Origin of the sequence: Streptomyces sp. NBC_00461, from assembly GCF_036013935.1 — a bacterium.
In the GTDB taxonomy this organism is placed as follows: Bacteria; Actinomycetota; Actinomycetes; order Streptomycetales; family Streptomycetaceae; genus Streptomyces.
Map to the genome: position 1 here is coordinate 1,874,873 of NZ_CP107902.1, position 114,231 is coordinate 1,989,103.

Below are 114,231 nucleotides of genomic sequence, written 5' to 3' on the forward strand. Positions count from 1 at the left end.
GCGCGTCCTCGACGTGGCCGAGCATGCGGTTGAAGGCGCCGGCGACCCGGCCCACCTCGCTGCGCGGGTCGGTTTCGGGGGCACGCGGCGGCAGAGCCACCTCGCCGCTGGCGAGCGACAGTTCACTGACCCGGGTGGCGGTCGCGGCAACCCGGCTCAGAGGCCTGAGCGACCAGCGCACCCACAGGGCGCCCGCGACGCCGGTGAGGGTGAGGGCGGCGCCGAAGACGATCCCGGCGACCAGTTCGAGGCGGTGGACGGTGGCCTCCACCGGCTCCAGCGGCAGGCCGGTGATCAGCACGTCGCCGTCCTTGCCCCGGCCGGCCACGACCCGGTAGGCGTCCAGCGTGGAGAGATCGATGCCGTGCCCCTTGCCGTCGGCCGGGACCGCGAGCAGCTGCTCCCTGTCCCTCGCGCTCAGGGGTACGTCCGTGACACTGCCGGGGCCGACGACGTCCGCGTTGGTGACCGTGGCGCCGACCAGCCTGGCCCCGAACGTGCCCGTCGTCTGCCGGCGTGTGTCGCCGTGCTCGTCACCGTCGTGGTCGTCGGGCGGCCGCCCCTTGTGCTCCAGGCTCTCCGGGAAACGGTCGCCCGCCTGGGTGAGCTGCTGGTCGAGGCGGCTGATGAGGAAGCCGTTCAGCTCGATCACCGCGGCGACGCCGACCGCGGCGCAGCTGACCGCGAGCAGCACGACCAGGCCGACGGTCAGCCGGGCGCGGAGGGTGCGCGGCCGTGGCAGGTGGCGTACGAGCCTCATGGGGCCACCGGCTTGAGCACGTACCCGGCTCCCCGCACCGTGTGGATCATCGGCTCGCGGCCCGCGTCGACCTTCTTGCGCAGGTACGAGATGTACAGCTCGACGACATGGGCGCGGCCGCCGAAGTCGTAGGACCAGACCCGGTCGAGGATCTGCGCCTTGCTGAGCACGCGGCGCGGGTTGCGCATCAGGAAGCGGAGCAGCTCGAACTCGGTCGGGGACAGCTCCACGAGCTCGCCGGCCCGGGTCACCTCGCGGGCCTCCTCGTCCATGACCAGGTCGCCCACGCTCAGCCGCGGGCCCTCGTCGAGCTGCCGGGCCATGCCCGCGCGGCGCAGCAGGCCACGGAGCCGGGCGACGACCTCCTCCAGGCTGAAGGGCTTGGTGACGTAGTCGTCGCCGCCCGCCGTGATGCCCGCGATACGGTCCTCCACCGCGTCCCGCGCGGTGAGGAAGAGCACGCACACGTCGGGCTTCACGGCATGCAGGGAGCGCAGCACCGCGAAACCGTCGGTGTCCGGGAGCATCACGTCCAGGACGACGGCGTCCGGCATCAGCTCCCGGGCCTCGGTGAGCGCGGCCGCTCCGTCCCCGGCCGCGCGGACCTGCCAGCCCTCGTAGCGCAGGGCACCGGAGAGCACCTCGGCGAGGTCGGGGTCGTCGTCGACGACGAGGACGCGCAGGGGGGTGCCGTCGGGGCGGGTGAGGGCGGGGCGGCCGGACCTGGTGATGTTCATCGCCCTACCAGGATCACCCCTGGCGGAGGTGGCCGGCGGCCCTCGTCGCTCTGAGTTTCCTCTGAGTGGGCTCAGAGGATGCCCGTTGAGAGCGCCCTGAGAGGTTACGGCGGCACAGTTGCGTCCAGCACAGGCGAAAGGACGCACCCATGACCACCGTGTACGAGCGGCGGGCGGCAGCGCCCGTGGCGCCGGCCGCGCGGCGCTCCCCCGCGGGCGCCGTGCTCGCACTGCTGTGGGCCGGAGCGGCGGCCGTGGTCGCCCTGTGGTGGGCGGACACCGCTTCCGTGGTCGGCGCGGCGGGCTGGCTGACCGGGGCCGGGCGGATCACCGGGCTGCTGTGCGGGTACGCCTGCGCGGTGCTCGTCGGGCTGATGGCTCGGGTGCCGCTGCTGGAGCGGCGGGTCGGCTCGGACCGGGTGGCCCGCTGGCACGCCATGGCCGGCCGCTACACGGTCTGTCTGCTGCTCGCGCACATCGTCCTGATCCTGTTCGGCTACGCCGCCCAGGACCGCGCCTCGCTGTGGCACGAGACGGTCACCGTGGTCCTGGACTATCCGGACATGCTGAAGGCCACCCTCGGCGCGCTGCTCCTCTTCGCGGCCGGCATCACCTCGGCCCGTGCCGCACGACGACGGCTGAGCCACGAGTTCTGGTACCACGTCCACCTGCTCACCTACGGGGCCGTCTTCCTCGCCTTCTTCCACCAGCTGTCCCTGGGCAACGACTTCAACGGCAACTCCGCGGCCACGGCCGCCTGGTACGCGCTGTACCTGGGCGTCGCCTGTCTGGTCCTGTGGTTCCGGATCCTGGCGCCGGTGCGGCTGAACCTGCGGCACCGGCTGCGGGTGGAGTCGGTGCACAAGGAGGCGCCGGGCGTGTACTCGGTCGTCGTGCGCGGCCGGCGGCTGGACGAACTGGGCGCGCGGGCGGGGCAGTTCTTCCGCTGGCGGTTCCTCGGCGAGGGCATGGGCTGGACGTCGACGCCGTACTCGCTGTCGGCGCCGCCGCGCCAGGACCTGATGCGGATCACCGTCAAGGCACTCGGCGACCACAGCGCGGCGGTCTCCCTGCTGCGGCCGGGGACACGGGTGTGGGCGGAGGGCCCGTACGGGTCGCTCACCCAGGACCGGCAGACCGCACAGAGGTCGCTGCTGATCGCGGGCGGCGTCGGCATCACACCGCTACGGGCCCTGTTCGAGACCCTGCCCGGCGAGGTCACCCTCCTCTACCGGGCTCGTACGGCGGAAGACCTCGCCCTGGGCGGGGAGTTGGAGGCGATCGCACGCTGGCGGGGCGCGCGGGTGCTGTACGCGCTCAACGGGGCGGACGGACGGCGTCCGAGCCTCACCGCCCAGTCGCTGTGCGCGACGTTCCCCGACCTCGCCGCGCACGACGTATACCTATGCGGCCCGCACGGCTTCGCCCGCGATCTGTACGAGGCGCTGCGCACCGCCGGTGTGCCGGACCGCCGTATCCACCACGAGTCGTTCGAGCTGTGAGGCCCTTGACGTGCATGCCCTGAAGAAGAACCGTCCGCTGCGCCGCATCGTGCTGGCGAGCGCCGCCACGGTCTGTGGGACGGTGCTGCTGCTGTCGCTGAAGCCGCACTCCACGCCGGCCGTCGCGGTGGCGGTGCCCGCGCCGTCCGGCAGTGCGAGCGCCGGTGCCTCCACCGGCACGAGGACCGTCACCGGCGACACGGTCCAGACCCGCTGGGGCCCCGTCCAGGTCCGGATCACTCTCAAGAACGGCAAGCTCACCGAGGTCACCGCCGTCGCCTACCCGACGGACAACCCGCGGGACCAGGAGATCAACAGCTTCGCCCTCCCCCGGCTGCGCGGCGAGGCCCTCCAGGCCCAGAGCGCGACCATCGACACCGTCTCGGGAGCCACGTACACAAGTGACGGTTACCGCCAGTCACTCCAGTCCGCACTGGACTCGGCGAGCAGCTGAACGCACGGGCGGCGTGGCACGTATCTCAGGGCCAAGGGACCACGCCGACCCCCTTGCCCCCGCCCCGGAGGAACAGTGACCACCACGCTCGCAGGCGGCCGCGCCGCCCGCCGCCAGACGATGCGCCGCATCCGCCCGCGCCGCTCCCCGGCGACCGTCCTGCTGCTCGCCGTGTGGGCGGGCGCGGTCGGCGTGCTGTGGCTGTGGTGGCACAACACGCCGTCCATCGCCGACCAGAACGGCAAGATCCTCAACGCGGGCCGCATCACCGGCCTGCTGGCGGGCTATCTGATGGCACTGGTCGTGCTGCAGATGGCCCGGGTGCCCGCGCTGGAGCGGCGTGTCGGCTCCGACCGGGTGGCGCGCTGGCACGCGATGAGCGGCCGCTACACCCTCTGCCTGGTCTTCGCGCACGTCTTCCTCATCATGTGGGGCTACGCGCTGCAGGCCGGCAAGTCGCTCGGCGACATCGTCCAGCAGACGATCGACTCCGTGAACCAGCTGCCGGACATGGGCAAGGCTGCCATCGGCACCGGTCTGTTCGTGCTCATCGGACTGACGTCGATCGGCCCGGTGCGCCGCAGGATCCCGTACGACACCTGGTACCACGTCCATCTGCTGACCTACGCGGCCGTGTTCCTGACGTTCTGGCACCAGATCACCACCGGCAACGACTTCGCCGTCGAGCCGACCGCGAAGACCTTCTGGTACGCGCTGTACGGGTCGGTCACCGCACTGGTGGTCTGGTACCGCGTCCTCGTGCCGATCCGGCTGAACATGCGGCACCGTATGCGCGTCGAGGCGGTCATCGAGGAGACGCCGGGCATCGTGTCGGTGCTCATCGGGGGCCGGAAGCTGCACCGGATGGGCGCGGAGGCGGGGCAGTTCTTCCGCTGGCGGTTCCTGGCGCCGGGCATGCGGTTCAGCTCCCACCCGTACTCGCTGTCGGCGGCGCCCCGCCCCGACATGCTGCGGATCACCGTGAAGGCGATCGGCGACCACAGCGCCCGGCTGCGCGAGTTGACGCCGGGTACCAAGGTGTGGGCCGAGGGCCCGTACGGCGCGATGACCGCGCAGCGGCGCAGCCGGGGCAAGGTACTGCTGGTCGCGGGCGGCGTCGGCATCACGCCGATGCGGGCGCTGTTCGAGACGCTGCCCGGCGCGGCCGGCGACATCACCCTCCTCTACCGGGCCAACACCACCCAGGACCTGGCCCTGTGGGACGAGCTCGCGGCCATCGCCGACGACCGCGGCGCCCGGCTGATGTACGCCGTCAACAGTCCGGACGGCGAGCGCCCCGACATCTCGGCGGAGCGACTGCAGCAGAAGCTGCCGGACATCGAGAAGCACGACGTGTTCATGTGCGGGCCGGCCGGCTTCGCGCAGACCGTGTACGAAGCACTGCGCGGTGCGGGAGTGCCCGCCCGCCGCATCCATCACGAGTCGTTCGAGATGTGAGCGACGGGACTTCAGGAGCCTAGGAAAGCGATGAGGAAGAGTCACCCCATCCGGCGTGTCGTGCTGGCCACCGCCGCCACCGTGTCGGGCGTCGTACTGCTGCTGTCGCTGAAACCGGCGTCCGACCCGAACGCCGAGGCCGCCGCGGGCGCCGCCCCCCAGCAGACCGCGGCCGCACAGGAGTCGCCCCAGGGCGGCGCCGCGGCGACCGGAAACGGCACGGTCGACGGCAACGTCGTCCAGACCCAGTACGGCAACGTCCAGGTACGACTGACCGTCAGCAACGGCAAGATCACCAAGGCCGACGCGGTGCAGGCGCCCAAGGGCGGCACCAGCGACCAGAAGACCGCCCTGTCCATCCCCAAGCTGACCCAGGAGACGGTCGCCGCACAGAGCGCGCAGATCGACTCGGTGTCCGGGGCGACGTACACCAGCACCGGCTACAAGCAGTCGCTCCAGTCGGCGATCGACAAGATGAAGGCGAGCGCGGGCTCTTCACAGGGCTCCGGCTCCTCGCAGGGTTCCGGTGGTGGTGGTGCCCAGGCCAAGACCGTGACCGGCAAGGTCGTCCAGACCCAGTACGGGGCCGTCCAGGTCCGGATCACCGTCAGCAACGGCAAGATCACCAAGGCCGACGCGGTGCAGGCGCCCAAGGGCGGCACCAGCGACCAGAAGACCGCCCTGTCCGTCCCCAGGCTCAACCAGGAGGCGGTGGCGGCCGGCAACGCGAACATCGACTCGGTGTCGGGTGCGACGTACACGAGCACCGGCTACAAGCAGTCGCTCCAGTCGGCGCTGGACCAGGCCGGTGGCTGAGTCGGTGGCCGAACGGGCAGAAGCTCCCGCCGCGGTGCGTCATGCGGAGGAGGTCATGGGGACCGTCTTCTCCTTCGACGTCCGCGGCGGGGACCCCGGTGCGGTGCGGGCGTCGCTGGAGAAGGCGATCGCCGGGCTGCACCGGGTGAACGAGGTGTTCAGCACCTACCGCGACGACAGCCAGGTCTCCCGGCTTGCGCGGGGCGACCTGACCGTCGAGGAGTGCGATCCCGAGGTCGCCGAGGTGCTCGAACTGGGCGCCGAGGCGGAGCGGGTGAGCGACGGCTGGTTCAGCCTGCACTACGAAGGGCGGCTGGACCCGACCGGGATCGTCAAGGGCTGGGCCGCCGAGCGGGCGGCACGGCAGCTCGCGGCGACCCCCGGGGTGAGCGGCGTGAGCATGAACGGCGGCGGGGACGTCCAGCTGCTCGGGACACCCGAGCCGCACCGACCCTGGCGGGTCGGAGTGGCCGACCCGCTGCGCCCGGGGGGCCTCGCGGCGGTCGTCTCCGCGGCGGGCGCGGACGAGCTGGCGGTGGCCACGTCCGGCACCGCCGAGCGCGGCACCCATATCGTCGACCCGCGCACCGGCCGGTCCGCGGTGACCGACCTGGTGGCGGTGACGGTGGTGGCACCCGAGCTGACCTGGGCGGACTGCTGGGCCACGGCGGCCTTCGCGATGGGGTCGGCGCAGGGGCTGCGCTGGCTGGAGTCCCTGCCGGACGTGGAGGCGCTGCTGATCACGGCGGGCGACGAGGTGAGGTGTACGGGGGGCCTGGCCGCTCGACTCGGCTGACCGAACCGCCCAAATGCCCGCGCCGAACCGCGCGACAAGCCCCCACCGGCCCGCACCCGGCGCACGACCTGACCACACCCCTCTGCGACCGTCACAGCGGCCGTCTCAGCGGCCGTACTGCGCCGGCCTCAGCATGTGCTCCGCCAGCGACCGTCCGCCCGCCCCGCCCGCCGGATCACGGCTGATCCGCATCTACGGGGGGCCTGGCCGCTCGACTCGGCTGACCGAACCGCCCAAATGCCCGCGCCGAACCGCGCGACAAGCCCCCACCGGCCCGCACCCGGCGGACGACCTGACCACACCCCTCTGCGACCGTCACAGCGGCCGTCTCAGTGGCCGTTCTGCGCCAGCCTCAGCATGTGCTCCGCGAGGGCCTGTCCGCCCGTCGGGTCCCGGCTGATCAGCATCAGGGTGTCGTCGCCCGCGATCGTGCCGAGGATGTCGTGCAGCTCGGCCTGGTCGATGGCCGACGCCAGGAACTGGGCGGCCCCGGGAGGCGTCCGCAGGACCACCAGGTTCGCCGACGCCTCCGCGGAGATCAGCAGCTCCTGGGACAGCCGCCGCATCCGCTCCTCCTTGGCCGACTCGCCCAGCGGCACGCGCGGGGTGCGGAAGCCGCCCTCGCTCGGTACCGCGTAGATGAGGTCGCCGTCGTTGTTGCGGATCTTCACCGCGTTCAGCTCGTCCAGGTCCCGGGAGAGCGTCGCCTGTGTGACGCTCAGCCCGTCGTCGGCGAGGAGCTTCGCCAACTGGCTCTGGGAGCGCACCGGTTGCCGGTTGAGGATGTCCACGATCCGGCGGTGGCGTGCGGTGCGGGTCTGCGGCACGGCAGGCCCGGCGTGCTGTGCGTCGTCCTGCGCGTGACTCATCGTCGTCTCATTCTCCGGATCCGTCCCCGTGTGCAAGGTCCAGGACGCCGGGAAGTGCCCGGAGGAACGCGTCCACCTCGTCGTCGCCGAGATTCAGCGGCGGCATCAGCCGTACGACGTCGGGCGCGGGCGCGTTCACCAGGAATCCGGCCTCCTGAGCCGTCTGGCGCGCCTTGGGCGCGAGCGGCTCGGTGAGCACGATACCCAGGAGGAGGCCCGCGCCCCGGACATGAGCGATCGACGGATGGCCGAGTGACTCGATTCCGTCCCGCAACCTCTCGCTCTGCCGCTTGACGTTCTCCAGCAACCCCTCGTTCTCGATGGTGTCGAGGACGGCGAGGCCGGCGGCGCAGGCCACCGGGTTGCCGCCGAAGGTGGTGCCGTGGTGCCCGGGCTGCAGCAGTTCGGCGGCCCGGCCGAAGGCGACCGTGGCGCCGAGCGGCAGTCCGCCGCCGAGGCCCTTGGCGAGGGTGACGACGTCGGGCAGCACGCCCTCGTGGGCCTGGTACTCGAACCAGTTCCCGGTACGGCCGATTCCGGTCTGCACCTCGTCCAGGACCAGCAGCGCACCGGTGGCGGCCGTGATCGCGCGGGCGGCCTTGAGGTAGCCGGGCGGCGGGGTGACGACGCCGAGCTCGCCCTGGATCGGCTCCAGGATGACGAGCGCGGTCCGGTCGGTGACCGCGGCCGCGAGGGCCTGCGCGTCGCCGAACGGCACGTGCGTGACCTCGCCGGGCAGCGGCAGGAACGGCTCCCGCTTGCCCTGCTGGCCGGTCATCGCGAGGGCGCCCATGGTGCGCCCGTGGAAGGCGCCCTCGGTGGCGACGACGTGGGTCCGCCCGGTCAGCCGGCCGATCTTGAAGGCGGCCTCGTTGGCCTCGGCGCCCGAGTTGCAGAAGAAGACCCTGCCGTCCCGGCCGAAGAGCTGGAGCAGCCGCTCGGCGAGCGTCACGGTCGGGTCGGCCATGAAGAAGTTGGAGATGTGGCCCAGGGAGCCGATCTGCCGGCTGACGGCCTCGACGATCGCCGGGTGGGCGTGGCCGAGCGCGTTGACCGCGATACCGCCGACGAAGTCGAGGTACTCCTTGCCGTCGGCGTCCCACACCTTGGTGCCCGCGCCGCGCACGAGGGGAAGCAGCGGGGTGCCGTAGTTGTTCATCAGCGCGCCCTGCCACCGCTGGGCGTACTCCTGATGGGCGGTCATACGGCATCCCCCTGTTGCTCGTCGGGCACGACCATCGTGCCGATGCCCTCGTCGGTGAAGATCTCCAGCAGGATCGAGTGCTGGACCCGGCCGTCGATGACCCGGGCGGTGGTGACGCCGTTGCGAACGGCGTGCAGGCAGCCCTCCATCTTCGGCACCATGCCGGAACTCAGGTCCGGCAGCAGCTTCTCCAGTTGGGAAGCCGTGAGGCGGCTGATCACCTCGTCGCTGTGCGGCCAGTCCTCATAGAGACCCTCGACGTCCGTGAGGACCATGAGGGTTTCGGCGCCCAGCGCAGCAGCGAGTGCCGCAGCCGCCGTATCAGCATTGACGTTGTAGACATGTCCGTCGTCCTGGCTACGGGCGATCGACGAGACGACCGGGATACGGCCGTCGGCGAGCAGTGCCTCGATCACGCCCGTGTCGATCTCGGTGATCTCGCCCACCCGCCCGATGTCGACCAACTCGCCGTCGATCTCGGGCTGGTGCTTGGTGGCGGTGATGGTGTGCGCGTCCTCGCCCGTCAACCCGACGGCGAGCGGGCCGTGTTGGTTGAGCAGCCCGACCAGCTCGCGCTGGACCCGGCCCGCCAGCACCATCCGTACGACGTCCATGGCGTCCTCGGTGGTGACGCGCAGGCCGGCCTTGAACTCGCTGACGATGCCGTGCTGGTCGAGGGCCGCGCTGATCTGCGGGCCGCCGCCGTGCACGACGACCGGCTTGAGGCCGGCGTGGTGCAGGAAGACGACGTCCTGGGCGAAGGCGGCCTTCAGGTCCTCGTCGATCATGGCGTTGCCGCCGAACTTGATGACGACCGTCTTGCCGTTGTGCCTGACCAGCCAGGGCAGCGCCTCGATGAGGATCTGGGCCTTGGGCAGCGCGGTGTGCTTGCGGGTCACGTTGCTCATGAGGAGTAGGCGCTGTTCTCGTGGACGTAGTCGGCGGTGAGGTCGTTGGTCCAGATGGTGGCGGTCTCGGACCCGGCGGCGAGGTCGGCGACGATGTGCACCTCGCGGTAGCGCATGTCGACCTTGTCGCGGTCCTCGCCGACGCCGCCGTTCTTGCAGACCCACACTCCGTTGATGGCGACGTTCAACTGGTCCGGCTCGAAGGCGGCCTGTGTCGTGCCGATCGCCGAGAGGACACGTCCCCAGTTGGGGTCCTCGCCGTGGAGGGCGCACTTGAGGAGGTTGTTGCGGGCGATGGAGCGGCCCACCTCGACGGCGTCGTCCTCGGTCGCGGCGCCCACCACCTCGATCTTGATGTCCTTGCTGGCGCCCTCGGCGTCGCGGATCAGCTGCTGGCCGAGGTCGTCGCAGACGGCACGCACGGCCTCGGCGAACTCCTCGTGTTCCGGGGTGACTTCGGCGGCTCCGGAGGCGAGCAGCAGCACGGTGTCGTTGGTCGACATGCACCCGTCGGAGTCGACACGGTCGAAAGTGGTGCGCGTCGCCGCCCGGAGCGCCTTGTCCAGTACGTCGTCGTCGAGGACGGCGTCGGTGGTGAGGACGACGAGCATGGTGGCGAGGCCGGGCGCGAGCATGCCGGCGCCCTTCGCCATGCCGCCGACCGTCCAGCCGTCCTTGGTCACGACGGACGTCTTGTGGACGGTGTCGGTGGTCTTGATGGCGATGGCCGCCTTCTCACCACCGTGCTCGGACAGCTGCCCGGCGACCGTCTCGACTCCCGGGAGCAGCTTGTCCATCGGGAGCAGGACGCCGATGAGGCCGGTCGAGCAGACGGCGACCTCGATGGCGCCGCGGCCGAGGACCTCGGCGACCTTCTCCGCCGTGGCGTGCGTGTCCTGGAAGCCCTTCGGACCCGTACAGGCGTTGGCGCCACCGGAGTTGAGGACGACGGCGGACACCTGTCCGCCGTTGAGGACCTGCTCGGACCACAGCACGGGTGCGGCCTTCACACGGTTGGAGGTGAAGACGCCCGCGGCGGTGCGGCGCGGACCGTCGTTGACCACGAGGGCCAGGTCCGGGTTGCCGTTCTCCTTGATTCCGGCGGCGATGCCCGCAGCCCGGAATCCCTTGGCTGCCGTGACGCTCACGGTGTCTCCTTGTTCGCTTCTCCGCCCGTGCAGCGCAGCGGTGCGGCCATCGTCGTCGTCTGCAGCCCGGTGGCTGCACGTGCGTCGCTCACGGTGCGACTCCGATCGTGGAAAGCCCCGTGGACTCGTCGAGTCCGAGGGCGAGGTTCATGCTCTGGACGGCACCGCCCGCGGTGCCCTTGGTCAGGTTGTCGATGGCGCTGATCGCGATGATGCGGCCCGCGGCCTCGTCGAACGCGACCTGTATGTGAACGGCGTTGGAACCGTGGACGGACGCCGTGGCGGGCCACTGGCCCTCGGGCAGCAGGTGTACGAAGGGCTCGTCGGCGAGGGCCTTCTCGTAGGCGGCGCGGACGGACTCGGCCGTGACACCGGGCCTGGCCTTCGCGCTGCAGGTGGCGAGGATGCCGCGGGGCATCGGCGCGAGGGTCGGCGTGAAGGAGACGCTCACGGTCTCACCGGCCGCCGCGCTGAGGTTCTGGATCATCTCGGGCGTGTGCCGGTGGCCACCGCCCACGCCGTACGGCGTCATGGAACCCATGACCTCGCTGCCGAGCAGGTGGGCCTTGGGCGTCTTGCCGGCGCCGGAGGTGCCGGAGGCGGCGACGATCACGGCCTCGTTCTCGGCCAGTCCCGCCGCGTAGGCCGGGAAGAGGGCCAGAGAGACGGCCGTCGGGTAGCAACCGGGTACCGCGACGCGCTTGGACCCCGCAAGCCGGGCGCGGGCACCCGGGAGTTCGGGGAGGCCGTACGGCCAGGTCCCGGCGTGCGGGGAGCTGTAGAACCTCTCCCAGTCGCCGGCCTCCTTGAGCCGGAAGTCGGCGCCCATGTCGACCACGAGGACGTCGGGGCCGAGCTGCTCGGCGACGGCCGCGGACTGACCGTGGGGCAGGGCGAGGAAGACGACGTCGTGGCCCGCGAGGACCTCGGCGGTGGTTTCCGCCAGCACCCGGTCGGCCAGGGGCAGCAGGTGCGGCTGGAGCGCGCCGAGCCGCTGGCCCGCGTTGGAGTTGCCGGTCAGGGCCCCGATCTCGATCTCGGGGTGCGCCAGGAGCAGACGCAGGAGCTCTCCGCCCGCGTACCCGCTCGCTCCGGCCACTGCCGCACGTACCGCCATGTCATCCTCCTCCTGGATGGCATGACTATACGTATCGCTGCACGTTTATGCAATCCCAGCGGTCTCCGCCTTGGGAAGCATGATCCAGCGGGACACCACGAACGTCACCGGGATCGCTCCCAGGGACGCGAGCAGGGGGGCGTACCGGCTGCTGAGGTGCAGGAGGTCGACCAGCACATAGGCACCCGCGGTCGTGACCACGAAATTCGCCGCGTTCGTCAGGGGAAACAGCAGGAATTTACGCAGGGTCGGGCGCGTCCGATACGTGAATCGAGCATTGAGGAAAAACGATCCGGTCATGCTGATCACGGTCGCGAGAATATGGGCGACAAGGTACGGGAAACGAGGGAGGAGCAGCAGGTAAGCAGCGTAATACGTGCCGGTGTTGACGACGCCGATGACGGCGAAGGTCAGCATCTGCCTCGATATCAGGGGATGAGATCCTTCGTCGTGTCGCACGCGGTCCGGCCCTCCGTCCGTTTCACGTTGGTCGCCTTCACCAGGAAGTGCGGGCGCCGCTTCACCTCGTAGTAGATACGGCCGGTGTACTCGCCGATGACCCCGAGCATGATCATCTGCACTCCGGCGACGCCGGTGACGGCCGTGATGATCGTGACATAGCCGGGTGTCTGTACGCCGTTGACCAGCGCGGCGCCCACGATCCACGCCGTGTACAGCCCGGCGCACAGCAGCAGGCCCATGCCGAGGTGGAGGGCGGCGCGCAGCGGCCTGTTGTTGAAGGAGAGCAGCCCGTCGAGCCCGTAGTTGAGCAGGCCGCGGAAGGTCCAGGAGCTGCGGCCGGCCTCGCGCACGGCGTTCTCGTACTCGAAGGTGGTGCTCGGGAAGCCCACCCACGCGAACAGGCCCTTGGAGAAGCGGTTGTACTCGGAGAGGTCCAGGATCGCGTCCACCACGCGGCGCGACATCAGCCTGAAGTCCCCCACGCCGTCGACGAGTTCCACGTCGACGAGGCGGTTGACGAGCCGGTAGTAGAGGCGGGCGGTGACGGTGCGGGTCACGCTGTCGCCGGCCCTGGTGCGCTTGGCGATGACCTGGTCGTAGCCGTCCGCGCGCAGGTCCACCATGCGCTTGATCAGCTCCGGCGGGTGCTGCAGGTCCGCGTCCATGACGACCACGGAGTCTCCCGTGGCATGGCGCAGACCGGCCAGCAGTGCCGCCTCCTTGCCGAAGTTGCGGCTGAAGGAGACGTACCGCACGCGCGCGTCGCGCTCGGCCAGTCGCTCCAGGGCGGGGAGCGTACGGTCGCGGCTGCCGTCGTCGACGTACACGAACTCCATGTCGTGGCCCAGCGGCAGCAGTTCCTCCGCGACCTTCTGGACCTGGTCGTGGAAGCGTTCTATGACGTCTTCCTCGTCGTAGCAGGGTGCGACGATCGATATGAGCATGGTTTCCCCCTGGGGACGCGGTCAGAGAGCCCTGGTCACGGGCTCGCGCGGGCTGGTGGTCGTGGTCGGTGGAGCCGACGGCGGTGCGGCACGCCGTCGGCGTACGGCGGTGAAGGCGCCGAGCAGGATCAGCGCCAGCAGTGATGCGGCCCCGACCGCGGCGCCCAGGCGCAGGCCGGGCGGGTGGAAGGTGCACGAGACGCTGGTCGCGGAGGAGTCGACGGGCACGGCGATCAGACCGTGGAACTCCCCCGCCGGTACGGCGTCTGCGTCGCCCGCGGCGCAGCGCCAGCCCGCGATGCGCGGCGCCGCCACGACCGCGGTTCCCCTGCTGCCCGCCGGGAGTTCGGCCCGGATCGTGCTGCCGGAGACGGTGACGCGGGTGGCGCCGGTGGACCTGAGCCGCTCGACGGCGTCGTGCAGCCGGGTGGTGTCCAGGCAGCCGACCGCGCCGCCGGGGACGCGGCTCGTGCGGTTGGGGTCGAGTTCGATGCGGACGCGTCCGGAGGCCGGGACCGTGCCCAGCCGCTGCATGGGCGCGATCTTGGTGCCGATGTCGGACCTGAACCGCCCGGTCGGACCGCTCGTCATGCGGGCCGTGCCCGAGAAATGCGGCGCCCACAGGTAGACCTCGTCGCCGGCCGGGCACTGGGCGGAGATCGTGGGCTTTTGCGTGCTGTCAGGCGTGGGCACGCCGATGACCAGCCCGAGCTCGGCGGGGTCGCCGGTCTGCGGCGGCCTGCCGTGTGAGGTCAGCACTGTCGTGCGGGGCACGGTGTACACGCGCGTGCCGAGCAGGAGTTCCTGGTTGCGGAACGGCGAGGGACCGAAGGCGGCCGAGGAGACGCCGGACGGTCGCACGGTGACCAGCGGCGGTACGTCCTCGCGGGACACGGTCGGCCCCGTGCCGTCCTGCGGGAACCAGTTCTGGTGCGGGTCCGGCGGCGAGTGCACGCGGGCGCCGACGGAGAGGACCGCGTCCGTGACGTCGTTGTCGAGGCTCTGCACGCTGCGGCCCCGTGAGGTGTAGCCGCCGCCGACTGCGGTGAGCGTACGGCTGAGGACGTCGGCGGTGAGGCTGCTGTAGTACTGGGCCCCCTGGCCGCCGACCAGCATCGGGTCGTTGCCCACGGTCTGCTCTCGGCCCGGGTCGGTGCGGTACCGGGGCCAGCCGTCGGCCTGCGCGATCTCCTCAGCCTGTGCCTGCTGCCGGGCCCCCCAGGGCGCGTAGTCGTCCATCTGGCCGAGGCGGAGCCGGGTGGCGACGGCGGAGGTGGCGGCCGTCTCGCCGAACTGCCCGCCGAACAGCAGTGCCAGGGCGAGCCCGGCCAGGACGGTACGGCGCCGGCCGGTCGACGCGGGACCCGCCGACCCGTCCGCGTCCGTGTGCCGCAGCAGCGCCAGTCCGCCGACCGAGCCGATGACGGCGAGCAGCAGCACTCCCCAGCCGACGGGGCGCACGAGCGTGCTCCGGCTCGCGACGGCGCTGATCAGCACGAGCAACGCGCCGGCCACGCCGAGGGCACGCCGGTCGGGCGGACCGTACGAGAGCGCCTGCCATGCGGCGATCACCAGAAGTGCGCACAGCACGAAGGCCTGACGGTAGGCACTGCCTTGTGGTGTGGCGAAGGCGTGCCAGACCAGGTGCGTCGGCCCCCACTGCAGTGACAGGGCGACCGCGGCGACCAGCAGCGTCCATCCGGCGCGCACCTGCCGCGGAACGGCCCGGTGGAAGGGCAGGGAGAGAGCGAGCAGCAGCGCGGCGGTGCCGACGTAGACGGCCGGACTGTTGAAGCTGTACGACGTCGGCAGCAGCCGCGCCAGCAGGTCCTGCGTCGACACCGCCTTGAACTGGACGACCCTGCCGGGATGGGCGTGCTTGGTGCCGAAGTACACGACGATCACCAGCGGGGCGGCCAGGCCCACGCCCAGCGCGACGGTGACTGCGGCACGGCCCACCGTCTCCAGCCGCCGCCGGCCCGCAACACCGGAGAGCCACAGCCGGAGCAGCAGCACGAGCCCGGCAGCGAGGGTGGCCATGTACGCGGTGTAGAAGTTGGCGATCCAGGCAAGGGCCACGATCAGCACGCCGAGCAGCGGGCGCCGGCGCTGCATCGCCCACTCGCCGACCAGGCACAGCAGCGGCAGGGCGACCAGGCCGTCGAGCCACATCGGGTTGTACGAGGCGACCGCGACGCTCCAGCCGCACATCGCGTACGACGCTCCCAGCAGCCCGGCCCCCCACCAGCGGCCGGGGCGCAGGCTCAGCAGCAGCCAGGCCATGGCCGCGCCGGCGGACGCCGTCTTCAGCACGGTGATCACATACACCGCGAGGTCGATCTCGTCCCGCGGGAACACCACGACGAGCAGGGCGAACGGGCTGCTGAGATAGGTGCCGAGGTCGGGCAGGAAGCTGGAGCCGAAGCCGGACTGCCAGTTGACGAACAGGCCGCCGTCGGCCCTGCCGTGCAGCAGATCCCACAGGTGGGCGTGGAAGGGCACGTACTGATTGCCGAGGTCGTTGACGCTGCGGGTGCGGGGACCGAAGGGGTAGCTGCGGGCGATGGTGTCCGCGGCACAGAACACGGCGACCGTGAGCGTCGCGGCGAGCAGGGCCGCCGCCTTCTTCGGCGAGAAATGGCCGCCCGAAACGGCTTTGGACAGGGTCGAGCGATCCATTCCTTGTTACTCCCCGCAGGTAATTGATTCGCCGACTAAGACGGCCCGAGTTTCCGATCGGTTGTGCCGCACGGGGAAAGTGACACAGCTTGTTCCGAATGAATCCACGGGCCCACGAGAATTAAATGGTGAACATCTGGGAAACAGAAATTTCCGGATAGGTAATTTAACGGTGAACTCATCACGCCGTGCAGACGGTGGAGACCCCGGCCGGGGACAGCTTGACCTGGAGTGCGCTCCAGGTTCTACGGTTTACGTCATGACCAGCGGACACCCCCTCCCGCAGGACCGGGAGCCGACCCTGACCATCGCCGAGGTGGTAGAGCGCACCGGCCTCTCGCACGACACGCTGCGCTACTACGAGAAGGCCGGCCTGATCGAGCGGGTCGGCCGGACCACCGGCAACCAGCGCCGCTACGACCCGGCCGACCTGGCCTGGCTGGAGTTCGTGCTGCGGCTGCGCGAGACCGGCATGTCGATCGCCGACATGCAGCGGTATGCGCAGCTGCGGGCGAAGGGGGATGTCTCGGTCGCCGACCGGCTGGCGATGCTCCATGAGCACCGCGCCGAACTGGCGGACCGCATCAGGGCGTTGCGCCGCAACGCCCGTGCGCTGGACGACAAGATCGACCACTACGAACGGCTTCTCGGCACGATGGACGAGCAGCCGGAAACGGAAGACTGACATGAGCGAGAGCACCACCCGCGCGGAGCGTTTCGCCCACGGCCTGGAGGTCCTGAAGAGGATCGACGGCGAGGCCGGGGAGCGGGTCATCGAGTCGCTCGCCGACATCAACCCCGAGATCGGCCACCAGGTCGTCGCGTGGGCCTTCGGCGAGATCTACGACCGCCCCGCACTCGCCCCGCGCGACCGGCAACTGGTGACGCTGGGCATGCTCACGGCGCTCGGCGGCTGCGAGGCCCAGCTCGACGTGCACGTCAACGCGGCCCTGAACGTGGGCCTCACTCCCGAGCAGATCGTCGAGGCGCTGACGCACTCCGCGGTGTACTGCGGCATGCCCAAGGCCCTGAACGCGACCTTCGCCGCGAAGAAGGTGTTCGCCGAGCGCGGGCTGCTGCCGCTCGGACAGCAGCCCGCGGACACGGCGTCGGCGACTACCTCTGCCTGAGCCGCAGGAAGGTGATCGAGTTCGCCCGGAAGGTGTAGGTGAACCTGTCGGCGACCCCCGAGAAGGTGGACGCCGTCGGCGCGACGGCCCTGCTCGTCTCGCTGTTCACCGCGTCGGGCGCGGCGGCCAGCGTGGTCACCCTGGCCGTCGACGCGACCTTCGCACCGCCGAGGTCGATCGTCGTGCGGGCCGCCGAGGACTGGGCGTTGACGACCTTGACGATCAGGTCACCGGTCTTGTGGTCCTCGGTGACGACCTGGCGGAACGGCTCGGCCGGCTTGTCGTCCGTGAAGCTGCCCCACTCCTGACCGTCGAGGTACAGGGTCACCTGACGGCCGCGCACCTTGACGTGGACGTCGTAGGCACGGCCGGTCTCGACCGACCCCGCCTTGGAGAGGAGCGTCGACTTGCCGCCGTCCACGGCCTGCTCGACGGCGGACTGGGTGTTGCCCCAGCCACCCAGGTTCCACCAGTAGTAGTTGCCGGTGTCCTTGACGCCGAAGGCGACGAGGAAGCCCTCCCTGCCGGACTTCTTGGTGGCCTTCACCCGCAGGTCGTAGTCGTGCCAGGACGGATCGCCGGCCGACACCATGGTGTTCTCGGCGTTCTCGGAGGTCTGGACGTACTGCCCGTCCTGGACGCTCCAGCTGCCGGCCCCGGTGTGCGTCCACTTCGAGGCGTCACCGGAGAAGTCGTCGGTGAGCAGCGTGTTCCCGTCGGCATCCGTCACCTTCACGTCGTCGTACGCCGCGGTGGTGTCCCAGGTCGACAGGCCGACGGCGCCGGAGATCGGGGTGAGCAGTGCGGGCGTGCCGGTGGCCGTGGAGGGGACGACCCGGTCGCCGACGTTGTTCATGAACAGCTTCTGGACCTCGTAGTTCGCCGAGCCCCAGGAGGCGTGGTTGTTGAACCACACCATGTCCGGGCTCCACTGCACATAGTCCTCGTTGGCGAACAGCGGTGCGTACGAAGCGAGTTGGACGACGTCCGCGTTGCGCTCCAGGCCGGTCATGTACGCCGCCTCGGCGAGGCCGTTCTTGAAGGCGTTGCCCCCGGAGGCGTACTCGCCCAGGAAGACCTTGGGCCCGCTCCTGTCGTAGGAGTCGTAGCGGTCGTTGTTCTGCAGGAACCACCGTGGGCTGTTGTAGTAGTGCTCGTCGACCATGTCGACCTTGGCGTCCTTGTTCAGCTTCCAGGCCGTGTCGAAGGTCGAACCGGAATCGTCCGGGCCGGAGTTGGAGATGACCCGCATGTGCGGGTACTTCGCCTGGATCGCGGCGCGGAACTGCCGGAAGCGGGCGAAGAACTCGTTCGGGAGGTTCTCCTCGTTGCCGACCTCGATGTGGGTGAGGTGGAAGGGCTTGGGGTGGCCCATCCGGGCGCGCTCGCCGCCCCACTCGCTCGTCACCGGCCCGTTGGCGAACTCGATGAGGTCCAGGGTGTCCTGGACGTGCCGCTTGAGCAGCGCGTCGTCGGCGACGGCCTTGTTCTGGCCGCAACCGGTGACCAGGGCAGGCACGACGGGCAGCGGCATGGCGCCGATGTCCTCGGCGAAGCGGAAGTATTCGTAGTAGCCGAGGCCGTAACTCTGGTTGTAGCCCCAGAAGTTGGAGTTCGTGGCGCGCGTCTCGACCGGGCCGACGGTGTCCTTCCACTGGTACGAGCGCTTGCGCTGGTATCCGGAGGCGGCGCTGTAGTCCTCCATGGAGCCGGTGTTGACCAGACAGCCGCCCGGGAAGCGCACGAAGCCGGGGTGCAGCGCGGCGACCTTCTCCGCGAGGTCCTTTCGCAGGCCGTTGGCCTCGTGCCGGTAGGTGTCGCGCGGGAACAGGGAGACCATGTCGAGCGCGGCCGCGGCGGAGGAGGCCACGGTGAGGCGGCCGTCGGAACTGGTGCGGGCGGCGGTGAAGCTCACCTTGTACCGCGCCCAGCCTCCCTTGCGCACGGCAATCCGCCGGGCGGTGGCCGGCGAGCCGTCGGTGTCGCCGAGGGAGACCGTGAGCGCCGTACCGCTTTGGGCGCGGGCCCACACCGAGAAGTCGTACCTCTTTCCGCCCTCGACGCGAATGCCGGTGTTGTAACCGGAGTTCGTGACGGACGAACCGGCGCCCAGGGAGAGGTAGTTGCGGTTACGGGCGTTCAGCCGGCCGTCGTCGTTCACGACCTGCCCACTGCCTGACACTGACCACGCCGTCAGCGGCGTGTACGAGGTGTTGTCGTCGGTGGAGTACTCGAAGGACCGGTTCTGCACGAGTTCGGCGTAGAGGCCGCCGTCGGCGGCGCGGTTGATGTCCTCGAAGAAGACGCCGTACATCGTGTCGTCGATCTTCGCGCCCTTGGTGGCGGGGTCGACGGTGATCGCGTAGTCGGTGACGTCCTCGGCGTGGGCCGGGGACGGGACGAGACCGGCAGCGAGCAGGAAAGCGCTTGCTCCGAGGCCGAGTCTCAGCCGCTTGCGGGTGGTGCGTGACATGGATACTCCGCGGCTCTTGGGGGTCGTTCTCGACGGCTCGATCGTTCGAAATATCAGGCAGCGGTCAGCACTTCGGACGGCAAGGTAAGGGAGGGGCGTGAGCACGTCAATGGGGCCCGCGAGGGACGACGTAGGGTCGCGCGGGGGACGACGTAGGGTCGACGGCATGGACGCACCGCTGCCGGACCTCACCGAGAAGGGCCGATGACGGGCGAGCCGTGGCCCGTGCCCGACGTGCTGGCCCATCTGGCCGGGCGCTGGCGCGTGCGGCGCACGGTGCGCGATCTGGCGAGCGGGGACGAGGGGCACTTCGAGGGCACCACGGTCTTCAGCCCGCTGCCGGAGGGCGGCCTGCTGCACGAGGAGACCGGCACCTTCACCTGGCTGGGCGTCGCGCGGCCCGCCGAGCGAACCCTGCGCTTCCTGCGGGGGAGTTCACCGGGCAGGGCGGACGTACGTTTCGCCGACGGCCGCCCCTTCCACGGCCTGGACCTGACCACCGGGCACCATGTCGCCGACCACCCCTGCGCGGCGGACCTCTACCGCGGCGAGTTCACCGTCCGGGACGCGGACCGCTGGCGGTCGGTGTGGCGGGTGGGCGGACCCGCCAAGGACCTCGTGCTCACGACCGACTACGCGCGTGAGGGCTGAACCGGGACCCCGTCGAAGCGGAGGTTCCAGCGGCCGGCGTGGCCCGTGACGGTGGTCGTCGACAGGGGGCGCACATCGATGTTCCAGTACGTCGACGGCGGCGCCTTCAGAGCGTAGACGAGGGCCGCGCGGATGACGGACGGCTCGGCGACGGCGACGATTCGGCCGCCGTCCTCGGCCGGCCTGGTGTCGAGCCAGCCCCCGACCCGGGAGACGAAGGCGAGCAGCGACTCACCGCCGTGCGGGGTGGCCCGCGGATCGCCCAGCCAGGTGTCCACGGCGGCCGGCTCGCGGGCCATCGCCTCGCCGAGCGTCAGCCCGCGCCAGCGGCCCATGTCGCAGTCCCGCAGGGCGAGTTGGACGAGTGGCGCGTAGCCGAGGGCGTCACCGGTGGCGCGACTGCGGGGCGTGGGCGAGCAGTAGCGCAGCTCGGCCGCCGCGAGCGGGATGAGGTCGTGCGCGACACGCTGCACCTCGTCCCAGCCGGCCTGGTCGAGCGGACGGTCGTCCTCGAAGCGCTCGGCGAGCAGCGGGGAGCTGCGCGCGGCGGCGACGAAAGTGACCCGTAGTTGCATGCGGCGATCGTCAGTCGGGAAAGTGCGCAGGTCAAGGGGCGTTACCAAGGAGTCACCCAGGGTGCCCGAAACCTTACTTCCAGGTCAGGACCTGGCGGACAACTCACCTGAAACACCTCACCCACGCGTCACTCGGAGACGAGCGCCATCCACTGGTCGGGCCTCGCCAGCTCCCGGAAACCGAGCTTCTCGTACACCCCGTGGGCGTCGTGGGTGGCGAGCAGGATGCGGCGCAGCCCGTACGGGCGCAGGTGGTCGCGGACCGCCGCGACCATCGCCGTACCGACACCCTTGCCGCGCACGGAAGGGTCGACGTACACGTCGCAGAGCCAGGCGAAGGTGGCCCGGTCGGTGATGATCCGTGCATACGCCACCTGATCCCCGGAAACCAAGTCGTACACCCCGAAGTTCAGCGAACCCGCCATCGCCGATGCATGCTTCTCCCGGGTCCGCCCGATCGCCCAGTACGCGTCGGTGGACAGCCAGCGGTGCACGCGCTCGGTGTCGATGCGATCGGGGTCGGCGGAGATCTCGTAGCCGTCGGGGAGGCCGGGGGTGTCGGTCATGGCGGGAGACTCGCAGGTCGTCAGGCGGGGAGTCGACTGGTTTTCCTGGTTCTCCCCGAGCCGGCCCGGCTCCGCCGCCCCGCGGCTAGAGCACCTCGTCGCAGGCCGTGCGCAGCCGCCGTACCCCCTCCGTGATCTCCTGTGTCCCTGCCACCGCCGCGAAGCTCAACCGCACGTGCGGTGCCGGGGATTCCGCGCTGAAGTACGGGCGGCCGGGCGTGAGGGCGACCCCCGCGCGCAGGGCCGCCGCCGTCAGAGCGGTTTCGTCCGTGCCGTCGGGCAGGCGCAGCCACAGGTGGTAGCCGCCGGACGGGATGTGCGGGAGGGAGAGTTCGGGGAGGCCGAGGCGCAGGGCTGCCGTCATCGTGTCGCGGCGGGTCTTCAACTCCGTGGAGATGGCCCGGAGATGGCGCGGCCAGGCGGGCGAGCCGACGAGTTCGAGGGCCGCTTCCTGAAGCGGCCGGGGGACGAAGAAGGTGTCGACGACCTGGATGGCGCGCAGCCGTTCCAGAACCGGGCCGTGGGCGGCCAGCGCGCTCACCCGGAAGCTGGGCGAGGTCGCCTTGGTGAGCGAGCAGACGTGGACGACGACTCCGTCGGGATCGTCCGCCGCGAGGGGGCTCGGCAGCGGTCCCGCGTCCTCGTGCACGAGCCGTCGTACGAAGTCGTCCTCGACGACGAAGGCGCCGGCCTCGCGCGCGATACGGAGCACCTCGCCGCGGCGTTCGGGGGCGAGCACGGCGCCGGTCGGGTTCTGGAACAGGGGCTGGCAGACGAAGACGCGCGCGCCGGTCGCCCGGAACGCGTCGGCGAGCAGGGCCGGTTTCACGCCGTCCGCGTCCACCGGGACCGGGACGGGCCGCAGACCCGCCGCCCGTGCGATCGCCAGCATACCCGGATACGTGGGCGATTCGACGAGCACCGGCGCTCCGGGCGGAGCGAGCGCGCGCAGCGCGGTCGTGAGTGCGGACTGGCCACCCGCGCTGATGAGCACCCCGGCGGCGGTCACCCCTCCCCCGATGCTGCGCGCGAACCACTCCCGCAGCTCCGGCAGCCCCTCCATCGGCGGCCGCCCCCAGGCGCCGGGGCGCCGTCCGGCCCGGGAAAGGGCCGCCGCCATCGCCCGCTCGGGCTGCAACGACGGGTGCAGATAGCCGCCGTTGAACTCGACGACTCCTGGCGGCGGTGCGGCGAGCGACACCGTGACTCCGGACGCGTCGACGGAACGCGGTACGAGGTCGGCGGCGCCGTCCGCGCTGAGAGCGACCTCCTGCCACGAGGTGTCGCCGACCGGAGCGGCCGTGCCGCGCGGCTGCGCACGGAAGGCGCCGGCTCCCGGCCTGGTCACCACCAGGCCCTCGGCGGACAGCTGGGCCAGGGCCCGCGAGACGGTCACCGGGCTGACCCGGAACCGTTCGACGAGGGACCGGCTCGACGGGAGCTTTCCACCAGGAGAGTAGCGGTTGATTTCCCGTCGCAGCTGGTTCGCCAGTTCACCCACACTGCTACGCTCTTGCATGACAGCACAGGATAGCGCTACTGCCTCACAGCGGATAGCGGTCGCCACCCCGCCCGGGACGACAGCCGGCACCGGCACGCTCCAGGCCGCCCTCGGCGTCACCGCCTTCTCCCTCACCTTCCCCGCCACCGCCTGGGGCCTGGAGGGCTTCGGACCCTGGTCCCTGGTGGCCGTGCGCAGTGTTCTGGCGGCCCTGATCGCGGGCACGTGTCTGCTGGCCCTGCGCGTTTCGCCGCCGGACCGACGGCACGTGGCGGGACTCGCGGTCGTCGGCGCGGGTGTCGTCGTCGGCTTCCCGCTGCTCACCACCCTCGCCCTGCAGACCTCGACCACCGCGCACGCGGCCGTCGTGGTGGGCCTGCTCCCGCTCACGACCGCGCTGTTCTCCGCCCTGCGCATGGGCACCCGCCCCTCCCGCACCTTCTGGACGGCGGCCCTCGCGGGTGCGGCGGCCGTCGTCGCCTTCACGGTGCAGCAGAGCGGCGGTGCGCTGACGACCGCCGACCTCTATCTGTTCGCCGCGCTGCTGGTATGCGCGGCCGGCTACACCGAGGGCGGCCGGCTCGCCCGGGTCATGCCGGGCTGGCAGGTCATCGGCTGGGCGCTGGTGCTGTGCCTGCCGCTGAGCGTGCCGGCCGCCGCGCTGGCGCTGTCGTACGAACCCGTGCGGTTGACCGCGCACAGCGTGGCCGGGCTGCTGTGGGTCGCGGCGGGCTCGCAGTTCCTCGGCCTGGTCGTCTGGTACCGGGGCATGGCGGCCATCGGCATCCCGAAGGCCAGCCAGTTGCAGTTGGCCCAGCCCCTGCTCACACTGGTGTGGTCGGTGCTGCTGCTGGGCGAGCACCTGACGGTGGCCGCGCCGCTGACGGCCGCGGCGGTACTCGTGTGCATCGCCGTCACCCAGCGGGCGCGAGGCTGAGCGGCGTGCACGCGCCGGTCCCAACCAAGGCCCCGCGCCGTAGACTCAAGGCCACGGACCGCTGCTCCCGCACTTGGTGAGGAGGCCCTACACATGCACGCAATCGTGGGCGACCAGCTTGTCCAGCACGGCAGGGTGGTCGGACAACAGGACAAGGTCGGCGAGATCGTCGAAGTACTGGGCCAGGAGGGCAACCCTCCCTTCCGCGTCCGCTTCGAGGACGGGCATGTGGGCGTCTGCTCACCCGGCCCCGACACCGAGATCCGGCACAAGGAAACACAGAAGTAGATCAGCGCGGGGGCCTCGCCGGCTGCCGGTAGTGGTCGGCGACGACCCGTGCCATCGCCCCGATGCGGTCCGCCGCCACGTCCTTGGCGGCGAAGAAGACATGACCGCGCACCTGCGGGTGCTCCTCGGCCAGGGTGAGGTGCCGGGAGAGTTCGGCCGGATCCTGCCAGGCCGCGGGCTGTGCCGGGTCGCCGGCCTTGTAGAGCGCCTCCCCCACGTACAACCGCGTCCCGGTGCCCCGTGCGACCTCCGCCCACCAGGGCAGCAGCTTGGCGTAGTCGGCGGCGGCGAAGCCGAGGTTCCAGTAGATCTGCGGCGCGACGTAGTCGATCCAGTTCTTGCGCACCCACTTGCGGGTGTCCGCGTGCAGGTCGTCGTACGTCTGCACGCCCGCCCGGGTGTCGGAGCCGAGCGGGTCGGTGGCGGCGTTGCGCCACACTCCGAACGGGCTGATGCCGAAGCGCGTGCCCGGCCGGGTCCGCCGGATGCAGGCGGCCGTCTCGCGCACCAGCTTGTCGATGTTGTCCCGGCGCCAGGCGGCCCGGTCCGGGAAACCCGCGCCGTGGCGGGCGTAGGCCTCGTCGTCGTCGAAGGTCTGGCCGGCCACGGGATACGGGTAGAAGTAGTCGTCGAAGTGCACGGCGTCCACGGGGTACTTCTTCACCGCGTCGAGGATCGCCCGCTGGACGAAGGCGCGGACCTCGGGCAGCCCCGGGTTGTAGTAGAGCTTCCCGCCGTACGCCACCACCCAGTCCGGATGCCTGCGCGCGGGGTGCGAGGCGACCAGCTTCGTCAGGTCCGTGTGGACGGCGATCCGGTACGGGTTGAACCAGGCGTGCAGTTCCAGGCCGCGGGCGTGGGCCTCCTCGACCGCCGTCTCCAGTGGGTTCCAGCCGGGGTCCTTGCCCTGGGTCCCGGTGAGGTACTCCGACCAGGGCTCGTACGGCGAGGGCCACAGCGCGTCGGCCGTGGGACGCACCTGGAAGATCACGGTGTTGAGGCGGTTCCTGACGGCCACATCGAGGTGGCTGATGAGTTCCCTGCGCTGCTCGGCCGCGGTCATGCCCGGCCGGGAGGGCCAGTCCCGGTTGGCCACGGTCGCCAGCCACACGCCCCGCATCCCGGTGATCGCGCGCCGGCGACCCGGCACCGCGCCCGCGTCCGGCGCGGTCGCCAGAGTCGCCAGCGCGGCCAGCGCGAACGCCCTGCGTGACAGTCGCCCCATGGTGACAACACCCCCATACTGTGCGGATCCGCACGGTCACGGATCGTCTCCGCCGCCCAGGATGCCCGTACCCGCACGATCGATCATCGATACTTGGGGGTAACGTGCACGATCGGAGCAGGCGCCGAACCAGAGGGGTCCTGCCGCACACCCGTAGACCAGCGAAGGGGACGATGTGACAGACATCGCGGCGGGAGACATCGCGCGCGTCGGAGTCGTGGGCTGCGGCCAGATGGGAGCCGGCATCGCCGAGGTGTGCGCCCGTTCCGGGCTGGACGTGAAGGTCGCCGAGACCACCGGCGAGGCCCTGGAGATCGGCCGCACCCGGCTGTTCAACTCCCTGTCCAAGGCGGCCGAGCGCGGCAAGATCAGCGCGGCGGAGCTCGACGCGACGCAGGCGCGGCTCAGCTTCACCACCGACCTCGGCGAGCTCGCCGACCGCGACCTGGTCATCGAGGCCGTCGTGGAGAACGAGCAGGTCAAGACCGAGATCTTCCAGGTGCTCGACCAGGTCGTGACCCGGCCGGACGCGATCCTCGCGTCCAACACCTCCTCCATTCCGCTGGTGAGGCTGGCGGTCGCCACCTCGCGGCCGGACCAGGTCGTAGGCATCCACTTCTTCAACCCGGCCCCGGTGCAGCAGCTCGTCGAGCTGATCCCGGCGCTCACCACCTCCGAGGGCACGCTGGCCCGCGCCCAGCAGTTCGCGGAGAAGACGGTCGGCAAGCACGCCATCCGTGCCCAGGACCGCTCCGGCTTCGTGGTCAACGCGCTGCTGATCCCGTATCTCCTCTCCGCCATCCGGATGTTCGAGTCCGGCATAGCCAGCCGCGAGGACATCGACAACGGCATGGAGCTGGGCTGCGCCCACCCGATGGGCCCGCTGAAGCTGTCCGACCTGATCGGCCTGGACACGGTCGCCTCGGTGGCCTTCTCGATGTACGAGGAGTACAAGGAGCCGCTGTACGCCGCTCCCCCGCTGCTGCAGCGGATGGTGGACGCGGGCCGGCTCGGCCGGAAGACCGGCTCGGGCTTCTACAGCTACAGCTGACACCGACGCCTCGGCTGACACCAACGGCCGGTTGCACAGTGCCCGTTCCAGGGTGCTGACTACACAGTGCGACGAACGCGGGCCCGGCACCTTTGATGGTGCCGGGCCCGCGTCATTCACACACCGTGTGCGCGCCGGGCACGCATATGCCCCTCGCACACTCTCCCCACGTGTCCACCAGGCGAGTTGACTCACCATGCGCATGCAAGGGATGTGACGACTACGGAAAGGAGCGGACTTGTGACCGCCGACCCGGAGCATCCCGTGGTCCATGGAGAACTCGCAGAGTTACGCCGCCGCCTCGATGTCGCGTACGCGCGCGTCGAGGGAGGGCTGGCTCTGCTCAACCATCGCACTGAGGAGACGGACAAGGGACTCGACGACCTGAGCGCACGGATCGTGGCACTGGAGCACGCCCGCTGGCCACTGCCCGCGATCGCGGCCCTGGCAGCCGTGGGCGCGCTCGTCGTGACGGTGTGGCAGACCCTGGGCCGCTGACGGACAAGGGCGCGGGGCGCTGCCGGTACGCGGCTCCGCCGCATGGGCGCGACCGGCCACGACGGGGCCGCACAGGATCGGCGGCCCGTCGTGGCCCGCCCGGCACAGCGCCTACGCGTCCTGCCCGAGCCTGAGGTGGTGCAGCAGAAGTAACGCGGCCGCCATGTTGGCGGCCGGGACCTCGCCGCGGGCGACCATGTCGGGGACGAGCTTGAGGGGGACCCACTCCCGGCGGTCCGACTCGAAGTCGTCCACGGGATGCCCGATGTACTCGCCCTCGTCGGTCCAGTAGATGTGGTGCCGTGCGTCGGTGAGGCCGTTGGACGGCTCCACGCTCATGAGGTGCTGCAGAGGTCCCGGTCGCCAGCCGGTCTCCTCCTCGAGTTCCCTGGCGGCCGCGACGGCGATGTCCTCACCGTCCTCGACCACACCCGCGGCGAGTTCCCACCCCCAGCTGTCGGTGATGAAGCGGTGGCGCCACAACAGGAGGACCTCGTTGGCCTCGTTGACCACCGTCGCCACGGCCACCGGCCGCAGCCGTATCAGAAAGTGGTCGAGATGCCGGCCGTCCGGCAGCTCGACATCCGCGAGGTTGACGCTGAACCAGCGGTTTGAGTACACAGTTTGTTCGTTCTGTTTCGTCCACTGCACGGTTCTGCCACCTTCCATCGAGTAAGTGGCAATATCGCAGCAGGGACTGTGGAGCGGCGGCGCTCAGGAACCCGTCTACAGCGGTACGCGCAGTGCTCCGTCGATCAGTTCGGCGGCTTCGGCGGTGCCCGCGCAGCCGCTGCGCACCAGATGGTCGCGTACCGCCCTGAGTCTGTCGCGCAGCCGCTGGGACTCCATTCCACGGGCCTGTTCGGCCATCTGCACGGCCGTGGCCACGGCTTTGTCGGCATTGCCCTGGCGCAGTTCGATCGTGCTGAGCATGGCGAGCCGGTGCACCCGGCCGCGGTCGTGCGCCGGATTGTCGACGGCGGCGGCCGCGTGCTCCGCCGCCGCCACGAGTTCGCCGAGACTGAGCAGGGCCTCCGCCACCTGGACGTTGACCAACCCTGGCTGGACATAGCCGGTTTCGTCGGGTTCGTACCCGCGCCGGATGCGTTCGGCGGCCTGCTCCGCCCGCCGGATGCAGGACAGCGCGGTCGTACCGTCGCCCAGGTGTGCGTACGCCTTCGCCTGCATCGCGTAGAGGTCGCAGGCGAGCGCCGGCGTGATGTGTCTGCCGGCGGCCCGCAGTGCGGCCTCCGCGAAGGCGACGGCCTGCCGGTACTCCCGCATGAACAGGGCCTGGTTGACCAGCAGGGCGATCACGTACGCGCCCAGGCCCCGGTCCCCGCTGGCCTTCGCCAGCCTGAGGGCCTGGTGGAAGTAGCGCTGGGCGAGACCGTGCGCGTCGGAGTCGTAGGCGCAGATGCCGGCGATCGCCACCAACCCGCCCGTCGCCCGGTGCAGTTGACGGCCGGTGGCGTCGGTGTAGCTGCCGCGCAGCAGCGGGGCGGCCTCGGCGTTGAGGAAGCCGACGATCCGGGCGCGGGTCGCTATGCCGCCGGCCTTGCGGTACATCTGCTCGTAGTGGGTGCGGGCGGCGCGCAGCATCTCGATGTCGCTCGCGGTGACCCGGTGCCGGCCGCCGCGCGAGACGTCCACGTCCTCGGGCGGGTTCTCCCACTCCCACACGGGCATGACGGCGGGCGTGCCGGTGACCGCGGGCGCGCCCAGGATGTGCGGGCGCTGCTGCTCGTCGGAGCGCCACAGGGCGGTGGCACGCTCGACGAAGCCGGAGAGGGTGGTGCCGTGCGGAGTGGACGGCTCGCCGGGCACGCCGAGGCCGATGTCGTCCAGCGTGACCGGCCGGTGCAGCCGGCCCGCGAGCACCTCACAGATCAGGTCCGGCACCTGACCGCGCGGCCGCTGCCCCTTCAACCACCGTGCTACGGCGGTGTGTTCGTACCGGAGCGCGAGGCCGCGCGCCCGCCCCGCCTGATTGACGTGTGCTGCCAGCCCCGCATGCGAGATCCCCGCCTCGTCCAGGATCGCGTCGAGCAGAGTGTTGGGCTGCATGGGTGCCCCCCGGGTGGCTCGGTGCCGTCAGAGTAGTGCGAACGCCTTCACACGGGGTGTGAACGGAGTGCTCGAATCCGCAGCGTGCGCGCACTGTCGCGGAGAGTTTCCAGCCGGTTGACTGAAATGCCTCGCAAGAGGCCGGCCGGGCCGCCGGCTCCCCCTCGTACAGTGCGGCGGCCCGCTTCCGCGCCGTCCGCCCAGCTGCCTGCCCGACACTCCGTGGCGGGGCGGACGGCGTGCCGCGCAGGCACGACGCACCATCGATGAGGCCCCGCCCAGACCACGCGGGAGCGCCGGGCGCACCGTGGGGGAGCGTGGCGATTCGCGGCCTCGACGTCACGTGAGGCGGTGCGCCCGGTGTCCGACCGGCTCATCGGGTGTGCGTACGACATGATGCCGGTCGTTGCGCAGCACGAGCAGCGCGACGTCGTCGGCGGGCCGTCCCCCGGCGTGCCGCAGCAGCCCGGCGAGGACGGCGCGCAGCACCGACTGCGGTGAGACCGGCCCGGCGGCGACGGCCTCGGCGAGCGCGGCGGCCAGCGGAAAGAACCGGCCACGACCGTCACGGGCGTCCTCGACACCGTCCGTGTGCAGGAAGAGCGCCTCGCCGGGCAGGAGTTGACCGCAGCGTACGGCGGGCAGCTCGGCGGGCAACGGGAACGGCCCGAGCGGGGGCAGCGGTTCGGCCCGGGTCAGCGGTTCTGCTCGGGCCGGCCCGAGCAGATACGGCCAGGGGTGCCCGCAGTTGAGGACGTGCACCGCGCCGTCCGTCCCGATCTCCAGCAGCAGTACGGTGACGAACTCCTCGGCGACCGGACTGTCCGACTCCGGCCCGGCCGAGGGATGCCCGGCGCGGGCCCGCTCCCGCAGATGCCGGGCCAGTGCCCGCTCCAACCGCCGCAGCACACAGCCAAGTTCGGCCTCGTCGTGCGCTGCCTCGCGGAAGCTGCCGAGCACGGCGGCGACCGTGCTGATGGCGGCGAGCCCGTGCCCGCGCACATCACCCATCACGATCCGCACGCCGTGCTCCGTGGCGATGACCTCGTACAGATCACCGCCGATGGCCGCACCGCGGTCCGCGGACAGCTGGGCGGCGGCGACGTTCAGCCCGTCGATCCACGGCGGCAGCGGCCGCAGCAACGCGCTCTGTGCGGCACCCGCGACCTGCCGGACCTCTGTGAGCTCACGCACCAGCGCATGCCGGACGTTGAGGACCAGCCCGGTCCCCACGGCGAAGAAGACGGCGCTGGTGACGATGCGCGCGCCCAGCCCGTTCTGCTGGGCGAGCGGACAGGCCAGCTTGTACGAGATCGCCATGGCGCCCCACACGATGGGCAGCCCCAGCGCCGGCAAGCGCCTGCGGAAGACCCCAGCCCTGCTGCGAATCATGCCGATGGCCCCCCATACAGGCCCCGAAAGCACAGAATCGGACCGGCCTCGAAAGACCGGTCCGATTCTGTCGACCCGCATGGCCGTAATGGGCCAGATCACCCAGACATGCCACCCGAATGAGTGACAACTCCCCGGCCACCCGCATTTATGCAGATGAGGGCAATTCGCATCCCGATGTGCAGCGCCCCGTCAGGGGCGCGGGGCTGAGTTGCATGTGCGGCTACCGCCACGTGGGCGCGAGCCACGACAAACCCGCAGCCGCCAACGAACCCCAGCTCCCCGCCCCTTGGGCGACCTAACCCCGAAGCACCGCACCCGTCCGCTCGCCCGCGAGGGCAACCGCCGCATCCCGGGCGGCAGATGCCTCGTCCACGGTCAGCGTCCGATCCGCCGCGCGGAACCGCAGCGCATACGCCAGCGACTTCCGTCCCTCACCGAGCTGGTCGTCGTTCTCGTACACGTCGAACAGCCGGATGTCCTCCAGAAGCGCACCCGCGCCCTCACGCAGCGCCGCCTCGACATCCGTGTGCGGCACGAACGCATCGACGACCAGCGCGACATCCTGCGTGGCCACCGGGAAGGTGGAGATGCTCGGCGCCTGCGGAGTGTCGTTGCCGACCTCCTCCAGCACGTCCAGGTCGATCTCCATCGCACTGGTGCGCTCGGGCAGCGCGAGGGCCTTGACCACACGCGGGTGCAGCTCACCCGCGTGGCCGACCACCGTCTCGGTGCCGTCCACGACGACCACGAACTCGGCGCAGCGGCCGGGGTGCCAGGGCCCGTACTGCCCCTTGCGGACGATCAGTTCGGCGCCGGCTTCCCGCGCGACGATCCGCCCCGCCTCGACCGCGTCGGCCCAGTCCGCCGGCCGGCCCTTGCCCCACCAGCCGGCCTGCTCGCGGGCGCCCGAGAGGACGACGGCGACATGGCGCGGCTGCTCGGGCAGCACGGCGTCCAGTTCGGCGATCTCCTCGTCGGTGGGACGCCGGTCGACGGGCAGGGCGGCGGCGGTCCTCTGCTCCTCGCGCGGCAGGAAGACCAGCCCGGTCTCGAAGAGCGCCAGGTCGTGCGAGCCCCGGCCGTTGTTGCGGCGCAGCGCACCGAGCAGGCCCGGCAGCAGCGAGGTGCGGAGCGCGGGCTCCTCGTCGTTCAGCGGGTTGGTCAGCTTCACCACGCGGCGCGCCGGGTCGTCGGCCTCGATCAGCAGCTGGTCGAAGACCTGCTCGCCGATGAAGGGGTAGTTCGGCGCCTCGACGTACCCGGCGCCGGACAGCGCCCGGCCGACGCGGCGGTGCAGCCGCTGACGGTGGGTCAGTCCGCGGCCCGAGGGGAGCTTGGGCAGCGTGGAGGGAAGGTTCTCGTAGCCCTCCAGGCGGATGACCTCTTCGGCCAGGTCGTTGACCTCCAGGAGGTCGGGCCGCCAGGACGGGACGGTGACGATCAGCTCGTCCTGCCCGTACACGTCGCAGCCGATCTCCTGCAGTCGCCGTACGACGATCTCGCGGCCGTAGTCGACGCCCGCCACCTTGTCCGGGTGGTTGGCCGAAACGGTGATGGTGTGCGGTGCGGACGGCGCGATGACCTCGGTGACGCCGGCCTCGGCGCTGCCGCCCGCGAGGAGCACCAGCAGATCGACCGTGCGCTGGGCCGCGGCGGACGCGGCCTGCGGGTCGACGCCGCGCTCGAAGCGGCGGGAGGCCTCGGAGGAGAGCCTGTGCCGGCGGGCGGTGCGGGCGATGGAGACAGCGTTGAAGTGCGCGGCCTCGATCACCACGTCGCTCGTCGCGTTCGCCGTGTTCTCGGGGTTCTCGTGGTCGGCGATCTCGGTGTTGGCGCCGCCCATGACGCCCGCGAGCCCGATGGGACCGCGGTCATCCGTGATCACCAGGTCCTCGGTGTCGAGCTTGCGCTCGACGCCGTCCAGCGTGACGAGCTTCTCGCCCGCCTCCGCCCGGCGCACGCCGATGGTGCCCTGGACCAGGGAGCGGTCGTAGGCGTGCAGCGGCTGGCCGAGCTCCATCATCACGTAGTTGGTGACGTCGACGGCGAGCGAGATCGGACGCATGCCGACCTTCTGCAGCCGGCGCCGGAGCCAGATCGGGGAGCGCGCCTCGGGGCTGAGGCCGGTCACCGTGCGGGCGGTGAAGCGGTCGCAGCCGGCGGGCTCGGAGACCTGGACCGGGTAGCCGTACGCGTTCGGGCCGGGTACGTCGAGCAGCGCCGGGTCACGCAGCGGCAGGCCGTAGGCGATGGCGGTCTCGCGGGCGACGCCGCGGATGGACAGGCAGTCGCCGCGGTTGGCGGTGACGGCGATGTCCAGGACCTCGTCGACCAGTTCGAGGAGCTCGATGGCGTCCTTGCCGACCTCGATCTCGGGCGGCAGCACGATGATGCCGTGGCTGCCGTCGTCGCCCATGCCCAACTCGTCGCCGGAGCAGATCATGCCGTGGGACGTCTTGCCGTACGTCTTGCGCGCGGAGATGGAGAAACCGCCGGGCAGCGTGGCGCCGGGCAGGACCACGACGACCTTGTCGCCGACGGCGAAGTTGCGGGCGCCGCAGACGATCTCCTGGGGCTCACCGGTGCCGTTGGCCTGGCCGACGTCCACGGTGCAGAAGCGGATCGGCTTCTTGAAGCCCTCCAGCTCCTCGATCGTCAGCACCCGGCCGACGACGAGGGGGCCCTTGAGGTCGGCGCCGAGGTGCTCGACGGTCTCGACCTCCAGCCCGGCCGAGACGAGCTTCTCCTGGACGTCGCGGCCGGTTTCCGTCGCCGGCAGGTCGACGTACTCCCGCAGCCAAGAAAGCGGGACCCGCATCAGATCTCCATCCCGAACGGCCGGGTGAACCGGACGTCACCCTCGACCATGTCTCGCATGTCCTCGACGTTGTGGCGGAACATCAGCATCCGCTCGATGCCGAACCCGAAGGCGAACCCGCTGTACTTCTCCGGGTCGACGCCACAGGCCGTCAGCACCTTGGGGTTGACCATGCCGCAGCCGCCGAGCTCGATCCAGCCCTCGCTGGAGCAGGTGCGGCAGGGCCGGTCGGGGTTGCCGACGGACTCGCCGCGGCAGACGTAACACACCATGTCCATCTCGGCGGACGGCTCGGTGAAGGGGAAGAAGTTCGGCCGCAGCCGGGTCTTCATGCCCTCGCCGAACAGCGACTGGACCATGTGGTCCAGGGTGCCCTTGAGGTCGGCCATGGTCAGACCCTCGTCCACGGCGAGCAGTTCGACCTGGTGGAAGACGGGCGTGTGCGTGGCGTCCAGCTCGTCGGTGCGGTACACGCGGCCGGGGCAGATCACGTAGACCGGCAGCTCACGGCTGAGCAGCGAGCGGATCTGGACCGGTGAGGTGTGGGTGCGCAGCACGACACCGGACTCGGTGCCGCCCTGCGGGCCCTCGACGAAGAACGTGTCGTGCTCGCCGCGGGCCGGGTGGTCCGGGCCGATGTTCAGGGCGTCGAAGTTGAACCACTCGGCCTCCAGCTCGGGGCCCTCGGCGACCTCGTAGCCCATGGCGACGAAGACGTCCTCGATGCGCTCCGAGAGCGTGGTCAGCGGGTGGCGGGCGCCGGCCGGCACGCGGTCGTAGGGCAGCGTGACGTCCACCGCCTCCTCGACCAGCACGCGCGTGTCGCGCTCGGCCTCCAGTTCCGTCTGGCGGGCGGCGAGGGCCTTGTTGACGGCGCCTCGGGCCTGGCCGACCAGCTTGCCGGCGGCCGCCTTGGCGTGCGGGGGCAGGGCGCCGATCTCGCGGTTGGCGAGGGCCAGCGGTGAGGTGCCCCCGGTGTGGGCGACCTTGGCCTCCTGGAGCGCGTCGAGGGAGTCCGCGGCGACGAAGGCGGCGAGCGCCTCGTCCCGCATGCGCTCGATCTCTTCCGGTTTCAACGCCTCGACCTCGACAGGGTCGTACGACTTATTCGGTGCCGACATCTCTTCCCGTGCTTCCGATTGGCTGGCTGAAGGTCCCCGTCACCGACTCACGCAGAGGTCAGAGGGCCGTCCATGGGACACAAAGGTGCCAAAGGCCGAGTCTAACGGGGTGGAGGTGTACGAATGCGCCCGTGGGCCGCTAGGCGAGATACGCCGGGGCTGCCACGGGCAACGTAAATCGGAACTCGGCGCCGCCCTGGGGGGCGCGGCCGACCGCGATGGTGCCGCCGTGGGCTTCGACGATGCCCTTGACGATGTACAGCCCGAGGCCCGTGCCGCCGCGCTTGCTGCCCCGCCAGAAGCGGGTGAAGACGCGGTTCATGGACTCCTCCGGGATGCCGGGCCCCTCGTCGCTCACCGTGACCGACGTGGCTGCGTTCTCATGGCCTTCCCCCTCGCGAGGGGACGCCGTGGCCGTGACATCGATCGTGACGGTTCCCTCGCCGTGGCGCACGGCATTTTCCAGCAGGTTGCTCAGCACCTGGTCGACCTTGTCGGGGTCGGCCCACAGATCGGGCAGGGGCTGCTCGATGCGCAGCAGGAACCGGTCGGCGGGCTGCCCCGCGGCGACGTACGCCTGGATGTGCCGTCCCACGGCCGCGCCCATGTCGACGGGCTGGCGCCTGACCTCCAGCCGCCCGCTGTCGATCCGCGAGATGTCGAGCAGCTCGGCGATGAGCCGGGTGACGCGGTCGGCGTCGGCGTCGACGGTCTCCAGCATGAGCCGCTTCTGGTCGTCGGTGAAGCGCTCCCACTTGGCGAGGAGGGTGGCGGTGAAGCCCTTCACGGAGGTGAGGGGCGAGCGCAGTTCGTGGGCGACCGTGGCTATCAGCTCGGCGTGGCTGCGCTCGGTGCGGCGGCGGGCCTCGGTGTCGCGCAGGGAGACGACGAGGCGGCGGACGGGGCCGGTGGGTTCACCACGGACGTACCGGGCCGATACGAGGACCTCCCGCCCGCCGGGGAGCAGCAGGTTCCGCTCGGGTTGGCGGACCCGGGTGGCGAGACCGCCGTAGGGGTCGGTCAGCTGCCACCAGCGGCGCCCCTCCAGGTCCTCTAACGGCAGTGCCTTCTCCAGCCGCTGGCCGAGTGCCTCCTCGGCGGGAACGGCGGTGATGCGCTCGGCGGCTGCGTTGAAGCAGATGACGTGGCCGTGTTCGTCGGCGACGACGAGGCCGTCGGGCAGTTCGTCGGGGTCGATGCCGAGTTCGGCGAGGTCGCCGTGCCGGGGCGCGGGCGCACGTCGCACGTCCTGTGCCCGCAGTGCCTTTTCCGCACCGCTCGTGCCGACACTCATCCCCGTACCCCACCTCTCAGACGGCGCAGGTGGCCCCCGAGCTGGTCACCCTACTAGCTCTCGGTGACGGAGCGGCACCCTCCGGAGGCGCGCTGTGCACGGGCCGACGCATAGAGACATACGGCGGCCGCGGTGGCGAGGTTCAGGCTTTCGGCCTTCCCGTGGATCGGAACGCGCACCACGGCGTCGGCGAGTGCGCGGGTCTCCTCCGGGAGCCCCCACGCCTCGTTCCCGAACACCCAGGCGGTGGGGCCGCCCATGGTGCCCTTGTCCAGCTCGTCGTCGAGGTCGTCGCTCCCGGCGCCGTCCGCGGCGAGGATGCGCACACCGATGTCCTTGAGCCCGGCCACGGCCTGCTCGACGGGCACCCCGACGGCGACGGGCAGGTGGAACAGGGAGCCCACAGACGCGCGTACGGCCTTGGGGTTGTAGAGATCGACGGACGCGTCGGTCAGTACGACGGCCTCGGCACCGGCGGCGTCGGCGCACCGCAGGACGGTCCCGGCGTTCCCGGGGTCGCGGACGTTCGCCAGTACGGCGACGAGCTTCGGGCGGGCCCGGAGGATCTCCTCGAAGGGGGTGTCGAGGAATCGGCAGATCCCGACCAGCCCCTGCGGGGTCACGGTCGTGGAGATGTCGGCAATCACCTGCTCGTCGGCAAGGTGCACCCGGGCGCCGGCGTCACGGGCCTCGCCGATGATGTCGACGTACCGCTCGGCGGCCTCGACGGTGGCGAACAGTTCGACGAGCGTGTCCTTGTACCCCGCCGCCTCGCGCACGGCCTGCGGCCCCTCGGCCAGAAACAGCCGCTCCTTGCCCCGAAAGTTCCGCCGCGCAAGCCGCCGAGCTGCAGCCACACGAGGCGAACGGGGAGAAATGAGTTCGGGACCGGCAGGGGACATGTTCTGCTTCACCTTCAAGATCTCAGGACAACCACATCCCCCAGGAGCGAGGGGAACTGCGCGACCAGCCACAAACGACCCGCCCCCGAACTACTACCGGACCGGGGCTGACAGCAAAGAACCCGCAGGCCTGAAACCTGCGGGTCCCTCACATCACGGCTCGAGCCGGTGCAGCGTCACGCGGCCTTCGGCGCGTTGACGTCGGCCGGCAGCGCCTTCTGGGCGACCTCGACCAGCGCGGCGAACGCGGTGGCGTCGTTGACGGCCAGCTCGGCGAGGATCTTGCGGTCGACCTCGATGTTCGCGGCGTTCAGACCCTGGATGAAGCGGTTGTACGTGATGCCGTTGGCGCGGGCAGCGGCGTTGATGCGCTGGATCCACAGCCGACGGAAGTCGCCCTTGCGCTTCTTGCGGTCGTTGTAGTTGTAGACCAGCGAGTGGGTGACCTGCTCCTTGGCCTTGCGGTACAGGCGCGAACGCTGACCGCGGTAGCCGGAGGCCGCCTCGAGGATCGCCCGGCGCTTCTTGTGGGCGTTGACTGCCCGCTTGACGCGTGCCACTTGTTAACTCCTTGTAGCGGGGCCGTGGTTGGACTCACACGGCCCGGAAACGATTGGGTCCCGGTCCAGACGTACGGCGCTCGGCGATCGGACGATCAGGCGCCGCTCACGTCACTTGCCGAGAAGCTTCTTGATCTTCTTGGCGTCGCCCGGAGCCATCTCGGCGGTGCCGGTGAGGCGGCGCGTCAGGCGCGACGTCTTGTGCTCGAGGTAGTGGCGCTTGCCGGCGCGCTCGCGGAGCACCTTGCCGGAGCCGGTGATCTTGAAGCGCTTGCTGGAACCGCTGTGCGACTTGTTCTTCGGCATAGCGCCGTTCTCTCCTCGTCGGTGGCGCTCCGGTGCCCGGTCGTCAAACCGGGCACGGTGGAGCGTCGCTCTTGTTTCGGTTACGTCCTGGGGACTGCTGCCCCCCGGGATCACGCCTCGGCGGAAGCCTCGGCAGGAGCCTCGGTCTCCACGGCGTCCTCGGAAGCCTCGACGTGCTCGGCGTCCTCGTGCTCGGACTCCGCGACGTTCTGCGACTTGCCGGGGTTGGCCTTGGCGTCGGCCTTGCGGGCTTCCTGCGCCTGGCGGGCCTCGGCCATCGCCTCGGTCTTCTTCTTGTGCGGACCGAGAACCATGATCATGTTTCGGCCGTCCTGCTTCGGGTTCGACTCGATGAACCCGAGGTCCTCGACGTCCGTAGCGAGACGCTGCAGCAGTCGGTAGCCCAACTCGGGCCGGGACTGCTCGCGACCACGGAACATGATCGTGATCTTGACCTTGTCGCCCTGCTTGAGGAACCGGACGACGTGACCCTTTTTGGTGTCATAGTCGTGCGGGTCGATCTTCGGCCGGAGCTTCATCTCCTTGATGACCGTGTGCGCCTGGTTCTTGCGCGCCTCACGGGCCTTCATGGCCGACTCGTACTTGAACTTCCCGTAGTCCATGAGCTTGCACACAGGCGGACGGGCGGTTGCCGCCACCTCGACCAGGTCCAGGTCGTACTCCTGCGCAAGCTCCAGTGCCTTGGCCAGCGGGACAATGCCCACCTGCTCGCCACTGGGACCGACAAGTCGCACCTCTGGAACGCGAATCCGGTCGTTGATGCGGGGCTCGGCGCTGATGGATCCTCCTCGGTTAGCACCACACGGCGGTCTGGCGGACAGCCGCGTTTTGTCTCTTTCGACAGACCTAACCGCGCCGAAGCACAAAAAATGCCCCGGACGACGATCACAGGCGGGGCTCCAAAGCACTACCGGAGCACCGCCGCGACAAGTCGCGGGGCGCGCTTTCGGGCGACTCCATCGTCCGTACGGAACGATGGTGGCCGCCTGACCGGGGTGACCCGCCGTCCCGGAGGACGGTCAGGTGGGAGATCGGAGCCTCCACTTGTGGGCCGGTCACGCGATCTTTCTCAGGGCGTGTCCGGCCGGTCGTCACACAAGGTTAGCAGCTGCCCGGGGGTGGTGCGAACCGTCGTGCACCGGGGCCTACGCTGTGGGGCATGAGTGACACCCCTCCTGAGTCCCCCACCGACTTCGACGCCATGACCCGCGACATCGCCGAGGTCCCCGCCGTCGAGGTGATCGTGACCGTCGCCGTGAACCTGATGAGCGCCGCCGCGGTGAAGCTCGGTCTGACCGAGGAGGGCGACAAGTACAAGGACCTGGACGAGGCGCGCAAGCTGGTGACCGCGCTGGCCGGCCTGCTGGACGCGAGCGCGACCGAGATCAGCTCGTTCCACGCGGCGCCGCTGCGCGACGGCCTGAAGTCGCTGCAGCTGGCCTTCCGCGAGGCGTCCCTCGTCCCGGACGAGCCGGGCCAGGGCCCGGGCGAGAAGTACACCGGCCCGATCTACGGCTAGTCCGCCGGCGTCACGACGAATCCGAGCGTACGTACAAGGGCTCGCCCGGTGGCGTCGCCCCGGCCGGCAGCAGTGCCAGGTCGAGGCCGCGCACCAGGCGGGCCCTCAGCGTTTCGTCGGCGGCGAGGCGTTCGGCGACGGCGCGGGCGGCCTCGGCGGGTGCGGCGGCCTGATCGAGTACGAGGGCGAGGGTGCCGTCGGCCTGTCCGGGCCCGAGGTGGGCGCGCAGGACGGCGGGTTCGGCGGCGACCGCGCTCCGCACGGCTTCCTGTACGGCGGGGTCGGCGAGGGGGTCGGTCGTTGTACGCCCCTCGGCGAGGGCCAGCAGCGCGGGCCCGGTCAGCTCGAACGGCACCGGCCCCGACAGGTCCAGCACCACCGTGTCCGCCTTCTCGTGCGCGGCGGCCTGCAGCGCCTGGTGCAGGGGCACGGCGACAGGGCGGGCCGCCGGGTCCCAGCGGGCCAGCGAGTCGGTGGAGGTGAAGGCCGGCAGGGCGGTGCGGGATCCGGCCTTGAGGGTCGGCACGGCCATGTCGCTGGTCTTCTCGCGGCGCAGCCCGCCCCCCCGTCTCCCACCACCACCCTTCCAAGGAGCTTCGCCCCCCTCCTCACTGTCCTCCTCGACCTCGCCGAGGACGGCCACGACCGGGACGAGCAGTCGGGCGCCCTTGAGGGCCTCCAGGACGGGGCCCACGGCGGTGCGGTCCTCGGCCCAGGCGGTGAGCGCGGCGCTCAGCCGGGGGTCGGCGGTGCCGTCGTCGTCGGAGAAGCCGGAGTCGGGAATGTTCTTGTTCGCCACGGTCACTGACCCTATCGGGCGGATATCGGCAGGATGCTGCTGGGCTTGTGCGGCTCCGGAAACCGTTGGTTCACAGCCTTCACGGCTTTCTCAGCATCTCCTGACACACATCTAACTTTCGCCTAACGGCGCGCACAGTCCACGCCCCGAGCATCGCGGCATGGAGTCCTCCAGAGCCCGCCGAATCCGCCGCGCTCGTCCGTCCAGGACGCGCCCCCTGCTCTGCACGGCGCTCGCCGTCGTGGCCGTCGTGGGCGGTACGGCCGCCGGGACCGTCTACGTGAAGGCTCAGGCGCACTCCGGTGCGGGCCCCGTATCGTCGTCGGCCACGGCGGACAGGGAGGAATCGGTGGAACCTGTGGCTCAGCCGACGGTGGACCACGCGGCGGTGCTGGCCGGGGCGATGCGGTCGATGTCCGTCGAGAGCCACGCCGAGGTGTCGGTGGCGGTGCTGGACCTGGACTCGGGGGCGAGCGCCTCGTACGGGGACGGTGCCTTCGACACGGCGAGCATCGTCAAGGTCGACATCCTGGCGACGCTGCTGCTGCAGGCGCAGGACGCGGGCCGGCACCTGACGGCGAGCGAGATGTCGTACGCCACCACGATGATCGAGAACAGCGACAACGACTCCGCGTCCGCCCTGTGGCGGATCATCGGCGAGGCGGACGGGCTCGACGCCGCGAACGAGCGTCTCGGTCTCACGGACACGGAGGGCGGCGACGGCATGCTGTGGGGTCTGACGCAGACCACGGCCGCCGATCAACTCACCTTGCTGAAGCAGGTGTTCGGGGACGACTCCCAGCTGGGTGAGGCCTCGCGGACGTATCTGCAGGGGCTGATGGGGCAGGTGGCAGCCGACCAGCACTGGGGCGTGTCGGCCGCGGCCGACGGTTCCGCGTGGGCGCTGAAGAACGGCTGGCTGGCCCGCAGCACGACCGGGCTGTGGGACATCAACAGCATCGGGCGGGTGACGGTGGACGGCCGCGACTGTCTGGTGACGGTGCTGTCGAAGGGCAACTCGACCAAGGAGAAGGGGATTTCACTGGTCGAGACGGCGGCGAAGGCGGCGGTCGACACGCTGGCCGGGACCCGCGCGACCTCGACCGCCTCCGCGTCCCCCTCCGCCGCCCGATAGCGGGCCGGTGGCGGGTCGGTGGCGGGTCGGTGGCGGGTTGGCGGCTAGAAGTCCTCGAAGCGTCTGCGGCGGCCGCGCCACAGGACGACCGCCGCGACGAGCAGGACCCCGCCGAGGCTGCCCGCGAGTGGGGCGGCCCAGCCGCTGGTGTCGTCGCCGGACTCGGCGGCGTCCGGGCCGGAGCCGAAGTACCTGTCGCCGTACGACGCCGCCTGCAGGCCCTCCGGCTTGAGGCGGCCGGCCGCCTTGATGGCGGCGGCCGGGTCGATGAGGCCGAAGCCGCGCGAGTCGTCGCGGCCGCCGGCGGGGGCGTTGCGCGCGGTGTCCTCGAGGAGCTGCTTGATCTGGGCGGGGGTCAGCCCAGGGTGGGCGGCCTTGATGAGCGCCACCGCGCCCGAGACGAACGCCGAGGCTGCACTGGTCCCCCACCCCTCGTAGTACTTGTGGTCGGGGTCGGCGATGACGATGTCGACGCCTGGGGCGCTGACGGTGGCGTACCAGCGGCGGGTGGAGAACGAGGCGCGGGTGCCGAAGCGGTCGACGGCGGTCGCGGCGATGACACCCGGGTAGGCGGCCGGATAGGAGACGTGGTCGCCCTTGTCGCCGCCGTTGCCCGCCGAGGCGACGATGGTCACGCCCTTCTTGAGCGCGTACTGGACCGCCTCGTCCTCGGCGGGTTCGGGGTGCGCGGAGGCGGAGTCGTCGCCGAGGGAGAGGTTGATGACGTCGACGCCGTGGTCGGCGGCCCAGCGGATGCCTTCGGCGAGGGCGTTGCCGCGGGTGGAGCGGGCCTTGCTGCGGGCCGAGTCGCCGTCCTCCAGGATCACGCGGACGGGGAGGACCTTGGCCTCCGGGGCGATGCCCATCACGCCCTCGTCGTCGCCGGGGCCGTGTCCGTGCCCGGCGATGATCCCGGCCATGGCGGTCCCGTGCCGGGCCCACGCCCGGTCTCCCTGCTTCGCCCCGAAGCCGATCATGTCCTTGGTGGGCAGGACGTTCCCGACGAGGTCGGGATGGTCGGCCTCGACGCCGGTGTCGAGGACGGCGACGGTGATGCCCTTGCCCTTGGTGGTCTGCCAGGCCCGCTGGGTGTGCATGGCGTCGAGGGCCCACTGCTGGGCCCGTATGCCGTCGGCGTGCGCGACGGCGGGCGGGACGAGGGCCAGAGAGGCGGCGAGGAGGACACTCACCGCTCCGACACGGTGCCTGGCTCCGCTGCTGCTCTTCGCTCGGATACGGCGCTTCACGAGGGCTTCTCCGTGGGCGAGGTGACGTCTTTGCGCAGGGCCCGTTCGATGCGGTCTGCGAGGCCCTGGGCCTCGTTGCCGAGGCCGGCCTGGGCGGGGGCCGAGGTGGCGCCGGACTGGATGGCCTGCTCGGCGGAGAGCGGCGTGTCGACACTGCGGCCGTCGGCCCAGCCGGAGACGGCGTAGACGACGACCGGGGCGTCGGTGAGCACGGAGATGGTCCACGAGGCGCGCTGCTTGGTGCCGAAGCGGGCGGCGGCGGTGTCCTTCGCCGCGTAGGGGCGGGGCATGAGGTCGGTGCGGCTGCCGAGGCCCTCCTTCTGGAAGCGCTTGGCGAGGGCGTCCATGGATGCGGCGTCGGCGTCGGTGAACAGGAGGCCGACGGTGGTGACGAAGCTCTGGGTGGCGTCGGTGTAGGTGGCGCGGAGGAGACGTTGGCAGCCGGCGGGTGCGAGGGCCTTCTTCAGCAGCGGGTCGAAGGCGTCCTTGCATCCGCTGTCCGGTGCGACGGCGACGCGTGTCCAGGTCCGGTCGGCGCCGCCGGGCCCGGCGCCGGTGCCCTCCACGGTCGGCGGGAACAAACGGTCCACGGGCACGCTGTGCCACAGACTTCCGGCCGATGCGAACGTGTCCCGCGCGCCGCCGTCCCCCGAGTCCCCCACCAGCCAACTGCCGGTCGCGGCACCGCCGATGAGCCCGACGCCGAGCACGAGACAGGCGGCGACGGCGGCGGTACGCGGCCGCACCCGCCGAGCGAGCGGCCGCGGCCGGGCGTGCTCGTCGTACCCCTCGGGCTCCGCGAACGACACCACGGGCCGCCCGACCCCCAGCGTCCCACCGGGCACCATCGGAGCACTCCAGGAGAGAGCGGGATCGGGCCCTGCGCCCACACCGGGACCCGGAGGCCGTGGCGCGTCGGTCGGGTTGAGAGTGGGGCCGGGGGTGGAGTTCGGGCGGGCGGTCGGCATGGGCGGTACGGCCGGGTCGGGCCGGGTGCTCGTTGCCGACGGCGCAGTGGCGCCGGGGCGCCGAAGAGGAGCGGTGGCCGCCGAGCCGGACTCGGACCTGGGCGGCGTGGCCGAACCGGGCCCATGGCCGGGATCGGCGGGCGCGGAGGCGGGGCGGGCGCCCGGCATCGGCGGCGCCGCCGAGTCAGCGTGCCGAACTGGATCGGTGGGGGCGGGAGTTGGCGTCCCCTGGGCTGTGGCCGAGGGGGCGGAGGCATCCGGTCTCGCCGAGGCGGCCGAGCCGGTCGAACCGGAGCGGAAACCCGGACGGGATTCCGGCACGGGTGGGGCGGCCGTACCCGGGCGGCGGAGCGGGTGGGCCGACGTAGGAACGCGGCCGGTGTCCGGCATGGCGGGCGGGGCGGCCGGACGGGCAGGTACCTCGGGCGGGGTCTCCGGGCGGATGGGCCGCAAGCGCCTGGTGGTCTCCTGGGCCGTTTCCGCGGGGGCGCTCGTGGGGCGGGGCGGCGGCGTGGGGCGGTGGCTCGGACGTGGCGGTACGACGCTGCCCGGCGCGCTCGTACCGGCGGCGCCGCGCGCGGTCCTACCGGCCGTGGCCTGTGGATTCGTACCGTCGGCGCCCCGCACCGTGGTGCCGGCGGCGGCCTGCGCGGGCGTGGCGTCGGCGGTCCGCCCAGTGGTCGCGGCGCCGTCGCTGCGTGTCTCGCGGCCGGTCGCCGGAGGTGCGTCCGGGAAACGGGCCGAGGCCTGCGGCGGGGGCGCGGGCAGCGGACCGGCGTCTCGCGCGGAGGGCACACGGAGGTTCGGGAAGTGGGGACGGGTGTCCGGGGAGCCGACCGGGATGCCGTCCGGATCGGCCGCCGGGCTGGGGCGGCGCGACGAGTCCGCGGGGGCGTCGGAACGCAGTTCAGCCTCACCATCGAACCGAGACGGCCGGCCGGCATCACCGTCGCCGTCGTCGGCCGGCCCGGCGGTGTCGGCCTCGGTGATCGGACGGGACGGCGAGACGCCGTCCGAGTTGCTGCCCGCTCGGGACGTCGGGCCGCCGTCGGCTGCGCCGCCGCCCCATGGCCAGGGCTCCCCATCGCTTCCGCGGCCGCTCCACGGCGACCAGCCCTCGTCCGCGGCCTCACGCTCGTTGCGAGGCGGGGAGGGGGTGGGCGTGGGGCGGCGGGGGGCGAACGCGTTGAAGGGTTCCGAGCCGCGCCAGGGGGACCACACGCCGGTGGACTCGGCGGTCGAGTCCAGCGTGGGGTCGGTGTCGGGCGGGGGCGCGGTGGTCTCCTGTGGTTGCCGGTCCGCCGGGCCCTGGCCGACCGGCGGGGGCTGGGGCGGGCGCGGTGGGATGGAGGCGTGCTGCGCGTCCGTGCTCATGCACCCCCCGTTTCCTCGCGCCCGGGCCGACTACCTGTACGCGGGCCGTCGTCCTTGCGCTCAACCGCTCGGCGCCGGATCTGTCCGTCCCGGACACGCATACCCGTACGGATGGACCGGCATCCAGGTGCGGGATGTGCAGCCGTGGTCGTTCCGCCGTACGTGCGCGTCACTCTACGGGTTGCCCCCGCCGGAACGGGAACCAGTCCACGAGCCCGGGGCATCTGCCCGGAACGTCCCCCTACCCTGCGGTAATCCTGTCTGGCAGGCTTCATTCATGACTGCTCGCGCCGCCGACCGAGTCCGTTACGACCGGGCCACCGCCCATCTCGACGCCCCTCTCGCCATCGTGGACCTGGACGCCTTCGACGCCAACGCGGACGATCTCGTGCGCCGCGCCGGTGGCAAGCCGATCCGCGTCGCCAGCAAGTCCGTCCGCTGCCGGGCCCTGCTGGAGCGGGTGCTCGCCAAGGACGGCTTCGCGGGGATCATGTCGTTCACCCTCGCCGAGTCCCTGTGGTTGGCGCGGAGCGGGTTCGACGACGTCCTTCTCGCCTATCCGTCCGCGGACCGCGGCGGGTTCGCCGAGCTGGCCGGTGACCCCAAGCTCGCCGCCGCCGTGACCGTCATGATCGACGATCCCGCGCAGCTCGGGTTCATCGACGAGGCGCGCGCCGGCGGACGTGAAGTCATCCGCGTCTGCCTGGAGTTGGACACCTCGCTGAAGCTGCTGGGAGGGCGCGTACGCGTCGGGGCGCGACGCTCCCCGCTGCACTCCCCCGCCCAGGTCGCCGACCTGGCCCGCGCCGTGGCACGGCGGCCCGGGTTCAAGGTCGTGGGGATCATGGCGTACGAGGGGCACATCGCGGGCGTCGGTGACTCCGTCGCCGGGCGGCCGCTGCGGTCGCGTGCCGTACGGCTCATGCAGGCCACGGCCCGCCGGGAGCTCGCGGAGCGGCGCGGAGCGGTGGTGCGCGCGGTGCGGGCCGTCGTACCGGATCTGGAGTTCGTCAACGGCGGCGGCACCGGCAGTGTGCAGCACACCGCCGCGGAGGACGCCGTCACGGAGATCGGCGCCGGGTCGGGCCTGTACGTGCCGCGGCTGTTCGACAACTACACCTCCTTCAGCGGGCGTCCGGCCGCGCTGTTCGCCCAGCCCGTCGTGCGGCGGCCGGGAGTCGGGGTCGTGACGGTGCTGGGCGGCGGTTACCCGGCCTCCGGTGCGCCCGGGCCCGACCGGCTGCCCGTCCCCCACCTGCCCGAGGGGCTGCGCTACGACCCCCAGGAGGGGCCCGGCGAGGTGCAGACGCCACTGCTCGGCTCGCCCGCCGACGACCTGCTGATCGGCGACAAGGTGTGGTTCCGGCACGCCAAGGCCGGCGAGTTGTGCGAGCGGTTCGACGTGCTGCACCTGATCGAGGGCGACGCCGTGACGGCGACCGCGCCGACGTACCGCGGGGAAGGCCACACCTTCCTGTAGGTAGCCGTCCGGCCGGCCGAACGGGTCGGGCCTTCGGGTCAGGCCTTCGGGTCAGGTCCTCGGGCCGATGCTGCTGCCGACTCCGCCGCTGGTCGAGGCGTCGTCGAGCGGCCGGATGCCCTTGGTGATGCGGTCCATGTCGGCGAGCGGCGGGCCGTCCGCGCCCGCGTCGAAGACGAACCGGACGATCACCGGCGCCTCGGTGCCGACGCTGGAGGGGAAGACGAGCGACTCGACGTAGCCGCCGGGCCCCTTGGCCGTCGTGACGCGCCAGCGCACGAAGTACCCGGCGCGGCCCGCCACCGCGATCTGGCCGGACTTGACCTGCCGGTGGGACTCGATGCCGCCGAAGGGCCGCCCGCCGATGAGGTCGCGGTCGTAGGCGGCGTCGGCCGCATCCGGGATGTCCTGCTCGGCGAGTGCCTTGGGGGAGCTCTCGTCGGTATCGGTCGCCGTACGGGAGATGACGAGGCCGTGCCGGCACACGCCGGAGTCGCCCGGGCAGCCGTAAGTGCCGTGCGTGGTCATGACGACGTCGTCCTCGGCGACGTACTGCGGCCTGACCCAGCCGTCGGGTAACGGCAGCGTGATGCCGTTGAGTTGGTCGACGACGGCGGCCGGGTCGTCGGCGGAGGGCTCCGAGGCGGATACCGAGGGCGAGGGGCCGCCGGTGGTCGGCGGGGCGGACGACTCGACGGAGTTCGGCACGGTCTGCACGTCCGCGCCGCCCGCGTCGTCGTCGTTGCGGAGGTAGACCGCTCCCGTGACGATCGCCGCGACGAGCACGACCCCGGCCGTGGCGAGCGCGACGACCTTCGCCCGGCCGGAACCGCCGCCCCCGGCCGGCGTCTGCACGGGCACGGTGGGCGTGCTCCGGTGCTCCGTCCAGGCCGTGCCGTCCCACCAGCGCTGCAGGTGGGGGGCCGACGGGTCGGGATACCAGCCGGGCGGGGGCGACATGCTCATTCCGGCACTCTAGGACGGGCGCCGAAGATCAGTACTCGGTTGTCTTGGTTATCTCGGTTGTCTCGGTTATCTAGAGAGGCGTGACGTATGCGCCCGCGATGCCGCCGTCCACCAGGAAGTCGGTGGCGTTGACGAAGGACGAGTCGTCGCTGGCGAGGAAGGCGACGGCGGCCGCGATCTCGTCGGCCTCGGCGAACCGGCCGACCGGGATGTGGACCAGGCGGCGTGCGGCCCGCTCCGGGTCCTTGGCGAACAGCTCCTGCAGGAGCGGGGTGTTGACCGGGCCCGGGCACAGGGCGTTCACGCGGATGCCCTCGCGGGCGAACTGCACGCCCAGTTCGCGGGACATGGCGAGGACGCCGCCCTTGGAGGCCGTGTACGAGATCTGGGAGGTCGCCGCGCCCATCCTCGCGACGAAGGACGCCGTGTTGATGATGGAGCCCCTGCCCTGCCGGCGCATGTAGGGAATGGCGGCCTTGCAGCACAGGTAGACGGAGGTCAGGTTGACCTCCTGGACCCGCTTCCAGGCCTCCAGGCCGGTCTCCAGGATGGAGTCGTCGTCGGGCGGGGAGATACCGGCGTTGTTGAAGGCGATGTCGACACTGCCGTAGGTGTCGTACGCCGTCTTGAAGAGGGCCTCGACCTGCTCGGCGTCGGTGACGTCGACCTTCACGAAGGTTCCGCCGACCTCGTCGGCGGCGGCCTTGCCGCGGACCTCGTCGACGTCGCCGCAGACTACGTGCGCGCCCTCGGAGGCGAGCCGGCGTGCGGTGGCGAGGCCGATGCCGCTGCCGGCTCCGGTGATGACGGCGGTGCGGCCGACGAGCCGCCGGCAAATGTTCTCTGCGGACGATGCGGTCACTGTGCGGGGCCTTCCGTGCTGATGAAGACGTTCTTGGTTTCGGTGAAGGCGGCCAGGGCGTCCGGGCCGAGCTCACGGCCGAGCCCGGACTGCTTGAAGCCGCCGAAGGGGGTCCAGTAGCGGACGCTGGAGTGGGAGTTGACGGAGAGGTTGCCTGCCCGGACGCCCTGCGAGACGCGCAGGGCGCGGCCGACGTCGCGGGTCCAGATGGAGCCGGAGAGGCCGTACGGCGTCTCGTTGGCGAGGCGGATCGCGTCCTGCTCGTCGGTGAAGGGGAGGAGGACGGCGACGGGGCCGAAGATCTCCTCGCGGGCCGCGGCGGAGTCGGACCGCTCGCCGGTGAGGACGGTCGGCGGGAACCAGAAGCCGGGGCCGTCGGGGGCGCTGCCCCGCAGGGCCTGGGCGCCGTCGGGAACGAACGACCGTACGCGGTCCAGCTGCCGGCGGCTGATCAGCGGGCCCATCTGGGTCTTCTCGTCGGCCGGGTCGCCCACCACCACGGCGGACAGCGTGTCGGCGAGCAGTTCGCGGACCTCGTCGTAGACCGGCTCCTGGACCAGGATCCGGGTGCGGGCGCAGCAGTCCTGGCCTGAGTTGTCCAGGAACGAGAAGGGATCGACGGCGGTCTTGAGGTCGGCGTCGGCGAAGACGATGTTGGGGCTCTTGCCGCCGAGTTCGAGGGTGACGCGTTTGAGGAGCGCCGAGCCCTTCGCCAGCACCTGCTTGCCCACGGCCGTCGATCCGGTGAAGACGATCTTCGCCACGCCCGGGTGTTCGACCAGGGCGTTACCCGTGACGGGCCCGTGCCCGGGCAGCACCTGGAACACGCCCTCGGGAAGGCCTGCCTCCAGGGCGAGTTCGGCGAGGCGCAGGGCGGTCAGCGGGGTCGTCTCGGCGGGCTTGAGGAGGACGGCGTTGCCGGCCGCGAGCGCCGGGGCGGTGCCCCAGGCGGCGATCGGCATGGGGAAGTTCCACGGTGCGATGACGCCGACGACGCCCAGTGGCTCCAGGATCGTCACGTTCAGGCCGCCCGCGACCGGGATCTGGTGGCCCGTCAGGCGCTCCACTCCCCCGGCCGCGTAGTCGAGCAGGTCGCGGACGTTGCCCGCTTCCCAACGGGCGTTGCCGATGGTGTGGCCCGCCTCGCGGACCTCCAACCCGGCGAGTTCCTCGAGGTGTTCGTCGACGGCGACCGCGAACCGGCGCAGCAGCCGGGCCCGGTCGGCGGGCGGGAGTGCGGCCCACCGTGCCTGCGCGGCGGTGGCCCGTACGACGGCCGCGTCCACGTCGGCCGCGGTGGCGCCCGGGACGGTGGCGACGACCTCCTCGGTCGCGGGGTTCAGTACTTCGAGTGCGTACTCGGCAGACAAGAAGGGCCTCACATGCGTTCGAAGGAGCGGCGCAGCTCCCAGTCGGTGACCGCGGCGTCGTAGGCGTCGAGCTCGACGCGCGCCATGTTGCGGTAGTGCGCGACGACCTCGTCGCCGAAGGCGGCCTTGGCGATCGGGCTGTTCTCCCACAGCTCGGCGGCCTCGCGCAGGGTCGTCGGGACGTGCGCGTACTCGGCCGTGTACGCGTTCCCCGCACAGGCCTCGGGCAGCTCCAGCTTCTGTTCGATGCCGTACAGGCCCGCCGCCACCAGCCCGGCCACCGCGAGGTGCGGGTTGACGTCGCCGCCGGGCAGCCGGTTCTCGAAGCGCATCGAGCGGCCGTGGCCGACGACCCGCAGGGCGCAGGTGCGGTTGTCGTGGCCCCAGGCGACGGCGGTCGGGGCGAAGGAGCCCGGCTGGAACCGCTTGTAGGAGTTGATGTTGGGGGCGTAGAGCAGTGAGAAGTCCCGCAGGGCGGCGAGCTGTCCGGCGAGGAAGTACCGCATGACGTCCGACATGCCGTCGGGGTCGCCGGGGGATCCCGCCATGGCGTTGTTGCCGGCCGCGTCCGCGAGGGAGAGGTGGATGTGGCAGGAGTTGCCCTCGCGCTCGTTGTACTTGGCCATGAAGGTGATCGACACGCCCTCCTGGGCGGCGATCTCCTTGGTGCCGGTCTTGTAGATCGCGTGCTGGTCGCAGGTGACCACGGCCTCGTCGTACTTGAACACGATCTCGTGCTGGCCCGTGTTGCACTCACCCTTGGCGGACTCGACGGTGAGGCCGGCTCCGGTCATGTCGTTGCGGATACGGCGGAGCAGGGGCTCGATGCGGCCCGTGCCGAGCACCGAGTAGTCGATGTTGTACTGGTTCGCCGGGGTCAGCCCCTGGTAGCCGGCGTCCCAGGCCTGCTCGTAGGTGTCCTTGAAGACGATGAACTCCAGCTCGGTGCCCACCTGGGCGGTGAAGCCGTGTTCGGCGAGGCGGTCCAGCTGGCGGCGCAGGATCTGCCGCGGGGCGGCGACCACGGGCGAGCCGTCGTTCCAGGCGAGGTCGGCGATGAGCATGGCCGTGCCTGCGTTCCAGGGCACGCGGCGCAGGGTGCTGAGGTCGGGGTGCATGGCGAAGTCGCCGTAGCCCCGGTCCCAGGAGGACATGGCGTATCCGTCGACCGTGTTCATCTCGGTGTCGACGGCGAGGAGGTAGTTGCAGCCCTCGGTGCCGTGGTGCAGGACCTCGTCGAGGAAGAAGCGTGCGGCGAACCGCTTGCCCTGGAGGCGCCCTTGCATGTCGGGGAACGCCAGGACGACAGTGTCGATCTCACCACTCGCGACGAGGGCATGCAGCTCCTCGACGCCGAGCGGGGGTGTGCGGTCTGCCACGGGAAAGCCTCCTTCGGCTTCTTTGGTCAGCCGGAAGCCATAAGGTATTGCCGAGAACCATTGCTTGGGAAGGGGGTGCGGCGGGATGTCGCTGGATCCGGACAGCAGCCTGGAGGACCGGCTGACACCTGTGCTGCGGCCGGTGCGGGCGGGCAACGGCTTCGAGGAGGCGCTGGAGCAGATCCTTCAGGTCGTCCGGCTCGGCCTGGTGCCGGGGGGCGAGCGGCTGCCGGCCGAGCGGGAGCTGGCCGAGCGGCTCGGGATCAGCCGGGTGACGCTGCGCGAGGTGCTCAAGGTGCTGCAGGACCAGGGCCTGGTGGAGTCGCGGCGCGGGCGGTACGGCGGGACGTTCGTGCTGCCGAGGCCGGACGCGGGGGGCGAGGACGAGCTGCGGCGCCGGGTCGCCGAGGGCGACATCGAGGACGTGCTGCGCTTCCGGGAGGTGCTGGAGGTGGGCGCGGCGGGCCTGTGCGCGGCGCACGGCCTCACGGACGAGCAGGCGGACCGGCTGCGCGAGGCGCTGGCCCGCACGGGCGACGCACCGCTCGCCGAGTACCGCCGGCTGGACACGCTGCTCCACCTCACCCTGGCCGAACTGTGCGGATCGCCGACGCTGACCGCGCAGTACGCGGCGGTGCGGGCGACGGTGAACGACCTGCTCGACTGCATCCCTCTCCTGGTGCGCAACCTGGAGCACTCGCAACGCCAGCACGTCGCCCTGGTGGAAGCGGTCCTGGACGGGGACTCGGACGGGGCGCGGGAGATGATGCGGGAGCACTGCGCGGGGACCGCGGCACTGCTCAGGGGGTTCCTGGCGTGACCTTGCCCTGCGGGGGTCACGTCGGCAAAGGTATGGAAGGGATCCATTGCCTCGGGCAGGAGGACGTATGGCGGACAGGCCGCTGATCGGTGTCAGTACGTACCTGGAGTCCGGCGCGCGCTGGGGTGTGTGGGAGCTGGAGGCGGCGCTGCTGCCGGCCGGCTATCCGCGGCTCGTGCAGCGGGCGGGCGGACTGGCCGCGATGCTGCCGCCGGACGATCCGGAGCGGGCGGCGGCGACCGTCGCCCGGCTCGACGGGCTGGTGATCGCGGGCGGTCCGGACGTGGAGCCGGTCCGCTACGGCGCCGAGCCGCACCCCCGGACCGGCCCGCCGGCGCGCGCCCGGGACGCCTGGGAGCTGGCCCTGATCGAGGCGGCCCTGGCCGCGCGCGTCCCCCTGCTGGGTATCTGCCGGGGCATGCAGCTCCTGAACGTCGCTCTCGGCGGCACCCTCGTCCAGCACCTCGACGGCCATGCGGAGGTCGTCGGCGTCTTCGGCCGGCATCCCGTCAAGCCGGTGCCGGGGACGCTGTACGCCGAGGCCGTCCCCGAGGAGACAGCGGTGCCCGCCTACCATCACCAGGCCGTCGACCGCCTCGGCGCGGGCCTGGTTCCGACGGCGTACGCGCAGGACGGGACGGTGGAGGCGGTGGAACTGCCGTCCGCGGAGAGCTGGGTACTGGGCGTGCAGTGGCACCCGGAGATGGGGGACGACGTGCGGGTCATGCAGGCACTGGTCGAGGCCGCCGCAACCGACTCACCGATCAAGACCCGGTCGACAAGAACCAGCCCCTCCGACGCTTGACAAGCGGGGCTCACCGATCAAGGCCCAGCCGACAAAACCAGCCCCTCCGGCGTTTGAGGAGCGGGGGTCCGGGGGCTGGCCCCCGTGACGGGACGTGACGGGACCGGTAGGGGCCGGGGCAGCGGGGGGGCTGAACCCCTCCTACCCCCGCGTCAACGACAACAGCTCCCGTGCCGGCCCCACCGGCCGATGCCCCGTCGGCCACACCGCACGTAGGTCCCGGGCCAGGGCCACCCCCTCCACCGGCACCCGCACCAGTCGCCGCATCGCCAGCTCCTCCCCCACCGCCAGTTCGCTCAGGACCGCCGGGCCCGCCCCGCTGACCACCGCCGCCTTCACCGCCGTCGTCGACGACAGCTCGATCAGGGGGCGCGCCAGGCCGCCCAGCGCCGCGTCCAGGACCTGCCGGGTTCCCGAACCCTTCTCGCGGAGGATCAGCGGTGTCGCGGCGAGTTCCGAGGCCTCCAGTGGACGTCGGCGGCGGGCCCACGGATGCACCGGGGCCGTCACCACGATCAGGCGGTCGTGGGCGATGACCGCGGAGTCCAGACCGGGCGGCACGCTCACGCCCTCCACGAAGCCCAGGTCCGCCTCGCCGGACAGCAGCCGCTCCGCCACCACCGCCGAGTTGCCCGCGAGCAGGGACACCGCCGTGTCGGGGCGCTGGGCGCGCAGCGCGAGCAGCCAGCCGGGGAGCAGGTACTCGGCGATCGTCATGCTCGCCGCCACCCGCAGCCGGGAGTCGCGCCGGTCCCGCAGTGCCTGCGCCCCGGCGTCGAAGGCCTCGGCCGCCTCCACGATCCGCCGCGCCCAGTCCGTGACCAGCGCCCCGGCGTCCGTGAGACGGGAGCCGCGCGGTGAACGGTCGACGAGCGCCACCCCCAACTGGCGCTCCATCGACCGGATCCGGCTGCTGGCCGCCGGCTGGCTGATGCCCATCTCCCGCGCCGCCCCGCCCAGACTGCCGAGCCGCGCCACCGCAAGGAGCAGCTCCAGCGCCCCGAGATCCGGCACCCGATGCGCCAGCGGACCCCCACCGCCGTGACCGGTACCGGCACCAGGACCGGTACCGGGCCCGAGCCGGGGGGTGCCCTGGCCGTTTGCCTCCGTCTCCGCCTTCGACTTTGCCTCGCTCATAACTCCAGCTTATGCCCCCATAGAGACGTACTCCCTGGTCGCGGAGGTCCGGCGGCGAGACCGTGAAGGCATGGTCACCGCAGCCCAGCCCCTTCCGCGTGTCACCGCACGCGTTCCGCGCGCCGCCGCCGTCCGTCACCTCGGACCCAACTGGTACGCGTCCGTCATGGGCACCGCCATCGTCGGCACCGCAGGCGCCACGCTCCCCCTCCACGTCCCCGGCCTGCGCACCGTCTGCACGGCCGCGTGGGCTCTCTCCCTCGGCCTGCTCGTCGTGCTGCTCGCCGCCCGTGCCCTGCACTGGACGCACCATCGCGACCAGGCCCGCGCCCACCTCCTCGACCCGGCCACGGCGCCGTTCTACGGGTGTCTGTCCATGGCCCTGCTCGCCGTCGGCGGCGGTGCCGTCGTCGTCGGCCGGGACTGGATCGGGCCGCACAACGCGCTCGTTCTCGACGCCGTGCTGTTCACCGCCGGGACGCTGGTGGGGCTCGTGGCCGCCGTAGCGGTGCCGTACCTCATGGCCGTACGGCACAGGGTCGAGCCGGAGCAGGCCACGCCCGTGTGGCTGCTGCCCGTCGTGGCGCCCATGGTGTCCGCGGCACTCGGGCCGCTCCTCGTGCCGCACCTGCCGCCGGGCCAGCCCCGCGCGACCCTTCTGCTGGCCTGCTTCGCGATGTTCGGGCTCAGCCTCCTCGCGACCCTGCTGATGCTGCCCGTGGTCTTCGCCCGGCTGATCACGGGCGGGCCGCTGCCCCTCGCCCTGACCCCGACGCTGTTCCTGGTGCTCGGCCCGCTCGGCCAGTCCACCACCGCGGTCGGCAAGTTCGCGGACTTCGCCCCCGGTGTCGTACCGGCGCCGTACAGCGAGGGATTCGTCGTCCTCGCCGTGCTGTACGGCGTGCCCGTCATGGGCTTCGCGCTGCTGTGGCTGGTGTTCGCCACCGCCCATGTGCTGCGGGCGCGCCGGCACGGCATGGGCTTCGCGATGACGTGGTGGGCGTTCACCTTCCCCGTCGGGACGTGTGTCACGGGTGCCGAGGCGCTCGCCCGGCACACCGGGCTCGTCGTGTACGACTGGCTCGCGGTCGGGCTGTACGTCCTGCTCGTCGCCGCCTGGGGCACCGCCGCCCTGCGCACGGCCCGCGGTCTGCTCAGCGGAACGCTGCCCGCAGCGCCTCGCCCAGCGCTTGCGGCGCCTCGGCCAACGACGGTCCGTACCAGGTCAGGTGACGTCCGCTGACGAGGGCGCAGGGCAGGCCCGGGAAGGCCTCGGGGCCGTCGTCGGCCGTGAAGCGGTAGGGCTCGTCGGGCAGGACGACGACGTCCGGGGCGGCCGCCCGCAGTTCTTCGACCGGGACGCGGGGGTAGCGGTCGGGGTGGGTCGCGTGGAGGTAGTCGACGCCCAGGCGGGACAGCACGTCGCCGGCGAAGGTGTCGCGTCCGAGCACCATCCAGGGCCGCCGCCAGATCGGCACCACGGCCGTCGTACGGCGCTCGGGCGGCGGCAGGCTCGACCAGGCCGCCTCCGCCTCGTCCAGCCAGCGCGGCCGGGACGCCGCCCCGCACGCCCCGAGCACCCGGGCCAGTTCCCCGAACGCCTGCGGCACGTTCCGTACCTCGGTGACGAGGACCTCGACGCCCGCCTCACGCAGGGCCGTCAGGTCGGGTTCGCGGTTCTCCTCCTCGTTGGCGACCACCAGGTCGGGAGCGAGGGCGAGGATCTCGTCGAGCTTGGGGTTCTTGGTGCCGCCGATGCGGGGGACGTCGAGGTCCGCGGGGTGGCTGCACCAGTCCGTCACCCCGACCAGGACGCCCGGCACCGAGACGGCCACCGCTTCCGTGAGCGACGGGACGAGGGAGACGACGCGCGTGCGCACTACCGCGTCCGGTTCTGGACCGCCTCGACGTGTTCGGCCACCGCGACGACGACCACGCGCGTGTCCGACACCGTCGCCCGCCACCGGTGGCGCACGCCGCCCGTCAGGTACAGGGTGTCCCCGCGGCCGAGCCGGTAGGCGCGCCCTTCCGCCTCGATCTCCACCGCTCCGTCGGCGACGTACATCAACTGGTCGTTGCGGTACTGGAATTCGCGGCCCGCGTCATGGTCGCCGGTGAACTCCGAAGCGTGCATCTGGTGATGACCCCGCACCAGGGAACGCACCCGCGGCTCGGGGGCCGGTTCGGCCGCCTCCGCCCGCACCACGTCCACGCTGCACGCCGGGTCGGCCGCCGCGAGGAGTTCCACGGCTGTCGTACGCAGGGCGTCGGCGACCTTTTCGAGGGACGTTCTGCTGGGCCGCGCCCGGTCGTTCTCGATCTGGCTCAGGAACGGGACCGACAGGCCGCTGCGCTCGGCCACGACGGCGAGGGTGAGCTGCAGCGCCCGGCGCCGGCGGCGCACCGCCGCGCCCACTCGCAGGGGCTGATCCTTGTGGTCGTCTTTGTGGTCGCCCATCGCTCCGGCTCCCTCCCTCGCTCGTGGTCGCGGTCCGTCGGACGAGTTCTCTCTGATGAGTTCTCTGCACCTTACGCAGGTTCGGCAAACTGTTTCATGCGCCCGTCACATCCCCGTAAACACCGCCTGCGGTCAATTCGCCAACTGTCGCGAGTGGTTGGCCTCTTCCGACTCGCGGGGCGCGGATTCCTCCTTCGGGACGAAGACGCTGACCAGGAGGGCCAAAAGGCCGTCCGCAGCCACGACGGGGGCCGGCCGGGGGCGCGGGCCCCCGGGCACGCGTACCGGTGGCCGGCCGCCCCGCCCGGTGCGGGAATCGTAGGCGTGCGGGCACCCGCTGCCACGGACCCCGCGGCATCGCCGTTCCTCGCTCCGCGCGACTTCCCGCTCTTACTTTCAATGCGCCTGCGGTCCCCTGTGTTCCCCTTGCGTTCCCGCCCGCTCCCCGTGCCCGCCCGCCGCGATCAGGCCTGTGATCAGGCGTTGCCCGCCGGGTCATGAACTCCGTTCGTACGGCGCCCAGTTGGCGGCCAAAGTCGCGGTCGGCCCGGGGGCGCCGGCCGGGCCGGGTCGTCGCCCCACGTCGGCGTGATCTTCGGGGCGGCGAGTCGGAGTGCGCCGCGGGCCGCATGTGCGGTCGGCAAGTCCGCTCGGGAGGGCGGTGAGGCGTGGGCGGGGGCGTAGCTCTATGTGGTTGGCCGGATCCTTTTCGTACGCCCTTCACGCGCGTGTGGGCGGCCCGTCGCGAAACGGACCGCCCACGCGCGTGCTTCTCGGTGGCTTCTACTGAGGTGTCATCCGGGCCGCCGTGTCCGGGTGCTCCTTCAGCCAGGCGCCGACGGCCTCCTCCTCGTGGCCCTGACCTCGCTTGTTGATCTCGGCCTCCAGACTGCCGAGCTCGCCCTCACTCATATGGAAGCCCTTGATCCACTTGGTGAGCTGCGGGTACTGCTCCGGGAACTTCTCGTTGGTGATGGTGCGGATCGTGTTTCCTTCGCCGAAGAGCTTCTTGTCGTCCTTCAGCTTGGTGAGGCCGTACTGGCTGTACGCCCAGTGCGGCGACCACAGCACGACGGCGACGGGCTCCTTCTTGGCGTACGCGCGCTTGAGCTCGGCCAGCATCGCCGGTGTGGAGCCGTCGACGACCTTGTACTCCTTGTCCAGGCCGTAGCCGGGCAGGACCTTCGTCTTGAGGAGGTTCATCTCACCGGTGCCCGGCTCGATGCCGATGATCTTCCCGTCGAAGGTGCTCGCCTTGCCCTTGAGGTCCTCCAGGGAGTTGACGCCCTTCACGTACGAGGGCACGGCGACCTCCAGCGAGGTCGGCTGATACCAGGTGCCCAGGTCCTTGAGTCTGTCCTTGCTCTTGTCCCAGTAGTTCTTCTGCGCGTACGGCAGCCACGCGTCGAAGTTGACGTCGAGGTCGCCGGAGGCGAGGCCGGTGTAGACCGGGCCGACGTCCATCTGCTTGAGGTTGAGCTTGTAGCCGCGCCGCTCCAGGACGTTCTTCCAGAGGTAGCTGACGGCGATGTCCTCGTCCCAGGGGAACCAGGCCACGTTCACGGGCCGCTTGGCCTCGGTGGGGGTCGCGCCGGAGCCGCCGGGGACGGGGGCCAGCTTGTCGACGAGGCCCGGGTTGCCCTTCAGCCAGGTGCGCACGGCGTCCTGCTGCCTGCCCTTGCCCGCCTTGTTGATCTCGGCTTCGAGGCTGGTGAGCTGCTTCTCGTTCAGCTTGAAGTTCTTCAGCCACTTGCCGACGACCGGGTTGTCGCCCGCGAAGCCCTTGCGGGCCAGCGTGTGCACACCGTCGCCCTTGCCCCAGGCGCCCCTGGGGTCCTTCAGCTTCTTCAGCTTGTAGTCGTTGTACGCCCAGTGCGGCGACCAGAGCGTGACGACGACGGGGTCCTTCTGGGAGTAGGCCCGCTTCAGCTCGGCCAGCATCGCGGGCGTGGAGCTGTCGACGACCTTGTACTCCTTGTCGAGGCCGTAGGCCTTGAGAACCTTGCTCTTGAGCAGGGCCATCTCGCCGGCGCTGGACTCGATCCCGGTGATCTTCCCGCCGAACGTGGCGGCCTTGCCCTTGAGGTCGTCGAGGGAGTCGACGCCCTTCATGTACGAGGGGACGCTCAGCTCCAGCGAGGTCTTGCCGTACCAGGCGCCGAGGTCGTCGAGTTTGCTGCCGTACTTCTTCCAGTACTGCGCGTGGGTGGTCGGCAGCCAGGCGTCGGTCTGGAAGTCGACGCTGCCCTGCGCGAGGGAGGTGTAGAGCGGGCCGGCGTCGAACTGCTTGGCGTCCACCTGGTAGCCGCGCTGTTCGAGGATCTCCTTCCAGAGGAAGGTGGAGGCGACGCCTTCGTCCCACGGGATGTAGCCGATGCTGATCTTCTTGCCCTGGCCGACGTCCTGGCCTGCGGCGACGTCGGCGGAGTCGCCGCTGCCGCCGAAGATCCCCATGCCGCCCGCGACGAGTCCGAGGATCACGACGCCGACCACGGCGACCTGCGGGCGCGGTCGGTAGGACCAGATCTTCAGGCCCTGGGCGGCACGGGCCTTCGCGGCGGCGCGGCGGCCGAGTGGGGAGACGTGGGTGCCCAGGGCGCCGGTCATGCGGTCCAGGTAGATCGCGAGGATCACGATGGCGACACCGGCCTCGGAGCCGAGGCCGACGTTCAGCTGGCCGATGGCCTCGTTGACGTCGCCGCCGAGGCCGCCGGTGCCAACCATGCCGGCGATCGCGGCCATGGACAGGCCGAGCATGATGACCTGGTTGACGCCGGCCATCACGGTCGGCAGGGCCAGCGGCAACTGGACGCGCAGGAGCGTGTCGCGGGGCGTGGTGCCGAACGCCTCCGCTGCCTCGACCAGTTCCTTGTCGACCTGGCGGATGCCCAGCTCGGTCATGCGCACGCCGGGGGCGAGCGCGAAGATCAGGGTCGCGACGATGCCCGCGGAGGCACCGGTGCCGAAGAACAGGATGGCCGGGATGAGGTAGATCATCGCGGGCAGCGTCTGCATGAAGTCCAGGACCGGCCGGACGACTCCGCTGACCCGGTTGGAGCGCGCGGCCCAGATGCCCACCGGCACCGAGATCACCAGCGCGATGATCGTGGCGACCAGGACGAGCGACAGGGTCACCATCGCATCGCCCCACAGTTCGAGGGAGTCGATGAAGGCGAAGCCCACGAAGGTGAGGACACCGGCGAGCGTGCCGCGCAGCCAGAAGGCGAGCACGGCGAAGATGCCCGCCAGCACAAGGGGTTCAGGGGCCTGGAGGACGGCGTTGATGCCGTCGTAGGTGCCCGTGAAGACGGCCTTGAAGAAGTCGAAGAGCCAGGACACATGGGCGAGCAGCCAGTCGACGGTGTCGTTGACCCAGTCGCCGAGCGGGATCCTAGGCATGGGTCACCGCCTTCACGTCGCCGAGGAAGCCGACCAGGCGCTGCTGCGGGACCACTCCGACGAGCGTGCGTTCGCCGTCCAGTACGGCCACCGGATGCGTCGACCGGGCACTCATCGCGCAGAGTTCGGTGAACGGCGTGTCGGGCGTCGCCGTGTCGCAGTCGCTCTCGCAGCCGCAGTCGGCCTCGTCGCCCCGTACGTCCCTGTCCATGACGGCGGACGCGGTCAGGACCCGGGAGCGGTCGACGTCCTGGATGAAGGAGGCCACGTAGTCGTTGGCCGGCCGGATGAGGATGTCCTCCGCCGTACCGGTCTGGACGATGCGGCCGTCGCGCATGACGGCGATGCGGTCGCCCAGGCGCATGGCCTCGTTGAGGTCGTGGGTGATGAAGACGATCGTCTTCTTCAGGGTCTGCTGCAGCTGGAGCAGCTGGTCCTGCATGTCACGGCGGATCAGCGGGTCGAGGGCGCTGAACGACTCGTCCATCAGAAGCAGGTCGGCGTCGGTGGCGAGGGCGCGGGCGAGGCCGACGCGCTGCTGCATACCGCCGGAGAGCTCGTCCGGCCAGGACTTCTCCCACCCGGCCAGACCGCACAGGGCCAGCGCCTCGCCGGCGCGCTGCTCGCGCTCGGCGCGGGGCACGCCCTGCACGGCCAGGCCGTAGGCGGCGTTCTCCAGAACGTTGCGGTGCGGGAACAGCGCGAAGTGCTGGAACACCATGCTGATCTTCTTCGCGCGGACCGCCCGCAGCTCGCGGTCGCCGAGCGCGGTCAGGTCGTCGCCTTCGAAGCGGACGTGTCCGGCGGTCGGCTCCAGCAGGCCGTTGAGCATGCGCAGCAGCGTGGACTTGCCGGAACCGGACAGGCCCATGACGACGAAGATCTGGCCCGGTTCCACGATGAAGGAGGCGTCGATCACTGCGGCGGTGGTGCCGTCCGCGCGCAGCTCCTCCCGGTCGGCTCCCTTCCGGAGCCGCTCGACTGCGTCGTCTGGTCGTCTGCCGAACACCTTGTACAGATGTTCGGCCTCAAGCCTGGATGACACGCGTACCTTCTCGTCTCGGCGGCGGGGAGAGGGAGACGACAGGCCGTAACCGGTTGAAGATGCAATCGCCGTCGCTCCGGGGCGGCGCCTGCCCCGGGCGGTCCAGGCCAAACGCGCCAGTGGTCCAGCTCACAAGGCATTCACAAGTGCCACGCGTCGGCGGTCGCACGGTGACTGTCAGTGCCGTACGGCATGATGCGAGGCGTGACCGGACGACTGATGCTCCTCGACACCGCCTCGCTCTACTTCCGCGCCTACTTCGGCGTGCCGGAGTCCGTGAAGGCCCCGGACGGCACTCCGGTGAACGCCGTGCGCGGGCTCCTCGAATTCATCGACCGCCTCGTCAAGGATCACCGCCCGGACCATCTGGTGGCGTGCATGGACGCCGACTGGCGTCCCCAGTGGCGGGTCGATCTCATCCCCTCCTACAAGGCGCACCGCGTCGCCGAGGAGCGCGCGGCGGGGCCGGACGAGGAGGAGGTGCCGGACACGCTGTCCCCGCAGGTGCCCGTCATCGAGGCGGTCCTCGACGCGCTCGGCATCGCACGCGTGGGCGTCGCGGAGTACGAGGCGGACGACGTGATCGGCACGTTCACCGCCCGGGCGAAGGGCCCGGTCGACATCGTCACCGGCGACCGCGACCTGTACCAACTGGTGGACGACAAGCGGGGGGTGCGCGTGCTGTACCCGCTCAAGGGCGTCGGCACGCTGCAGCTCACCGACGAGGCGTGGCTGCGCGAGAAGTACGGGGTCGACGGCAGGGGGTACGCGGGTCTGGCGCTGCTGCGCGGCGACCCGAGCGACGGACTGCCGGGCGTGCCCGGCATCGGCGAGAAGACGGCCTCGAAGCTGCTCGCCGAGTTCGGGGACGTGGCCGGGATCATGGCCGCGGTCGAGGACCCGAAGGCCAAGCTCACGCCGTCGCAGCGCAGGCGGCTCGACGAGTCGCGGCCGTATGTCGCGGTGGCGCCGAAGGTGGTCAAGGTCGCCGACGACGTCCCGCTGCCGGACGTCGACACGGCCCTGCCGCACGCACCGCGCGACCCGGCGGCACTGGAGGAGCTGGCGGCGCGCTGGGGGCTGGGCGGGTCGCTGCAGCGGCTGCTCACCACCCTCGGCGCGTAGAGCAGCGCATAACCCGGCACGTAGGCAATGTTTCGTGAATACGGCTGTCTGTAAGGCGTTGTCCGAGGGTGAGGTGATAACTTAGGTAAGCCTAAGCAGGGAAGTATGGGAGGCCGTCATGGCAGAACGTCCGGCTCGGAGGCCGCGGAAGCCCCATTCCGCGCAGGTCGTCCGCACAGAACGGCTGACCCCGCACATGCAGCGTGTGGTTCTCGGCGGCGAGGGACTGGCCGGTTTCACGGCCGACACCTGCACCGATCACTATGTGAAGCTGCTGTTCCCCCCGGCCGAGGGCGTGACCTATCCGGAGCCCTTCGACGTGGAGCGCATCCGCGAGGAACTCCCGCGCGAGCAGTGGCCGGTGACGCGGACGTACACCGTGCGGGCCTTCGACCCGGAGTCCCGTGAGCTGACGCTGGACTTCGTGATCCACGGCGACGAGGGGCTGGCCGGGCCGTGGGCGAAGCGTGTCCAGCCGGGCGAGACCGTGCATTTCATGGGCCCCGGCGGTGCCTACGCCCCCGATGTGAGCGCGGACTGGCATCTGCTCGTCGGCGACGAGAGCGCCCTGCCCGCGATCGCCCGCTCCCTGGAGGCCCTGCCCGAGGGCGTCACCGCGTACGCCTTCGTGGAGGTCCATGGGCCCGAGGAGGAGCAGAAGGTCGACTCCGACGTGGAGGTCGTCTGGCTGCACCGCGGCGACCGGCCCGTGGGCGAGATGCTGTGCGAGGCCGTACGGACGCTGCAGTTCCCCGAGGGCCGCCCGCACGCGTTCGTGCACGGCGAGGCGCACTTCGTGAAGGAGCTGCGCCAACTGCTGCGCGTCGAGCTGCAGATCCCGCGCGAGGACCTGTCGATCTCCGGCTACTGGCGGCTCGGCCACGACGAGGACGGCTGGCAGGCCTCCAAGCGCGACTGGAACGCACGGATCGAGACGGAGCAGGAGGGCGCCGCCCCCGCCGCCTGAGACACCCGACGACATGCCCGAAGCGGCGGCACCTCACCGAGGCGCCGCCGCTTCACGCTTGGCTCACACCGACCGCTGGTACGACCTGAACGTCCGGATCGACAGCCACACCGCCGCCACCGCCAGCACCACCAGCGCCCCGCCGCGGCTGAGCACGTCACCCCAGTCGGGGTGCTCGGACAGCGCCGAACGGCCCGCGACCATCGCCCAGTTGAGCGGGTTGAAGTCGGCGATGTGCCGCATCCAGGAGGGCATCTGGGACGGCGCCATGAAGGCGGAGGACAGGAAGGTCAGCGGCAGCAGCAGGAAGGTGTTGATGCCGATGATCGACTCCCGCTCCTGCACCAGCATGCCCAGCGCGTTGGACAGCGCCCCGAAGACCGTGCCGAGCAGCACGGCGGCCAGGACCAGGATCGCGATGCCGCCGATGCCACCCGGGTAGTCGGCGCCGCCCGCCAGCGCGAGCAGCACGATGACGACCGACTGGAAGGCGGTGATCAGGCCGTTGTTGACGACGTTGCCGTTCATCAGCGCGGCCCGGCTGACCGGGGTGGTCAGGAAGCGGTTGAGCGTGCCCCGCTGGATCTCCTCCAACGTGCCCATGCCGGCCCACATGTTGGAGCTGAGCGCACTCATCACTACGACGCCCGGGACCAGGTAGTCGAGGTACGTGGTCGTCCCGAAGCCGCCCAGCTCCACGACCTTCTTGAAGAGGTTGCCGAACAGGAACAGCCAGATCACCGGCTGGATCAGGGTGATGATCGCGTAGGCGGGCTGCCGGGTGAACACCATGAGTTGACGCTGCGTCATGTACCAGGTCTGGGAGACGGCCGTGCTCATCGCGCACCTCCGGCGAGGACGAGGTTCTCGGTGCCGGCTTCGGTGTCGGCCTCGGAGTAACGGCGGCCCGCATAGCGGAGGTAGACGTCGTCGAGGGAGGGCCGGGCCACGGTCGCGGCGGCCACGGCGACCCCGGCCCGCTCCAGCGCCCCGAGCAGCGCGGGTACGGCGGCTGCCCCGTCGTCGGCGCGGACGCTGACGCGGCGCCCGTCGACCAGCACCTCGTGCATGCCGGGCAGGGCATCGAGGGCGCCCATGAGCAGGGTGCGGCCGCCCTCGCCGACCGCCTCCCGCAGCTCCAGGTGCACGGCGTCGCCGCGGAGTTCACCCTTGAGCGCGTCCGGTGTGCCCTGGACGACCACCCGGCCGCGGTCGACGATGGCGATGCGCTCGGCGAGCCGGTCGGCCTCTTCGAGGTAGTGGGTGGTAAGCAGGATCGTCAGCCCCTCCTCCCCCGCCAGCCGGTCGATCTCGTCCCACATCGCGGTGCGCGCCTCGGGGTCCAGCCCGGTGGTGGGTTCGTCGAGGAAGAGCACCTCGGGCCGGTGCACCAGGCCGAGGGCGACGTCGAGACGGCGTCGCATCCCGCCGGAGTAGCCCTTCACCTGCCGGCCCGCGGCGTCGGCGAGGCTGAAGCGGTCGAGCAGCTCGGTCACACGGGTGTTGAGCGCGGCGCCCTTCAACCCGTAGAGCCTGCCCTGCAGTTGGAGGTTCTCGCGGCCCGTGGCGACAGGGTCGGCGCCGGAGCTCTGGGCGACCACGCCGATCGCGCGGCGCACCCGGCCGGGGTGGCGCAGCACGTCGTGTCCGGCGACGGTCGCCGAGCCCGAGTCGGGGCGGGCCAGAGTGGTGAGGATCTTGACGGTGGTGGACTTGCCGGCGCCATTGGGCCCGAGGAGCCCGAAGACGGTGCCGGGTTCGACGGTGACGTCCATGCCGCACAGGGCGGTGACATCACCGGAGTAGGTCTTGATCAGCTGGCGCGCCTCCACTGCGGGCGCACGGGTAGTACTCATGACGACTGCTCTCCTGATGAGCGGATGACAGCTGATCCGTCCGTGCAAGGAGCGCCGGGCTATCCTGGGTGTGCCGCACCTCGATCGCCTGGACTGCCTCACGGCGGATTCAGCTCGGGGTTCGAGACCCTGGCAGGGCTGCTGCAACAGCCCGGCCGGGGTCTTTTTCTTCTATCTGAACTCGGGTGGCAGCTCCCCGGTCTCGTGGAACCGCCGCCACCCCTCGACGCCGGGCAGCGAGCCCTTCCTGATCTCCTCCAGGAAGCCACGGACCCATTCCGCCTGCGCCTCGATCATGTGCAACTGGTACTCGGTCTCGATCAGGAAGAGCCTCGGCAGCGTCTCGTAGAGCTTCGCCAGCGCTCCACGTGCGCTCGCCGCCTGCACCTCCAGGGAGTTCAGCCGCTCCTCCAGCAGCCGCACCACCTCGTCGGGGGGCAGTGCGCCCACCAGGGAGAGGGCGGTCTCGAAGATCGGGTACTCCTTCGCGGGGACGGCCACCAGGTCCGACAACCACTCGGTCATCTCCTCGCGGCCGGCCTCGGTGAGCCCGTACACCGTGCGCTCGGGCCGGTTGCCCTGCCGCTCCACGTCGGTGACCTCGACGAATCCATGCTTTTCGAGGCTCTGGACGACCGTGTAGAGCGAGCCGTAGTTGATCTTCGTGCTGGTGTCCTTGCCCTGACGGCGCAGCGTCTGGGCGATCTCGTACGGATGCATCGGCTTCTGCCAGAGAGTCACCAGCACGGCGAGCGCCAGGGGGTTGCTGAGCTTGCGGCGCTTCATCACCATGGCCGGCACCTCACTCTCGTACCTCGCTACCGAATATCCGTGCACGAACATATCGCGAGCGTGCGCAGGCGTCAATACACACGATGTATCGCGATTGAGCGAGGGTGCAAGGACGTGAGGACTTGGGCCCGTCGCGGATACGCCTGCGTGACGCGCACGAAACAGGCCGCCCCTAATTTCTGTCGCCCGACAGGAATTCCGCGCCACACTCCGCTCCCGCGCCGAAGGCAGGTGCCGCCGTGACGACAACAGCCCCCTCCGACGTACGCCCCGATCCGCCCCACTCCCCCGACGACCACTCCCTCGCCGAGTTCGGCTACCGCCAGGAACTGCACCGCAGCCTGGGCCGGTACGCCTCCTTCGCGGCCGGGTTCTCCTTCATCTCGGTCCTGACGACCGTCTTCCAGTTCTTCGCCTTCGGGTACGCGTTCGGCGGCCCCGTCTTCTTCTGGGCCTGGCCGGCGGTGCTGGTCGGGCAACTGCTGGTGGCCGCGTGCTTCGCGGAACTGGCCGCCCGCTATCCGATCTCGGGCGCGATCTACCAGTGGTCCTCGCGCCTTTCGAACCCCACCTTCGGCTGGTTCGCCGGCTGGATCATGGTGATCGGGCAGATCGTGGTGGTCGCGGCGGCGGCGCTGGCGCTGCAGATGGTGCTGCCGGCCATCTGGTCCGGCTTCCAACTGGTGGGCACCGACTCCGCGCCGACGTCGGCGGACGGCGCGGCGAACGCGGCGGTCCTGGGCGTGATCCTGCTGGTGCTCACCACGCTGGTGAACATCATGGACAACCGCGTGCTGTCCGTGATCAACCGCGTCGGCGTCACCGCGGAGATCATCGGCGCCGTCCTGATCGTCGTCCTCCTGCTCACCCACTCCAAGCGCTCTCCCGGCATCACCTTCCACACCGAAGGGGCGGCGGGGTCCGGCCTGTTGGGGGCGCTGCTCGTCGGCTCGTTCACGGCGGCGTACGTGATGATCGGCTTCGACAGCGCGGGCGAGATGAGCGAGGAGACGCGCGATCCGCGGCGGACGGCGCCCCGCACGATCCTCACCGCGCTCGGCGCCGCCGGCCTGCTCGGCGGCCTGGTCATCCTCGGCGGGCTGCTCGCGGCGCCCAGCCTGACCGACGGCCACCTGGGCGTCGACGGCCTCAGCTACGTCCTGACCAGCAGCCTGGGTGACGGGGTCGGCAGGGTGCTGCTGGCCGACGTGGTGGTGGCGATCGCGGTGGCGACCCTCGCGATCCAGACGGCGGCCAGCCGGATGCTGTTCTCCATGGCCCGCGACGGCGGGCTCCCGTTCTCCGGGCGCCTGGCGCACGTCAACCCGCGCACCGGCATGCCCAGCGCCCCCGCTCTGGTCGTCGGCGTCCTCTCGGCGGCCCTCCTGCTGCTCAACTTCGCCTCGCCGGACGCCTTCCTGGCCATCGGCACCACCTGCATCGTGATGCTGTACCTGGCCTACGCGATGGTCACCGGCCCGCTCCTGATCCGGCGCCTGCGCGGCGAGTTCGCCGCCGGCGGCACCGACGAGAAGGGCGCGAAGCTCTTCTCCCTCGGCCGCTGGGGCATCCCCGTCAACGCCCTCGGACTCCTCTACGGCCTCCTCATGACCGTCAACCTGGCCTGGCCACGGGCGGCGGTGTACGACCCGACGGGCGGGCACTGGTACTTCCAGTGGTTCACGGTGCTGTTCCTCGCCGTCACGCTGCTGGCCGGCGGTGCCTACCGGGCGTGCCGGAAGCGGACCACCGCCCGAAGTGCCGTACCGGAGACGGCCGTCACGGAGGCCGCGGCGTAGGTCAGTCGCCTTGTAGGCGCGCGTGCAGGTGCATGTCGTGCCAGCCGTCCGGGTGGAGGAGGGCGCTGCGCTTGGTGCCCTCCAGGACGAAGCCCGCCTTGGCGGCGACCCGGCAGGAGGCCCGGTTGGCGGTGGCGTGCATCAGTTCCAGGCGGTGGAAGCCGATCCCCTCGAAGGCCCAGCGGGACAGGGCGGTCGTCGCGCGGGCGGCTGTGCCCTGGCCGCGGGCCGCCGCCGTGGTCCAGTACGCGACCTCGGCCACGCCGTCGCCGAGCGCGATCTCGCGCAGCGCCACCCGCCCCAGCAACCGGTCGCCGTCCGCGTCGGTGACGGCCCACTGCGCGGTCCGCTCGCCCTCCCACGCCTTCCGCCACTCCTCGATCCAGCCGGCGGCCTCCGCCTCGGAGTCGCTGCGCCGGATGTGCCACTGGTGCATGAGCGGGTCCTGGAAAGCCTCGTGGACGGCGGGCGCGTCCTCGGCCCGCCAGGGGCGCAGCAGCAGTCCGTCGCCGGTGGGGAGCAGGGGCTGCGGGATACGGGAGAGGGTTCCGGCGGGCAGGACGGGGCTGGTGACGTAGGGCATGACCGGCATCCTGCCCGTGGGCGGTGGCCGGTCCAACGGCTTTTCCGGGCGCCGTAGGCTTGATCGTGATGAGTCGCAAGCCACGGATCCCGCCCGCCCCGCTGCCCCAACGGCAGGGGGTCGACCCCGTGCGGGTGCGGCTGCCCGTCGAGGGGCCGTGGGCCACCGTTCGCGAGCACCTCGTCGAGCGGCTCAGCGGGGCGGGCGCCGGAGTCGTCGACGGGATGCTCGACGCGGGGAAGATCGTCGGCGCCGACGGGCGGGCCGTCGCGCCGGACGCCGCCTACGAACCCGGCATGTTCGTGTGGTTCCACCGCGAGCTGCCCGCCGAGACGCCGGTGCCGTTCCCGCTGGAGGTGGTGTACCGCGACGAGCACATCGTCGTCGTCGACAAGCCGCACTTCCTGGCCACCACCCCGCGCGGCAGCCATGTCACCGAGACCGCGCTCGCGCGTCTGCGGCGGGAGCTGGGCCTGCCCGCGCTGGGCGCCGCGCACCGGCTGGACCGGCTCACGGCCGGGCTCGTGCTGTTCACGGTGCGGCCCGAGGAGCGCGGCGCGTACCAGTCGCTGTTCCGCGACCGGCGGGTGAGCAAGGAGTACGAGGCGATCGCCCCGTACGATCCCGGGCTCGTCCTGCCCCGGACCGTGCGCAGCCGCATCGTGAAGGAGCGTGGTGTGCTCGCCGCGTACGAGGTGGCGGGCGAGCCGAACGCCGTCAGCGGCATCGAGATGGTCGGGCACCGCGGCGACGGCCTGGGGCGGTATCGGCTGCTGCCCAGCACCGGGCAGACCCACCAGCTCCGCGTCCACATGAACGCGCTCGGCACGCCTGTTCTCGGCGATCCGCTCTACCCGGTGGTGGCCGACCCCGTGCCGGCCGGCGACTTCCGGCGTCCGCTCCAACTGCTGGCGCGGGCACTGGAGTTCACCGATCCGGTCACGGGGGTGGAGCACCGCTTCCTGAGCACGCGAGCGCTCCTGGCCTGGTCCTCCTACGGCGACTGGGCCGGTCAGTAACCGCGCCACCAGAGCAGGAAGCGGCGCCAGGCGCCCTTGGGGCGGGCCGGTTCCACGGGCGCCGGAGCCGGCTGCTGGGACGGTGCGGCCGGCTGGGGCGCCGCGGCGGCAGCGGCGGGCGGCTCGGGCTGCGCGGAGCCGACCTGCCAGTTGCCGCGCTGCGGCGGGACGGGGGCGTGGCCCGGCTTGGCCTTCACGTCCTGCTCCGGCTTCGGCTCGAAGCGGACCGGAAGCTCCACCAGATGCCGTGAGGAGATCGACTGCCGCCAATCCAACTCGTCCTCGTCGCAGTCGAGTTGGACATCGGGCAGCCGCATGAGCAGCGCGTCGACACCGGTGTCGGCGATGGCACGGCCGATGTCCTGACCGGGGCACTCGTGCGGACCGCCGCCGAAGGCGAGGTGCGAGCGGTTGCCCTGCATGTTCGCGGCGAGGTCGGGACGGATCCGCGGGTCGACGTTGCCCGGCGCGATCCCGAGCAGCAGCCCGTCGCCCCTGCGGACGTGCTGGCCGCCCAACTCCGTGTCCTGCTTGGCGAAGTAGGCGAAGACCGAGCTGAAGGGCGGTTCGTCCCACAGGGACTGCTCGACCGCTTCCGGCACCGTCATCTGGCCGCCGTTGAGCTGGGCCCTGAAGCGCGGGTCGGTGAGGATCATGCGCAGTACGTTGGACAGGAGGTTGACCGTGGCCTCGTAGGCGGCGAAGAGCACGAGGCGCAGATGCTCGCGGACCTCGTCGTCGGTCAGCCTCGCCGGGTGGGCGATGAGGTGGCTGGTGAAGTCCTCCTCGGGCCGGGCGCGCCGCTTGGCGGTGAGCCGGCTCAGCGCGTCCATCACGTAGGTGTGGCTGGCGATCGCGGTCTCGGTGCCCTTGAGCGCGTCACGGGCCGCCTGCACGAGCCGGTCGTTGTACTCGTCGGGCATGCCGAGGATCTCGCACATCACGCCCATCGGCAGGTGCTCGGCGAACTGTCCGACCAGGTCGGCCGACCCCTCCTTGCAGAAGCGGTTGACGAGGCGCTGGGTGTGGCGGTTGATGTGACGGCGGACGCCGCGGTGGTCGATGGTCGACATGGCGCCGGTGACCGCGGCCCGCAGGCGCAGGTGTTCGTCGCCCTCGGCGTGGGAGCAGATCGGCTGCCAGGCGATGTGCGGCATCAGCGGGTGGTCGGGCTTGACCGTGCCCTCGCCCAGCGGGTTCCAGATGCGGCTGTCCCGGCAGAACTGCGAGGGCGAGCGCACCATGTGCAGGTTCTCGGTGTGGCCGAGCACGACCCACATGGGCACGTCGTCGTGGAGCAGCACGGGCGCCACCGGGCCGTGCTCCTCGCGGAGTTGCTCGTACAGGGAGGCCAGGTCCTCCGCCTCGGGACCGTAGAGCCGGTGCAGCCCGCCGGGGCCACGGCCGTGGGCCGGGCAGCCGGGCGGCGGGACGAGCGTGGGGTCCATGCCGGTCAGGGATTGGTGTTCAGGCGTCACGGTGGTCGCTCCGAAGTGGATCCGGTGTCTGGGGAGTTGGACGAATGCGGGTGCCGGGTGCGGGTGCCAGTGCCCCGGCGGGCGACGTTTACCCGTAAAGGAGTGGCGTCCGGCGCATGCTCTGGGGGTCCCCCCGGCCGGAGGCTGGGGGCGCAGGCGCCCTCGTACTGGAGTACTTGGGTCTGTGCCCGGTGCGGCGAGTGGGGGCACCTCCCACGCCCTCAAGGCGGTCGGGGAGCGTGCCGGGCGTCGCGACGGGGCGAACGTTGCCTGTCGGGGCACTAGGGGCCTCAGGTGAGCGCGCCGGTCAGGGCGAGCGAGTGCAGGAAGCGCATCAGGGTCATCAGGACGTCCCGGCTGGAGGCCCGGCGGCGTGCGTCGCACTCGATGATCGGGATCTCGTCCGCCAGATCGAGCGCGCTGCGGAGGTCGTCGATGGGGTAACGCGGCCCGTCCGGGAAGGAGTTGACGGCGACCACGAAGGGCACGCCGCGCTCCTCCAGCCGCCCTATGACGTCGAAGCTGACTTCGAGCCGACGGGTGTCGATCAGGACCACGGCCCCGAGCGCGCCCTCGAACAGCCCGTTCCACAGGAACCAGAAGCGTTCCTGGCCGGGCGTGCCGAAGAGATAGAGCACCAGCTGTTCGGTGATGCTGATGCGGCCGAAGTCCATGGCCACGGTGGTGGCCGTCTTGGTGTCGGAGCCGTAGTTGTCGTCGACGCCGACGCCGGCCTGCGTCATGGTCTCCTCGGTGGTCAGCGGCCTGATCTCGCTGACCGAGCCGACCATCGTCGTCTTGCCGACTCCGAAGCCGCCCACGATCACGATCTTCACCGCGGCCTGCGCCGAGTGCGGCAGATGATCTTCCGAACGTGGTCCGGGGATGGTGTCAGAGCCTTTGAAGTCCATGCATCACCGCTTCGAGGAGGGAACGGTCGGGGAGCGCCTGACGGACGATCGGGGCGCGCGCCTGTACCAGTTCTGCCGTCAGCATCTCGGTGAGCAGCACGGTCACCACGCTGAACGGCAGGCTCAGATAGGCCGAGAGTTCGGCCACCGAGAGGGGTGCCGTGCAGAGCCGGAGCATCGCCGTCTGCTCCGGAGTGGCCGAGGGCGGAGGGTCGGCGCGCGCCACGATTAACGTGACGAGGTCGATGTCGGCGCGCTCCCCGTCGGGCCCGGCGACGACATAGAGCCGCTCCGGGGCCTTGCCCTCTTTGGCCGGCAGTGGGGGTGGTGGTGTTTCTTCCTTGGGATGTCGCCGCCGGCGTTGCGGAGGAGTCATACGGTCTGCCCGTTGCGCCGGGGCGGGCTGGTGAGATGGGCCCCGATGCGCACGACGAGGTCGCGCATGCGGTTGCTCATCAGTCCGGGTTCGGCGACCACGTCGGAGAGCACCGCGAGGTAGGCGTTGGCTCCCGCGGCCATCAGATAGAAGTAGCCGCCGTTGATCTCGATGATGACCAGCTTCATCCGGCCGTCGCTGCCCGGGATCTCGTGGGCGACGGCGCCCGCGAGGCTCTGCAGTCCCGCGCAGGCCGCGGCGACACGGTCGGCGGCGTCCGGATCGCCCCCGTAGCGAGCGATGCGCAGGCCGTCGGCGGAGAGCACCACGATCATCTCGATGCCCGGTACTCCGTCGGCGAGATCCTTGAGCATCCAGTCGAAGTTGGCTCGCTGCTGGATCACTTGTGGTCCCTCTCGTCGTCGGCCTCGATACGGGCCGGCTCGGTGGTCGGCTGGCTGAGTGCGGTCGGGTCCATGTCGCCCTTGAGTCCCTCCCAGAACGCCTCGACCCAGAGCCCCGGTTCGGGCTCCTTCGTCTCGGGCTCCGGGTCGCGCACCGGCGTCGCCCAGGCGGGCCGGGTCTCACGGGCCTCCCGCTCGGCCCGTTCGGCGGCGGCCTGTTCGGCGAGCCGCTGGCTGAGCGGGATCTTGACGCGGCTGCGCCGCTGCGGCAGCCCGCCGGCGGTCCACTCGGTGACCTCGGGGACCTCGTCCTCCATGGACACGCCGGCCGGGATGCGCGGGCTGGTGGGACGACGCCGCTTCGGGGCGCGCTTGGGACCTTCGATGTCGCCGAGGTCGAGCTTGGGCGCCGCGGTGGCGCCGACGCCGTGGGCGAGGCCGGGCGCAGGGTCGTTCGTCATCATCACGCGCGGCACGACCAGGACGGCGCGGACACCGCCGTACGCCGAGGAGCGCAGCGAGATCTGCATGTCGTACGTCTTGCACAGGCGGCCGACGACGGCGAGGCCAAGGCGCGGGGACTCGCCGAGGTCCTGGAGGTCGACACCGGCCTTGGCGCGCTCCAGCATGTTCTCGGTCTTGGCGCGGGCCTCCTCGCTGAGGCTGACGCCGGCGTCCTCGATCTCGATGGCGATGCCGGTCTGCACCTCGGTCGCGGTGACATGGACCTTGGTCTGCGGGGGCGAGTAGCGCGTGGCGTTGTCGAGGAGTTCGGCGCAGGCGTGGATGATCGGCTCGACGGAGGTGCCACCGATGTTGACCTTGGCGATCGAGTCCAGTGAGATGCGCCGGTATTCGAGGATGCGGGACATGGCGCCGCGCAGCACGCTGTACAGCGGGACGGGCGCCGGCCACTGACGGCCCGGACGTCCGCCGCCGAGCACGGAGATCGAGTCGGCCAGGCGGCCGATCAGCGCGGTGCCGTGGTCGATGCGCAGCAGGTCGTCGAAGACCTCGGGGTTACGGCCGTGGTCCTCCTCCATCTCGCGGAGTTCGTTGGCCTGTTGGTGCACGATCGCCTGGACTCGGCGGGCGATGCTGACGAAGGAGCGCTGCGAGGAGTCCCGCATGGCGTCCTCGGTGTCGACGATGTCGAGCATCCGCTTGAGCAACGCCACCTGGGCTTCGGACAGTTCGCCGTAGGAGGGGTCGATGTTGCCGAGTTGGCGAATCACCTCCGTGGGGGAGTTGCCGCCGCGCAGGTAGTAGATGGCGGTCGGCGTGATCTCGTGCCCCAGGCGGTGCAACTCCTGCTCGTGTCCGGCGAGGCGCCGTTCCAGATACGCACTGTGACGGGCGCTCGTCTCGCGCAGGATCCGCAGGGCGCGGCCTCGTCGTACCGCTTCGGCCGCCGTGACGATCACCAGGAGCGTGGCGACGGCGCCGCACCAGACGACGGCCGCCCGGGCCGGCACGGCCACCATGGCGACCGCTGCTCCGGTGGCCCCGGCCATCAGTATGGCGGGCAGCAACAGCACGCGCGCGTAAGGAAGTTCACGGCGCTGGGGAGGGGATTGAACACTCACCATGTAGGCCCTCTGAAAGAGATCGGCTGGGTGTCTGGGGAGCTTGCAAGTGGGGTACGTATAGGACTGCACTGAATCTTCGGTATTTTTTGGGAACAAGCGCACGAATAAGCCTCAACTCGGTGCGCTGCGGGCGAGCTTAGTCCGACCGGATCATCGCCGTGTCATATTCAGCAAGCACCTGAAACGGGGCGGGTCCAAGGAGTACCCTCGGCTCCATTTACACGCCTCGGATTCATTCGAACACGGCGCGTCACGACGTACGGGCATACGAAAACACTCACCGTGACGAGTGAAGAGGCGGGCGGGGACCGGCTTCAGCCCCGGTCGGTCAGACGCCCGCGATCCGCAGGGCCGCGTCCGCCGTGGCCTCCGCGAAGACCGACACCGGGCGCTCGGGGTCGGAGCGGTGCACCAGGATCACACCCTCGATCAAGCCGAACAACAGGTCCGTACGGAGATCGAGCCCACTCTTGGCGAGCGCACCCCCGGCAGTCGTGGCGGCGAGCAACTGCCGGTAGGCGTCCTTGAGTTCGGCGCGCACGGCATGGAAGCCGGCGAACCGCTCGGCGCGCACCTCGGGCAGCAGATACAGCCCGCCGAGATTGTGCGGGCCGCCGCACAGCAGCTCCACGTCGGTCCGGCACAGGTCCCACAGCCGGTCCTCGGGCGGGGTCGCGTCGTCGGCGAGGAGCTGCCTGGCGTACGTCAGCGAGGGCGTGACCGTGGACTCCAGGAGCTCGGCGAGCAGCTCCTCCTTGCCGGAGACGTAGTGGTACATCGAGGCCTGCCGCATGCCCGCGCGCTCGGCGACCGCACGGGTGGTGGTGGCCGCGTAGCCATGGGTGGTGAACAACTCGGCAGCTGCCGCGAGCAGTTCCTCGCGCGGCTGCAGACCGCTGTCCGGCCGCTGCGCGGCCCGCGGCCTGCCGACCCGGCGGCCGACTCCTCCACCCGGCGTTCCCATGCGCTCGATCCTCGCACACGGCCGGCCGGGCGACCGCCAGGCGACCGCCGGGCGACCACGACGCGACCTCCGTGAGGGCTCGGTAACCGAGCGGCAACACACGGGCAATGCCCGCGACCCGCCCGCCTCCTAATTTCTGTCGGGCGACAGAAATACCGCAGCCGATCAACAGCCGATCAACGCCGGAACAGAAAACCCCGGAGCCGGAGGTCCCGCCATGGCGACAGCGACCACATACGGAGCCCGCGACCACGCCCGCGCCCAGGAGGGCGCACGCGCCGAGGCCATGCCCGTCGTGCCGTCCGCCGACTGGCCCGACCCGCCCTGCGAGGCGGGCCACCTGGTCTGGGCCGAGACGGTGGCGGGCGGCAACTACACCCACCGGGTGCTGGCCCGCGGTACGGAGCTGCGCCTGACCGACCTGCGCGGCGACGCCTGCGCCCACCTCGTGCTGCTCGTGGCCGACCGGCCCTGGGAGCGGCTGAACGTCGCCGACACGGTGAAGGTCCAGTGGAACGCCTACCTCGGTGAGGGCCGGCTGCTGCTGTCCGACCAGGGCCGGGTCCTGGCGTCGGTCGTAGCCGACACCTCCGGGCGGCACGACGCGCTGTGCGGCACCTCCAGCCTCGTACGCAACACCGAGCGGTACGGCGACGGCACCCCCCAGTCCGCCTCCCCTGCGGGCCGCGAGCTGCTGAAGCTGGCTGCCGCGAAGAACGGCCTGCAGCCGCGCGACCTGCCGCCGTCGCTGTCCTTCTTCCAGGGCGTCGAGGTGCGCGAGGACGGCACCCTGGACTTCACCGGCTCCGTCGGCCCCGGCGGCACCGTCACGCTCCGCGCCGAGCAGGACCTCACCGTCCTGATCGTCAACGTGCCGCACCCGGCCGACCCGCGCCCCGACTACGTCAGCACCCCGCTGGAGGTCCTCGCCTGGCGCGCCGCGCCGACCGCACCGGGCGACGCGCTGTGGGAGGCCACGCCCGAGGGCCGCCGCGCCTTCCTGAACACCGCCGAATTCCTTGCCGCGAGGGGGCTCTCATGAGCACGCCGACGACCGTGTCCTCGACCGTCATTCCGGCACGCGCCGCCTGGTCGTCCGTCATCCGCACGGGCGAGACGCTGACCATCACCGACCTGCACGGCAACCAGGCCGTCGACTTCCTCGTGTACGACGCCCACGACACATCGGTCCGCTACAGCGCCCCCGACACCATCCACGCGCAGGGCACCATCTTCCTGACCACGGGCAGCGTGCTGATGTCCAACGAGCACACCCCGCTGATGACCGTGGCCGCCGACGAGGTGGGCCGCCACGACACGGTCGGCGGGGCCTGCTCCAAGGAGTCGAACACCCTCCGGTACGGGCACCACACCTGGTCCCAGCACGCGTGCGTGGACAACTTCCTCGCCGAGGGCGCGCGGCACGGCCTCGGCAAGCGCGACCTCGTCTCCAACATCAACTGGTACATGAACGTGCCCGTCGAGAAGGACGGCACCCTCGGGATCGTCGACGGCCTCTCGGCACCGGGCCGGAAGGTCGCCCTGCGCGCCGAGCGCGACGTTCTCGTGCTGGTCTCCAACTGCCCCCAGATCAACAACCCCTGCAACGGCTTCGAACCGACGGCCGTGGAGATGACGATCACCGCTGCGGACGCCGTCGAAGGGGAAGGCGCATGACCTTCGACACGCTGCTCGTCGCCAACCGGGGCGAGATCGCGGTCCGGATCATCCGCACGGCCCGCGAACTGGGCCTGCGCACGGTCGCCGTGTACGCCGACCCGGACCGCTCAGCTCCCCATGTCCGGCTCGCCGACGAGGCGGTGCGGCTCGGCCCGGCGCCCGCGAAGGAGTCGTATCTCGACGCCGACCTGGTGCTGAAGGCCGCCAAGGACGCCGGTGCGGGCGCGATCCACCCCGGTTACGGCTTCCTGTCGGAGGACGCGGCGTTCGCGCGTCGCTGCGAGGACGCCGGAATCGTGTTCGTCGGCCCGACGCCGCAGCAGCTGGAGCTGTTCGGGGCCAAGCACACGGCGCGGGCGGCGGCCGAGGCGGCGGGGGTGTCGCTGGCGCCGGGCACCGGGCTGCTGGGGTCGCCGGCCGAGGCCCTCGCGCAGGCCGCGGTGATCGGCTACCCGGTCATGCTCAAGGCGACCGGGGGTGGCGGCGGTATCGGCATGTCGGCATGTCGCTCCGCCGGTGAACTGACCGACGCGTGGGAGCGGGTGCAGCGCGTGGCCGCCGCCTCCTTCTCCTCGGCAGGGGTCTTCCTGGAGCGGCTCGTCGAGGACGCCCGCCATGTGGAGGTGCAGGTCTTCGGCGACGGGGCGGGCAGGGTCGTCACCTTCGGCGACCGCGACTGCTCCCTCCAGCGCCGCAACCAGAAGGTCGTGGAAGAGGCCCCGGCGCCGGGCCTGCCGGCCCACGTCCGGGAACAACTCGCCGTGTCCGCACGCGACTTGTGTGCGTCCGTCGGCTACCGCTCCGCCGGCACCGTCGAGTTCGTCTACGACGCCGCCCGCGAGGAGGCGTACTTCCTGGAGGTCAACACCCGTCTCCAGGTGGAGCATCCGGTCACCGAGGAGATCTACGGTGTCGACCTCGTCGCCTGGATGCTGCGCCTGGCCCGCGGCGAGACCGGCGTCGTACGCGATCCCGGCGAACCCCGAGGCCACGCCGTCGAGGCCCGCCTCTACGCCGAGGACCCCTCGCGCGAACACCGGCCCAGCGCGGGCCTGTTGACGCGGGTCGAGTTCCCGCCGGGCGTCCGGGTCGACGCCTGGGTGGAGACCGGCACCGAGGTGACGACGTCGTACGATCCCCTGCTCGCCAAGGTCATCGCGTACGGCCCCGACCGCGCCCGCGCGCTCCGCCGGCTCGACGACGCGCTGGCCCGCACCCGCGTCGACGGCATCGAGACCAACCTCGGCCTGGTGCGCGCGGCACTCGCCGACCAGGACTTCGCCGGCGCCTCGCACTCCACGGCGACGCTGGCCCGCGTGAGCGACCCGACGCCCCGTATCGAGGTCGTCGCCGGCGGCACCCTCACCACCGTGCAGGACTGGCCGGGCCGCACCGGCCACTGGCAGGTCGGCGTGCCCCCGTGCGGCCCGATGGACGACCTGTCCTTCCGGCTCGGCAACCGCGCGCTCGGCAACGGCGAGGGCGCCCCCGGCCTCGAATGCACCCTCCAGGGACCGGCGTTGAGGTTCACGCACCCCACCACCGTGTGCGTGACGGGCGCTCCGGCCGAGGTCACCCTCGACGGCACGCCCGTCGCGCAGTGGGAGCCGGTGACGGTGCCCGCGGGCGCCGTACTGGAGATCGGCGCGCCGACCCGGCACGGTCTGCGCACCTATGTGCTCTTCGCGGGCGGTCTCGACGTGCCGGCCTTCCTGGGCAGCGCGAGCACCTTCACGCTGGGCCGGTTCGGCGGACACGGCGGCCGGGCGCTGCGCACGGGCGACGTACTGCACGGCGGTACGGCAACCGAAGGCGTCCCCGTGCCCGAGGAGAACCGCCCCGCCTTCACCGCCGTATGGCAGGTGGGCGCCGTCGAAGGCCCGCACGCCGCACCGGAGTTCTTCACCGAGGACGACATCCGCGACTTCTACGCCGCCGACTGGAAGGTCCACTTCAACTCGGCCCGCACCGGCGTACGGCTGGTCGGACCCAAGCCGCGCTGGGCGCGCACCGACGGTGGCGAGGCGGGTCTGCACCCGTCCAACATCCACGACACCCCGTACTCCGTCGGCGCCGTCGACTACACGGGCGACATGCCGGTGCTGCTCGGCCCGGACGGTCCCTCGCTGGGCGGGTTCGTCTGCCCGGCGACGGTGCTGAGCGGCGAGCGGTGGAAGCTGGGCCAGCTGCGCCCGGGCGACACGGTGCGCTTCGCGCCGGTGGCCGTCGACGGTTCGCCTCGCGCGGACATCGTGGACGGCGGTGTGCTGGCCCGGGACGGCGACATCACCTACCGCCGCAGCGGCGACGACAACCTGCTCGTCGAATTCGGGCCCATGCAGCTCGACCTGGCCCTGCGCATGCGCGTGCACGCCCTCATGGAAGCGGTCGCCGAACAGGGGCCCGCCGGCATCACGGACCTCACACCCGGCATCCGCTCCCTGCAGATCCGGACGGACCCCGGCCGCCTGGCGCAACACGAACTCCTCGCCGCGGTACGGGAGATCACGGCCGCGCTCCCGCCCACCGACGCACTCGTGGTGCCCTCCCGCACCGTCCATCTCCCCCTCTCCTGGGACGACCCGGCGACCCGCGAGGCGATCGCCCGCTATATGGCCGGCGTCCGCGACGACGCGCCCTGGTGTCCGTGGAACATCGAGTTCATCCGCCGGGTCAACGGCCTGGAGTCGGTGAACGACGTGTACGACACGGTCTTCGACGCCGAATACCTCGTGCTGGGCCTGGGCGACGTGTACCTGGGCGCCCCGGTGGCCACCCCGCTCGATCCCCGCCACCGCCTGGTGACCACGAAGTACAACCCGGCACGCACCTGGACGGCCGAGAACTCGGTCGGCATCGGCGGGGCGTACCTGTGCGTCTACGGCATGGAGGGCCCGGGCGGCTACCAGTTCGTGGGCCGTACGACGCAGGTGTGGTCGGGGTGGCAGCAGCGCGGCGCGTTCGAGCCGGGCTCGCCCTGGCTGCTCCGGTTCTTCGACCGCATCAAGTGGTATCCGGTCGATGCGGACGAACTCCTGGAGCTGCGGGCCGACATCACCTCCGGCCGCTTCGTGCCGCGGATCGAGGAGGGCACGTTCTCGCTGGCCGAGTACCAGGGCTTCCTCGCCGAAAACGCCGTGTCCATCGGGGAGTTCAGGGCCCGGCAGCAGGCGGCGTTCTCAGCGGAGCGGGACGCCTGGGAGGCCGCGGGCGAGTTCGCGCGGGCCGAGGCGGCGACCGCGCCGCCGGCTCCCCCGGCCGAGGTGACGATCCCGCCGGGCGGCCGTCTGGTCGAGGCCGAATTCGCCGCCTCCGTATGGCAGTTGAACGTCGAGCCCGGCGACCTGGTCTCGGCCGGGCAGCCCCTCCTCGCCCTGGAGGCGATGAAGATGGAGTCCAGGGTGCACGCGCCGATGGACGGCGTGGTGGCGGAGATCCTGACCAGGGCGGGCGACCAGGTGGAGGCCGGGACGGCGCTGATCGTCCTGGCCCCGGCGGCGCACTGACACACACCGAGGAGTATGAGATGTCCGTTGTAACCCGTGTCCGCGCCGCCTACGCCCGTATCGAGGCCGTGGACCGCCCCGAGATCTGGATCGACCTGCGCCCGCGGGCCGAGGTCGAGGCGGAGGCCCGGGAGATCGAGGCACGCGTGGCGGCGGGTGAGCGACTCCCGCTCGCCGGGCGCCTGTTCGCGGCGAAGGGCAACATCGACGTGGCCGGCCTGCCCACCACCGCGGGCTGCCCGGCGTACGCCTACCGGCCCGAGACCGACGCACCGGTGGTCGCCCGCCTCCGCGCCGCGGGTGCGATCGTGCTGGGCACCACGAACCTGGACCAGTTCGCGACGGGCCTGGTGGGCACGCGCTCGCCGCACGGCGCGGTGCGCAACGCCCACGACCCCGCGCGGATCAGCGGCGGCTCCAGCTCCGGTTCGGCGGTCGCCGTGGCGCTCGGCATCGTAGACCTCGCCCTGGGCACGGACACCGCGGGCTCGGGCCGGGTCCCGGCCGCCTTCAACGGCATCGTCGGCCTCAAGCCGACCCGCGGCCTGGTCCCGACGGCGGGAGTGGTCCCGGCCTGCGCCTCCCTCGACTGCGTGACGGTGTTCGCCCGCACCCTCCCGGAGGCCGAACAGGCACTGTCCTTCATGACGTCCCCGCCGGACCGCGCCCTGCCACCCCTCCCCCAGCGCACCCCGGGCCCCTGGCGCGTCGCCGTCCCGGCACCCGGCCGGCTCGGCGAACTCGACGAGCACTGGGCCGAGGCTTACGAGGCGGCGGTGCGGCAGCTCGAAGCGGCCGGCGCCGACATCCGCCCTCTGGACCTCGCCCCCTTCACCGAGGCAGCCGCGATGCTCTACGAGGGCGCGTTCGTCGCCGAGCGCTACACGGCGGTGGGGAGTTTTGTCGACAAGGCGATGGCCGACGGGGTGGCGGGCCTGGACCCGACGGTCGCCGGCATCATCGCCCGCGCCCGCGACATCCCGGCCCACCGGCTCTACGCCGACACCGAGCGCCTGGCCGCCCTCCGCAGCCGCGCCCTGGCCGAGCTGTCCGACGCGGACGCGCTGCTGCTGCCCACCACTCCCGGCCATCCGACCCTCGCCGAGGTGGCCGCCGACCCTCTGGGCGCCAACGCCCGCCTGGGCCGCTTCACCAACTCCACCAACCTCTTCGACCTGGCGGCGGTCGCCGTCCCGGCCGGCGAGGTGAACGGCCTCCCGTTCGGCGTGATGCTGATCGGCCCGGCGTTCACGGACGACCGGCTCGCCCGGATCGCGGGCCTGCTCCAGCCGGAGACCCGGCTGGCGGTGATGGGCGCCCACCTGACCGGCCAGCCCCTCAACGCCCAGCTCCTCGCCCTGGGAGCGCGCCTGGACCGGACGACCACGACGGCGCCGGTTTACCGCCTGCACGCCCTGCGCACAGCCCCTCCCAAGCCGGGGCTGGTCCACGTCGGCGAGGGAGGCGCGGAGATCGAGGCGGAGGTGTGGCGCCTTCCGGCGGAGGGCCTGGGCCGTCTCCTGGCCACCCTCCCCCGCCCGATGACGCTGGGGAGCGTCGAACTCGCGGACGGCAGCCACGTCCCCGGCTTCCTGTGCGAGCCATCAGCCCTCGCGGACGCCGAGGACATCACGTCGTACGGCGGCTGGCGTTCGTACCGTGATCGCCGGGACGAGCAGCTCCCCGGCGATCCGAGCCGTCACCCCACCGACGAGTAGGCCACAACCCCCCGCAGCAACAGCTCCACGGCCTTGCGCGCGTTCTTCGCGACCGTGGACGACGCACCACCGGAGACAGGAGCCGCCGCCGAGATCTGCCCCAGCACGTCGATCACCTGCTTGCACCACCGCACGAAGTCACCCGCGGGCATCTCGGCCTCCCGCAGGACCTCGTCGAGCCCCTTCCCACTGGCCCACATGTACGCGGCCCAGGCGAACCCGAGATCCGGCTCACGCTGGCCCACGCCCTCGGTCTGCGTGATCCGGAAGTCCTCTTCCAGGGCATCCAGCCGCCCCCAGATCCGGACCATCTCACCGAGCGCGGCCTTCGCACTGCCGGACGGCAGCTTCGGCGCCATCGCATCGTCGCCGACCCGCGACTCGTACACCAACGCCGAGACGCAGGCGGCCAGTTCGGCGGGAGAAAGCCCCTCCCAGACCCCCGCCCGCAGACATTCGCTCGCCAGCAGATCGAGCTCGCCGTACAAGCGGGCCAGCCGCTTGCCGTGCTCGGTGACCTCGTCGGCCCGCAGGTAGTCCAGCTCGGTCAGCAGCGCCACGATCCGGTCGAAGGTCCGGGCGATCGTGTTCGTCCGGCCCTCGATACGACGCTCCAGCTGCGAGGTGTCCCGCATGAGGCGGTGATACCGCTCGGCCCAACGCGCATGGTCCTCCCGGTCGTTGCACCCATGGCAGGGATGCGCCCGGATGGCGGTCCGCAGCCGTGCGATCTCGCGGTCGTCCGCCGCCTGGGACCGCTTCTTGCGGGCCCGCTCCGGCGGGATGTGGCCGGCCTTGGTGCGCAGCGCGGAGGCGAGGTCCCGACGGGACTGCGGTGAGCGCGGGTTGAAGGACTTCGGGATGCGCATCCGCTCCATGGCCTCGACCGGCACCGGGAAGTCCATCGACGCCAGCCGCTTGACCTGACGCTCGGCGGTGAGCACCAGCGGACGCGGCCCGTCGTGGTGTTCGAAGCCGCGGTGGCCGTTGGACCGCCCGGCGGGCAGGCCCGGGTCCAGCACCAGCGCCAGACCGGCGTACTTGCCCGCGGGTACGTGGATGACGTCGCCCGGCTTGAGCTTCTCCAGCGCGACGGCCGCCTCGGCACGCCGCTCGACAGCCCCCTGCCGCGCCAGCTCGGTCTCCCGGTCCTTGAGTTCACGACGCAGTCGCGCGTAGTCCTCGAAGTCGCCCAGGTGGCAGGTCATGGAGGCCTTGTAGCCCTCCAGTCCCTCCTCGTTGCGCTGCACCTGCCGGGAGATGCCGACGACCGACTTGTCGGCCTGGAACTGCGCGAACGACGTCTCCAGCAGCTCACGCGAGCGGTGCCGGCCGAACTGCTCGACGAGGTTGACCGCCATGTTGTACGACGGCTTGAAGCTGGAGCGCAGCGGATACGTACGTGTGCCCGCAAGGCCCGCCAGATGCTCGGGACTTATCCCGCGCTGCCACAGCACCACGGCATGGCCCTCGACGTCGATGCCCCTGCGCCCCGCACGCCCCGTCAGCTGTGTGTACTCGCCGGGTGTGATGTCGGCATGCTGCTCGCCGTTCCACTTGACGAGCTTCTCCAGCACCACCGAGCGGGCGGGCATGTTGATGCCGAGCGCCAGCGTCTCGGTCGCGAACACCGCCTTCACCAGGCCGCGGACGAAGAGCTCCTCGACGACCTCCTTGAACGTCGGCAGCATGCCCGCGTGGTGGGCCGCTATACCGCGCTCCAGGCCCTCCAACCACTCGTAGTACCCGAGGACATGCAGGTCCTCGGTCGGAATCGAGGCCGTGCGCTCCTCGACGAGGGCGCGCACCTTCTCCCGCGCCTCGTCGTCGTTGAGCCGCAGTCCCGCGTACAGGCACTGCTGTACGGCCGCCTCGCAGGCGGCGCGACTGAAGATGAACGTGATGGCGGGCAGCAGGCCCTCGGCGTCGAGCCGCTCGATGACCTCCGGGCGCCCCGGAGTCCAGACCCGCGACCGCTGTCGGCGCTCCCGCTCGCGGTCGGCCTCACGCATGGCGCGGCCCCGTCTGCGGTCCTGGTACGACGGGCGCTGCGCCTCCATCCGGGCCAGCCGCGTGAGGTCGGGGTTGACGGCCTTCTTGTTGCCCTCGCCCTCCTCGAACAGGTCGTACATCCGCCGCCCGGCGAGTACGTGCTGAAACAGCGGCACGGGCCGGTGCTCGGAGACGATCACCTCGGTGTGGCCGCGGACGGTGTCGAGCCAGTCGCCGAACTCCTCGGCGTTGGAGACGGTCGCAGAGAGCGAGACGAGCGTGACCGACTCGGGCAGGTGGATGATCACCTCTTCCCATACGGCACCACGGAAGCGGTCGGAGAGGTAGTGCACCTCGTCCATGACCACGTGGCCGAGGCCCAGGAGGGTCTGCGAGCCCGCGTAGAGCATGTTCCGCAGCACCTCGGTGGTCATCACGACGACCGGTGCATCGGAGTTGACGCTGTTGTCGCCGGTGAGCAGGCCGACCTTGTCCGCGCCGTAACGGCGGGACAGGTCTGCGTACTTCTGGTTCGACAGTGCCTTGATGGGGGTCGTGTAGAAGCACTTCTTGCCCTGCTGGAGGGCGAGGTGGACGGCGAACTCGCCCACGATCGTCTTGCCGGAGCCGGTGGGCGCGGCGACCAGCACGCCCTTGCCCGCCTCGAGAGCCTGGCAGGCCTCGATCTGGAAGGGGTCGAGGCCGAAGTCGTACATCTCGCGGAACGAGGCGAGCGCGGTGGCCTGGTCGGCAGCGCGCCTGCGGGCAGCCGCGTACCGCTCAGCCGGGGAGAGGTCCTCTGTCATCGTGCTTTCGAGCGTACCGGGCCCCACTGACAACAGGACGATCATTATCCGGAACATGGGCCGCCAAACGCCGAGAGGTGCCCTCGTCACCAGGGACGGGGGCACCTCTCGGTGTGCGGTTCGATCGGGGGCTCAGGTCACGTCGTCATAGCCGTTGACCCGGTCCGAACTCGCCTGCTCGGGCAGCGCCGGGCTGGCGGAGACGGTCTCGACCTCGCCGACGTCCTCGGGGGTGAGGTCCAGGTCCGAGGCCTCGTCGTCGTCGGGGCCCTCGGCCTCGCGCCGCTGCCTGCGCTTGTCGTTGAGCAGGGAGAAGATCACCGCGCCGAAGTACAGCACCCAGATCGGTCCGGCGAGGGCCAGCATGGTCAGCGGGTCGGTGCTCGGAGTGGCGACGGCCGCGAAGACCGTGATCGCCATGATCATCCCGCGCCACCAGCCGAGCATCCGCTTGCCGGTGATCAACCCGGTGAGGTTGAGGAAGACCAGCAGCAGGGGCAGCTCGAAGGAGAGACCGAAGACCAGCACCATCCGCAGCACCAGGTCGAGGAGGTCGTCCAGGGGCAGCAGGTTCGACGTGCCCTGCGGTGTGAAGCCGAGCAGGACCTTCGCGGTGGTGGGCAGCACCGAGTAGGAGAAGTAGGCGCCCATCATGAACAGCGGGGCGCCGGTGCCGACGAACGCGTAGGCGTACTTCTTCTCGTGCCTGTGCAGACCGGGCGCGACGAAGGCCCACAGCTGGTACAGCCAGACCGGCGAGGCCAGCACGACACCCGCCATCAGCGACACCTTGAGCGCCAGCGTGAAGGGGGCCAGCAGACCGTTGATGGTGATCTGCGCGCAGGGGTGACCGGACCTCGTCTTGGCCAGCTGCTCAAACGTCTGATCACAGCCGACCGAGTCGAGGATCGGCTTGGTGAGCAGATTGATGATGTCGTTGTAGAAGAAGGCGGCCACCGTCGTGACGACGATGATGGCCAGTATGGCCTTCGCGAGCCGGTTGCGGAGCTCGCGAAGGTGATCCGCGAGGGGCATCCTCCCCTCGGGATCCTTCTCCTTGTTGGGGGCAGGCTTCAGCAACCCACGTCCTCATCTCGTGCGGCGGACCCACAGGGTCCGGCCCTGCGTCAGCGCTTGGTCGAATCCGTCGGCTCGGTGACCGGACGCGAGCTGGTCACGTCGCCGGGAGAGGCCTGGATGGTGCGCTGGGCCGGGGGCTGCTCGTCGGTGTTGGGCGGGCCGGCCGGGGTGGCCGTGCTGTTGCCCTCGTCCTTCATCGCCTTGGCCTCACTCTTGAGGATGCGAGCGGACTTGCCGAGCGAGCGCGCCATGTCGGGAAGCTTCTTCGCGCCGAACAGCAAGATGACGACGACGAGGATGAGAATGATCTCGGGGGCGCCGAGCCTTCCGAACATAAGTCTTTACCTTCTCACCGAGGCGACTGGGGGTGCGTCCTGTCCGACCGGTCGGACATATGTCCGACTGACCGTGTTGACAGCGATCGTAACGCTCAGGGGTAAACGTGAGGCAATCCCCGTGCGTACTCCCGGTTCGCGGTCCGGGCCTCGTTCTCCGGGCCGCGACCAGCAGCGTACCTGCCGGGGGTGCCCTGGTGACAGGTCGAAGTGACCCAAACCGCCTCAGCCGCAGGACTCACTCGCTTCGCAGGCAGGGCCAACCGGCCTGTCCGGCGGATCAGGCCGACTGGAAGGGACTGCGCCTTGTCGCCGACCCGAGCGGGGTCTGGTGCGTGCGGCTGCAAGGCGGAGGAGGGAGTCGACGCGATGGGGGTCCCCCCGCTTGAGCGGAGCCGAGAGTGGGGGAGTCGGCGAGTGACGACAACGCCGCTGAGGGTCCCCTCCCTCACGCCTTCAAGGCAGTGGAGGAGTGCGCGCCAGACCCCGCGACGCCGGCATGATCCACCGGACGGACCCTAGTCTAGAGGGAGTCCACTGCGCGGGCGGTACTCGCGGCGGCCCGCTCCAGATCCTCGGCGGCCCTGTTGATACGGCGTGCGGAGTCCGCGACCTGCCTGCCCAGACGCTGTGCCTCCAGGAACAGCCGGACCGCGAAGATCCCGAGCACCGCGAGACCCAGAAAACCCACAGCTACCGCGAACATCGCCCAGAACATGAGCCGAGCCTAGACGGTTCGGAGAGGCTTCGTCCTCTCGCGGCGGCCGAGGGCCCGAGGAAACGCAGGCACGGGTGACTCGCTCAATTCGCGCGCTGAACCGTGCCGTGCAGTCGCAGTGTCCTGACCCCGCCGCCGGTCAGCAGCTCCACGATCCGCTCCCCCGCCGGCTTGCGTACCGAGGCGCCGCAGTCGGGGCAGGTGAAGGAGTAGAACGTGGTGCGGCTCGTGGCGCCGATCGCGAGGCGCAGGGCAGCGGCGGCGAGCTCGAAGCTGCCGCGGCAGTCCGGGCAGCCCGCCCGGAACGTCACCGGCGACACGCTTCTCATCCCGCCGAAGGCTGCTGCCACCGACATGCCCTGCACATCAGACATCGACGACTCGCTCAAAGGCCCTGCTCCCGCCTGTCGTGCTGCCCGTCCTGAACCGCCTGCCCGCCCTGCGCCTCGACCCCGTCGTACGCCGACAACGCCTCCCGGGCCGCCTGCCGCGCGCTGTCGGCAAGGTCGCGCGGGGCGACGATCCGGCCGTCGCGCCCGAGCCGCAGCGCCAGTCGCCTGAGCGAGGTCGGGTCGGGCGTGCGCAAGGTGATACGCAGCCCGCCGTCCGCAAGCTCATCCGCACTGTCGTGCGGGTAGTACTCCGCGACCCAGCGGCCACCCGGACCGACCTCGACAACGACCTCCGGGTCCTCGGCGGCGGGTTGCACCAACGCCTCCGACAGATCCCTCAGTTCGATCTCGGGCGGCGCCGACGGCTCGTCCAGGATCTTGATCTCGGCGACCCGGTCGAGCCGAAAGGTACGGCGCGCCTCGGAGCGGCGGCACCAGGCCTCCACGTACGTGTGCCCGACGCTGACGAGCCGGATGGGGTCGATCTCGCGCTCGGTGAGCTCGTCGCGCGCGGGCGAGTAGTAGCGGATCCACAGACGGCGGCGCTCCGAGATCGCACGGTCGACGTCGGCGAAGACGCCGCCCTCGGACTCGAAGGTCACGGACAGCCGGGAGCTGGCGCCCGCCGCCTCGCCGGCCGCGGTCTCCAGCTTGGCGGTGGCCCGCAGCAGCGCCTGCCGGTCGCTCTCCCGCAGGCCGGGCAGGGTGGACACCGCGCGGGCGGCCACCAGCAGCGCCGTCGCCTCGTCGGCGGCCAGCCGCAGCGGCTCCGCCGTCTCCTCGCCGAGAGCGGCGGGGTTGTGCCACCAGATGCGCTCGCCGTCGGTGTCGATGTCCAGCAGGTCGCCACCGCGGAAGCTGGTGCCACACATGGGCAGCACGTCGAGGTCGGAGACCAGCTCGTCCTCGGTGATACCGAAGGCACGGGCGACGTCCTCGACCCGGGCTCCGGGGCGCTCCTTCAGATACGTCACCAGCGAGAGCATCCGCCGGGTCTGGTCGATGGCGTTCACGGGCCTGACCGGTTTGCCTGCCACTGTCTTGCTCCGCTCCCCCTCAGCCCTTGGCCACGGCACGCAGCCGGTCGACCACGTCCGCACGCAGCTCGGCCGGCTCCAGCACCACCACGTCCGGCCCGAACTCCACCAGCCAGGCATCCAGCCCGTGCCCGTACGGAATCTCCAACTCGTCCCAGCCGCCGGCGAGTTCCCGCACCGCGGTGGCCTTCGCCCGAAGGGGGTACCCCGCCTCCGAACGCAGCCGGATCAGCGCGGAGCGGTCGGCGGTCTCCCCCGCCCAGCTCGCGACGGTCTCACGGACCGTCACCACATCGGGGATCTCGGCGGTGAACCGCCCGCTGCGACTGCGCACCTTGCCGGTGATCCGGGACAGCCTGAAGACCCGCTCGGCTCCGCGGTCGCGGTCCCAGCCGGCCAGGTACCAGTGGCCGCGCCAGCACTCCAGCGCCCACGGCTCCACATGCCGGGGCTCGGGACGCGCGGCGGTGGCCTTGCGGTAGTCGAAGACGACCGGGCGGCGGTCGCGGCAGGCCAGCATCAGCGGCTCGAACGCGGCCTCGTGCACAGGGATCCGGGGCTCCAGCGCGCCGTGCGCCTCGTACGGATCCACGTCCTCGGGGAGGCCTGCCGCGCGCAGCTTCTGCAGGGCGCCGCTGGCCGCGCCCGCGAGTCGGGCCTGCTGCCACACCTTGGCGGCGAGACCGAGGGCCGCGGCCTCCTCGGCGTCGAGGGTGATGGGCGGCAGTCGGTTGCTGTCGCGGCGGGCGAGGTAGCCCACCTCGCCGTCGAGGTTCTCGACCGTCTCGATGACCAGGCCGAGTTCGCGCAGATCGTCCTTGTCCCGCTCGAACATGCGGCTGAAGGAGTCGTCGGATCCCGCTTCGAGGTAGGCCTCGATGGACTCACGCAGCTCGCGCTTGCTGAGCGGCCGCCGCGTCCCGAGCAGACACAGCGCCAGGTTCATCAGCCGCTCGGCCTTGGCAATGGCCATCGACGCCCTTCGCCTCCCTATGGTGCTTTACGACGATGACCGTACCGCCCCGAAGTGGCGGGACAAAAGCCGAGGGCCCATGCCAGACAGGCATGGGCCCCAGGTGATCGGGTCCGGTCGCTGCGGCGATCAGACCGCGACGAGGTCGACCACGAAGATCAGGGTCTCGCCCGGCTTGATCGCCGGCGTCGGGCTCTGGTTGCCGTAGGCGAGGTGGGCGGGGATGGTCAGCTGGCGACGGCCGCCGACCTTCATGCCCTGCACGCCCTGGTCCCAGCCCTTGATGACCCGGCCGCCGCCGAGCGGGAAGCGGAAGGGCGTGCCGCGGTTCCAGCTGGCGTCGAACTCCTCGCCGGTGCTGAAGGCAACGCCGACGTAGTGGACGGTGACGGTCTGGCCCGCCTGCGCCACAGCGCCGTCGCCCTCCCAGATGTCCTTGATCTCGAGGTCCGCCGGGGCTTCGCCCTCAGGGAAGTCGATCTCGGGCTTCTCGATGCTCACGTCTCTAGCTCCTGCTTGTCTGCGGAAAGGCAACACGCACAGTCTTACACCTCGACGACGTCAGATCTTCGCGAGGATGTCGACCGAGAAGACCAGGACGGAGTCCTTCTTGATGCCGCTGCCGGCCGGAGGCTTGTCGCCGTAACCCAGCTTCGGCGGGATGACGATGAGGACCCGGCTGCCGACCTTCTTGCCGGTCAGGCCCTGCGCCCAGCCCTTGACGACCTGCTGGAGCCCGAACGACGTCAGCGCCTTGTGGCTGTACGTCGAGTCGAACTCCTTGCCGCCGTCCCAGAACACTCCCTTGTACTGGACGAGCACGCTGTCCTTCGCCTCGACCACGGGGCCGTCGCCCTCGATGACGTATTCGGCCACCAGCTTGGTGGGCGCGTCCGTCTTGGGGATGTCGATGGTGGGGGCCTTGCCGTCGGTGTTGGTACCGACCTTCGGCAGGTTCGCGTCGTTCTGCGGGACGTCGGTCCCCTTGGCGGAGCTGCTCGCGTTGAACGTGGCCTGGATGTCGGCGACGAACACCAGCGTGTCGGTGCCCTTGATGCCCGCCTGCGCGTTGCCCTGCTTGCCGTAGCCCCAGGTGGGGGGCACGGAGAAGATGACCCGGCTGCCGGCCTTCTTACCCGCCAGGGCGTACCGCCAGCCGTCGATGATGCTGCCCTGGGAGAGCTGGATGAGCAGCGGGGTCTTGCGGTCGTAGGAGTTGTCGAAGACCTTCGCCGTGTCCCAGACCTGGCCGAGGTAGTGGGCCTGGATGTAGTCGTTCTCCGCGACCGTCTTGCCGGCTCCCGCGATGACCGTCTTCACCGCGAGGTTCTTCGACGGGTCGCCGGTGCCCTTGGCAACGGTCGGCTTCTCACCGAACTTCGTACCCGCGGTGATGGCCGGCAGCGGGCCGTCGACGATCTTCGGCGGCGGCGCGGCGGACGTGGCCGGCGCCGAGGGCGACGGGCTCTGGCTCTCCTTGGCCTTGCTCGAATCGGACTTGTCGTCGCCGCATCCGGCGATCGTGACAAGTCCTGCGGGTACGGCGATGAGTAGGGAGCGTCGGCGCACGGTGGGGGCCTCGTATCGGTCGATCTTGTTGATGGCGTGCGCGCAACTCTACGGCGTGAGAAGGGCGCCGCACTGAAAACGTACGGCGCCCGTGTTGCGTTCCGGTCCTTCACCGGAACGCGTTCCTCCCATTGCTCACATTCCCGCGATGAGCTTCTCCACCCGGTCGTCCACGGAACGGAACGGGTCCTTGCACAACACCGTCCGCTGCGCCTGGTCGTTGAGCTTGAGATGGACCCAGTCGACGGTGAAGTCCCGGCGCTGTTCCTGGGCCCTGCGGATGAAGTCACCGCGCAGCCGGGCCCTAGTGGTCTGCGGAGGAACGGACTTGCCCTCGAAGATCTTCAAGTCATTGCAGATCCGGGCTGCTTGACCCCTCTTCTCGAGCAGGTAGTACAGGCCACGACGGCGGTGAATGTCGTGGTAGGCGAGGTCTATCTGCGCGACCCTCGGATGCGACATGGTCATGTTGTGCTTGGCCCGGTACCGCTCGATGAGCTTGTACTTCATGACCCAGTCGATCTCCGTGCCGATCCGGTCGAGGTCCTCGGCCTCGATCGAGTCCAGCGTGCGGCCCCACAGCTCCAGGACCTGCTCCACGGTGCCGGTGCGGATGCCGCGGCGCTCGCAGAAGTCCACGGCCTTCTCGTAGTACTCGCGCTGCACCTCCAGGGCGGAGGCCTCACGTCCGCTGGCCAGGCGCACCTTGCGCCGGCCGGTGATGTCATGGCTGACCTCGCGGATCGCCCGGATCGGGTTCTCCAGGGTCAGGTCCCGCATCACCGTGCCCGCCTCGATCATGCGCAGCACCAGGTCGGTCGCGCCGACCTTGAGCAGCATGGTCGTCTCGGACATGTTCGAGTCGCCCACGATGACGTGCAGGCGGCGGTAGCGCTCGGCGTCCGCGTGCGGTTCGTCGCGGGTGTTGATGATCGGCCTGGAGCGGGTCGTCGCCGAGGAGACGCCCTCCCAGATGTGCTCGGCCCGCTGGCTGACGCAGTACACCGCGCCCCGCGGGGTCTGCAGCACCTTGCCGGCGCCACACAGAAGCTGCCTCGTGACGAGGAACGGAATGAGGATGTCCGCGAGCCGGGAGAACTCCCCGTGACGCGCCACGAGATAGTTCTCGTGGCAGCCGTAGGAGTTGCCGGCCGAGTCGGTGTTGTTCTTGAAGAGGTAGACGTCGCCCGCGATTCCTTCCTCGTGCAGGCGTCGTTCGGCGTCCACCAGGAGTCCTTCGAGAATGCGCTCGCCTGCTTTGTCGTGGGTGACCAGTTCGGTCACGTTGTCACATTCGGGTGTCGCGTATTCCGGATGTGAGCCCACGTCGAGATAGAGGCGTGCGCCGTTTCGCAGAAAGACGTTACTGCTGCGGCCCCATGACACGACACGGCGGAAGAGGTACCGCGCCACCTCGTCGGGAGACAGGCGCCGCTGTCCCCTGAACGTACACGTGACGCCGTACTCGTTCTCCAGCCCGAAAATGCGGCGGTCCATGAGTGAACATTACGCCCGATCCCCTGAGCTGAAACGGGGTTCGACGGCACGGTTTGGATCATTTTCCGATGAAGCCGCAACCACCGCGCCCCGTGCGGGAGCTGCGAGGACCCGCCCGGTGGCCAGGAGAACCAGCAACGACACGGCTCCCGCGGCACTCGGCACGGCGAAGCCCCACACCGCCCCGCCCCGCTCGACGACCGGGCCCGCCAGGCCCGTTCCCACCGACGAACCCACCGTGAACGTCGTCACGATCCAGGAGAACGCCTCGGTGACCGTCCCGCGCGGCGCATGCCGGTCGACGAGGACGAACGCGCAGGCGAGACACGGCGCGAGGAAGAGACCGGCGACGGCCGCCAGCGCCGTCATGGCCACCGGACCCGGCGTCAGGACGAGCGGCACGTAACACACCGCCAGAAGCGCCACGAGGACCCGCAGTCGACGCTCCGGCGCACCACCCCACTGCCGCGCGCCGTACGCCGTGCCCCCCACGAGCGCCCCCAGGCCGATGGCCGACATCAGCCACCCGTACACCGCGTCCCCACCGTGGTCGTCGGCGTACGCCACCGCGGCGACCGCGATGGAGCCGAGCGCGATCCCCACGGCCAGGAACGCGCCGAGCAGGACCAGCAGTCCGGGCGAGCGCAGCGCGCCCAGCCAGTGCGCCTCACGCGGCGCCGAACGCCACCCGCGCGAGGGCGGCGACAGGGCCACCGACAGGGCGCCCAGCACGCCGACGACGTTGATGAGCACCAGCGCCGCCTGCGCGGACCACAGCGACACGCACAGGGTCACCAGCAACGGGCCGACGGTGAACAGCACTTCCTGGGCCACGGCATCCATCGCGTACGCCGTCTGCACCTGCCCCTCGCTGCGCAGCACCGAGGACCACAGCGCCCGCAGACCGCCCTCCAGGGGCGGCGTGAACAGCCCGGAGAGCGCCACGCACGCGTACGCAGACGCCAGCGGACCGGTGCCCACGAAGGCGAAGGCGGACATGGCGAGCGCCGAGGCGAGCGCGGCAGGCAACTGGACGCGCGGCTGCCCGTACAGGTCCACGAGCCGCCCCAGCAGCGGCTGACCCACCGCGTTGGCGACCCCGAACACGGCCGCGAGCCCGCCGGCGAGGCTGTACGTGCCGCCCTCCGCACGGACGAACAGCACGATGGCGATCGCGGCCACGGCGCACGGCAGCCGCCCCACGAGCGTGCCCGCGAGCAGCCGCGCGGCATGCCTGGTCCTGAGGATCTCCACGTATCCCGCAGCCATGTCCGCTTCCTCTCGCCCGCAGCGCCCGCATCATCCGCGGAAGTTTTACGTATAACGTCGCCTCTCATACGTACCATGTGCGCTGTTCACCAGTCCAGACGAAGGAGCAGGCCGACGGTGGCACCAGGCAGCACCCGCCCCACCAGCCGTGACGTCGCCCAGGCCGCCGGCGTCTCCCAGGCCGCGGTCTCCCTGGTCCTCGGCGACAAGTGGCGCGGCCGCGTCTCGGAAGCCACCGCCCAACGCGTCCGCGAAGCCGCACGCGACCTCGGCTACCGGCCCAACCTCGCCGCCCGCAACCTGCGCCTCGGCCGCACCCGCACCGTCCTCCTCGTCGTCCCCGCCCTCACCACGGAGTTCTTCGCCGGCGTCTACACCGGCGCCGCCCGAGTCGCCGCCGAACACGGCTTCGGCGTGGTCCTCTACCCCTCCCCCGAAGGCATCGGCCCCGCCCGCGACCCCTTCGCCTCCGCCCAGGCCGCCCTGGACGGCGTCATCGCCTCCTCCATGGCCGCCGACGCCCTCACCGCGATCCGCGGCGACCAACTGCCGCTCGTGATGCTCGACAGCGACCCCGAGGGCAGCCTGGGCGCCGCGACGGTGAACCTGGACATCGCGGGCGGCGTCCGACAGGTCGCCGAACACCTCCTGGGCCTGGGACACCGGCGTTTCCTGCACCTCGCCGCGGACGTGGCGTCCTGGACCTTCGAGGTACGCGCGCGCGAACTGGCCGCCCGGATCGGCACCGTCCCGGGCACGTCCGTACGCACGACCCGCGCGCCGATCTCCATCGAGGGCGCCCTCACCGCCGCCGAAGCAGCCCTGTCGACACCCGGGCCCCGACCCACTGCGCTCGTCTGCGACGACGACAAGCTCGCGGCCGGCGCCTACAAAGCCGCCCGCCGCCTCGGCCTGCGCATCCCCGACGACCTCTCCGTCACCGGCCTGGACGACCTGGCCCTCGCCACCGCCCTCGACCCCGAACTGACGACCGTACGCCTCGACGCAGAACTCTTCGGCGAACAGGGCATGCGGGCACTCCTGGCCGTCCTGGAGAGCCGCACGCCCGACGCGGGCGACATCCCCGTCGAACTCGTCGTACGAGGCTCCACGGCACCCCCGAACGCGTCCTGAACGCCTGTGCCCCGGCCGTCGCGACGGCCGGGGCACACAGGTGAGGACAAATCAGGGGCGGACTACTTCTCGTCCGACCCCTCGGAGCCGTTCTCCGCCTCGGCGGCCGCTCCACCGGCCTCCAGAAGCCGGGAGAGCTGGGGGCCGACGATCCGCCTGAACTTGCGCGCCTGCGGACGCGTACGGTCCAGCACCGCGACCTCCAGCCGCTCGGCGGGGATCTCCCGCTCACTGCCGTTCGTGTCGCGCGACAGCGCCTGCACGGCCAGCCTGAGGGCCTCCGCCAGGGTCATACCGTCCTGGTGACGCTGGTCCAGATAGCTGCTGATCTGCTCGGCATTGCCACCCACCGCGACCGAACCGTGCTCGTCCACGATGGAACCGTCGTGCGGCAGCCGATAGATCTGGTCACCCTCGGGGGTCTCCCCCACCTCGGCGACCACCAGCTCCACCTCGTACGGCTTCTCCGCCGCACTGGAGAAGATCGTGCCCAGCGTCTGCGCATAGACGTTGGCGAGACCACGGGCGGTCACATCGTCACGGTCGTAGGTGTACCCACGAAGATCGGCATACCGCACACCGCCGATCCGCAGGTTCTCGTACTCGTTGTACTTGCCGGCGGCCGCGAAGCCGATCCGGTCGTAGATCTCACTGAACTTGTGCAGCGCACGGGACGGGTTCTCGCCGACGAAGACAATGCCGTCGGCGTACTGCAGCACGACCAGGCTGCGACCACGAGCGATGCCCTTACGGGCGTACTCCGCCCGGTCGGCCATCGCCTGCTGGGGGGAGACATAGAACGGCGTCGACACCGGTTATCCGTCCCTTTCTTCCGGGAGTTCCGTCGAATTCACGCGATCACCTCGTTAACAACCGGACGCCGGCCTAAAGCAGCGCGGCCCGCGGACCGTCGGGCTGCTCCAGCCGCCGCTCCAGCACGGAACGGGCGATCCCGGAGGACTCGTCATCAGTGAGCCGACGGAAGCCGTCCTCGGTGATCACGGTGACGATCGGATAGATCCGGCGGGCGACATCGGGACCACCGGTCGCCGAGTCGTCGTCAGCCGCGTCATAGAGGGCCTGCACCACGAGAGTCGTGGCCTGCTCCTCGGTCAGGTCGCCACGGAAGAGCTTCTTCATCGCACCGCGTGCGAAGACCGAGCCCGAGCCCGTGGCCGAGAAATTGTGCTCCTCCGAACGGCCACCCGTCACGTCGTACGAGAAGATGCGACCCCGCTCGCGGTCCACGTCATACCCCGCGAAGAGAGGAACCACAGCCAGACCCTGCATGGCCATGCCCAGGTTGGCACGGATCATGGTCGACAGCCGGTTCGCCTTGCCCTCCAACGAGAGCTGCGCCCCCTCGACCTTCTCGAAGTGCTCCAGCTCCAGCTGGAACAGCTTGACCATCTCGACAGCCAGACCGGCCGTACCCGCGATGCCGACAGCCGAGTACTCGTCCGCCGGAAAGACCTTCTCGATGTCCCGCTGCGCGATGACATTGCCCATGGTGGCCCGACGGTCACCGGCGAGCACCACACCGCCCGGGAAGGTCACGGCCACGATGGTCGTGCCGTGCGGCGCCTCGATCACTCCCTGGGTGGGCGGCAGTTGCCGCTTCCCCGGAAGCATCTCCGGCTGGTGCTCGGACAGAAAGTCCATGAAGGACGACGACCCAGGCGTCAGGAAGGCAGCTGGTAGACGCCCGGTGCTACGAGTGTTGGCTTCCACGCGATTCCTTCCACGTAAGCAGCAGCCCGCCTTATGGCATCGGGCCGATCCTTGAACTGCCCCAGTGCGGCATTGCAGCTGAAGCACAGTACGCCTCGGACACTACCCGTCTTGTGGCAGTGATCCACATGTTCTGCCGGGCCGGCAAGACATATACAGCAGACGCCCTGTTGCTCAGCCACCAGCGCGTCCAACTCGGCTGGCGTGAGGCCGTACTTGCGCTTGAAGTAGCTCACCCGGTTCCGCTCAGCCCTGCACGCACGGCAATAGCTCGCCCAGCCGTCTGACGGGGATTTGTTGCGCTCCCATTCGGAGTGCGGCTTCACTTCTTCGCACTGTGGACACCGCTTGTGGCCCGGCGGGACCGGAACCTTTTCCCGGACCTGCTTCCCCTTGGCCTCCTGGCGCTGCCGGTAGTACTCAGCGGCGCACTCCCGGCAGTACGCCTGGAGGCCATCGGGCATTGACTTGTTGCTAGCGAACGCCGCACGCCGCAAACACTGCTTGCACCGCGAACATCGCCTCCATCCGGCTTCGTTCACTCCGAGCGTCCCCGATTCCACCTTCAAATCGAAGGCGAAATCACTCTCCACCCTTCTGAACGAACGACCTCACGAAATCCTCGGCGTTCTCTTCGAGCACATCATCGATTTCATCGAGAACCGAGTCAACGTCGTCGCTCAGCTTCTCCTGGCGCTCCTTGAGGTCGTCGGATGCCTGCGCATCCTGTGTCTGCTCCTCGACCTCTTCCGTGGAGCGCGTCGCCTTCTGCTGGCCGCCGCCGGTGTCCTTGGTCGCCATAACCCTCACCCCGCTCGGTTCGACGTTCTTGATCAGACCCTACAAGCAGGGTCCGACATCGGCCCCGCAGTTCCTACAACGTACGGCGGCCACCTCGATGATTCCCTGCCGCCGGACTTTCCACCCTGTCCGGCGGCCCGGGCACGAGTGCCCGTTCAGCCGCCCGACAGCACCCTGACCAGGTCTTCCGCGGTGCGGCACCGGTCCAGGAGCTCCTTGACGTGATTTCGCGTTCCGCGAAGCGGTTCGAGGGTTGGGACACGCTGGAGCGAGTCCCGGCCCGGGAGGTCGAAGATCACGGAGTCCCAGGAGGCCGCCGCGACGTCGTCCGCGTACTGCTCCAGGCAGCGCCCGCGGAAGTACGCGCGCGTGTCCTCCGGCGGCTTCGTACGGGCCCGCTCGACTTCGTTCTCGTCCAGCAGGCGCTTCATCCGGCCTCGGGCCGCCAGACGGTTGTAGAGGCCCTTTTCGGGGCGTACGTCGGCGTACTGGAGATCCACGAGGTGCAGTCGGGCGGCGTCCCAGTCGAGGTCGTCGCGGCGGCGGTAGCCCTCCATGAGCTCGCGCTTGGCGACCCAGTCCAGCTCGCCGGCGAGGCTCATGGGGTCGTTCTCCAGGCGGTTGAGGGTGTCCTCCCAGCGGGCCAGGACGTCCTTGGTCTGCTCGTCCGCGTCGGAGCCGAAGCGCTCTTCCACGTACTTGCGTGACAGTTCGAAGTACTCCATCTGGAGCTGGACCGCGGTGAGTGTGCGGCCGCTGCGGAGCGTGACCAGGCGCTGCAGCGTCGGATCGTGGGAGACCTGGTGGAGGGTGCGGACGGGCTGGTCCACGGCCAGGTCGACGGCGATGAAGCCGTCCTCGATCATGGACAGGACGAGCGCGGTCGTGCCCAGTTTGAGGTAGGTCGAGATCTCGGAGAGGTTCGCGTCGCCGATGATCACGTGCAGGCGGCGGTACTTCTCCGCGTCGGCGTGCGGCTCGTCGCGGGTGTTGATGATCGGGCGCTTGAGGGTCGTCTCGAGGCCTACCTCGACCTCGAAGTAGTCGGCGCGCTGGCTGAGCTGGAAGCCGTGCTCGTGTCCGTCCTGGCCGATGCCGACGCGGCCGGCTCCGGTGACGACCTGGCGGGAGACGAAGAAGGGCGTGAGGTGGCGCACGATGTCCGAGAAGGGAGTCTCCCGCTTCATCAGGTAGTTCTCGTGCGTGCCGTAGGAGGCGCCTTTGTTGTCGGTGTTGTTCTTGTAGAGGTGGATCGGCTGGGCGCCGGGGAGTGCCGCGGCGCGCTCGGCGGCCTCGGCCATGATGCGTTCGCCGGCCTTGTCCCAGAGGACGGCGTCGCGGGGGTTGGTGACTTCGGGGGCGCTGTATTCGGGGTGCGCGTGGTCGACGTAGAGTCGCGCGCCGTTGGTGAGGATCACGTTGGCGAGGCCGATGTCCTCGTCGGTGAGCTGGCTGGAGTCGGCGGCCTCGCGGGCGAGGTCGAAGCCCCGTGCGTCGCGCAGCGGATTCTCCTCCTCGAAGTCCCAGCGGGCCCGGCGGGCCCTGTGCATCGCCGCCGCGTAGGCGTTGACGATCTGGGACGAGGTGAGCATGGCATTGGCGTTCGGGTGGCCGGGGACGGAGATGCCGTACTCCGTCTCGATGCCCATTACTCGCCGTACGGTCATGCGGCCCTCCTTGCCCGGCGCTGCCCTCGGTCGGGGGCGGCGCTCAAGTACCGCTGGCGCTCCGGTGCGTGTGCGGTGCCCGTCCCCGCACTGCGCGACTCGGCGGTACCGAAGAGCCTAGAACGGCTTTGCGCTGGTGGGGAGATCATTTGCGTCATTGCCTTGCTCCAGCCGTGGCCTGAAAAACAGTCGGCTGCGGGTACCCGGTGAGGGCACCCGCAGCCGCCCTGTCTTTTACAGGTACTGCCCGGTGTTCGCCACCGTGTCGATGGAGCGTCCGGTGTCGGCGCCCTGCTTTCCGGTGATGAGGGTACGGATGTAGACGATCCGTTCGCCCTTCTTTCCGGAGATTCGGGCCCAGTCGTCCGGGTTGGTGGTGTTGGGCAGGTCCTCGTTCTCCTTGAACTCGTCCACGCAGGCCTGGAGGAGGTGGGAGACGCGGAGACCCTTGGCGTTGTGGTCGAGGAAGTCCTTGATCGCCATCTTCTTGGCGCGGCCGACGATGTTCTCGATCATGGCGCCGGAGTTGAAGTCCTTGAAGTAGAGGACTTCCTTGTCACCGTTGGCGTAGGTGACCTCCAGGAAGCGGTTTTCCTCGGATTCCGCGTACATGTGCTCGACGGCCGTCTGGATCATGCTCTCGACGGTGGTCGTCTTGCTGCCGCCGTGTTCGCCGACGTCGTCGGCGTGGAGCGGGAGGCGCTCGGTGAGGTACTTGCCGAAGATGTCCTTGGCGGCCTCGGCGTCGGGACGCTCGATCTTGATCTTCACGTCCAGGCGGCCGGGGCGCAGGATGGCGGGGTCGATCATGTCCTCGCGGTTGGAGGCGCCGATCACGACCACGTTCTGCAGGCCTTCGACACCGTCGATCTCGGCGAGCAGCTGCGGGACGATGGTGTTCTCCACGTCCGAGCTGACGCCGGAGCCGCGGGTGCGGAAGAGGGATTCCATCTCGTCGAAGAAGACGATGACGGGGGTGCCCTCGCTGGCCTTTTCCCGGGCTCGCTGGAAGACGAGGCGGATCTGGCGTTCCGTCTCACCGACGTACTTGTTCAGGAGCTCGGGGCCCTTGATGTTGAGGAAGAAGCTCTTGCCGGCGGCCTGGCCGGTGACCTCGGCGACCTTCTTGGCCAGCGAGTTGGCGACGGCCTTGGCGATGAGCGTCTTTCCGCATCCGGGGGGTCCGTAGAGCAGGACGCCCTTTGGCGGGCGCAGTTCGTGCTCCTTGAACAGGTCCGGGTAGAGGTACGGCAGCTCGACCGCGTCGCGGATGGCCTCGATCTGGCCGCCGAGGCCGCCGATCTGCTCGTAACCGATGTCGGGGACTTCTTCGAGGACGAGTTCCTCGACCTCGCTCTTGGGAACGATCTCGTAGACGTAGCCGGAACGGGGTTCGAGCAGCAGGGCGTCGCCGGGACGGATGTTTACGTCCAGCAGTGGTTCGGCGAGCCGTACCACCCGCTCCTCGTCGGTGTGCCCGAGGACCAGGGCGCGCTCGCCGTCCTCGAGGATCTCCTTGAGGGTGACGATGTCTCCGACGCGCTCGTACTTCATGGCCTCGACCACGTTGAGCGCTTCGTTGAGCATCACTTCCTGGCCGCGTCGGAGCTCTTCGAGCTCGACGCTCGGGCTGACGTTCACCCGGAGCTTGCGGCCGCCGGTGAAGATGTCGGCCGTGCCGTCCTCGTTCGCCGTGAGGAAGACTCCGAAGCCGGCCGGTGGCTGTGCGAGCCGGTCGACCTCCTCCTTGAGGGCCACGATCTGGTCGCGGGCCTCACGGAGCGTGTTGGCGAGTCGCTCGTTCTGGGCGGACACGCCGGCCAGGTTGGTCTGCAGCTCGACGATCCGCTCTTCGAGAATCCTCGTGTGTCGCGGAGAGTCGGCGAGCTTACGTCGCAGGACGGCGATCTCCTGCTCAAGGTAGGCAATCTGCCCGGCCGGGTCGTCGGACCCGCGTCCCGGGCGGATGCCGCGGTTCATGTCGTCGTCGTGGGCTGCCACGGTCCTCACCTCCTCCAAGGGGAGCTGGACGCTTCCAGACCCTACCTGGGTGGGTGTCGATTGAAACCCCTAGATCACAAAGACTGTCGAGGTGTGTCCGATCTTCACCCTTGCGCTCTCCCTCACGCCAGGGGAATACCCACCGAACATGGTTGGGAAGCCGCCGGAGGTAGGGTCGAACTGTTCAACACCCGTCAGAGCTGGCCGGATTCCCGGTTTGGCTCGACATCTGAACGGCAGGAGACATGAGCGTGCAGCAGGAGGCCGGGGCCGGCGGTGAGGCGCTGGAGGTCTGGATCGATCAGGCGCTGTGTACCGGTGACGGCATCTGTGCCCAGTACGCGCCCGAGGTGTTCGAGCTGGACATCGACGGGCTGGCGTACGTGAAGAGCGCGGACGACGAGCTGTTGCAGGCCGAGGGGGCGACAACGGCCGTGCCGCTGCCGCTCCTCATGGACGTGGTGGACTCGGCCAAGGAGTGTCCGGGCGACTGCATCCATGTGCGGCGGGTTTCGGACAGGGTCGAGGTATACGGCCCGGACGCCGAGTGACCTGTCGGGTGCGTCCTGTTACTGCTGTCTGATATCTCACACGCCACGGTTGCGTGGTTCAGACGCTGTGTGCGCCGGCGGGTGTCGAGCGCACGAACGCGCCGTTCTTCCACTGCCACTTCGCACTGTCCGTGACGTCGGGGCAGCAGCGGGGCACGTCGTTCGACGAGTAGCCGAGGAGCGTGGCGAGGACGGTGCCGTCGCGGACGGTGAAGTCGCTGACCGTGTCGCCGACCTTGGGGTCGACCAGGGTGGCCACTATGCGGGGCTTGTCGCCGGCACGCGCGCGCGTGACGACGTAGACGCCGTCGGGCGGGGTGCCCATCGGGGCGTCGCAGTGCACCACTGCCACGGTCTCGGGGTTGCCGTCGCCGTCGAGGTCTCCGGTGGCCTTCTTCTGGACGACGGCTTTCACCGGGCCGCAGGTGATCGGGAAGTCGACGCCCGTGGTGCCGGGTGCGGTGGCTGCGTGGGCGGTCCTGGTGCGGGTGTCGGCCGGCTGGGCGGCCGTCGCCGCGTTGGGCTGCAGCAGTGAGGAGAGGGCCATCACGCCCGTGACGGCCGTGGCGGTGGCGACCCAGTGGATCGGGCGGGTGTCCGTGTGTGCCAGTTCCGGAACGGCGGATTGCTGCACTAGGAGCGTCTCCTGTGAGGGCTGTGCCGGTGGGGGTGGCCTGCATCGTGCCACACGTCACAGCGCGTCGGAACGGTGGGGTCCGAGGTGCCGAACACGGGCCGCCTGGATTGGGTGGTTTGTGGTGGAGTGTCAACAGAAAGGCGCTGCGGTCGAGTTCCGGTGGGTTTCCGGGAACTCGACCGCAGCGCCGATTCGTTGACTGCGGTACGCGGTCGCGTCAGCGACCGCCCCCGTCGGCGTTCGGGCCGTCGTAGTCCTCGCCGTAGGCGCCCTTGGCGGGGCGGCGGCGGCGCATGGGGGGCTCGACGCCGTCCGCGAGGCGGCGGGCGGTGAGCAGGAAGCCGGTGTGGCCGATCATCCGGTGGTCGGGGCGGACGGCCAGGCCCTCGATGTGCCAGTTGCGGATCATCGACTCCCAGGCGGTCGGCTCGTTGAAGCAGCCGATCTCGCGGATGGACTCGACGGTCCGGGCGAGCTGGGTGGTGGTGGCGACGTAGCAGCACACGATGCCGCCGGGGACGAGCGCCTTGGAGACGGCCTCAAGGCATTCCCAGGGGGCGAGCATGTCGAGGATGACTCGGTCGACGTCGGTGTCGGAGAGGTTGTCCTGGAGGTCGCCGACGGTGAGCTGCCAGGCGGGGTGCGGGCCGCCGAAGTAGCGCTCGACGTTCTGCTGGGCGATCTCGGCGAAGTCCTCGCGGCGCTCGTAGCTGTGGAGCATGCCCTGGTCGCCGATGGCGCGCAGCAGGAAGCTGCTGAGCGAGCCGGAGCCGACGCCGGCCTCGACGACGCGGGCGCCGGGGAAGATGTCGGCGAAGGCGAGGATCTGCCCGGCGTCCTTGGGGTAGACGACGGCAGCGCCGCGGGGCATGGACAGGACGTAGTCGGGGAGCAGGGGGCGCAGCGCGAGGTAGGCGACGTTCCCGGTGGTGCGGACAACGCTGCCCTCGGGAGCGCCGATCAGTTCGTCGTGCGGGAAGGAACCCTTGTGGGTGTGGAAGTTCTTCCCGTCCTCGAGCGTGAACGTGTAGTGGCGGCCCTTGGGGTCGGTCAGCTGAACCTGGTCCCCGACCTTGAAGGGCCCGCGCCTGCGGGCGGCACCGGTCGGTTCGGACATGTGAACAGCCTACCGGGGTTTGGCGGGGCCGCCGACCACTAGGACGGCCTGGCCATGGCCTTCACGAAGGCGCGCTCGACGTCGGCGGCGGACAGGACGCCGTAGATCTCGCCGGTCTCCTCGACCACCAGGTACTCGGTGGCCGGGGTCGCTCGCAGGACGTCGAGGAGGTCCTCCCCCGCGAGTTCCGCGGAGACGCGCATGCCGTCGGTGAGGTCCTGGGCGAGGCCGCTGACGGCGACCCAGGGGCGGCGGTGCTCGGGTACGCCGACGATGGCGGCCTCGCGGACGAGGGAGAGGGGGTTGCCCTCGGGGTCGACGATGACCAGTGCTCGGGCCCCGGCGGCGTTGGCGCGGCGCAGCGCCTCGGAGAGCGGGGTGTTCGTCTCCACGGGGACGGCGCGGCGGGTGAGGTTGCGGGCGCGCAGTTCCGGCAGGTGTTCCCGGAGCCGGGCCATACGGAGGCTGTTGCCGGCGCCGGTCCAGATGATCGCGGCGAGGATCGCGGCGAGCAGGGCGTCGGTGACGGTGTCCATGCCGACGCTGTCCTCGGCGGTGGAGCCGAGGGCGCCGGACTGGGTGAGCAGCGGGAGGCCGATGAGGACGGAGACGGCGAGGGCGCGGCCGACCCAGGCGGCGGCGATGGTGCCGCTCATCGGGCGTCCGGTGATCTTCCAGACGACCGCGCGGAGCATGCGGCCGCCGTCGAGGGGCAGGCCGGGCAGGAGGTTGAAGACGGCCACGATGAGGTTGGAGATCATCAGGCCGGCCAGCAGGACGCCGGGGACGGTGCCGGGCTCGACGGGCTGCAGGGCGACGTAGAAGAGGCCTGCGAGGACGAGGGAGAGCAGGGGGCCGACGAAGGCCAGGACGAACTCGCGGCCGGGGGTCTCGGCTTCCTTCTCGATCTCGGAGACGCCGCCGAAGAACTGGAGTTGGATGCGGCGGACCGGGAGTTTGAAGCGCAGGGCGGCGACGGTGTGGGCCAGTTCGTGGATGAGGACGGAGGCGTAGAAGGCGACCGCGAAGAAGAGGGAGACGAGGTAGCGGGCGGCGCCGAGTTCGGGCAGCACGCGGTCGAGCTGGCCGCCGAAGACCCAGGTGATCAGGGCGGCGACGAGGAACCAGCTGGGCGCCACGTAGACGGGCACGCCGAAGGGCCGGCCCATGAGGAGGCCGCCTCGGGGGGATTCGGGGCGCTGAGGCGGGGGGTTCTTGGAGGTGCTGGAGTGGGCGAGGGTGCGGTCGCCGTGGGCGGGGGTGTGGGTGCCCGGGTGGCCGTCGGTGCCGATGGTGTCGACGGTGGGGTCGTCGTCCGTTGAGCTGTTCCCCGCCGGGTCGTGACTCGCGGAGGCGTTGTCCACGGGGGTCTTGCCCGTGGGGCTGTGCGTGGGGCTGTGCCTGGGGTTGTCCGTGGGGTTCGCTTCCGGGGCTGCGCCGTCGGGCCCGGCCCGGTCGGCGGCTTCGCCTTCGGTGGGGCCGCCGTCGTCGCCCTCGGTGGCCTTCGTGGGCTGTTCGTCGGCCGGGGTGGGTGTGGGGGCGGCCGGGGTCGCGGACCCCGCGTGGTGCTCGGCCGGCTCGTCCGTGCCGGACCGCGGCTGCCCGCTCCCGCCGCTCTCGTCCACGATGTCCCCTCGTTCGAAGCGTCTTCCGCGCCTGCCGGGCGGAAGGGTCTCGGGTCGATGGTATGCGGCCGTCGCGACGCGTTCCGCTCCGGCACCCCCTGTGTTTCCACAGGCGTCGCACCCGTCACGGCCGCGGCTGGGTCACTGTCAGTGGCGGGCCGTATGGTCTGGGACATGGAGACGAGCGCGGAGGGCGCGGCGGAGGCCCACAGCAGCGGTACGGCGCAGGCGGCTGAGCCGGTGACGGCGGAACCGGCGGCAGTGGCGGTCGAGGTGGACCCGACGGCGGTGACCATCGAGGCCGACTCGACGGCGGTCGTGGTCGAGGCGGACCCGGCGGCCGTCGTGATCGAGGCCGGTCCGACGGCAGTGGTCGTCGAGGCGGACCCGGCGGGGGGCGACGCGGCGGGCGCGACCCCGCGTTCGGCCATAGCGCCCGCCAGTCTGTCGCCCTCGCGGGCCAGTGACTTCATGCAGTGCCCGCTGCTCTACCGGTTCCGCGTGATCGACCGGCTACCCGAGAAGCCGAGCGAGGCGGCGACGCGGGGCACGTTGGTGCACGCGGTTCTGGAGCGGCTGTTCGACGCGCCGGCCGTGGAGCGGACCGCGCCGCGTGCCAAGTCCCTGATCCCCGCCCAGTGGGACCGGCTGCGCGAGACGAGGCCGGAAGTGGTGGAGCTGTTCGAGGACGATCCGGAGGGCGAGCGGCTGGCGCGCTGGCTGGGCGAGGCGGAGCAGCTCGTCGAGCGCTGGTTCACGCTGGAGGATCCGACCCGGCTCGAACCCGCCGAGCGGGAGTTGTGGGTCGAGGCCGAGCTGGAGTCCGGGCTGACCCTGCGCGGGATCATCGACCGGGTCGACGTGGCGCCCACGGGCGAGGTGCGGATCGTCGACTACAAGACGGGCAAGGCGCCCCGGCCCGAGTATGCCGAGGGCGCGCTGTTCCAGATGAAGTTCTACGCCCTGGTGGTGTGGCGCTTGAAGAACGTCGTCCCGAGGCGTCTGCAACTGGTGTATCTCGGCAGCGGTGACGTCCTGACCTACGATCCGGTCCTCGCCGACCTGGAGCGCGTCGAGCGCAAGCTGCTCGCACTGTGGGAGGCGATCCGGCAGGCGACGGAGTCGGGGGACTGGCGACCGCGGCCCACCAAGCTCTGCGGCTGGTGCGACCACCAGGCGCACTGCCCGGAATTCGGCGGCACTCCTCCGCCCTATCCGCTGCCGGTGAGGGCGGCCGAGTCGACGGACGTCACGCAGGGCAGAATGGGGCCGGACTAGCGAAGGAGACTTACGTGGCCATCCGCGTCCTACTGGTCGATGACCAGCCGCTGCTGCGCACCGGCTTCCGGATGATTCTGGAGGCCGAGCAGGATCTTGCGGTCGTCGGCGAGGCCGGAGACGGCCTCCAGGCTCTCGACCAGGTGCGGGCTCTGCAGCCCGACGTGGTTCTGATGGACATCCGTATGCCCCGCATGGACGGGGTGGAGGCGACCCGGCAGATCACCGGTCCCGAGCGGGACGGCCCGGCGAAGGTGCTGGTGCTGACCACCTTCGACCTCGACGAGTACGTGGTGGAGGCGCTGCGGGCGGGTGCCAGCGGCTTCCTGCTGAAGGACGCGCCTGCCAATGAGCTGGTGCAGGCGATCCGGGTGGTGGCCGGCGGCGAGGCCATGCTCGCGCCGAGCATCACCCGGCGGCTGCTCGACAAGTACGCCACGCATCTGCCCTCCGGCGACGAGCCCGTGCCGGACACGCTGCACACGCTCACCGACCGTGAGGTGGAGGTGCTGAAGCTGGTGGCCCGCGGGCTGTCCAACGCCGAGATCGCGGCCGATCTCTTCGTCAGCGAGACCACCGTCAAGACGCACGTCGGCCATGTGCTGACCAAGCTGGGGCTGCGCGACCGAGTGCAGGCCGCGGTGTACGCGTACGAGAGCGGGCTGGTGCGCCCCGGCGCGCAGTAGGCGTCGTGGCGAACAAGGGCGCCCCCTCGGGAGGGGGGCGCCCTTTCGCGTGCACCGGTCTCTGAGTGCTTCTCCCAGTCCTTCAGTCCTTCAGTGCTTGCTGGTCCTTCAGTCCTTGCTGAGTTCCCAGAAGCGGAAGACCGTCGAGGCGTCGAGGCAGTACTCGAGGCCGTAGACGTTCTCGCGGGTGACCGCGTACTGCTTGGCCTGCCAGACCGGGAGGACGGGCAGCTGGTCGGCGACGATGTCCTGCAGCCTGCCGTAGTCGTTGTCGGTCGCGGCGCGGTCGATCTCGGCGGCGGTGCGCGGGATGAGCGTGCCGGTGATGGTGTTGTTGCTGAAGTTGTTGCTCAGCACGTTGCCGTGACCGAAGAAGGGGGCCGTGAAGTTGTCGGCGTCCGGGTAGTCCGGCACCCAGCCCTTCACGTACACGCCGTACCTGCCCTTGGCGATGTCCTTCTCGTACTGGTCGAAGGCGACGGACTTCACGTCGGCCTCGAAGAGACCGCTGGCGTTGAGCTGCTTCGCTATCGCCTTGAGTTCCTGGTCGGTGGCCGGGCCATAGCGGGACGGGGTGGACCAAAGGGTCAGTTTCACCTTGCCGGTGATGCCCGTGTCCTTCAGGGCGGCGGCGGCCTTGGCCGGGGAGGGGCTGGCGCCGTAGGTGTCGAAGAAGGCCGTGTTGTGGCCCGCGATGCCGGCCGGGATGATCGAGTAGAGCGGGGTGGCGGTGCCCTCGTAGACGTCCTTGATGAGGGCGTCGCGGTCGATGAGGTAGGCGATGGCCTTGCGTACGCCGATTTTTCCGGCGACCGGGTCGTGCATGTTGAAGACCAGGTGCTGGACCTCGGCGCTGCTGCCCTCGACGACCTCGGCCTTCGAGCTGTTGTCGGCGTTCTGGATGTCGGCGATGTCGCCCGCGCTGAGGCCTCGGTAGGCGATGTCGATCTTGTTGTCCAGCAGGTCCTTCTTCAGGGCCGACTGGTCTCCGTGGAAGAACTTCAGCGTGACGCCGGAGTTCTTCACCTTCGCGGTGCCCTTGTAGCCGTCGTTGACGGAGAAGACGGCCTTGTCGTCGCCGAACGAGTCCAGCTTGTACGGGCCCGAGCCGACCGCCTCGCCGTCCTTGCGCAGCCCGCCGGCGTCGTACTGCTTGTGGTCGACGATGGAGCCGGCGCCGGAGGCGATCTTGCTGGGGAAGGTGGCGTCGGGCACCTTCAGGCGGAAGACGACCGTCTTCTCGTCCGGCGCCTCCACCTTGTCCAGCATGGGGAACATGATCGCCGGGCCGGCGGGGTCGTTGATCTTGAGCGTGCGGTCGAAGGAGAACTTGACGTCCTCGGAGGTGAGCGCGTCACCGTTGCTGAACTGGAGGCCGTCCTTCAGCGTGCACTTGTAGACCGTGGTCGACGTGTCCGTGAAGCCGCACGACTTGGCCGCCTCCGGCTCGGGCTCCGTGCCTCCGTTGGGGAAGCTGAGCAGCGACTGGAAGACGTTGTTGAACAACAGCCAGGAGCCGGGGTCGTAGCCGGAGGCGGGGTCGGTGGCCAGGACGTCGTCCGACATTCCCATGACCACTGAGGAACCGGTCCCCCCGGAATCGCCGCTGCCCGTTCCGCAGCCGGTCAAAAGGCCGGAGGCCAGCCCTGCCACTACGGGCAGGACCGGCCACTGGTTGCGCATATTCACTGCAATGCCTTCTCATCGGGATCGGGACCCCCGGGGCCGCCGTCCCCGGGCCCCGAACGCGAGACAGATCAGCCGCTCACTCCACGGCCGAGCTCCCACAACTGAAGGGTCGAGGAGGAGTTGAGAGCATAGGCGGTCCCCGTGACGTCGTCGCGGGCGGCGACGTACTGCTTGCCCTGCCACAGCGGGAGGATCGGGACGTCGTCGGCGACGATGTCCTGGATCTGGTTGAGGTTGGAGGCGGCCGCGATGCGGTCGGCCTCACGGCGGGACGCCGGGATCAGACTGTTGATGATCTTGCTGTTCCGGTACGGCAGCTTGAGGAAGTTGTCCTTGTCGAGGAACGGCGCGAGGAAGTTGTCCGGGTCCGGGAAGTCCGGGAACCAGCCCATGCCCCAGACGTCGTACTGCCCCTTGCGCTCGGCCGGGACGAACTTCGACCAGGGCGTGCCCTGGATGCTGACGTCGAACAGGCCGCTGCTGTTGAGCTGCTTCTGAAGGATCTCGAATTCCTTCTTGGTGGCCGAGCCGTAGTGGTCGGTCGTGTAGTGCAGCGTCAGCTTGACCGGGCTGGTGATGTTGGCACCCGCCAGCAGTGCCTTGGCCTTGGCGGTGCTCGGGTCGGCGTACTTGTTGAAGAACGAGTTGGAGTGGCCGGTGATGCTCGCCGGGACGAGCGAGTACAGCGGCTCGGCCTGGGTGCCGTACACCTTGGAGACCAGCTCGCCTCGGTTGATCAGCTGGGCCATCGCCTGGCGGACGGCCCTCGTCTTCACGCTCGGGGCGTTGGTGTTGAAGGCGAGGTAGCGGATCTCGAGGCCGGCCAGCTCGACCAGGTCGACGTTCGGGTTCGAGTCGGCGGACAGCTTCTGGATCTGTTCGGGCGTCATGGTGCGGGTCATGACGTCGATGTCACCCTTGTCGAGCGCGGTGCCCATCTTGTCGGCGTCCGCGTACGAGATCATGTCGACCTTGGAGTTGTTCACCTTCAGAGTCCCCTGGTAGTTGGGGTTCTTGGTGAAGGTGGCCTTGACGATCGCGTCGTCCTTGACCTCGGTCGAGAGGGTGTACGGGCCGGAGCCGTCGACATCGAAGCCGTCGCGCAGCTTGTTCTTCTCGTAGTCGTCGGGGTTGACGATGCCCGCGACCGGAGTCGACAGCTTGTACGGGAACGTGGCGTCCGCGGTCTTGAGGTGGAAGATGACTTCGTTGTCACCCTGCGTCTCGACGGTGTCGATGGTGGACAGCAGGGCGAACACGTCGGAGTCGGCCTTGATGGCGCGGGCGCGGTCGATGGAGTACTTCACGTCGGCCGCGGTGATCTTGTCGCCGTTGGAGAACTTCAGGCCGTCCCGCAGCTTGCAGGCGTAGCGCTCGTCTCCCGAGTCGGTGAAGCCGCAGCTCTGCGCGGCCTCGGGCACGGGGTCCCCCTCGCCCTTCGGCTGGATCATCAGGGTCTGCACGGTCTGGCGCAGGATGTTCCAGGTGCCGACGTCGTACGCGTACGCCGGATCGAGCGGCGCCGGTGCGTCCTTGGTGGCGGTGAAGGCGTCGGTGGTACCGACGGTGATCGCGTCCCCGCCGCTGCTGCCACTGTCGGAACCCCCACACGCGGCGAGCACGGGTGCGAGCAGGCCGACCACGGCCGGCAGCACCAAAGTCTTGCGGTTCATGCTCGTGATTCTCCAGAGCTGTTCAGGTCCGTGTACCCGGCATGCAGGGGTGTCGCAGCGGATCACGGGGGTAGAGGCGATGGTTCCCGCACGAGATTAGTCCGCACCTGCACGGCGCTTCGAAGTCACCGGACTCGGGGCCCCATCACGCAGTGAAACCGGCTGCGGACAGACCGAAAACCCGACCGGAGAAGGATTAGTGCAGCGTTCCATGAATCGGGACACAAGGGCACGCCGACGCACCCCTCAAGCGGGCGATCAGCACATCGCGCGCGACCTGTCCAGGCCCGGGCGAGTGGGGAACCTCACATTCCCAACGGCGGGGACCGGTACCGGAATTCGGCCATCCGCCGTGATTCGAATTCCCTCGCACACCGGCTCTGGAATTCAAGTCCTATCGGCGCTGCACGCTGGGTGAACGCTCAGCGCATTTCCGTCATCAGGCGGCGATCAGTCCGCGCAGGAATGCCAGGTCGACGTCTTCGAGTGAGGTGACGACGGTGCGCCGGACGGCGGGGGCGATGGGGGCCACCGAGGGGACCGCGACCACGTGGCAGCCGGCGGCCTCGGCCGCGGCGACGCCGGTCGCGGTGTCCTCGATGACCGCGCATCTGGTCGGATCCACGCCGAGTCCTGCGGCGGCGAACAGGTAGGGGTCGGGGTGCGGCTTGGTCCGCGGCACCTCGTCGCCGGCGACCGACAGGGCGAAGTGGTGGGCTCCGAGCGAGCCGATCACCCGGTCGATGATGCGCCGGTGCGAGGCGGAGACCAGGGCGGTGGGGATCTCGTACTCGAAGAGCTCCGCGAGCAGTCTGGCGGCGCCCGGCATCAGGGGCAGGGCCCGGTCGATGCGGTCCTCGAAACCCTGGTTGAGCAGGACCGTGAGCTCCGCCATGGCGATGTCGGCGCCGGTGGCCTCGATGAGGAACCCCGCGCTGCGGGTCATGGGGCCGCCGACCACGACATGGCGCCACGACTCGTCGAGGACGTGGCCGAGGCCCGCGAAGATCTCGACTTCGACGTCCCACCAGAAGCCCTCGGTGTCCACCAGGGTTCCGTCCATGTCGAGGAGCACGGCCTGCAGCACTGAGCCTTCGGCCGTACGGGTTCCGAGCGCGGGGACCGTACTGGTCATCCTGGCGCACCTCCTTGGGGACGACCAGGCCGGTTCCCGCTGGGGGAACCGGCCTGCAGTGGACCGACCAGTGTACGTCTCCCGCGACGGAAGTGCCTCGTTTGACCGAAGCAGGTCCCGGGCACTCCGTGAATACCGCCGGGAGGCGCCATGACGTGCGCCGATGTGTCCCCGAATGTGTCCTCGCGCGTGTCCGGGGCCGGCCTTTGTCAGCGGGCGTTGAAGTACTTCGCCTCCGGGTGGTGGATCACGATCGCGTCCGTGGACTGCTCGGGGTGCAGCTGGAACTCCTCGGAGAGGTGGACGCCGATGCGCTCCGGCTGGAGCAGGTCGGCGATCTTGGCGCGGTCCTCCAGGTTCGGACAGGCTCCGTAGCCGAGGGAGAAGCGGGCGCCCCGGTACTTCAGGGCGAACATGTCCTCCATCTGGCTCGGGTCCTCACCGGCGAAGCCGAGCTCCGACCGCACGCGCGCGTGCCAGTACTCGGCGAGCGCCTCGGCCAACTGCACCGACAGACCGTGCAGTTCGAGGTAGTCGCGGTAGGCGTTCGCCTCGAACATCCGCGCCGTCTCCTCGCCGATCCGCGAGCCGACGGTGACGACCTGGAGGCCGACGACGTCGGTCTCCCCCGTCTCCTGAGGGCGGAAGAAGTCCGCGAGGCACAGCCGGCGGCCGCGGCGCTGGCGCGGGAAGGTGAAGCGGGTGCGTTCGTTGCCGTGCTCGTCCAGGATGATCAGGTCGTCGTCCTTGGAGACGCACGGGAAGTAGCCGTAGACAACGGCCGCTTCCAGCAGGTTGTCGGTCTGCAGCCGGTCCAGCAGGCCGCGCAGCCGGGGCCGGCCGTCGGTCTCGACGAGTTCCTCGTACGTCGGCCCCTCGCCGGTACGGGCCTGCTTGAGGCCCCACTGGCCCTTGAACAGCGCGCCCTCGTCCAGCCAGCTCGCGTACTCCTTGAGCTGGATGCCCTTGATGACACGGGTGTCCCAGAAGGGCGGGGTGGGGATGGGGTTGTCGGTGGCGACGTCCGAGCGGACGTGGCCCTCCTCCGGGCGTTCCTCCACCTCGACGGCCGAAGTCGCCCGCACCCGGCGCTGCTTGAGCTCGGGCAGCTTGGCTCCGGGCACGCCCCGCTTGACTCCGATCAGCGCGTCCATCAGGCGCAGGCCCTCGAACGCGTCGCGGGCGTAGCGGACTTCGCCCTCGTAGATCTCGTGCAGGTCCTGCTCGACGTACGCGCGGGTGAGGGCCGCGCCGCCGAGGATGACCGGGAAGTCCGCCGCGAGGCCGCGCTGGTTGAGCTCCTCCAGGTTCTCCTTCATGATCACCGTGGACTTGACCAGGAGCCCGGACATGCCGATGACGTCGGCCCGGTGCTCCTCGGCAGCGTCGAGGATCGCGGAGACCGGCTGCTTGATGCCGAGGTTGACGACGTTGTAGCCGTTGTTGGACAGGATGATGTCGACGAGGTTCTTGCCGATGTCGTGGACGTCCCCGCGCACGGTGGCGAGGACGATGGTGCCCTTGCCCTCGTCGTCGGACTTCTCCATGTGCGGTTCGAGGTGGGCCACCGCGGTCTTCATGACCTCGGCGGACTGGAGCACGAACGGCAGCTGCATCTGGCCGGAGCCGAACAGCTCGCCGACGACCTTCATGCCGTCCAGCAGCGTCTCGTTGACGATGTCGAGGGCGGGGCGGGTGGTCAGCGCCTCGTCGAGGTCGGCCTCCAGACCGTTCTTCTCGCCGTCGATGATGCGGCGCTTGAGGCGCTCCTCCAGCGGGAGGGCGGCCAGTTCCTCGGCCTTCCCCGCCTTCAGCGACTTGGCGGTGGCGCCCTCGAACAGCGCCATCAGCTTCTGGAGGGGGTCGTAGGCTGGTTTGTCGCCTTGCTGGGCGGAGCGACGGTCGTGGATCAGGTCGAGAGCCGTCTGCACCTCCTCCTCGCTGAACCGGGCGATCGGCAGGATCTTCGACGCGTGGACGATCGCCGAGTCGAGGCCCGCCTTGACGCACTCGTCCAGGAAGACGGAGTTGAGCAGGATGCGGGCGGCCGGGTTGAGGCCGAAGGAGATGTTCGACAGGCCCAGCGTGGTCTGTACGTCCGGGTGGCGCCGCTTGAGTTCGCGGATCGCCTCGATGGTGGCGATGCCGTCCTTGCGGGACTCCTCCTGGCCGGTACAGATGGTGAAGGTCAGGGTGTCGATGAGGATGTCCGACTCGTGGATGCCCCAGTTGCCGGTCAGGTCGTCGATGAGCCGTTCGGCGATCTCGACCTTCTTCTCGGGAGTGCGGGCCTGTCCCACCTCGTCGATGGTCAGGGCGATCAGCGCGGCACCGTGCTCCTGCGCGAGCTTGGTGACCTTCGCGAAGCGGGACTCCGGGCCGTCGCCGTCCTCGTAGTTGACGGAGTTGATGACCGCGCGGCCGCCCAGTTTCTCCAGCCCCGCCCGGAGCACCTCCACTTCGGTGGAGTCCAGCACGATCGGCAGGGTGGAGGCGGTGGCGAAGCGGCCGGCCAGCTCCTCCATGTCGGCGACGCCGTCGCGGCCGACGTAGTCCACGCAGAGGTCCAGCATGTGGGCGCCCTCGCGGATCTGGTCGCGGGCCATCTCCACGCAGTCGTCCCAGCGGGCCTCCAGCATGGCCTCGCGGAACTTCTTCGAGCCGTTGGCGTTGGTGCGCTCGCCGATGGCCAGGTACGAGGTGTCCTGGCGGAAGGGCACGGTCTGGTAGAGGGAGGCGGCGCCCGGCTCGGGCTGCGGATGCCGCTCGGTCGGGGCGGTGCCTCGGACCCGCTCGACGACCTGGCGCAGATGCTCGGGGGTGGTGCCGCAGCAGCCGCCGATGAGAGAGAGGCCGTACTCGCGTACGAAGGTCTCCTGGGCGTCGGCGAGTTCCGGCGCCGTGAGCGGGTAGTGGGCGCCGTCGCGGCCGAGGACCGGCAGGCCCGCGTTGGGCATGCAGGACAGCTGAACGCGCGAGTGGCGGGCCAGGTAGCGCAGGTGCTCGCTCATCTCGGCCGGTCCGGTGGCGCAGTTCAGCCCGATCATGTCGATGCCGAGCGGTTCCAGCGCGGTGAGCGCGGCGCCGATCTCCGAGCCGAGCAGCATGGTGCCGGTCGTCTCGACCGTCACCGACACGATGAGCGGGACCTCGTACCCGGCCGTCTCCATGGCCCGGCGGGCGGCCAGGACGGAGGCCTTGGTCTGCAGCAGGTCCTGGGTGGTCTCCACCAGCAGCGCGTCGGCGCCGCCGGCGAGCAGGCCCTCGGCGTTCTGCTGGTACGCGTCACGGATGACATCGAAGGTGGTGTGGCCGAGGGTGGGCAGCTTGGTGCCGGGGCCCATCGAGCCCAGCACCCAGCGCTGGCGGCCGTCGCGCGCGGCGAACTCGTCCGCCGTCTCGCGGGCGATGCGGGCACCGGCCTCGGACAGTTCGGCGACGCGCTCGGGAATGTCGTATTCACCCAGGGCGGTGAGGTTCGCGCCGAAGGTGTTGGTCTCCACGCAGTCGACGCCCGCGTCGAAGTACTCGGAGTGCACCGAGCGGACGATGTCCGGACGGGTCACGTTGAGGACCTCGTTGCAGCCCTCCAACTGCTGGAAGTCGTCCAGTGTGGGGTCCTGCGCCTGCAGCATGGTGCCCATCGCTCCGTCGGCGACCACCACTCGGGTGGCCAGCGCCTCACGGAGCGCGGACGCACGGGTCCGGCTGTCGGCGGAAGGGGTCAGTGGCGACGAGGCCATTTAAGGGGCTCCCTTGGGTGCGACGGCTGTCGGCTTTGCACCCCTCCGTGGATCTCCCGCGGCGGGCGCACTTCGCCAGGGTAACCGGGTCCGCGCCGGGATGGTCAGGGCGTCCACGGGGCGGACCCGGGTGACGGGCAGGTCACTCAGGGGATACGAGTGACACAACGGATCGCGACGGATGACGACCAACCATTAGCGGGAGGTCGACATCGACCGGTAGTGTTCGACATTGCCGAACAGCGGCAGCGGCGTCGCACGTCGACGGTCGAAGGGGACGGAGGCAGCACGGCGATGGCACGGAACATCCAGTCGCTCGAACGGGCGGCCGC

Annotated in this window: 101 protein-coding genes and 1 pseudogene (2 of these 102 only partly in view); 31 read left to right on the top strand and 71 right to left on the bottom strand. The window is 70.6% G+C overall.

Annotated features, from left to right (window positions below):
* Together OG870_RS09065 and OG870_RS09070 are read right to left on the bottom strand one after the other, a co-directional pair.
* On the bottom strand, positions 1-760 hold the 5' portion of the coding sequence (locus OG870_RS09065) for a sensor histidine kinase (protein WP_266585942.1). It extends 710 nt beyond the left edge of the window; only the first 760 of its 1,470 coding nucleotides appear in the window; its start codon is at positions 758-760; its stop codon lies off the left edge, out of view.
* The gene (locus OG870_RS09070) at positions 757-1,497 is read right to left on the bottom strand and encodes a response regulator transcription factor (RefSeq protein ID WP_266510918.1); all 741 of its coding nucleotides are present in this window, start codon (positions 1,495-1,497) and stop codon (positions 757-759) included. Before OG870_RS09070 ends, OG870_RS09065 begins: the two co-directional genes overlap by 4 nt.
* Positions 1,498-1,646: 149 nt before the next feature.
* On the opposite strand from OG870_RS09070, the gene OG870_RS09075 reads away from it, so the two are divergent.
* From OG870_RS09075 to OG870_RS09095, 5 genes are all read left to right on the top strand, one after another.
* The gene (locus OG870_RS09075; RefSeq protein ID WP_327690800.1) at positions 1,647-2,999 is read left to right on the top strand and encodes a ferredoxin reductase family protein; all 1,353 of its coding nucleotides are present in this window, start codon (positions 1,647-1,649) and stop codon (positions 2,997-2,999) included.
* A 10-nt stretch (positions 3,000-3,009) separates the two neighbouring features.
* Complete coding sequence (locus tag OG870_RS09080) at positions 3,010-3,453, top strand: FMN-binding protein (protein WP_266510924.1); 444 nt, start codon at positions 3,010-3,012, stop codon at positions 3,451-3,453.
* A 75-nt stretch (positions 3,454-3,528) separates the two neighbouring features.
* Positions 3,529-4,911: a ferredoxin reductase family protein gene (locus OG870_RS09085; RefSeq protein WP_266510926.1), complete on the top strand. Its 1,383-nt coding sequence runs from the start codon at positions 3,529-3,531 to the stop codon at positions 4,909-4,911.
* Positions 4,912-4,941: 30 nt separating this feature from the next.
* Positions 4,942-5,727 (top strand): FMN-binding protein, encoded by a 786-nt coding sequence (locus tag OG870_RS09090; RefSeq protein WP_327690801.1) that lies wholly within the window; start codon positions 4,942-4,944, stop codon positions 5,725-5,727.
* Between the two features lie 55 nt (positions 5,728-5,782).
* A complete protein-coding gene (locus OG870_RS09095) occupies positions 5,783-6,523 on the top strand; it encodes an FAD:protein FMN transferase (RefSeq protein WP_266585934.1) in 741 nt (246 codons plus the stop codon).
* A gap of 329 nt (positions 6,524-6,852) precedes the next feature.
* Here OG870_RS09095 and OG870_RS09100 read toward each other — a convergent pair whose 3' ends face one another.
* From OG870_RS09100 to OG870_RS09135, 8 genes are all read right to left on the bottom strand, one after another.
* Entirely contained in the window at positions 6,853-7,392 is a 540-nt protein-coding gene (locus tag OG870_RS09100; protein WP_266510934.1) for an arginine repressor, read from the bottom strand.
* A gap of 7 nt (positions 7,393-7,399) precedes the next feature.
* Positions 7,400-8,596: an acetylornithine transaminase gene (locus OG870_RS09105; protein WP_266510936.1), complete on the bottom strand. Its 1,197-nt coding sequence runs from the start codon at positions 8,594-8,596 to the stop codon at positions 7,400-7,402.
* On the bottom strand, positions 8,593-9,504 hold the full coding sequence (argB, locus tag OG870_RS09110; protein WP_266510938.1) for an acetylglutamate kinase: 912 nt from the start codon (positions 9,502-9,504) through the stop codon (positions 8,593-8,595). The genes OG870_RS09105 and argB overlap by 4 nt, the downstream gene beginning before the upstream one ends.
* Positions 9,501-10,652 carry a bifunctional glutamate N-acetyltransferase/amino-acid acetyltransferase ArgJ gene (gene argJ, locus OG870_RS09115; RefSeq protein ID WP_327690802.1) on the bottom strand — a complete coding sequence of 384 codons (1,152 nt, stop codon included), beginning with the start codon at positions 10,650-10,652 and terminating at the stop codon, positions 9,501-9,503. The genes argB and argJ overlap by 4 nt, the downstream gene beginning before the upstream one ends.
* Before the next feature lie 88 nt (positions 10,653-10,740).
* Positions 10,741-11,769 carry an N-acetyl-gamma-glutamyl-phosphate reductase gene (gene argC, locus OG870_RS09120; RefSeq protein WP_327666722.1) on the bottom strand — a complete coding sequence of 343 codons (1,029 nt, stop codon included), beginning with the start codon at positions 11,767-11,769 and terminating at the stop codon, positions 10,741-10,743.
* 45 nt (positions 11,770-11,814) lie between these two features.
* Positions 11,815-12,186 carry a GtrA family protein gene (locus OG870_RS09125; protein ID WP_266510944.1) on the bottom strand — a complete coding sequence of 124 codons (372 nt, stop codon included), beginning with the start codon at positions 12,184-12,186 and terminating at the stop codon, positions 11,815-11,817.
* 11 nt (positions 12,187-12,197) lie between these two features.
* On the bottom strand, positions 12,198-13,175 hold the full coding sequence (locus OG870_RS09130; RefSeq protein WP_327690803.1) for a glycosyltransferase family 2 protein: 978 nt from the start codon (positions 13,173-13,175) through the stop codon (positions 12,198-12,200).
* Between the two features lie 21 nt (positions 13,176-13,196).
* Positions 13,197-15,854, bottom strand: a complete 2,658-nt coding sequence (locus OG870_RS09135; RefSeq protein WP_266923489.1) for a YfhO family protein — start codon at positions 15,852-15,854, stop codon at positions 13,197-13,199.
* A 259-nt stretch (positions 15,855-16,113) separates the two neighbouring features.
* On the opposite strand from OG870_RS09135, the gene OG870_RS09140 reads away from it, so the two are divergent.
* A complete protein-coding gene (locus tag OG870_RS09140; protein WP_266510952.1) occupies positions 16,114-16,539 on the top strand; it encodes a MerR family transcriptional regulator in 426 nt (141 codons plus the stop codon).
* A gap of 1 nt (position 16,540) precedes the next feature.
* On the top strand, positions 16,541-16,984 hold the full coding sequence (locus OG870_RS09145) for a carboxymuconolactone decarboxylase family protein (RefSeq protein WP_266510955.1): 444 nt from the start codon (positions 16,541-16,543) through the stop codon (positions 16,982-16,984).
* On the opposite strand, the gene OG870_RS09150 is transcribed toward OG870_RS09145, so the two are convergent.
* Complete coding sequence (locus OG870_RS09150; RefSeq protein ID WP_266585922.1) at positions 16,971-19,457, bottom strand: alpha-L-arabinofuranosidase C-terminal domain-containing protein; 2,487 nt, start codon at positions 19,455-19,457, stop codon at positions 16,971-16,973. The genes OG870_RS09145 and OG870_RS09150 overlap by 14 nt on opposite strands.
* A 204-nt stretch (positions 19,458-19,661) precedes the next feature.
* Here OG870_RS09150 and OG870_RS09155 point away from each other — a divergent pair, with 204 nt between their 5' ends.
* Positions 19,662-20,108, top strand: a complete 447-nt coding sequence (locus OG870_RS09155; protein ID WP_327690805.1) for a DUF6314 family protein — start codon at positions 19,662-19,664, stop codon at positions 20,106-20,108.
* Here the strand turns inward: OG870_RS09155 and OG870_RS09160 are convergent.
* From OG870_RS09160 to OG870_RS09170, 3 genes are all read right to left on the bottom strand, one after another.
* The gene (locus OG870_RS09160) at positions 20,090-20,683 is read right to left on the bottom strand and encodes a histidine phosphatase family protein (protein ID WP_266510961.1); all 594 of its coding nucleotides are present in this window, start codon (positions 20,681-20,683) and stop codon (positions 20,090-20,092) included. The two genes, OG870_RS09155 and OG870_RS09160, sit on opposite strands and share 19 nt — an antisense overlap.
* 128 nt (positions 20,684-20,811) lie before the next feature.
* Positions 20,812-21,249 carry a GNAT family N-acetyltransferase gene (locus OG870_RS09165; RefSeq protein ID WP_327690806.1) on the bottom strand — a complete coding sequence of 146 codons (438 nt, stop codon included), beginning with the start codon at positions 21,247-21,249 and terminating at the stop codon, positions 20,812-20,814.
* Between the two features lie 85 nt (positions 21,250-21,334).
* Complete coding sequence (locus OG870_RS09170) at positions 21,335-22,768, bottom strand: aminotransferase-like domain-containing protein (RefSeq protein ID WP_327690807.1); 1,434 nt, start codon at positions 22,766-22,768, stop codon at positions 21,335-21,337.
* Here OG870_RS09170 and OG870_RS09175 point away from each other — a divergent pair.
* Together OG870_RS09175 and OG870_RS09180 are read left to right on the top strand one after the other, a co-directional pair.
* The gene (locus OG870_RS09175) at positions 22,767-23,687 is read left to right on the top strand and encodes a DMT family transporter (protein WP_266510969.1); all 921 of its coding nucleotides are present in this window, start codon (positions 22,767-22,769) and stop codon (positions 23,685-23,687) included. The two genes, OG870_RS09170 and OG870_RS09175, sit on opposite strands and share 2 nt — an antisense overlap.
* 93 nt (positions 23,688-23,780) lie before the next feature.
* Positions 23,781-23,975, top strand: a complete 195-nt coding sequence (locus OG870_RS09180) for a DUF1918 domain-containing protein (protein ID WP_266510972.1) — start codon at positions 23,781-23,783, stop codon at positions 23,973-23,975.
* A gap of 1 nt (position 23,976) precedes the next feature.
* Here OG870_RS09180 and OG870_RS09185 read toward each other — a convergent pair whose 3' ends face one another.
* The gene (locus OG870_RS09185) at positions 23,977-25,200 is read right to left on the bottom strand and encodes a glycoside hydrolase family 10 protein (protein ID WP_266585913.1); all 1,224 of its coding nucleotides are present in this window, start codon (positions 25,198-25,200) and stop codon (positions 23,977-23,979) included.
* 175 nt (positions 25,201-25,375) lie between these two features.
* On the opposite strand from OG870_RS09185, the gene OG870_RS09190 reads away from it, so the two are divergent.
* Positions 25,376-26,251, top strand: a complete 876-nt coding sequence (locus OG870_RS09190; RefSeq protein ID WP_266585911.1) for a 3-hydroxybutyryl-CoA dehydrogenase — start codon at positions 25,376-25,378, stop codon at positions 26,249-26,251.
* A gap of 240 nt (positions 26,252-26,491) precedes the next feature.
* The gene (locus tag OG870_RS09195; RefSeq protein WP_266510981.1) at positions 26,492-26,749 is read left to right on the top strand and encodes a hypothetical protein; all 258 of its coding nucleotides are present in this window, start codon (positions 26,492-26,494) and stop codon (positions 26,747-26,749) included.
* Positions 26,750-26,860: 111 nt separating this feature from the next.
* On the opposite strand, the gene OG870_RS09200 is transcribed toward OG870_RS09195, so the two are convergent.
* The 10 genes and pseudogenes from OG870_RS09200 to infC form a co-directional block, all read right to left on the bottom strand.
* Positions 26,861-27,400, bottom strand: a complete 540-nt coding sequence (locus OG870_RS09200; RefSeq protein ID WP_266510984.1) for an NUDIX hydrolase — start codon at positions 27,398-27,400, stop codon at positions 26,861-26,863.
* Between the two features lie 75 nt (positions 27,401-27,475).
* On the bottom strand, positions 27,476-28,816 hold the full coding sequence (locus tag OG870_RS09205; RefSeq protein WP_266585909.1) for a transcriptional regulator: 1,341 nt from the start codon (positions 28,814-28,816) through the stop codon (positions 27,476-27,478).
* Between the two features lie 339 nt (positions 28,817-29,155).
* Entirely contained in the window at positions 29,156-30,208 is a 1,053-nt protein-coding gene (locus OG870_RS09210) for a PP2C family protein-serine/threonine phosphatase (RefSeq protein WP_266585907.1), read from the bottom strand.
* Positions 30,209-30,506: 298 nt separating this feature from the next.
* A complete protein-coding gene (gene pheT, locus OG870_RS09215; protein ID WP_266923499.1) occupies positions 30,507-33,029 on the bottom strand; it encodes a phenylalanine--tRNA ligase subunit beta in 2,523 nt (840 codons plus the stop codon).
* A complete protein-coding gene (pheS, locus tag OG870_RS09220) occupies positions 33,029-34,150 on the bottom strand; it encodes a phenylalanine--tRNA ligase subunit alpha (RefSeq protein WP_266510996.1) in 1,122 nt (373 codons plus the stop codon). Before pheS ends, pheT begins: the two co-directional genes overlap by 1 nt.
* Before the next feature lie 139 nt (positions 34,151-34,289).
* Positions 34,290-35,444: a sensor histidine kinase gene (locus OG870_RS09225; RefSeq protein ID WP_266585903.1), complete on the bottom strand. Its 1,155-nt coding sequence runs from the start codon at positions 35,442-35,444 to the stop codon at positions 34,290-34,292.
* Between the two features lie 53 nt (positions 35,445-35,497).
* A complete protein-coding gene (locus tag OG870_RS09230; RefSeq protein WP_266585901.1) occupies positions 35,498-36,346 on the bottom strand; it encodes a TrmH family RNA methyltransferase in 849 nt (282 codons plus the stop codon).
* Positions 36,347-36,522: 176 nt separating this feature from the next.
* Positions 36,523-36,906: a 50S ribosomal protein L20 gene (gene rplT, locus OG870_RS09235; protein WP_020132316.1), complete on the bottom strand. Its 384-nt coding sequence runs from the start codon at positions 36,904-36,906 to the stop codon at positions 36,523-36,525.
* 111 nt (positions 36,907-37,017) lie between these two features.
* On the bottom strand, positions 37,018-37,212 hold the full coding sequence (gene rpmI, locus OG870_RS09240) for a 50S ribosomal protein L35 (protein WP_266511006.1): 195 nt from the start codon (positions 37,210-37,212) through the stop codon (positions 37,018-37,020).
* A 110-nt stretch (positions 37,213-37,322) separates the two neighbouring features.
* Positions 37,323-38,037, bottom strand: a pseudogene (gene infC / locus OG870_RS09245) (translation initiation factor IF-3).
* 355 nt (positions 38,038-38,392) lie between these two features.
* Between infC and OG870_RS09250 the strand changes: the two are divergent.
* Positions 38,393-38,752, top strand: coding sequence for a DUF1844 domain-containing protein (locus tag OG870_RS09250; protein WP_266511009.1), 360 nt, complete (start codon positions 38,393-38,395; stop codon positions 38,750-38,752).
* Between the two features lie 10 nt (positions 38,753-38,762).
* On the opposite strand, the gene OG870_RS09255 is transcribed toward OG870_RS09250, so the two are convergent.
* On the bottom strand, positions 38,763-39,551 hold the full coding sequence (locus OG870_RS09255; protein ID WP_266511012.1) for an SseB family protein: 789 nt from the start codon (positions 39,549-39,551) through the stop codon (positions 38,763-38,765).
* Between the two features lie 160 nt (positions 39,552-39,711).
* Between OG870_RS09255 and OG870_RS09260 the strand changes: the two genes are divergently transcribed.
* On the top strand, positions 39,712-40,686 hold the full coding sequence (locus tag OG870_RS09260) for a serine hydrolase (RefSeq protein WP_327690808.1): 975 nt from the start codon (positions 39,712-39,714) through the stop codon (positions 40,684-40,686).
* A 44-nt stretch (positions 40,687-40,730) separates the two neighbouring features.
* On the opposite strand, the gene mycP is transcribed toward OG870_RS09260, so the two are convergent.
* Together mycP and OG870_RS09270 are read right to left on the bottom strand one after the other, a co-directional pair.
* Positions 40,731-41,933: a type VII secretion-associated serine protease mycosin gene (mycP, locus tag OG870_RS09265; protein WP_266511018.1), complete on the bottom strand. Its 1,203-nt coding sequence runs from the start codon at positions 41,931-41,933 to the stop codon at positions 40,731-40,733.
* Positions 41,930-44,275: a hypothetical protein gene (locus tag OG870_RS09270; RefSeq protein WP_266585897.1), complete on the bottom strand. Its 2,346-nt coding sequence runs from the start codon at positions 44,273-44,275 to the stop codon at positions 41,930-41,932. The genes mycP and OG870_RS09270 overlap by 4 nt, the downstream gene beginning before the upstream one ends.
* 277 nt (positions 44,276-44,552) lie before the next feature.
* Here OG870_RS09270 and OG870_RS09275 point away from each other — a divergent pair, with 277 nt between their 5' ends.
* A complete protein-coding gene (locus OG870_RS09275; RefSeq protein WP_266511024.1) occupies positions 44,553-45,755 on the top strand; it encodes an amino acid deaminase/aldolase in 1,203 nt (400 codons plus the stop codon).
* A gap of 51 nt (positions 45,756-45,806) precedes the next feature.
* On the opposite strand, the gene OG870_RS09280 is transcribed toward OG870_RS09275, so the two are convergent.
* From OG870_RS09280 to OG870_RS09295, 4 genes are all read right to left on the bottom strand, one after another.
* Positions 45,807-46,715 carry a DUF2510 domain-containing protein gene (locus OG870_RS09280; RefSeq protein WP_266588510.1) on the bottom strand — a complete coding sequence of 303 codons (909 nt, stop codon included), beginning with the start codon at positions 46,713-46,715 and terminating at the stop codon, positions 45,807-45,809.
* A 76-nt stretch (positions 46,716-46,791) separates the two neighbouring features.
* Complete coding sequence (locus OG870_RS09285) at positions 46,792-47,583, bottom strand: 3-oxoacyl-ACP reductase (protein ID WP_266511027.1); 792 nt, start codon at positions 47,581-47,583, stop codon at positions 46,792-46,794.
* Positions 47,580-48,953: an aldehyde dehydrogenase family protein gene (locus tag OG870_RS09290; protein WP_266511030.1), complete on the bottom strand. Its 1,374-nt coding sequence runs from the start codon at positions 48,951-48,953 to the stop codon at positions 47,580-47,582. The genes OG870_RS09285 and OG870_RS09290 overlap by 4 nt, the downstream gene beginning before the upstream one ends.
* 8 nt (positions 48,954-48,961) lie before the next feature.
* Positions 48,962-50,332 (bottom strand): glutamine synthetase family protein, encoded by a 1,371-nt coding sequence (locus OG870_RS09295; RefSeq protein WP_327690809.1) that lies wholly within the window; start codon positions 50,330-50,332, stop codon positions 48,962-48,964.
* 85 nt (positions 50,333-50,417) lie between these two features.
* Here OG870_RS09295 and OG870_RS09300 point away from each other — a divergent pair, with 85 nt between their 5' ends.
* Positions 50,418-51,152: a FadR/GntR family transcriptional regulator gene (locus tag OG870_RS09300; protein ID WP_266585895.1), complete on the top strand. Its 735-nt coding sequence runs from the start codon at positions 50,418-50,420 to the stop codon at positions 51,150-51,152.
* Between the two features lie 67 nt (positions 51,153-51,219).
* Positions 51,220-51,957, top strand: coding sequence for a gamma-glutamyl-gamma-aminobutyrate hydrolase family protein (locus OG870_RS09305; RefSeq protein WP_266585893.1), 738 nt, complete (start codon positions 51,220-51,222; stop codon positions 51,955-51,957).
* A gap of 141 nt (positions 51,958-52,098) precedes the next feature.
* Here the strand turns inward: OG870_RS09305 and OG870_RS09310 are convergent, their stop codons facing one another.
* Entirely contained in the window at positions 52,099-53,094 is a 996-nt protein-coding gene (locus OG870_RS09310; RefSeq protein ID WP_266923512.1) for a LysR family transcriptional regulator, read from the bottom strand.
* A 70-nt stretch (positions 53,095-53,164) separates the two neighbouring features.
* Here OG870_RS09310 and OG870_RS09315 point away from each other — a divergent pair, with 70 nt between their 5' ends.
* Positions 53,165-54,337, top strand: coding sequence for a TDT family transporter (locus OG870_RS09315; protein WP_327690810.1), 1,173 nt, complete (start codon positions 53,165-53,167; stop codon positions 54,335-54,337).
* Here OG870_RS09315 and OG870_RS09320 read toward each other — a convergent pair.
* The 4 genes from OG870_RS09320 to OG870_RS09335 all read right to left on the bottom strand — a co-directional run bounded on the left by OG870_RS09320 (position 54,249) and on the right by OG870_RS09335 (position 59,996).
* Positions 54,249-54,974 carry a helical backbone metal receptor gene (locus OG870_RS09320; RefSeq protein WP_327690811.1) on the bottom strand — a complete coding sequence of 242 codons (726 nt, stop codon included), beginning with the start codon at positions 54,972-54,974 and terminating at the stop codon, positions 54,249-54,251. The two genes, OG870_RS09315 and OG870_RS09320, sit on opposite strands and share 89 nt — an antisense overlap.
* Entirely contained in the window at positions 54,974-55,552 is a 579-nt protein-coding gene (locus OG870_RS09325; protein WP_266511049.1) for a helix-turn-helix domain-containing protein, read from the bottom strand. The genes OG870_RS09320 and OG870_RS09325 overlap by 1 nt, the downstream gene beginning before the upstream one ends.
* A 783-nt stretch (positions 55,553-56,335) precedes the next feature.
* A complete protein-coding gene (locus OG870_RS09330) occupies positions 56,336-58,951 on the bottom strand; it encodes an ABC transporter permease/substrate binding protein (protein WP_266511051.1) in 2,616 nt (871 codons plus the stop codon).
* Complete coding sequence (locus OG870_RS09335) at positions 58,944-59,996, bottom strand: quaternary amine ABC transporter ATP-binding protein (protein WP_327690812.1); 1,053 nt, start codon at positions 59,994-59,996, stop codon at positions 58,944-58,946. Before OG870_RS09335 ends, OG870_RS09330 begins: the two co-directional genes overlap by 8 nt.
* Positions 59,997-60,191: 195 nt before the next feature.
* Here OG870_RS09335 and OG870_RS09340 point away from each other — a divergent pair, with 195 nt between their 5' ends.
* The gene (locus OG870_RS09340; protein WP_266588508.1) at positions 60,192-61,121 is read left to right on the top strand and encodes a 5'-3' exonuclease; all 930 of its coding nucleotides are present in this window, start codon (positions 60,192-60,194) and stop codon (positions 61,119-61,121) included.
* A gap of 118 nt (positions 61,122-61,239) precedes the next feature.
* Positions 61,240-62,088 carry a siderophore-interacting protein gene (locus OG870_RS09345; protein WP_266511057.1) on the top strand — a complete coding sequence of 283 codons (849 nt, stop codon included), beginning with the start codon at positions 61,240-61,242 and terminating at the stop codon, positions 62,086-62,088.
* A 63-nt stretch (positions 62,089-62,151) separates the two neighbouring features.
* Here OG870_RS09345 and OG870_RS09350 read toward each other — a convergent pair whose 3' ends face one another.
* The 3 genes from OG870_RS09350 to OG870_RS09360 form a co-directional block, all read right to left on the bottom strand.
* Positions 62,152-62,928, bottom strand: coding sequence for an ABC transporter permease (locus tag OG870_RS09350; protein WP_266585887.1), 777 nt, complete (start codon positions 62,926-62,928; stop codon positions 62,152-62,154).
* A complete protein-coding gene (locus tag OG870_RS09355) occupies positions 62,925-63,944 on the bottom strand; it encodes an ATP-binding cassette domain-containing protein (RefSeq protein WP_266511063.1) in 1,020 nt (339 codons plus the stop codon). Before OG870_RS09355 ends, OG870_RS09350 begins: the two co-directional genes overlap by 4 nt.
* Positions 63,945-64,115: 171 nt before the next feature.
* Entirely contained in the window at positions 64,116-64,736 is a 621-nt protein-coding gene (locus tag OG870_RS09360) for a PadR family transcriptional regulator (protein WP_266511066.1), read from the bottom strand.
* Positions 64,737-64,975: 239 nt separating this feature from the next.
* Between OG870_RS09360 and OG870_RS09365 the strand changes: the two genes are divergently transcribed.
* Positions 64,976-66,535 (top strand): amino acid permease, encoded by a 1,560-nt coding sequence (locus tag OG870_RS09365; protein WP_327690813.1) that lies wholly within the window; start codon positions 64,976-64,978, stop codon positions 66,533-66,535.
* A 1-nt stretch (position 66,536) separates the two neighbouring features.
* Here the strand turns inward: OG870_RS09365 and OG870_RS09370 are convergent, their stop codons facing one another.
* Positions 66,537-67,118, bottom strand: coding sequence for a GNAT family N-acetyltransferase (locus tag OG870_RS09370; protein ID WP_266585885.1), 582 nt, complete (start codon positions 67,116-67,118; stop codon positions 66,537-66,539).
* Positions 67,119-67,186: 68 nt separating this feature from the next.
* Here OG870_RS09370 and OG870_RS09375 point away from each other — a divergent pair, with 68 nt between their 5' ends.
* Positions 67,187-68,137, top strand: a complete 951-nt coding sequence (locus OG870_RS09375) for an RluA family pseudouridine synthase (protein ID WP_266841342.1) — start codon at positions 67,187-67,189, stop codon at positions 68,135-68,137.
* Here the strand turns inward: OG870_RS09375 and OG870_RS09380 are convergent.
* The 6 genes from OG870_RS09380 to OG870_RS09405 form a co-directional block, all read right to left on the bottom strand.
* Positions 68,131-69,615, bottom strand: coding sequence for a cytochrome P450 (locus OG870_RS09380; protein WP_266841340.1), 1,485 nt, complete (start codon positions 69,613-69,615; stop codon positions 68,131-68,133). The genes OG870_RS09375 and OG870_RS09380 overlap by 7 nt on opposite strands.
* A gap of 290 nt (positions 69,616-69,905) precedes the next feature.
* Positions 69,906-70,526, bottom strand: coding sequence for a GTP-binding protein (locus OG870_RS09385; RefSeq protein ID WP_266511086.1), 621 nt, complete (start codon positions 70,524-70,526; stop codon positions 69,906-69,908).
* Entirely contained in the window at positions 70,507-70,902 is a 396-nt protein-coding gene (locus OG870_RS09390) for a DUF742 domain-containing protein (RefSeq protein ID WP_266511089.1), read from the bottom strand. Before OG870_RS09390 ends, OG870_RS09385 begins: the two co-directional genes overlap by 20 nt.
* Positions 70,899-71,306 carry a roadblock/LC7 domain-containing protein gene (locus tag OG870_RS09395; protein WP_016434374.1) on the bottom strand — a complete coding sequence of 136 codons (408 nt, stop codon included), beginning with the start codon at positions 71,304-71,306 and terminating at the stop codon, positions 70,899-70,901. The genes OG870_RS09390 and OG870_RS09395 overlap by 4 nt, the downstream gene beginning before the upstream one ends.
* Entirely contained in the window at positions 71,303-72,895 is a 1,593-nt protein-coding gene (locus OG870_RS09400) for a sensor histidine kinase (RefSeq protein ID WP_266585879.1), read from the bottom strand. Before OG870_RS09400 ends, OG870_RS09395 begins: the two co-directional genes overlap by 4 nt.
* A gap of 328 nt (positions 72,896-73,223) precedes the next feature.
* Entirely contained in the window at positions 73,224-73,859 is a 636-nt protein-coding gene (locus OG870_RS09405; RefSeq protein WP_266585877.1) for a TetR/AcrR family transcriptional regulator, read from the bottom strand.
* A gap of 217 nt (positions 73,860-74,076) precedes the next feature.
* Between OG870_RS09405 and OG870_RS09410 the strand changes: the two genes are divergently transcribed.
* From OG870_RS09410 to atzF, 4 genes are read left to right on the top strand one after another with little or no spacing between them, the layout of a single operon-like run.
* Positions 74,077-74,901 carry an urea amidolyase associated protein UAAP1 gene (locus OG870_RS09410; protein WP_266585875.1) on the top strand — a complete coding sequence of 275 codons (825 nt, stop codon included), beginning with the start codon at positions 74,077-74,079 and terminating at the stop codon, positions 74,899-74,901.
* Entirely contained in the window at positions 74,898-75,536 is a 639-nt protein-coding gene (locus OG870_RS09415; protein ID WP_266585873.1) for an urea amidolyase associated protein UAAP2, read from the top strand. Before OG870_RS09410 ends, OG870_RS09415 begins: the two co-directional genes overlap by 4 nt.
* Positions 75,533-79,045, top strand: a complete 3,513-nt coding sequence (locus tag OG870_RS09420) for a 5-oxoprolinase/urea amidolyase family protein (RefSeq protein WP_266585871.1) — start codon at positions 75,533-75,535, stop codon at positions 79,043-79,045. The genes OG870_RS09415 and OG870_RS09420 overlap by 4 nt, the downstream gene beginning before the upstream one ends.
* Before the next feature lie 20 nt (positions 79,046-79,065).
* Positions 79,066-80,763, top strand: a complete 1,698-nt coding sequence (gene atzF, locus OG870_RS09425; protein WP_266585869.1) for an allophanate hydrolase — start codon at positions 79,066-79,068, stop codon at positions 80,761-80,763.
* On the opposite strand, the gene OG870_RS09430 is transcribed toward atzF, so the two are convergent.
* The 11 genes from OG870_RS09430 to OG870_RS09480 form a co-directional block, all read right to left on the bottom strand.
* A complete protein-coding gene (locus tag OG870_RS09430) occupies positions 80,745-83,606 on the bottom strand; it encodes a DEAD/DEAH box helicase (RefSeq protein WP_266511111.1) in 2,862 nt (953 codons plus the stop codon). The genes atzF and OG870_RS09430 overlap by 19 nt on opposite strands.
* 87 nt (positions 83,607-83,693) lie before the next feature.
* Positions 83,694-84,596 (bottom strand): twin-arginine translocase subunit TatC, encoded by a 903-nt coding sequence (gene tatC, locus OG870_RS09435; protein WP_405623769.1) that lies wholly within the window; start codon positions 84,594-84,596, stop codon positions 83,694-83,696.
* Positions 84,597-84,688: 92 nt separating this feature from the next.
* Positions 84,689-84,976: a Sec-independent protein translocase subunit TatA gene (gene tatA / locus OG870_RS09440; protein ID WP_266511118.1), complete on the bottom strand. Its 288-nt coding sequence runs from the start codon at positions 84,974-84,976 to the stop codon at positions 84,689-84,691.
* Positions 84,977-85,499: 523 nt separating this feature from the next.
* Positions 85,500-85,694 carry a hypothetical protein gene (locus OG870_RS09445; protein ID WP_266511121.1) on the bottom strand — a complete coding sequence of 65 codons (195 nt, stop codon included), beginning with the start codon at positions 85,692-85,694 and terminating at the stop codon, positions 85,500-85,502.
* An 83-nt stretch (positions 85,695-85,777) separates the two neighbouring features.
* Positions 85,778-86,083: a hypothetical protein gene (locus OG870_RS09450; RefSeq protein ID WP_266511124.1), complete on the bottom strand. Its 306-nt coding sequence runs from the start codon at positions 86,081-86,083 to the stop codon at positions 85,778-85,780.
* Entirely contained in the window at positions 86,080-87,123 is a 1,044-nt protein-coding gene (locus OG870_RS09455; protein ID WP_266511127.1) for a helix-turn-helix transcriptional regulator, read from the bottom strand. Before OG870_RS09455 ends, OG870_RS09450 begins: the two co-directional genes overlap by 4 nt.
* A gap of 19 nt (positions 87,124-87,142) precedes the next feature.
* Positions 87,143-88,096 (bottom strand): helix-turn-helix transcriptional regulator, encoded by a 954-nt coding sequence (locus OG870_RS09460; RefSeq protein ID WP_266511130.1) that lies wholly within the window; start codon positions 88,094-88,096, stop codon positions 87,143-87,145.
* Between the two features lie 129 nt (positions 88,097-88,225).
* Complete coding sequence (locus tag OG870_RS09465) at positions 88,226-88,597, bottom strand: FKBP-type peptidyl-prolyl cis-trans isomerase (protein ID WP_266511133.1); 372 nt, start codon at positions 88,595-88,597, stop codon at positions 88,226-88,228.
* A 60-nt stretch (positions 88,598-88,657) separates the two neighbouring features.
* Positions 88,658-89,665, bottom strand: a complete 1,008-nt coding sequence (locus OG870_RS09470; RefSeq protein ID WP_266511136.1) for an FKBP-type peptidyl-prolyl cis-trans isomerase — start codon at positions 89,663-89,665, stop codon at positions 88,658-88,660.
* A 135-nt stretch (positions 89,666-89,800) separates the two neighbouring features.
* On the bottom strand, positions 89,801-91,162 hold the full coding sequence (gene pafA, locus OG870_RS09475) for a Pup--protein ligase (RefSeq protein ID WP_093909061.1): 1,362 nt from the start codon (positions 91,160-91,162) through the stop codon (positions 89,801-89,803).
* Positions 91,163-91,171: 9 nt separating this feature from the next.
* Complete coding sequence (locus OG870_RS09480; protein ID WP_266511144.1) at positions 91,172-92,431, bottom strand: MFS transporter; 1,260 nt, start codon at positions 92,429-92,431, stop codon at positions 91,172-91,174.
* Positions 92,432-92,548: 117 nt separating this feature from the next.
* Between OG870_RS09480 and OG870_RS09485 the strand changes: the two genes are divergently transcribed.
* Positions 92,549-93,565 (top strand): LacI family DNA-binding transcriptional regulator, encoded by a 1,017-nt coding sequence (locus tag OG870_RS09485; RefSeq protein WP_266511147.1) that lies wholly within the window; start codon positions 92,549-92,551, stop codon positions 93,563-93,565.
* A 62-nt stretch (positions 93,566-93,627) separates the two neighbouring features.
* Here OG870_RS09485 and prcA read toward each other — a convergent pair whose 3' ends face one another.
* The 6 genes from prcA to arc all read right to left on the bottom strand — a co-directional run bounded on the left by prcA (position 93,628) and on the right by arc (position 99,765).
* Positions 93,628-94,377 (bottom strand): proteasome subunit alpha, encoded by a 750-nt coding sequence (prcA, locus tag OG870_RS09490; RefSeq protein ID WP_266511149.1) that lies wholly within the window; start codon positions 94,375-94,377, stop codon positions 93,628-93,630.
* Positions 94,378-94,450: 73 nt separating this feature from the next.
* Entirely contained in the window at positions 94,451-95,296 is an 846-nt protein-coding gene (gene prcB, locus OG870_RS09495; RefSeq protein ID WP_266511153.1) for a proteasome subunit beta, read from the bottom strand.
* Entirely contained in the window at positions 95,248-95,760 is a 513-nt protein-coding gene (locus tag OG870_RS09500) for an endonuclease VII domain-containing protein (RefSeq protein ID WP_266585864.1), read from the bottom strand. The genes prcB and OG870_RS09500 overlap by 49 nt, the downstream gene beginning before the upstream one ends.
* Before the next feature lie 118 nt (positions 95,761-95,878).
* Positions 95,879-96,097: a ubiquitin-like protein Pup gene (locus tag OG870_RS09505; protein WP_266511156.1), complete on the bottom strand. Its 219-nt coding sequence runs from the start codon at positions 96,095-96,097 to the stop codon at positions 95,879-95,881.
* Between the two features lie 155 nt (positions 96,098-96,252).
* Positions 96,253-97,764, bottom strand: coding sequence for a depupylase/deamidase Dop (gene dop, locus OG870_RS09510; RefSeq protein WP_353962164.1), 1,512 nt, complete (start codon positions 97,762-97,764; stop codon positions 96,253-96,255).
* A gap of 234 nt (positions 97,765-97,998) precedes the next feature.
* A complete protein-coding gene (gene arc, locus OG870_RS09515) occupies positions 97,999-99,765 on the bottom strand; it encodes a proteasome ATPase (protein WP_266511159.1) in 1,767 nt (588 codons plus the stop codon).
* A 245-nt stretch (positions 99,766-100,010) separates the two neighbouring features.
* On the opposite strand from arc, the gene OG870_RS09520 reads away from it, so the two are divergent.
* Positions 100,011-100,316 (top strand): ferredoxin, encoded by a 306-nt coding sequence (locus OG870_RS09520; protein WP_266511162.1) that lies wholly within the window; start codon positions 100,011-100,013, stop codon positions 100,314-100,316.
* 58 nt (positions 100,317-100,374) lie between these two features.
* On the opposite strand, the gene OG870_RS09525 is transcribed toward OG870_RS09520, so the two are convergent.
* The 3 genes from OG870_RS09525 to OG870_RS09535 form a co-directional block, all read right to left on the bottom strand.
* Positions 100,375-100,950 (bottom strand): hypothetical protein, encoded by a 576-nt coding sequence (locus tag OG870_RS09525; RefSeq protein WP_266585862.1) that lies wholly within the window; start codon positions 100,948-100,950, stop codon positions 100,375-100,377.
* Positions 100,951-101,170: 220 nt separating this feature from the next.
* Complete coding sequence (locus tag OG870_RS09530) at positions 101,171-102,070, bottom strand: tRNA (adenine-N1)-methyltransferase (protein WP_266511168.1); 900 nt, start codon at positions 102,068-102,070, stop codon at positions 101,171-101,173.
* Positions 102,071-102,108: 38 nt separating this feature from the next.
* Positions 102,109-103,695: a site-2 protease family protein gene (locus OG870_RS09535; RefSeq protein WP_266585860.1), complete on the bottom strand. Its 1,587-nt coding sequence runs from the start codon at positions 103,693-103,695 to the stop codon at positions 102,109-102,111.
* 174 nt (positions 103,696-103,869) lie between these two features.
* On the opposite strand from OG870_RS09535, the gene OG870_RS09540 reads away from it, so the two are divergent.
* On the top strand, positions 103,870-104,973 hold the full coding sequence (locus OG870_RS09540; protein ID WP_266585858.1) for a RecB family exonuclease: 1,104 nt from the start codon (positions 103,870-103,872) through the stop codon (positions 104,971-104,973).
* Between the two features lie 14 nt (positions 104,974-104,987).
* Positions 104,988-105,659 (top strand): response regulator, encoded by a 672-nt coding sequence (locus OG870_RS09545; RefSeq protein WP_266511184.1) that lies wholly within the window; start codon positions 104,988-104,990, stop codon positions 105,657-105,659.
* Between the two features lie 108 nt (positions 105,660-105,767).
* Here the strand turns inward: OG870_RS09545 and OG870_RS09550 are convergent, their stop codons facing one another.
* The 4 genes from OG870_RS09550 to metH all read right to left on the bottom strand — a co-directional run bounded on the left by OG870_RS09550 (position 105,768) and on the right by metH (position 113,899).
* Positions 105,768-107,348 (bottom strand): ABC transporter substrate-binding protein, encoded by a 1,581-nt coding sequence (locus OG870_RS09550; protein ID WP_266585856.1) that lies wholly within the window; start codon positions 107,346-107,348, stop codon positions 105,768-105,770.
* A gap of 68 nt (positions 107,349-107,416) precedes the next feature.
* On the bottom strand, positions 107,417-109,021 hold the full coding sequence (locus OG870_RS09555; protein WP_266585854.1) for an ABC transporter substrate-binding protein: 1,605 nt from the start codon (positions 109,019-109,021) through the stop codon (positions 107,417-107,419).
* Between the two features lie 439 nt (positions 109,022-109,460).
* Positions 109,461-110,156, bottom strand: coding sequence for an HAD family hydrolase (locus OG870_RS09560; protein ID WP_266585852.1), 696 nt, complete (start codon positions 110,154-110,156; stop codon positions 109,461-109,463).
* A 209-nt stretch (positions 110,157-110,365) separates the two neighbouring features.
* Positions 110,366-113,899, bottom strand: coding sequence for a methionine synthase (gene metH / locus OG870_RS09565; RefSeq protein ID WP_266841326.1), 3,534 nt, complete (start codon positions 113,897-113,899; stop codon positions 110,366-110,368).
* 294 nt (positions 113,900-114,193) lie between these two features.
* On the opposite strand from metH, the gene OG870_RS09570 reads away from it, so the two are divergent.
* Positions 114,194-114,231: the beginning of an IclR family transcriptional regulator gene (locus OG870_RS09570; RefSeq protein ID WP_266511197.1), read on the top strand. The gene runs 727 nt beyond the window's last position; the window shows 38 of its 765 coding nt (coding positions 1-38); the start codon lies at positions 114,194-114,196; its stop codon lies beyond the right edge, outside the window.

Excerpts from the sequence above, each read along its gene's own strand:
- OG870_RS09530 (WP_266511168.1), bottom strand. The coding sequence starts at position 102,070 with ATGTCCGAACCGACCGGTGCCGCCCGCAGGCGCGGGCCCTTCAAGGTC.
- OG870_RS09210 (WP_266585907.1), bottom strand. The coding sequence starts at position 30,208 with ATGATTCGCAGCAGGGCTGGGGTCTTCCGCAGGCGCTTGCCGGCGCTG.
- OG870_RS09340 (WP_266588508.1), top strand. The coding sequence starts at position 60,192 with ATGCGAGGCGTGACCGGACGACTGATGCTCCTCGACACCGCCTCGCTC.
- OG870_RS09460 (WP_266511130.1), bottom strand. The coding sequence starts at position 88,096 with ATGGCCATTGCCAAGGCCGAGCGGCTGATGAACCTGGCGCTGTGTCTG.
- OG870_RS09355 (WP_266511063.1), bottom strand. The coding sequence starts at position 63,944 with ATGAGTACTACCCGTGCGCCCGCAGTGGAGGCGCGCCAGCTGATCAAG.
- OG870_RS09145 (WP_266510955.1), top strand. The coding sequence starts at position 16,541 with ATGAGCGAGAGCACCACCCGCGCGGAGCGTTTCGCCCACGGCCTGGAG.
- OG870_RS09315 (WP_327690810.1), top strand. The coding sequence starts at position 53,165 with ATGGTCACCGCAGCCCAGCCCCTTCCGCGTGTCACCGCACGCGTTCCG.
- tatC (WP_405623769.1), bottom strand. The coding sequence starts at position 84,596 with ATGCCCCTCGCGGATCACCTTCGCGAGCTCCGCAACCGGCTCGCGAAG.
- OG870_RS09250 (WP_266511009.1), top strand. The coding sequence starts at position 38,393 with ATGAGTGACACCCCTCCTGAGTCCCCCACCGACTTCGACGCCATGACC.
- OG870_RS09330 (WP_266511051.1), bottom strand. The coding sequence starts at position 58,951 with ATGCCTAGGATCCCGCTCGGCGACTGGGTCAACGACACCGTCGACTGG.
- argB (WP_266510938.1), bottom strand. The coding sequence starts at position 9,504 with ATGAGCAACGTGACCCGCAAGCACACCGCGCTGCCCAAGGCCCAGATC.
- OG870_RS09445 (WP_266511121.1), bottom strand. The coding sequence starts at position 85,694 with ATGTTCTGGGCGATGTTCGCGGTAGCTGTGGGTTTTCTGGGTCTCGCG.
- OG870_RS09260 (WP_327690808.1), top strand. The coding sequence starts at position 39,712 with ATGGAGTCCTCCAGAGCCCGCCGAATCCGCCGCGCTCGTCCGTCCAGG.
- OG870_RS09280 (WP_266588510.1), bottom strand. The coding sequence starts at position 46,715 with ATGTCGCCCCCGCCCGGCTGGTATCCCGACCCGTCGGCCCCCCACCTG.
- OG870_RS09480 (WP_266511144.1), bottom strand. The coding sequence starts at position 92,431 with ATGGCTGCGGGATACGTGGAGATCCTCAGGACCAGGCATGCCGCGCGG.
- OG870_RS09300 (WP_266585895.1), top strand. The coding sequence starts at position 50,418 with ATGTCGCTGGATCCGGACAGCAGCCTGGAGGACCGGCTGACACCTGTG.
- metH (WP_266841326.1), bottom strand. The coding sequence starts at position 113,899 with ATGGCCTCGTCGCCACTGACCCCTTCCGCCGACAGCCGGACCCGTGCG.
- OG870_RS09370 (WP_266585885.1), bottom strand. The coding sequence starts at position 67,118 with ATGCCCTACGTCACCAGCCCCGTCCTGCCCGCCGGAACCCTCTCCCGT.
- OG870_RS09540 (WP_266585858.1), top strand. The coding sequence starts at position 103,870 with ATGGAGACGAGCGCGGAGGGCGCGGCGGAGGCCCACAGCAGCGGTACG.
- OG870_RS09125 (WP_266510944.1), bottom strand. The coding sequence starts at position 12,186 with ATGCTGACCTTCGCCGTCATCGGCGTCGTCAACACCGGCACGTATTAC.
- OG870_RS09325 (WP_266511049.1), bottom strand. The coding sequence starts at position 55,552 with ATGGGCGACCACAAAGACGACCACAAGGATCAGCCCCTGCGAGTGGGC.
- OG870_RS09185 (WP_266585913.1), bottom strand. The coding sequence starts at position 25,200 with ATGGGGCGACTGTCACGCAGGGCGTTCGCGCTGGCCGCGCTGGCGACT.
- OG870_RS09415 (WP_266585873.1), top strand. The coding sequence starts at position 74,898 with ATGAGCACGCCGACGACCGTGTCCTCGACCGTCATTCCGGCACGCGCC.
- atzF (WP_266585869.1), top strand. The coding sequence starts at position 79,066 with ATGTCCGTTGTAACCCGTGTCCGCGCCGCCTACGCCCGTATCGAGGCC.
- OG870_RS09180 (WP_266510972.1), top strand. The coding sequence starts at position 23,781 with ATGCACGCAATCGTGGGCGACCAGCTTGTCCAGCACGGCAGGGTGGTC.
- OG870_RS09405 (WP_266585877.1), bottom strand. The coding sequence starts at position 73,859 with ATGGGAACGCCGGGTGGAGGAGTCGGCCGCCGGGTCGGCAGGCCGCGG.
- OG870_RS09175 (WP_266510969.1), top strand. The coding sequence starts at position 22,767 with ATGACAGCACAGGATAGCGCTACTGCCTCACAGCGGATAGCGGTCGCC.
- pheS (WP_266510996.1), bottom strand. The coding sequence starts at position 34,150 with ATGTCGGCACCGAATAAGTCGTACGACCCTGTCGAGGTCGAGGCGTTG.
- OG870_RS09070 (WP_266510918.1), bottom strand. The coding sequence starts at position 1,497 with ATGAACATCACCAGGTCCGGCCGCCCCGCCCTCACCCGCCCCGACGGC.
- OG870_RS09135 (WP_266923489.1), bottom strand. The coding sequence starts at position 15,854 with ATGGATCGCTCGACCCTGTCCAAAGCCGTTTCGGGCGGCCATTTCTCG.
- OG870_RS09090 (WP_327690801.1), top strand. The coding sequence starts at position 4,942 with ATGAGGAAGAGTCACCCCATCCGGCGTGTCGTGCTGGCCACCGCCGCC.
- OG870_RS09165 (WP_327690806.1), bottom strand. The coding sequence starts at position 21,249 with ATGACCGACACCCCCGGCCTCCCCGACGGCTACGAGATCTCCGCCGAC.
- OG870_RS09225 (WP_266585903.1), bottom strand. The coding sequence starts at position 35,444 with ATGAGTGTCGGCACGAGCGGTGCGGAAAAGGCACTGCGGGCACAGGAC.
- OG870_RS09410 (WP_266585875.1), top strand. The coding sequence starts at position 74,077 with ATGGCGACAGCGACCACATACGGAGCCCGCGACCACGCCCGCGCCCAG.
- OG870_RS09350 (WP_266585887.1), bottom strand. The coding sequence starts at position 62,928 with ATGAGCACGGCCGTCTCCCAGACCTGGTACATGACGCAGCGTCAACTC.
- OG870_RS09205 (WP_266585909.1), bottom strand. The coding sequence starts at position 28,816 with ATGCAGCCCAACACTCTGCTCGACGCGATCCTGGACGAGGCGGGGATC.
- argC (WP_327666722.1), bottom strand. The coding sequence starts at position 11,769 with ATGGCGGTACGTGCGGCAGTGGCCGGAGCGAGCGGGTACGCGGGCGGA.
- OG870_RS09270 (WP_266585897.1), bottom strand. The coding sequence starts at position 44,275 with ATGAGCACGGACGCGCAGCACGCCTCCATCCCACCGCGCCCGCCCCAG.
- OG870_RS09140 (WP_266510952.1), top strand. The coding sequence starts at position 16,114 with ATGACCAGCGGACACCCCCTCCCGCAGGACCGGGAGCCGACCCTGACC.
- OG870_RS09075 (WP_327690800.1), top strand. The coding sequence starts at position 1,647 with ATGACCACCGTGTACGAGCGGCGGGCGGCAGCGCCCGTGGCGCCGGCC.
- OG870_RS09375 (WP_266841342.1), top strand. The coding sequence starts at position 67,187 with ATGAGTCGCAAGCCACGGATCCCGCCCGCCCCGCTGCCCCAACGGCAG.
- OG870_RS09505 (WP_266511156.1), bottom strand. The coding sequence starts at position 96,097 with ATGGCGACCAAGGACACCGGCGGCGGCCAGCAGAAGGCGACGCGCTCC.
- dop (WP_353962164.1), bottom strand. The coding sequence starts at position 97,764 with ATGACCGTACGGCGAGTAATGGGCATCGAGACGGAGTACGGCATCTCC.
- tatA (WP_266511118.1), bottom strand. The coding sequence starts at position 84,976 with ATGTTCGGAAGGCTCGGCGCCCCCGAGATCATTCTCATCCTCGTCGTC.
- OG870_RS09400 (WP_266585879.1), bottom strand. The coding sequence starts at position 72,895 with ATGGTGAGTGTTCAATCCCCTCCCCAGCGCCGTGAACTTCCTTACGCG.
- OG870_RS09160 (WP_266510961.1), bottom strand. The coding sequence starts at position 20,683 with ATGCAACTACGGGTCACTTTCGTCGCCGCCGCGCGCAGCTCCCCGCTG.
- OG870_RS09305 (WP_266585893.1), top strand. The coding sequence starts at position 51,220 with ATGGCGGACAGGCCGCTGATCGGTGTCAGTACGTACCTGGAGTCCGGC.
- OG870_RS09385 (WP_266511086.1), bottom strand. The coding sequence starts at position 70,526 with ATGGACTTCAAAGGCTCTGACACCATCCCCGGACCACGTTCGGAAGAT.
- OG870_RS09520 (WP_266511162.1), top strand. The coding sequence starts at position 100,011 with ATGAGCGTGCAGCAGGAGGCCGGGGCCGGCGGTGAGGCGCTGGAGGTC.
- OG870_RS09560 (WP_266585852.1), bottom strand. The coding sequence starts at position 110,156 with ATGACCAGTACGGTCCCCGCGCTCGGAACCCGTACGGCCGAAGGCTCA.
- OG870_RS09155 (WP_327690805.1), top strand. The coding sequence starts at position 19,662 with ATGACGGGCGAGCCGTGGCCCGTGCCCGACGTGCTGGCCCATCTGGCC.
- OG870_RS09150 (WP_266585922.1), bottom strand. The coding sequence starts at position 19,457 with ATGTCACGCACCACCCGCAAGCGGCTGAGACTCGGCCTCGGAGCAAGC.
- OG870_RS09390 (WP_266511089.1), bottom strand. The coding sequence starts at position 70,902 with ATGACTCCTCCGCAACGCCGGCGGCGACATCCCAAGGAAGAAACACCA.
- OG870_RS09345 (WP_266511057.1), top strand. The coding sequence starts at position 61,240 with ATGGCAGAACGTCCGGCTCGGAGGCCGCGGAAGCCCCATTCCGCGCAG.
- OG870_RS09275 (WP_266511024.1), top strand. The coding sequence starts at position 44,553 with ATGACTGCTCGCGCCGCCGACCGAGTCCGTTACGACCGGGCCACCGCC.
- OG870_RS09555 (WP_266585854.1), bottom strand. The coding sequence starts at position 109,021 with ATGAACCGCAAGACTTTGGTGCTGCCGGCCGTGGTCGGCCTGCTCGCA.
- OG870_RS09360 (WP_266511066.1), bottom strand. The coding sequence starts at position 64,736 with ATGGTGATGAAGCGCCGCAAGCTCAGCAACCCCCTGGCGCTCGCCGTG.
- OG870_RS09310 (WP_266923512.1), bottom strand. The coding sequence starts at position 53,094 with ATGAGCGAGGCAAAGTCGAAGGCGGAGACGGAGGCAAACGGCCAGGGC.
- OG870_RS09230 (WP_266585901.1), bottom strand. The coding sequence starts at position 36,346 with ATGTCCCCTGCCGGTCCCGAACTCATTTCTCCCCGTTCGCCTCGTGTG.
- OG870_RS09430 (WP_266511111.1), bottom strand. The coding sequence starts at position 83,606 with ATGATCGTCCTGTTGTCAGTGGGGCCCGGTACGCTCGAAAGCACGATG.
- pheT (WP_266923499.1), bottom strand. The coding sequence starts at position 33,029 with ATGCGGGTCCCGCTTTCTTGGCTGCGGGAGTACGTCGACCTGCCGGCG.
- pafA (WP_093909061.1), bottom strand. The coding sequence starts at position 91,162 with ATGGACCGCCGCATTTTCGGGCTGGAGAACGAGTACGGCGTCACGTGT.
- OG870_RS09500 (WP_266585864.1), bottom strand. The coding sequence starts at position 95,760 with ATGCCCGATGGCCTCCAGGCGTACTGCCGGGAGTGCGCCGCTGAGTAC.
- OG870_RS09130 (WP_327690803.1), bottom strand. The coding sequence starts at position 13,175 with ATGCTCATATCGATCGTCGCACCCTGCTACGACGAGGAAGACGTCATA.
- rpmI (WP_266511006.1), bottom strand. The coding sequence starts at position 37,212 with ATGCCGAAGAACAAGTCGCACAGCGGTTCCAGCAAGCGCTTCAAGATC.
- OG870_RS09170 (WP_327690807.1), bottom strand. The coding sequence starts at position 22,768 with ATGCAAGAGCGTAGCAGTGTGGGTGAACTGGCGAACCAGCTGCGACGG.
- OG870_RS09420 (WP_266585871.1), top strand. The coding sequence starts at position 75,533 with ATGACCTTCGACACGCTGCTCGTCGCCAACCGGGGCGAGATCGCGGTC.
- OG870_RS09105 (WP_266510936.1), bottom strand. The coding sequence starts at position 8,596 with ATGACCGCCCATCAGGAGTACGCCCAGCGGTGGCAGGGCGCGCTGATG.
- OG870_RS09095 (WP_266585934.1), top strand. The coding sequence starts at position 5,783 with ATGGGGACCGTCTTCTCCTTCGACGTCCGCGGCGGGGACCCCGGTGCG.
- OG870_RS09100 (WP_266510934.1), bottom strand. The coding sequence starts at position 7,392 with ATGAGTCACGCGCAGGACGACGCACAGCACGCCGGGCCTGCCGTGCCG.